General features: G+C 70.5%; 86 protein-coding genes, 2 rRNA genes and 1 other RNA gene (1 of these 89 running past the window's edge). 59 read left to right on the top strand and 30 right to left on the bottom strand.

Annotated elements, in window-relative coordinates; genetic code table 11:
- Both ACWGIH_RS02185 and rrf read left to right on the top strand, forming a co-directional pair.
- Positions 1–1827: ribosomal RNA gene (locus ACWGIH_RS02185) — 23S ribosomal RNA — on the top strand; the annotation flags it as partial.
- 91 nt (positions 1828–1918) lie between these two features.
- A 5S ribosomal RNA gene (rrf, locus tag ACWGIH_RS02190) occupies positions 1919–2035 on the top strand.
- A gap of 90 nt (positions 2036–2125) precedes the next feature.
- Here the strand turns inward: rrf and ACWGIH_RS02195 are convergent.
- The 5 genes from ACWGIH_RS02195 to ACWGIH_RS02215 are packed head-to-tail and all read right to left on the bottom strand — an operon-like array spanning position 2126 to position 7745.
- Positions 2126–3436: a DUF58 domain-containing protein gene (locus ACWGIH_RS02195; protein ID WP_453448648.1), complete on the bottom strand. Its 1311-nt coding sequence runs from the start codon at positions 3434–3436 to the stop codon at positions 2126–2128.
- Entirely contained in the window at positions 3436–4416 is a 981-nt protein-coding gene (locus ACWGIH_RS02200) for an AAA family ATPase (protein ID WP_453448649.1), read from the bottom strand. The genes ACWGIH_RS02195 and ACWGIH_RS02200 overlap by 1 nt, the downstream gene beginning before the upstream one ends.
- A complete protein-coding gene (locus tag ACWGIH_RS02205) occupies positions 4416–5735 on the bottom strand; it encodes a DUF4350 domain-containing protein (RefSeq protein WP_453448650.1) in 1320 nt (439 codons plus the stop codon). Before ACWGIH_RS02205 ends, ACWGIH_RS02200 begins: the two co-directional genes overlap by 1 nt.
- The gene (locus ACWGIH_RS02210) at positions 5732–6433 is read right to left on the bottom strand and encodes a DUF4129 domain-containing protein (protein ID WP_453448651.1); all 702 of its coding nucleotides are present in this window, start codon (positions 6431–6433) and stop codon (positions 5732–5734) included. The genes ACWGIH_RS02205 and ACWGIH_RS02210 overlap by 4 nt, the downstream gene beginning before the upstream one ends.
- Positions 6434–6437: 4 nt before the next feature.
- A complete protein-coding gene (locus ACWGIH_RS02215; RefSeq protein ID WP_453448652.1) occupies positions 6438–7745 on the bottom strand; it encodes a glycerophosphoryl diester phosphodiesterase membrane domain-containing protein in 1308 nt (435 codons plus the stop codon).
- 140 nt (positions 7746–7885) lie between these two features.
- Here ACWGIH_RS02215 and mtnA point away from each other — a divergent pair, with 140 nt between their 5' ends.
- The 7 genes from mtnA (at position 7886) to ACWGIH_RS02250 (ending at position 16563) form a co-directional block, all read left to right on the top strand.
- A complete protein-coding gene (gene mtnA / locus ACWGIH_RS02220) occupies positions 7886–9070 on the top strand; it encodes an S-methyl-5-thioribose-1-phosphate isomerase (RefSeq protein WP_453448653.1) in 1185 nt (394 codons plus the stop codon).
- Between the two features lie 4 nt (positions 9071–9074).
- Positions 9075–9764, top strand: a complete 690-nt coding sequence (gene mtrA / locus ACWGIH_RS02225) for a two-component system response regulator MtrA (RefSeq protein ID WP_361836743.1) — start codon at positions 9075–9077, stop codon at positions 9762–9764.
- Between the two features lies 1 nt (position 9765).
- Entirely contained in the window at positions 9766–11886 is a 2121-nt protein-coding gene (gene mtrB / locus ACWGIH_RS02230) for an MtrAB system histidine kinase MtrB (protein ID WP_453448654.1), read from the top strand.
- Positions 11876–13726, top strand: coding sequence for an LpqB family beta-propeller domain-containing protein (locus ACWGIH_RS02235; protein WP_453448655.1), 1851 nt, complete (start codon positions 11876–11878; stop codon positions 13724–13726). The genes mtrB and ACWGIH_RS02235 overlap by 11 nt, the downstream gene beginning before the upstream one ends.
- Positions 13727–13839: 113 nt before the next feature.
- On the top strand, positions 13840–14616 hold the full coding sequence (locus tag ACWGIH_RS02240) for a phosphoribosyltransferase family protein (protein ID WP_453448656.1): 777 nt from the start codon (positions 13840–13842) through the stop codon (positions 14614–14616).
- A gap of 315 nt (positions 14617–14931) precedes the next feature.
- The gene (gene hpf, locus ACWGIH_RS02245; protein WP_451204275.1) at positions 14932–15624 is read left to right on the top strand and encodes a ribosome hibernation-promoting factor, HPF/YfiA family; all 693 of its coding nucleotides are present in this window, start codon (positions 14932–14934) and stop codon (positions 15622–15624) included.
- 195 nt (positions 15625–15819) lie between these two features.
- Positions 15820–16563, top strand: coding sequence for a response regulator (locus ACWGIH_RS02250; protein ID WP_160505372.1), 744 nt, complete (start codon positions 15820–15822; stop codon positions 16561–16563).
- Here the strand turns inward: ACWGIH_RS02250 and ACWGIH_RS02255 are convergent.
- Positions 16556–17743: a winged helix-turn-helix domain-containing protein gene (locus ACWGIH_RS02255; protein WP_453448657.1), complete on the bottom strand. Its 1188-nt coding sequence runs from the start codon at positions 17741–17743 to the stop codon at positions 16556–16558. The two genes, ACWGIH_RS02250 and ACWGIH_RS02255, sit on opposite strands and share 8 nt — an antisense overlap.
- A gap of 92 nt (positions 17744–17835) precedes the next feature.
- Positions 17836–18408 carry a GNAT family N-acetyltransferase gene (locus ACWGIH_RS02260; protein ID WP_453448658.1) on the bottom strand — a complete coding sequence of 191 codons (573 nt, stop codon included), beginning with the start codon at positions 18406–18408 and terminating at the stop codon, positions 17836–17838.
- A gap of 223 nt (positions 18409–18631) precedes the next feature.
- Here ACWGIH_RS02260 and secA point away from each other — a divergent pair, with 223 nt between their 5' ends.
- Positions 18632–21475, top strand: coding sequence for a preprotein translocase subunit SecA (gene secA, locus ACWGIH_RS02265; RefSeq protein ID WP_453448659.1), 2844 nt, complete (start codon positions 18632–18634; stop codon positions 21473–21475).
- A 71-nt stretch (positions 21476–21546) separates the two neighbouring features.
- Here secA and ACWGIH_RS02270 read toward each other — a convergent pair whose 3' ends face one another.
- Positions 21547–22026 carry an Rv3235 family protein gene (locus ACWGIH_RS02270; RefSeq protein ID WP_453448660.1) on the bottom strand — a complete coding sequence of 160 codons (480 nt, stop codon included), beginning with the start codon at positions 22024–22026 and terminating at the stop codon, positions 21547–21549.
- Between the two features lie 384 nt (positions 22027–22410).
- Between ACWGIH_RS02270 and ACWGIH_RS02275 the strand changes: the two genes are divergently transcribed.
- Positions 22411–22896, top strand: a complete 486-nt coding sequence (locus ACWGIH_RS02275) for a DUF6912 family protein (RefSeq protein WP_453448661.1) — start codon at positions 22411–22413, stop codon at positions 22894–22896.
- 89 nt (positions 22897–22985) lie between these two features.
- Positions 22986–23663, top strand: a complete 678-nt coding sequence (locus ACWGIH_RS02280; protein WP_453448662.1) for an HAD family hydrolase — start codon at positions 22986–22988, stop codon at positions 23661–23663.
- Between the two features lie 9 nt (positions 23664–23672).
- Here the strand turns inward: ACWGIH_RS02280 and ACWGIH_RS02285 are convergent, their stop codons facing one another.
- Positions 23673–24239, bottom strand: coding sequence for a DJ-1/PfpI family protein (locus ACWGIH_RS02285; RefSeq protein WP_453448663.1), 567 nt, complete (start codon positions 24237–24239; stop codon positions 23673–23675).
- 497 nt (positions 24240–24736) lie between these two features.
- On the opposite strand from ACWGIH_RS02285, the gene ACWGIH_RS02290 reads away from it, so the two are divergent.
- The 3 genes from ACWGIH_RS02290 to ACWGIH_RS02300 all read left to right on the top strand — a co-directional run bounded on the left by ACWGIH_RS02290 (position 24737) and on the right by ACWGIH_RS02300 (position 33862).
- A complete protein-coding gene (locus ACWGIH_RS02290) occupies positions 24737–29683 on the top strand; it encodes an NAD-glutamate dehydrogenase (RefSeq protein WP_453448664.1) in 4947 nt (1648 codons plus the stop codon).
- A 151-nt stretch (positions 29684–29834) separates the two neighbouring features.
- Positions 29835–32723, top strand: coding sequence for a bifunctional glycosyltransferase/CDP-glycerol:glycerophosphate glycerophosphotransferase (locus ACWGIH_RS02295; protein WP_453448665.1), 2889 nt, complete (start codon positions 29835–29837; stop codon positions 32721–32723).
- Positions 32720–33862, top strand: coding sequence for a glycosyltransferase (locus ACWGIH_RS02300; RefSeq protein ID WP_453448666.1), 1143 nt, complete (start codon positions 32720–32722; stop codon positions 33860–33862). Before ACWGIH_RS02295 ends, ACWGIH_RS02300 begins: the two co-directional genes overlap by 4 nt.
- 18 nt (positions 33863–33880) lie before the next feature.
- On the opposite strand, the gene ACWGIH_RS02305 is transcribed toward ACWGIH_RS02300, so the two are convergent.
- Positions 33881–34717 (bottom strand): ABC transporter ATP-binding protein, encoded by an 837-nt coding sequence (locus ACWGIH_RS02305; protein ID WP_453448667.1) that lies wholly within the window; start codon positions 34715–34717, stop codon positions 33881–33883.
- Positions 34710–35636, bottom strand: a complete 927-nt coding sequence (locus tag ACWGIH_RS02310) for an ABC transporter permease (protein WP_453448668.1) — start codon at positions 35634–35636, stop codon at positions 34710–34712. Before ACWGIH_RS02310 ends, ACWGIH_RS02305 begins: the two co-directional genes overlap by 8 nt.
- 143 nt (positions 35637–35779) lie before the next feature.
- Between ACWGIH_RS02310 and ACWGIH_RS02315 the strand changes: the two genes are divergently transcribed.
- Complete coding sequence (locus ACWGIH_RS02315) at positions 35780–36400, top strand: TetR/AcrR family transcriptional regulator (RefSeq protein WP_453448669.1); 621 nt, start codon at positions 35780–35782, stop codon at positions 36398–36400.
- 96 nt (positions 36401–36496) lie between these two features.
- Here the strand turns inward: ACWGIH_RS02315 and ACWGIH_RS02320 are convergent, their stop codons facing one another.
- From ACWGIH_RS02320 to ACWGIH_RS02340, 5 genes are all read right to left on the bottom strand, one after another.
- Positions 36497–36664, bottom strand: coding sequence for a hypothetical protein (locus tag ACWGIH_RS02320; protein ID WP_453448670.1), 168 nt, complete (start codon positions 36662–36664; stop codon positions 36497–36499).
- 31 nt (positions 36665–36695) lie between these two features.
- Positions 36696–37679, bottom strand: coding sequence for a UDP-glucose 4-epimerase GalE (gene galE, locus ACWGIH_RS02325; protein WP_453448671.1), 984 nt, complete (start codon positions 37677–37679; stop codon positions 36696–36698).
- 63 nt (positions 37680–37742) lie between these two features.
- Complete coding sequence (locus ACWGIH_RS02330) at positions 37743–39389, bottom strand: glycosyltransferase family 2 protein (RefSeq protein WP_453448672.1); 1647 nt, start codon at positions 39387–39389, stop codon at positions 37743–37745.
- 35 nt (positions 39390–39424) lie between these two features.
- Positions 39425–41032, bottom strand: a complete 1608-nt coding sequence (locus ACWGIH_RS02335; RefSeq protein WP_453448711.1) for a hypothetical protein — start codon at positions 41030–41032, stop codon at positions 39425–39427.
- A gap of 2 nt (positions 41033–41034) precedes the next feature.
- The gene (locus ACWGIH_RS02340) at positions 41035–44526 is read right to left on the bottom strand and encodes a CDP-glycerol glycerophosphotransferase family protein (protein ID WP_453448673.1); all 3492 of its coding nucleotides are present in this window, start codon (positions 44524–44526) and stop codon (positions 41035–41037) included.
- Positions 44527–44677: 151 nt separating this feature from the next.
- Between ACWGIH_RS02340 and ACWGIH_RS02345 the strand changes: the two genes are divergently transcribed.
- Complete coding sequence (locus ACWGIH_RS02345) at positions 44678–46786, top strand: bifunctional glycosyltransferase/CDP-glycerol:glycerophosphate glycerophosphotransferase (RefSeq protein ID WP_453448674.1); 2109 nt, start codon at positions 44678–44680, stop codon at positions 46784–46786.
- Here the strand turns inward: ACWGIH_RS02345 and ACWGIH_RS02350 are convergent.
- Complete coding sequence (locus tag ACWGIH_RS02350; protein ID WP_453448675.1) at positions 46771–49608, bottom strand: stealth conserved region 3 domain-containing protein; 2838 nt, start codon at positions 49606–49608, stop codon at positions 46771–46773. The two genes, ACWGIH_RS02345 and ACWGIH_RS02350, sit on opposite strands and share 16 nt — an antisense overlap.
- A 10-nt stretch (positions 49609–49618) precedes the next feature.
- Positions 49619–50596: a hypothetical protein gene (locus ACWGIH_RS02355; protein ID WP_453448676.1), complete on the bottom strand. Its 978-nt coding sequence runs from the start codon at positions 50594–50596 to the stop codon at positions 49619–49621.
- Between the two features lie 157 nt (positions 50597–50753).
- Between ACWGIH_RS02355 and ACWGIH_RS02360 the strand changes: the two genes are divergently transcribed.
- The 7 genes from ACWGIH_RS02360 to ACWGIH_RS02390 all read left to right on the top strand — a co-directional run bounded on the left by ACWGIH_RS02360 (position 50754) and on the right by ACWGIH_RS02390 (position 63023).
- Positions 50754–52526, top strand: a complete 1773-nt coding sequence (locus ACWGIH_RS02360; protein WP_453448677.1) for a hypothetical protein — start codon at positions 50754–50756, stop codon at positions 52524–52526.
- A complete protein-coding gene (locus ACWGIH_RS02365; RefSeq protein WP_453448678.1) occupies positions 52523–53677 on the top strand; it encodes an acyltransferase family protein in 1155 nt (384 codons plus the stop codon). Before ACWGIH_RS02360 ends, ACWGIH_RS02365 begins: the two co-directional genes overlap by 4 nt.
- Positions 53678–53736: 59 nt before the next feature.
- Entirely contained in the window at positions 53737–54477 is a 741-nt protein-coding gene (locus ACWGIH_RS02370) for a class I SAM-dependent methyltransferase (RefSeq protein WP_453448679.1), read from the top strand.
- Positions 54478–54499: 22 nt separating this feature from the next.
- The gene (locus ACWGIH_RS02375; RefSeq protein ID WP_453448712.1) at positions 54500–55351 is read left to right on the top strand and encodes a TylF/MycF/NovP-related O-methyltransferase; all 852 of its coding nucleotides are present in this window, start codon (positions 54500–54502) and stop codon (positions 55349–55351) included.
- 186 nt (positions 55352–55537) lie between these two features.
- Positions 55538–59032 carry a bifunctional glycosyltransferase/CDP-glycerol:glycerophosphate glycerophosphotransferase gene (locus ACWGIH_RS02380; RefSeq protein ID WP_453448680.1) on the top strand — a complete coding sequence of 1165 codons (3495 nt, stop codon included), beginning with the start codon at positions 55538–55540 and terminating at the stop codon, positions 59030–59032.
- Entirely contained in the window at positions 59029–61845 is a 2817-nt protein-coding gene (locus ACWGIH_RS02385; RefSeq protein WP_453448681.1) for a bifunctional glycosyltransferase/CDP-glycerol:glycerophosphate glycerophosphotransferase, read from the top strand. The genes ACWGIH_RS02380 and ACWGIH_RS02385 overlap by 4 nt, the downstream gene beginning before the upstream one ends.
- Positions 61842–63023 carry a glycosyltransferase gene (locus tag ACWGIH_RS02390; protein WP_453448682.1) on the top strand — a complete coding sequence of 394 codons (1182 nt, stop codon included), beginning with the start codon at positions 61842–61844 and terminating at the stop codon, positions 63021–63023. The genes ACWGIH_RS02385 and ACWGIH_RS02390 overlap by 4 nt, the downstream gene beginning before the upstream one ends.
- Before the next feature lie 11 nt (positions 63024–63034).
- Here ACWGIH_RS02390 and ACWGIH_RS02395 read toward each other — a convergent pair whose 3' ends face one another.
- The 6 genes from ACWGIH_RS02395 to ACWGIH_RS02420 form a co-directional block, all read right to left on the bottom strand.
- Positions 63035–63949 carry a class I SAM-dependent methyltransferase gene (locus ACWGIH_RS02395; protein ID WP_453448683.1) on the bottom strand — a complete coding sequence of 305 codons (915 nt, stop codon included), beginning with the start codon at positions 63947–63949 and terminating at the stop codon, positions 63035–63037.
- A 39-nt stretch (positions 63950–63988) separates the two neighbouring features.
- Positions 63989–66238: a bifunctional glycosyltransferase/CDP-glycerol:glycerophosphate glycerophosphotransferase gene (locus ACWGIH_RS02400; protein WP_453448684.1), complete on the bottom strand. Its 2250-nt coding sequence runs from the start codon at positions 66236–66238 to the stop codon at positions 63989–63991.
- A 162-nt stretch (positions 66239–66400) separates the two neighbouring features.
- On the bottom strand, positions 66401–67282 hold the full coding sequence (locus tag ACWGIH_RS02405) for a carbohydrate ABC transporter permease (protein WP_453448685.1): 882 nt from the start codon (positions 67280–67282) through the stop codon (positions 66401–66403).
- 88 nt (positions 67283–67370) lie between these two features.
- Positions 67371–68651, bottom strand: coding sequence for a carbohydrate ABC transporter permease (locus ACWGIH_RS02410; RefSeq protein ID WP_453448713.1), 1281 nt, complete (start codon positions 68649–68651; stop codon positions 67371–67373).
- A 73-nt stretch (positions 68652–68724) separates the two neighbouring features.
- Positions 68725–70122, bottom strand: coding sequence for an ABC transporter substrate-binding protein (locus ACWGIH_RS02415; RefSeq protein WP_453448686.1), 1398 nt, complete (start codon positions 70120–70122; stop codon positions 68725–68727).
- Positions 70123–70330: 208 nt separating this feature from the next.
- Positions 70331–73540, bottom strand: coding sequence for an FHA domain-containing protein (locus tag ACWGIH_RS02420; RefSeq protein WP_453448687.1), 3210 nt, complete (start codon positions 73538–73540; stop codon positions 70331–70333).
- A 419-nt stretch (positions 73541–73959) separates the two neighbouring features.
- On the opposite strand from ACWGIH_RS02420, the gene ACWGIH_RS02425 reads away from it, so the two are divergent.
- The 4 genes from ACWGIH_RS02425 to ACWGIH_RS02440 all read left to right on the top strand — a co-directional run bounded on the left by ACWGIH_RS02425 (position 73960) and on the right by ACWGIH_RS02440 (position 79196).
- Positions 73960–75609: a serine/threonine-protein kinase gene (locus ACWGIH_RS02425; protein ID WP_453448688.1), complete on the top strand. Its 1650-nt coding sequence runs from the start codon at positions 73960–73962 to the stop codon at positions 75607–75609.
- 142 nt (positions 75610–75751) lie between these two features.
- The gene (locus tag ACWGIH_RS02430; RefSeq protein ID WP_453448689.1) at positions 75752–76987 is read left to right on the top strand and encodes a serine/threonine-protein kinase; all 1236 of its coding nucleotides are present in this window, start codon (positions 75752–75754) and stop codon (positions 76985–76987) included.
- A 157-nt stretch (positions 76988–77144) separates the two neighbouring features.
- The gene (prfB, locus tag ACWGIH_RS02435) at positions 77145–78251 is read left to right on the top strand and encodes a peptide chain release factor 2 (RefSeq protein ID WP_367042449.1); all 1107 of its coding nucleotides are present in this window, start codon (positions 77145–77147) and stop codon (positions 78249–78251) included.
- 270 nt (positions 78252–78521) lie between these two features.
- Entirely contained in the window at positions 78522–79196 is a 675-nt protein-coding gene (locus tag ACWGIH_RS02440; protein WP_453448690.1) for a hypothetical protein, read from the top strand.
- Positions 79197–79321: 125 nt separating this feature from the next.
- Here the strand turns inward: ACWGIH_RS02440 and ACWGIH_RS02445 are convergent, their stop codons facing one another.
- Complete coding sequence (locus tag ACWGIH_RS02445; RefSeq protein WP_160505338.1) at positions 79322–79513, bottom strand: hypothetical protein; 192 nt, start codon at positions 79511–79513, stop codon at positions 79322–79324.
- 240 nt (positions 79514–79753) lie between these two features.
- Between ACWGIH_RS02445 and ftsE the strand changes: the two genes are divergently transcribed.
- The 8 genes from ftsE (at position 79754) to dacB (ending at position 86776) form a co-directional block, all read left to right on the top strand.
- Positions 79754–80443 carry a cell division ATP-binding protein FtsE gene (gene ftsE / locus ACWGIH_RS02450; RefSeq protein ID WP_030788113.1) on the top strand — a complete coding sequence of 230 codons (690 nt, stop codon included), beginning with the start codon at positions 79754–79756 and terminating at the stop codon, positions 80441–80443.
- 43 nt (positions 80444–80486) lie between these two features.
- Positions 80487–81404 (top strand): permease-like cell division protein FtsX, encoded by a 918-nt coding sequence (gene ftsX / locus ACWGIH_RS02455; RefSeq protein WP_453448691.1) that lies wholly within the window; start codon positions 80487–80489, stop codon positions 81402–81404.
- 78 nt (positions 81405–81482) lie between these two features.
- Complete coding sequence (locus tag ACWGIH_RS02460; RefSeq protein WP_453448692.1) at positions 81483–82664, top strand: S41 family peptidase; 1182 nt, start codon at positions 81483–81485, stop codon at positions 82662–82664.
- 18 nt (positions 82665–82682) lie between these two features.
- Positions 82683–83204 carry an SsrA-binding protein SmpB gene (gene smpB, locus ACWGIH_RS02465; RefSeq protein WP_453448693.1) on the top strand — a complete coding sequence of 174 codons (522 nt, stop codon included), beginning with the start codon at positions 82683–82685 and terminating at the stop codon, positions 83202–83204.
- A 118-nt stretch (positions 83205–83322) separates the two neighbouring features.
- Positions 83323–83711: a transfer-messenger RNA gene (ssrA, locus tag ACWGIH_RS02470) on the top strand.
- 180 nt (positions 83712–83891) lie between these two features.
- On the top strand, positions 83892–84164 hold the full coding sequence (locus tag ACWGIH_RS02475) for a hypothetical protein (RefSeq protein ID WP_453448694.1): 273 nt from the start codon (positions 83892–83894) through the stop codon (positions 84162–84164).
- Positions 84161–84967, top strand: coding sequence for a collagen-like protein (locus tag ACWGIH_RS02480; RefSeq protein ID WP_453448695.1), 807 nt, complete (start codon positions 84161–84163; stop codon positions 84965–84967). The genes ACWGIH_RS02475 and ACWGIH_RS02480 overlap by 4 nt, the downstream gene beginning before the upstream one ends.
- Positions 84968–85183: 216 nt before the next feature.
- Complete coding sequence (gene dacB / locus ACWGIH_RS02485) at positions 85184–86776, top strand: D-alanyl-D-alanine carboxypeptidase/D-alanyl-D-alanine endopeptidase (protein WP_453448696.1); 1593 nt, start codon at positions 85184–85186, stop codon at positions 86774–86776.
- On the opposite strand, the gene ACWGIH_RS02490 is transcribed toward dacB, so the two are convergent.
- Positions 86700–87962, bottom strand: coding sequence for an MFS transporter (locus tag ACWGIH_RS02490; RefSeq protein WP_453448697.1), 1263 nt, complete (start codon positions 87960–87962; stop codon positions 86700–86702). The two genes, dacB and ACWGIH_RS02490, sit on opposite strands and share 77 nt — an antisense overlap.
- A gap of 84 nt (positions 87963–88046) precedes the next feature.
- Here ACWGIH_RS02490 and ACWGIH_RS02495 point away from each other — a divergent pair, with 84 nt between their 5' ends.
- The 4 genes from ACWGIH_RS02495 (at position 88047) to ACWGIH_RS02510 (ending at position 93675) form a co-directional block, all read left to right on the top strand.
- Positions 88047–89072, top strand: a complete 1026-nt coding sequence (locus ACWGIH_RS02495) for a LysR family transcriptional regulator (RefSeq protein ID WP_453448698.1) — start codon at positions 88047–88049, stop codon at positions 89070–89072.
- 156 nt (positions 89073–89228) lie between these two features.
- A complete protein-coding gene (locus tag ACWGIH_RS02500) occupies positions 89229–90002 on the top strand; it encodes a hypothetical protein (protein WP_453448699.1) in 774 nt (257 codons plus the stop codon).
- Entirely contained in the window at positions 89999–92272 is a 2274-nt protein-coding gene (locus ACWGIH_RS02505) for a glycosyltransferase (protein ID WP_453448700.1), read from the top strand. The genes ACWGIH_RS02500 and ACWGIH_RS02505 overlap by 4 nt, the downstream gene beginning before the upstream one ends.
- Positions 92269–93675 carry an acyltransferase family protein gene (locus ACWGIH_RS02510; RefSeq protein ID WP_453448701.1) on the top strand — a complete coding sequence of 469 codons (1407 nt, stop codon included), beginning with the start codon at positions 92269–92271 and terminating at the stop codon, positions 93673–93675. The genes ACWGIH_RS02505 and ACWGIH_RS02510 overlap by 4 nt, the downstream gene beginning before the upstream one ends.
- 463 nt (positions 93676–94138) lie before the next feature.
- Here ACWGIH_RS02510 and ACWGIH_RS02515 read toward each other — a convergent pair whose 3' ends face one another.
- Positions 94139–94789, bottom strand: a complete 651-nt coding sequence (locus ACWGIH_RS02515) for an NAD(P)-dependent oxidoreductase (RefSeq protein ID WP_453448702.1) — start codon at positions 94787–94789, stop codon at positions 94139–94141.
- 55 nt (positions 94790–94844) lie between these two features.
- Positions 94845–95828, bottom strand: a complete 984-nt coding sequence (locus tag ACWGIH_RS02520; protein ID WP_453448703.1) for an EamA family transporter — start codon at positions 95826–95828, stop codon at positions 94845–94847.
- A 138-nt stretch (positions 95829–95966) separates the two neighbouring features.
- Here ACWGIH_RS02520 and ACWGIH_RS02525 point away from each other — a divergent pair, with 138 nt between their 5' ends.
- From ACWGIH_RS02525 to ACWGIH_RS02535, 3 genes are all read left to right on the top strand, one after another.
- Positions 95967–96506 carry a MarR family winged helix-turn-helix transcriptional regulator gene (locus ACWGIH_RS02525; RefSeq protein ID WP_453448704.1) on the top strand — a complete coding sequence of 180 codons (540 nt, stop codon included), beginning with the start codon at positions 95967–95969 and terminating at the stop codon, positions 96504–96506.
- A gap of 133 nt (positions 96507–96639) precedes the next feature.
- On the top strand, positions 96640–97998 hold the full coding sequence (locus ACWGIH_RS02530) for a nitrate/nitrite transporter (RefSeq protein WP_453448705.1): 1359 nt from the start codon (positions 96640–96642) through the stop codon (positions 97996–97998).
- A 131-nt stretch (positions 97999–98129) separates the two neighbouring features.
- Positions 98130–99293, top strand: coding sequence for a uroporphyrinogen-III synthase (locus ACWGIH_RS02535; protein WP_453448706.1), 1164 nt, complete (start codon positions 98130–98132; stop codon positions 99291–99293).
- Here ACWGIH_RS02535 and ACWGIH_RS02540 read toward each other — a convergent pair.
- Positions 99245–99742 carry an anthrone oxygenase family protein gene (locus ACWGIH_RS02540; RefSeq protein ID WP_453448714.1) on the bottom strand — a complete coding sequence of 166 codons (498 nt, stop codon included), beginning with the start codon at positions 99740–99742 and terminating at the stop codon, positions 99245–99247. The two genes, ACWGIH_RS02535 and ACWGIH_RS02540, sit on opposite strands and share 49 nt — an antisense overlap.
- Positions 99743–99999: 257 nt before the next feature.
- Here ACWGIH_RS02540 and ACWGIH_RS02545 point away from each other — a divergent pair, with 257 nt between their 5' ends.
- The 6 genes from ACWGIH_RS02545 to ACWGIH_RS02570 all read left to right on the top strand — a co-directional run bounded on the left by ACWGIH_RS02545 (position 100000) and on the right by ACWGIH_RS02570 (position 106860).
- Positions 100000–100587 carry a CGNR zinc finger domain-containing protein gene (locus tag ACWGIH_RS02545; protein WP_453448707.1) on the top strand — a complete coding sequence of 196 codons (588 nt, stop codon included), beginning with the start codon at positions 100000–100002 and terminating at the stop codon, positions 100585–100587.
- A gap of 95 nt (positions 100588–100682) precedes the next feature.
- Positions 100683–101267: a sigma-70 family RNA polymerase sigma factor gene (locus ACWGIH_RS02550; RefSeq protein WP_363313407.1), complete on the top strand. Its 585-nt coding sequence runs from the start codon at positions 100683–100685 to the stop codon at positions 101265–101267.
- Entirely contained in the window at positions 101264–102064 is an 801-nt protein-coding gene (locus ACWGIH_RS02555; protein WP_453448708.1) for a zf-HC2 domain-containing protein, read from the top strand. Before ACWGIH_RS02550 ends, ACWGIH_RS02555 begins: the two co-directional genes overlap by 4 nt.
- A gap of 82 nt (positions 102065–102146) precedes the next feature.
- Positions 102147–104501, top strand: a complete 2355-nt coding sequence (locus ACWGIH_RS02560) for a HelD family protein (protein WP_453448709.1) — start codon at positions 102147–102149, stop codon at positions 104499–104501.
- Positions 104502–104850: 349 nt separating this feature from the next.
- Positions 104851–106284, top strand: coding sequence for a malic enzyme-like NAD(P)-binding protein (locus tag ACWGIH_RS02565; protein ID WP_453448710.1), 1434 nt, complete (start codon positions 104851–104853; stop codon positions 106282–106284).
- A gap of 294 nt (positions 106285–106578) precedes the next feature.
- Entirely contained in the window at positions 106579–106860 is a 282-nt protein-coding gene (locus ACWGIH_RS02570; RefSeq protein ID WP_016645140.1) for an HU family DNA-binding protein, read from the top strand.
- Positions 106861–106953: 93 nt separating this feature from the next.
- Here ACWGIH_RS02570 and murA read toward each other — a convergent pair whose 3' ends face one another.
- Positions 106954–108294 carry a UDP-N-acetylglucosamine 1-carboxyvinyltransferase gene (murA, locus tag ACWGIH_RS02575; RefSeq protein WP_344521857.1) on the bottom strand — a complete coding sequence of 447 codons (1341 nt, stop codon included), beginning with the start codon at positions 108292–108294 and terminating at the stop codon, positions 106954–106956.
- A gap of 245 nt (positions 108295–108539) precedes the next feature.
- On the opposite strand from murA, the gene ACWGIH_RS02580 reads away from it, so the two are divergent.
- The 10 genes from ACWGIH_RS02580 to ACWGIH_RS02625 form a co-directional block, all read left to right on the top strand.
- Positions 108540–109148 (top strand): YqgE/AlgH family protein, encoded by a 609-nt coding sequence (locus ACWGIH_RS02580; RefSeq protein WP_453448801.1) that lies wholly within the window; start codon positions 108540–108542, stop codon positions 109146–109148.
- A 332-nt stretch (positions 109149–109480) separates the two neighbouring features.
- Complete coding sequence (locus ACWGIH_RS02585; protein ID WP_453448800.1) at positions 109481–110134, top strand: hypothetical protein; 654 nt, start codon at positions 109481–109483, stop codon at positions 110132–110134.
- The gene (locus tag ACWGIH_RS02590; RefSeq protein ID WP_453448799.1) at positions 110122–111153 is read left to right on the top strand and encodes a hypothetical protein; all 1032 of its coding nucleotides are present in this window, start codon (positions 110122–110124) and stop codon (positions 111151–111153) included. Before ACWGIH_RS02585 ends, ACWGIH_RS02590 begins: the two co-directional genes overlap by 13 nt.
- Positions 111154–111188: 35 nt before the next feature.
- Entirely contained in the window at positions 111189–111482 is a 294-nt protein-coding gene (locus ACWGIH_RS02595; RefSeq protein ID WP_453448798.1) for a hypothetical protein, read from the top strand.
- Positions 111483–111614: 132 nt separating this feature from the next.
- On the top strand, positions 111615–112874 hold the full coding sequence (locus ACWGIH_RS02600; RefSeq protein ID WP_453448797.1) for a hypothetical protein: 1260 nt from the start codon (positions 111615–111617) through the stop codon (positions 112872–112874).
- 10 nt (positions 112875–112884) lie between these two features.
- A complete protein-coding gene (locus ACWGIH_RS02605; RefSeq protein WP_453448796.1) occupies positions 112885–113292 on the top strand; it encodes a hypothetical protein in 408 nt (135 codons plus the stop codon).
- Positions 113282–113953, top strand: coding sequence for a hypothetical protein (locus ACWGIH_RS02610; protein ID WP_453448795.1), 672 nt, complete (start codon positions 113282–113284; stop codon positions 113951–113953). Before ACWGIH_RS02605 ends, ACWGIH_RS02610 begins: the two co-directional genes overlap by 11 nt.
- Positions 113950–114570, top strand: coding sequence for a hypothetical protein (locus ACWGIH_RS02615; RefSeq protein WP_453448794.1), 621 nt, complete (start codon positions 113950–113952; stop codon positions 114568–114570). Before ACWGIH_RS02610 ends, ACWGIH_RS02615 begins: the two co-directional genes overlap by 4 nt.
- Before the next feature lie 107 nt (positions 114571–114677).
- On the top strand, positions 114678–114986 hold the full coding sequence (locus tag ACWGIH_RS02620; RefSeq protein WP_363211472.1) for a DUF3039 domain-containing protein: 309 nt from the start codon (positions 114678–114680) through the stop codon (positions 114984–114986).
- Between the two features lie 115 nt (positions 114987–115101).
- Positions 115102–115343, top strand: partial view of a beta-N-acetylhexosaminidase gene (locus ACWGIH_RS02625; RefSeq protein ID WP_453448793.1) — the 5' end (the start) only. 1375 nt of this gene lie beyond the right edge of the window; 242 of the gene's 1617 nt are visible here — the first part of the coding sequence; it begins with the start codon at positions 115102–115104; its stop codon lies off the right edge, out of view.

The following is a 115343-nucleotide window of genomic DNA, read 5'->3' on the forward strand; positions in this document are numbered from 1 at the left end:
GGATGGGTAGGGGAGCGTCGTGTGCCGGGTGAAGCTGCAGCGGAAGCTAGTGGTGGACGGTTCACGAGTGAGAATGCAGGCATGAGTAGCGATACATACGTGAGAAACGTGTGCGCCGATTGACTAAGGGTTCCTGGGTCAAGCTGATCTGCCCAGGGTAAGTCGGGACCTAAGGCGAGGCCGACAGGCGTAGTCGATGGATAACCGGTTGATATTCCGGTACCCGCTGTGAAGCGTCAAACATTGAATCAGGCGATGCTAAGTCCGTGAAGCCGTCCTGGAGCCTTCGGGCAAAGGGAAGTGGTGGAGCCGACGATCCAGACTTGTAGTAGGTGAGTGATGGGGTGACGCAGGAAGGTAGTCCAGCCCGGGCGGTGGTTGTCCCGGGGTAAGGGTGTAGGCCGTGTGATAGGTAAATCCGTCGCACATTAAGGCTGAGACCTGATGCCGAGCCGATTGTGGTGAAGTGGATGATCCTATGCTGTCGAGAAAAGCCTCTAGCGAGTTTCATGGCGGCCCGTACCCTAAACCGACTCAGGTGGTCAGGTAGAGAATACCGAGGCGTTCGGGTGAACTATGGTTAAGGAACTCGGCAAAATGCCCCCGTAACTTCGGGAGAAGGGGGGCCATCACTGGTGATTGGATTTACTCCATGAGCTGGGGGTGGCCGCAGAGACCAGCGAGAAGCGACTGTTTACTAAAAACACAGGTCCGTGCGAAGCCGTAAGGCGATGTATACGGACTGACGCCTGCCCGGTGCTGGAACGTTAAGGGGACCGGTTAGTGCACTTTCGGGTGTGCGAAGCTGAGAACTTAAGCGCCAGTAAACGGCGGTGGTAACTATAACCATCCTAAGGTAGCGAAATTCCTTGTCGGGTAAGTTCCGACCTGCACGAATGGCGTAACGACTTCTCGACTGTCTCAACCATAGGCCCGGTGAAATTGCACTACGAGTAAAGATGCTCGTTTCGCGCAGCAGGACGGAAAGACCCCGGGACCTTTACTACAGTTTGATATTGGTGTTCGGTTCGGCTTGTGTAGGATAGGTGGGAGACTTTGAAGCGGGCACGCCAGTGTTCGTGGAGTCAACGTTGAAATACCACTCTGGTCGTGCTGGATGTCTAACCTGGGTCCGTGATCCGGATCAGGGACAGTGTCTGATGGGTAGTTTAACTGGGGCGGTTGCCTCCCAAAGAGTAACGGAGGCGCCCAAAGGTTCCCTCAGCCTGGTTGGTAATCAGGTGTTGAGTGTAAGTGCACAAGGGAGCTTGACTGTGAGACCGACGGGTCGAGCAGGGACGAAAGTCGGGACTAGTGATCCGGCGGTGGCTTGTGGAAGCGCCGTCGCTCAACGGATAAAAGGTACCCCGGGGATAACAGGCTGATCTTCCCCAAGAGTCCATATCGACGGGATGGTTTGGCACCTCGATGTCGGCTCGTCGCATCCTGGGGCTGGAGTCGGTCCCAAGGGTTGGGCTGTTCGCCCATTAAAGCGGTACGCGAGCTGGGTTTAGAACGTCGTGAGACAGTTCGGTCCCTATCCGCTGTGCGCGTAGGAATATTGAGAAGGGCTGTCCCTAGTACGAGAGGACCGGGACGGACGAACCTCTGGTGTGCCAGTTGTCCTGCCAAGGGCATGGCTGGTTGGCTACGTTCGGAAAGGATAACCGCTGAAAGCATCTAAGCGGGAAGCCTGCTTCAAGATGAGTATTCCCACCCCCTTTGAGGGGTTAAGGCTCCCAGTAGACGACTGGGTTGATAGGCCAGATCTGGAAGCCCGGTAACGGGTGGAGGTGACTGGTACTAATAGGCCGAGGGCTTGTCCTCAGTTGCTCGCGTCCACTGTGTTGGTTCTGAAACCACGAACAACCCCGTATGTCGGGCCACGACTACGGTGCGGTTGACAGTTTCATAGTGTTTCGGTGGTCATAGCGTGAGGGAAACGCCCGGTTACATTCCGAACCCGGAAGCTAAGCCTCACAGCGCCGATGGTACTGCAGGGGGGACCCTGTGGGAGAGTAGGACGCCGCCGAACTATTATTAACGGGAAACCCCCGCACCCTCTGGGTGCGGGGGTTTTCTGCGTTCACCATATTTAGAGGCCCTTAAAGGGCCTTTTTCTGTTTCAGAGGCGGCCGGCTGCCTTGAGGGACAGGTATGCATCTGCCAATGCGGGGGCCAAGTCCGCTGGGGTCGCGTCCACGACTGTTACGCCGTGGCGCGTGAGTTGTTCTGCCGTGCGGTGGCGTTCCGCGTGGGCCTGGGCGGCTGCTGCGGCGTCGTACACGGCTTCTGTTGTTCCTCGGGCCTTGGACATCTGCTCTATGTGAGGGTCCGCGACCGAGGCCAGGAGGACCGTGTGGCGTTGGGTGAGGCGGGAGAGCACGGGGAGCAGGCCCTCTTCGATGGGGGCTGCGTCCAGGCTGGTCAGCAGAACTATGAGCGAGCTGCGGGTTGCCGTGCGGAGCGCTGTTGAGGTCAGGCCTCTGGCGTCCGTTTCGACGAGTTCGGGTTCCAGCGCGGCCAGGGCGTTGACGACCGAGGGGAGCACGTCACCTGCTGCTTTGCCCTGGACCAGGGCTCGTACCCGGCGGTCGTACGCGAGGAGGTCCACCCTGTCTCCCGCCCTTGAGGCCAGGGCCGCGAGGAGCAGGGCCGCGTCCATGGAGGCGTCGAGGCGCGGGGCGTCGCCGACCCGGCCCGCGGAGGTGCGGCCGGTGTCGAGGACCAGGAGGATGTGGCGGTCGCGTTCGGGGCGCCAAGTGCGGACGGCGACGTTGGACTGGCGGGCGGTGGCGCGCCAGTCGATGGAGCGGGTGTCGTCGCCGGGGACGTAGTCGCGGAGGCTGTCGAATTCCGTGCCCTGGCCGCGGGTCAGCACGCTGGTGCGGCCGTCGAGTTCGCGGAGGCGGGCCAGCTTGGACGGGAGGTGCTTGCGGCTGGTGAAGGGGGGCAGGACCCGGAGTGTCCACGGGACCTTGTGGCTGCCCTGGCGGGTGAGGAGCCCCAAGGGGCCGTACGAGCGGATGGTGACGCGGTCGGCCTGGTGGTCGCCTCGGCGGGTGGGGCGCAGGCGGGTGGTGAGGCGGCGCCGTTCACCGGGCGGGATCGTCAACCGGCTGCGGGAAGACTCGACTTCGGTGCCGGGGTGCCAGCTGCTCGGGGGCCAGGCGTCCCGGATCTGGGCGCGCAGGGGCCGGCCGGAGGGGTTGGTGACGGTCAGTTCGACGTCGGCGGATTCGCCGAGACGTACGGAGGTGTCGCCCGCGCGGGTCAGGCCGAGGCGGCGTACGGGAGCGGCGAGGGCGAAGTCGCAGGCGCAGGCCAGGGCCAGCGGGGCGTTCACGGCGAGGATGCCTGTCCAGCTGGGTTCCCAGATGCCCACGGGGAGGCTGCCGAGGGCCGCCAGGAGGGCTGTGCGGCCGGTGAGGGCCATCAGCGGGGGACCGGGACGTGGGCGAGGATCGCGTTGATCACGGAGTCGGCCGTGACGCCCTCCATCTCGGCCTCCGGGCGGAGTTGGACGCGGTGGCGAAGTGTGGGGAGGGCGAGGGCCTTCACGTCGTCGGGGATGACGTAGTCGCGGCCCGTCAGCCAGGCCCAGGCGCGGGCCGTGGAGAGGAGCGCGGTCGCGCCGCGGGGGGAGGCGCCCAGGGTGAGCGACGGGGATTCGCGGGTGGCGCGGCAGATGTCCACCACGTACCCGGTGATCTCCGGGGAGACGGATGTCTTGGCGACCGCGGCGCGGGCTGCTTCCAGGTCGGCGGGGCCCGCCACGGGGCGGATGCCGGCGGCTGCGAGGTCGCGGGGGTTGAAGCCTTCCGCGTGGCGCGTGAGGACGTTGATCTCGTCCTGGCGGGAGGGGAGGGAGACGGTGAGCTTGAGGAGGAAACGGTCCAGCTGGGCTTCGGGGAGGGGGTACGTGCCTTCGTACTCGACCGGGTTCTGGGTGGCCGCGACGAGGAAGGGCTCGGGGAGCGGGCGGGGGGTGCCGTCCACCGTGACCTGGCGTTCCTCCATGGCTTCGAGGAGGGAGGACTGCGTCTTGGGCGGGGTGCGGTTGATCTCGTCGGCGAGGAGGAGGTTGGTGAAGACCGGGCCGGGCTGGAAGGAGAACTCGGTGGTGCGGGCGTCGTAGATGAGGGAGCCGGTGACGTCGCTCGGCATCAGGTCAGGGGTGAACTGGACGCGCTTGGTGTCGAGTTCGAGGGACGCGGCGAGGGCGCGGACGAGCAGGGTCTTCGCCACTCCGGGTACGCCTTCGAGGAGGACGTGGCCGCGGCAGAGGAGGGCCACGACGAGGCCCGTCACCGCGGCGTCCTGGCCGACCACGGCCTTCGAGATCTCGGTGCGCAGGGACTCCAGGGAGGAGCGGGCGCTGCCGGAGCTCCCGGCGTTGTCAGTGGTCGGGTCCATCATGAAGTACGTACCTCTCTTTCGAGGGCGTCGAGTTGGTCGGCGAGCGTGATGAGGGCGGCGTCGTCGGCGGGGGGCGGGCCGAAGAGGAGGGGGTGCAGGTCCTGGCCGGGGGTGCGGAGCCTGGCGGACAGGGCGGGGAGCAGGGTTTCGGGCGCGTGCGCCTGCGTGGGGGAGACGCCGATGAGGGGGGCGATGCGGGTGCGGGTGGCCGAGCGGAGGGCGGCGGACGCGCGGTCGCGGGCGTTGGCCTTGCGGTAGAGGCGGGCTCGGCCTTCGACGGTTTCGGAGGCGCGGATGGCCACGGGGAGGCGTTCGGGGACCAGCGGGCCGAGGCGGCGGGCGCGCCACAGGGCGGCGAGTGCGGCGGCGACGGTGAGTTGCAGGGTGCCCCAGAGCCAGCCGTCGGGGATGAGGTCGAAGAAGTCGCGGTCGGCGGTGTCGCCGGTGGCGGCGTCATCGGAGAGTGAGGGGAGGTACCAGACCAAGTGGGGGCGGGAGCCGAGGAGTTGCAGGGCCAGTGAGGCGTTGCCCTGTTCGTCGACGCGGTCGTTGAAGAGGATGTCGGGGGCGCCGAGTACGACGGTGTCGCCGGGCCCTTCGGCGGCCGGGAGACGCAGCAGGCTGGGGAGGCCGTCGCTGAGGTAGCAGGCGTCGGCTCGTGGAGCGAGGGTGTCGTAGCGGAGGCCGCCCACGTCGGCGGAGCCCGCGCGTTCGGCGGTGCGGAGGTCGCAGCGGGGGGAGAGCGTCGAGTCGAGGCTGGGGGTGGCGTCCGCGGTGACCCCCGGTGCGAGGGTGCTGACCGAGGGGGTTCCGGGGGCGAGGAGGACGGTGCGGCCTCGGGAGTCCTCGGTGGCCGTGCGGAGGCGGGACTGCTGGCGTTCGGTGAGCCGGTCCGGGGTGGTCACCAGGAGCGTGGTGTCCGGTCCTGCCGCTGCTCTGGCCTCTTCGGAGGTGGTGACCACGCGGGTGGACACGCCGCGGTCCGCGAGGAGTTCGGCGACGGCACGGCTGCCGTACGGGTCGGCCGAGCGCGGGTCGAGTCGACCGTGCTGGGCGCCGGAGCGGACGGCCGCGACGGCGATGGCGGCTGCCAGGAGGAGTACCAGGGCGAGGAGGATGCCGCGGGTCTTGGTCCAGAGCTGGCGGGGGGTGGGGGCTGAGGAGGTGGGGGTGCTGGGGCCGGGGCCGGGGGCGGTCTCGGGCTCTTTTGCAGCGGGGTGGGTGGTGTCGGCTTTGTTTTTGGGGGTGTTGGTGTTGTTTGTGTTTTTGGGGGCGTGTGGTCTGTCGGGGTTTTGTGGGTGCTGGGGGGGTGTCAACTCTGGGCTCCCTGGGGGGTGTTGTCCAGGGTCGGCCTTGTTTGGGTCAGGGCCTTGTCCAGGGTGGTCAGGCGGGCGTAGGTCGGCTCTGTCGCTGTGCGGGCGCCGTATGTGACGGCGTCGAACGACTGGGCCGCCGCCTGGAGTTCCGTGGCGTGGGTCGGGAGGGGCGCGGAGGCCTCCGCCGCTGCTTCGTCCGCTGTGCGGCCGGGGCGGGGGTCCAGGAGGGCGCGTTCCTCCAGGGAGCGGACGATCGCCCGCAGGCGTTCCTGGACGGCTTGGTTCCAGTGGCCCTGGGCGGCGTGTGCCTCGGCGGCGGCGCGGTGTTCCGCGGCGGTGCGCGGGCGGTCGTCGAAGAGGGCGGGGGAGGAAGCGGGGGAGCGGTGCGGGGTGCCGAGGCGCCACCACAGGGCCGCGACGAGGGCCAGTACGGCGATGGCGATGACGAGGAGCCCGAGTCCGCCGCCCGGGGTGGCTCCAGAGGCGGCGGAGAACAGGTTGTCGACCCACTCCCAGAAGCGGTCCAGGGCGCGCTGCAGGAGGCTCGGGTCGTTCTCGTGGTAGGCGGGGTCGGACAGTTCGCGCTCGGCTGCCTCCCGCGCGGGGGCGCGCGGGATCGTCACCGGGGGGTCGTCGTCCCCGGTGCGTCGTACGAGTGGTGCGACCGTCCTCGCTGCCTGCAGTGCTGCCCCCGTCACCGCATCAGCTCCCCGGGGTTCCGGGGGAGCTTGAGCCGTTGTCGCCCTGGAGACCCGCCGCGCGCGCCAGTTCGAGGTCGAGGGCCTCCCGGCGGATCCGCTGGTCGACGTAGAGAAGGACCGTGACGCCGGCGGTGATCGGGAACGTGAGCATCGAGCCGATGATCGAGCCGACGCCGCTGACGATCAGGAAGGTCCAGCCGAGGTCGCCGGTGCCGCTGTCGAGGAAGCCGGTGACGCCGTCGCCGCTCAGCGCGCCCGCGATGAGGGTGAAGGGGATGACGATGATCGACGCGACGACGTTGGCGATGATCGCGGCGAGCAGCTGGATGCCGAACACGCGCCACCAGGAGCCGCGGACCAGCTTCGCCGAGCGGGTCATCGACTTCTTCACGCCCTGCTTCTCCAGCATCAGGGCGGGCGAGGCGAGCGAGAAGCGGACGAGGAGCCAGATGGCGACGACGAGGGCGGCGAATCCGCCGAGGACGGCGAGGCTGATGCCCGCGTCCGACGCCCCGGCCGTCGCGATCAGCACGCCGGGCAGGCTGCCGGCGGCGACGACCGCCATGCCGATGAGCGGGAGCAGCAGCGTCAGGCCGATCAGCCTGGGCAGCTGCGGCTTGGCGTCCTGCCAGGCCTCGGCCGTGGTGACCGACTTACCGAGGACGGCGCGGCTGGTGACCATCGTGAGCAGGGCGGTCGCGACGATCGTGCCGAGCAGCGTGATCAGCAGGATCACGCCGGAGCTCAGCAGGGTGTCGCCCAGGGCGCGGGTCAGTTCGCCGACGGTCGCGCTCGGGTCGTCGAGGGCGTCCGTGGAAGCGCTGTCGTTGAGGACGAGCCCTTGGAGCAGGATGACGACGATCTCCGTGAACACGGCCACGGCGAGCGAGATGCCGAGCACGGTGCGCCAGTACGTACGCATCGTGGAGACCGCGCCGTCCAGGATCTCGCCGACGCCGAGGGGCCGCAGCGGGATGACGCCGGGCTTCGCGGCGGGCGGCGGGCCTTGCCACGCGCCCCAGCCGGGGTAGCGGCCGGGGCCACCGGGGCCAGAGCCGCCGGGGCCGGGGCCGCCGGGGTGTCCGCCGCCCCAGCCGCCGCCGGGCGGGGGTGGCGGCGGAGGCGGGGTCTGGCCGGGTGCGGGTGGGCTGGGGGCGGACCACTGGGCGGGCGGCGGCTGCTCCTTGGACCACTTCGATGCGGGAGCGTCGGGCTGGTCCGCGGGCTCGGTGGGTCCGGGCTCGCCGGAGTCCTTGCCGTCGTCGGAGGGGGCAGATCCGGGCGAAGCCCAGCCCGGAGTGTCGTTCATCGTCGCTCCTTCACGGTGCCCGTCCGCGGTCGCGGCGGCAGGTTGCCAGCCATCGTGCCACGGCGCACCCCCGCGGGGACCGGGCAGCGTATGGGCTGCACACCTTCAATTGTCCGTCAGGTACGGGGCAGACTGGGCGGATGGCTGATCAGTACGCGCAATCAGGCGAGGACATCCGGCCGATCCAGACCCCGACGAATCCGGTGAAGGAGGCGAACCCGGCGATCTCCGTGATCCGCTGGGCCGAGCCGCCCGAGGGCCCCGTGCTGGTCCTCCTCGACCAGACCAGGCTGCCCGGTGAGGAGTCCGAGCTGGTGTGCACGGACGCGCCGGCGCTGGTGCAGGCGATCCGCACGCTGGCGGTGCGCGGGGCACCGCTGCTCGGCATAGCCGGTGCGTACGGCGTCGCGCTGGCCGCCGTACGCGGCTTCGACGTGGAGGAGGCGGCGGGCGCGCTCGCGGGCGCCAGACCCACCGCGGTCAATCTCGGGTACGGCGTGCGCAGGGCCCTGACGGCCTACCGCGCGGCGCTGGCCGACGGGGCCGATCCGGAGCGGGCAGGCGCCGCGGCGCTGGCGGCCGCGCGGGCGCTGCACCGGGAGGACGCCGAGGCCAGTGGGAAGATGGCGGCGCACGGGCTCGCGCTGCTCGACGAGATGCTGCCGGGCGGCAGCCACCGGATCCTCACCCACTGCAACACGGGGGCACTGGTGTCCGGCGGTGAGGGCACGGCCTTCGCGGTGGCCCTCGCGGCACACCGCGAAGGGCGTCTTCGCAGGCTGTGGGTGGACGAGACGCGGCCCTTGCTGCAGGGTTCGAGGCTGACCGCGTATGAGGCGGCGCGGGCCGGAATGGCGTACACCTTGCTTACGGACAACGCGGCGGGGTCGCTGTTCGCGGCGGGTGAGGTGGATGCCGTGCTGATCGGCGCCGACCGCATCGCGGCCGACGGTTCGGTGGCCAACAAGGTGGGGAGCTATCCGCTCGCGGTGCTCGCCCGCTACCACCACGTGCCGTTCATCGTGGTGGCACCGGTCACGACCGTGGACCCGGACACCCCGGACGGAGCGTCCATCGAGGTGGAGCAGCGGGCGAGTCATGAAGTGACGGAGGTCACGGCACCCCATGTGCCGGTGGCCGGGTTCGAAGTGGGAGGCGGGACGGCGGTGGCACCTCTGGGGACCCAGGCGTACAACCCCGCGTTCGACGTGACACCTCCGGAACTGGTGACGGCGATCGTCACCGAGGAGGGCGTCGTGTCGCCCGTGACAGCAGGGGGCCTGGGCGAGCTGTGTGCCAGGTCACGCCAGGTATCGATGAGCTAATGGGATGATGTCAGGCATGAAGGGACGAGTCCTTGTCGTCGACGACGACACCGCACTGGCCGAGATGCTCGGGATTGTGCTGCGTGGTGAAGGTTTTGAGCCGTCGTTCGTAGCTGATGGCGACAAGGCGCTGGCCGCTTTCAGGGAGGCAAAGCCGGATCTTGTACTGCTGGATTTGATGTTGCCGGGCCGTGATGGCATCGAGGTGTGCCGCCTGATCAGGGCGGAGTCCGGGGTGCCGATCGTCATGCTCACGGCCAAGAGCGACACGGTGGACGTGGTGGTCGGCCTGGAGTCGGGCGCCGACGACTACATCGTGAAGCCCTTCAAGCCGAAGGAGCTCGTGGCCCGCATCAGGGCGCGGCTGCGGAGGTCCGAGGAGCCCGCGCCGGAGCAGCTGACCATCGGTGACCTGGTCATCGACGTGGCGGGGCACTCCGTGAAGCGGGAGGGCCAGTCGATCGCGCTGACGCCGCTGGAGTTCGACCTCCTTGTTGCGCTGGCCCGCAAGCCGTGGCAGGTGTTCACGCGTGAGGTGCTGCTCGAGCAGGTCTGGGGCTACCGCCACGCGGCCGACACCCGCCTGGTGAACGTGCACGTGCAGCGGCTGCGCTCGAAGGTCGAGAAGGACCCCGAGCGTCCGGAGATCGTGGTGACCGTCCGTGGTGTCGGTTACAAGGCCGGACCGAGCTGACATGTCCCGGGACAGTTCCCCCGCGACACCTCCCGGGGCTCCGGCTCCGGGCGGCCGCTCGGGGCGGACTGGGGGACCGACGCGGCGCGGCTCGACGTTCGGGCGGCTCCTCGACGGTGGTCTGCTGTTGCAGGACGGGGTGCAGGGCAGCCCCGTCCTGAGGCTCTTCGTGCGCTGGGTGCGCCGTCCGCTGCTGCCCGCCCTGCGGCTGTGGCGGCGCAACATCCAGCTGAAGGTCGTCGTCACGACGTTGCTCATGTCGCTCGGCGTGGTCCTGATGCTGGGCTTCGCCGTCATGAGTTCGGTGAACAACGGCCTGCTCAAGGCCAAGGTGAAGGCCTCGCAGAGCCAGGCCGACGGTGGTTTCAGGGCGGCTCAGGACGAGGCGAACTCCGCCCGGCCGCGCTCGGGGCAGGACAGCGCCGCCGGCACGCCCGACGGAGGGGCCACGCCGCCCACCGCCGTATGGATGTCCGACCTGGTCGAGCAGCTCTCCAGCGGCGGCCAGAGCGCGTTCAACGTGGTGACGCTGAGCCCGACGTCCACCGCGGACGGCGGCAGTGTGCGCGGGCCGCGTGCCTCCGGGGGCGTGGACCCGATCCAGAGTGTTCCCGAGGCGCTGCGCAGCAGCGTCGACGAGGGCACCCGGGCCTATCAGAGCAATACGCGGATCGTCTTCAACGACGGCCGTGACGCCCAGCCGGGCCTCGTCATCGGCAAGCGCCTGAACGACCTGAACGGCAAGCCCTACCAGCTGTACTACCTCTTCCCGCTGACGCAGGAGGAGGAGTCCCTAGGCGTCGTCAGGACGACGCTCGCCACCGCGGGCCTGTTCGTCGTGGTGCTGCTCGGCGCCATCGCCTGGCTGGTGGTGCGCCAGGTCGTGACGCCGGTACGGATGGCAGCCGGCATCGCCGAGCGGCTGTCCGCCGGGCGCCTTCAGGAACGTATGAAGGTCACCGGTGAGGACGACATCGCGCGGCTCGGCGAGGCCTTCAACAAGATGGCACAGAACCTCCAGCTGAAGATCCAGCAGCTGGAGGAGCTCTCGCGGATGCAGCGCCGCTTCGTCTCGGACGTCTCGCACGAGCTGCGTACGCCGCTGACGACCGTACGGATGGCGGCCGATGTCATCCATGACGCGCGCGTGGACTTCGATCCGGTGACCGCGCGGTCGGCCGAGCTGCTCGCCGATCAGCTGGACCGGTTCGAGACGCTGCTGGCGGACCTCCTCGAGATCAGCCGGTTCGACGCGGGCGCGGCGGCTCTGGAGGCCGAGCCGATAGACCTGCGTGAGGTCGTACGACGTGTCGTGGGCGGTGCGGAGCCGCTCGCGGAGCGCAAGGGGACGCACGTACGGATCGTCGGGGACCAGCAGCCCGTGGTCGCCGAGGCCGACGCACGCCGTGTGGAGCGGGTCCTTCGCAACCTCGTGGTCAATGCCGTGGAGCACGGCGAGGGCCGGGACGTCGTGGTGCGGCTCGCGGTGGCGGGCGGCGCCGTCGCGGTCGCGGTGCGGGACTACGGAGTGGGGCTGAAGCCGGGTGAGGCGACCCGGGTGTTCAGCCGCTTCTGGCGGGCCGACCCGGCACGCGCGCGTACCACCGGTGGTACGGGCCTCGGGCTCTCCATCGCACTCGAGGACGCACGGCTGCACGGCGGCTGGCTGCAGGCGTGGGGTGAGCCGGGCGGCGGTTCGCAGTTCCGTCTGACGCTGCCGCGCACGGCGGACGAGCCGCTGCGGGGATCGCCGATACCGCTGGAGCCCGACGATTCGCGACGTCATCGCGGCCTGAACGACGCGGGTCTGCCGCTCGGCGGCGCGAACAAGCTCGCCACGGTGCCCGCGCAGCCCTCGACGTCGGAGCGGGTGCCGCCGCCCGTGCCGGCGAGGGCGCCGATCGCGCCGCGGCTCGCCGGGGCGGCCACGACGGTGGACCCCACCGCGTTGCCGGGCAGCGGGGCGCGGGTGGTGCCGCGCAGGCCGCTGGACGACGTCTCCGGTGAACGGGCGACGGACACCGCGACAGGCAACGCGACGGACGCCGCGACGGACACGGGGCACGCGAGCGGGACGGAAACGGATCCCACCAGGGAAGGGGAGGCCTCTCGTGGCCGCTGACCACGACCGCCGCGCTCGCCGGCGTCCGCTGCGGGCCGGTGTGCTGTTCGGCTCCTGCGGGGTGCTGCTCGCGGGGTGTGCCTCGATGCCCGACAGCGGGAACCTCAAGGCGGTCGACGCCTCCCAGCGGCCGGACTCGCAGTCGCAGGTCCGGGTCTACGCGATGCCGCCGGGGGAGGACGCCGGCCCGTCGGAGATCGTTCAGGGCTTCCTGGAGGCGCTGACCAGCGACGACCCCCAGTTCGCGATGGCGCGCAAGTATCTGACCAAGGAAGCGTCCAAGGGCTGGAACCCCGATGTGCAGACCACGGTGCTGGAGAGCGGGCCGAGCACGGGTTCGGGCAGTGTCGGGGACGGCGACACGGGCCGTACCTTCCCGCTGACCGGCCACAAGGTCGCCACCGTGAACCATGAGCACGCCTACCAGCTCGACAACGACGCGTACGACCAGAGCGTGCACCTCACCCAGCAGGACGGGCCGAACGGCAAGGAGTGGCGGCTGGACCGGGTGCCGCAGGGCGTCGTGCTCGGGCAGTCCGACTTCCAGCGCATCTACTGGTCGGTCAACAAGTACTACTTCGCGACGCGTTCCTCCGGTGCGACCGGTGGCGGCCAGGAAGGGCTCGTCGCCGACCCCGTCTACATACGCCAGCGAATAGACCCCGTGACGGAGAGCGTCAAGGCGCTGCTCGACGGCCCCACCACCTGGCTCAAGCAGGTCGTGGGCACGCGCTTCCCGACGGGTACGCGGCTCAAGGCGGGCACCAAGACGCTGGCGCCCGACGACCAGGGCAAGCTGACGGTGCCGCTGAACGAGAAGGCCGACTCCATGGGCCAGGAGCGGTGCACGGAGATGGCCGCTCAACTGCTCTTCACGCTCCAGGACTTGACGTCGTCCGGCGTCCAGGAGGTGGAGCTGCAGCGTCGCAACGGCTCGCAGCTGTGCGTCCTGAGCAAGGAGCGCGCCGAGTCCGTCGCCTCGCGTCGCACGGCCGAGCACCCCGACTTCCAGTACCTCATCGACGACAAGCGCCGTCTGGTGCAGATGCCCGCCAGCGCCGGTGGCAAGGCCGATCCGCAGCCCGTGCGGGGGAAGCTGGGCACTGGCGAGCAGCCGCTGCGGTCCGCCGCCGTGTCGCGGGACGAGGAGCGGGCGGCCGGGGTGTCGCTCGACGGGCGTTCGCTGTACATGGGGTCGCTGGTCTCGGAGGGCGGTCTCGGCAAGCCGGAGGTGCGCAGCAAGGCGAAGTCCGAGCAGGACGGTCTCTCGACGCCCAGCTGGGACGGCCGCGGTGACCTCTGGGTGGCCGACCGCGACCCGAAGCGGCCGCGTCTGCTCTGGCTGGAGCAGGGTGCGGGAGAGCCGCTGCCGGTCAAGATCGCGAACCTCGACGGGCGGATCGAGGCGGTACGGGTGTCGGCCGACGGCGTACGGATCGCGCTCCTCGTGAAGAAGGACGGCAAGACGAGCCTGCAGATCGGCCGCGTCGAGCGGACGGGTGCCAAGGGCGAGCAGCCGCAGATCTCGGTGGACGGCCTGCGTCAGGCCGCGCCGCAGATGGAGGAGGTCACCGCCATGTCGTGGGCGGGCGGCAGCCGCCTCGTGGTGGTCGGGCGCGAGTCCGGTGGCGTGCAGCAGATGCGGTACGTCCAGAGCGATGGCTCGGTGCCCGCGGGAGCGACGCTGCCCGGCCTCACCGGCGTGAAGGAGATCGCGGCGTCCGAGGACGAGCGGCAGCCGCTGGTGGCGCACTCGGACGACGGGATAGTGCGGCTGCCGACGGGCGCGCAGTGGCAGACGGTGGTGGAGAGAGGGTCGGCGCCGGTCTATCCCGGGTGAGGGTGCCGTAGTAACGCCTCTTCCGCGCCGTCGAGTTGTCCACAGGCCGTTGTCCACAGGCCGTTGTCCACAGGGGTGGCCAGGGGTGCTCGGGCCTTGGCACAGTGGTGGGCATGACGGGGTGGTGGCGGGACCTCACCGATCTGGTGCTGCCGGCCGAGTGCGGAGGCTGTGGCAGGCCTCGTACGGCGCTCTGCGCGCCGTGCCGCGACGCCCTGTGCGGGGCCGCGCCGTGCCGGGTGAGTCCCCGTCCCCGGCCGCCGGGGCTGCCGCAGGTGCATGCTTCGGCCGTTTACGGGGACTCGGTGCGGACGGTTCTGCTCGCGCACAAGGAGCGGGGTGCTCTGGGGCTCGCGGGGCCGTTGGGCGCGGGCCTCGCCGGGGCGGTGCGGGCAGGGCTCCACGAGGGTGCCGGGCCTCACGAGGGCGTCGCCGGTGACGCTCCGGTACTGCTGGTGCCGGTGCCGTCGGCTCGCGGGGCCGTGCGGCGGCGTGGCCACGATCCGGTACGGCGGATCGCGCTGGCCGCCGCGGGGGAGCTGCGCCGGGGCGGCGTGCGGGCCCGAGTGCTCGGTGTACTGCGCCAGCGGCGGGTCGTGGCCGACCAGGCGGGGCTCAACTCCCGTCAGCGGCAGGCGAATCTGCGGGGCGCCCTGGAGGTGACCGCGGGTGGCGGGCGGCTGCTCGCCGGTGGGCGGGTCGTGATCGTGGACGACCTGATGACCACGGGCGCGTCTTTGGCCGAGGCCGCGCGCGCAATACGTGACGTAGGCACGGAAAGTAAAGGGACGGGCGCAGTGGTGACAGCCCGTGAAATTACCGGCGAGAACAGGATCATCGCGGCTGTTGTTGCTTCCTCACCGGATTCTTTCGGAATAAACCGGAACTGACTGGGAACTTGCATCGTTGCAGGTAGTGAGAGGGTCAATACACCTGAATGGAGGTATGCACCGGTAGAGGGTGACGACATCCGTCCGGGCGAGATATGTTCGGTTGTGAGGAATGGCGGACGCCGCCCCTCGCATATCGGAATGCCGGTCGCCGGGTTTTTCGCAATCACCCGGGCCGGTCGGGGTGGAGATCTTGTTCGCGGGGGAGGAGGAGGTGGAAGTCACCGAGTCCGAGGCTCCGGGAGTCACCGGGGCCTGGTGCAAAAGGGAGATGCTCCGCCGCCGAAGCGGGGCGATCCGGGAACGGAGTTCTGCGTGGACATCGTCGTCAAGGGCCGCAAGACCGAGGTGCCCGAGCGGTTCCGCAAGCACGTGGCCGAGAAGCTGAACCTGGAGAAGATCCAGAAGCTCGACGGCAAGGTGATCAGCCTCGACGTCGAGGTGTCCAAGGAAGCCAACCCGCGTCAGGCCGACCGTTCCGACCGTGTCGAGATCACACTCCGGGGACGCGGGCCAGTGATCCGCGCGGAGGCCTCGGCGACCGATCCGTACGCGGCGCTCGACCTGGCCACCGCCAAGCTCGACGCAAGGCTGCGCAAGCAGCACGAGAAGCGCCACAACCGGCGCGGCACCGGCAGGCTCTCCGCCGCCGAAGTCGCCGAGCGGGTGCCGGACGCGGCCACTCTCAACGGAGACGGCACCCTCGTCCGCGAGGAGGAGCCGGACGGCGTGCCCGTCAAGAGGATCGGCTCGCTGGAGATTCAGGGCGAAGGCCCGCTCGTGGTCCGCGAGAAGAGCCACGTGGCGGCCCCGATGACGCTCGACCAGGCGCTCTACGAGATGGAACTCGTCGGGCACGACTTCTACTTGTTCGTCGACTCGGAGTCGAAGGAACCGAGCGTCGTCTACCGGCGGCACGCCTACGACTACGGCGTGATCCGCCTCAACACCGACCCCATGGTCGCGCGGCCGGAATCCGGCGGCGGTGGCGGTGCGCTCGGCGGCTGACCCCGTCCGGCCGAGGGTTTGCTGATGCCCCTGGAGCGCGTGTGCGCCCCCAGGGGCATCATCATGCGACCCCTGCGCGCACCGCGGGACCGCCCGGGCATGAAATCATGGGCGGAGCCGGTCAACCGGTGTGCTGTTGCCTCGGGTTGGCGGCAGCCGACGCACAACGGGCCATGGCCTTCAGGGGGAGGAACGATGGCGGACAGCTTCGGACCGATGCGGGATGCCGATGACGACGACGGCATCGGCATCGGCACGGATGCGGGCGCACCGCGCAAGGAGCCCATCAGGGTCCTTGTGGTGGATGACCACGCGCTCTTCCGCCGGGGCCTGGAGATCGTCCTCGCGGCCGAGGAGGACATCCAGGTGGTCGGGGAGGCCGGCGACGGCGCCGAGGCGGTGGACAAGGCCGCGGACCTGCTGCCGGACATCGTGCTGATGGACGTACGCATGCCCAAGCGCGGCGGCATCGAGGCGTGCACCTCCATCAAGGAGGTCGCGCCGAGCGCGAAGATCATCATGCTGACGATCAGCGACGAGGAGGCCGACCTCTACGACGCGATCAAGGCGGGCGCCACCGGCTATCTCCTCAAGGAGATCTCCACCGACGAGGTGGCCACGGCGATTCGCGCGGTGGCCGACGGGCAGTCGCAGATCAGTCCGTCCATGGCGTCGAAACTGCTCACCGAGTTCAAGTCGATGATCCAGCGCACCGACGAGCGCAGGCTGGTTCCGGCGCCGCGGCTGACCGAACGCGAGCTGGAAGTGCTGAAGCTGGTGGCCACGGGCATGAACAACCGCGACATCGCGAAAGAGTTGTTCATCTCCGAGAACACCGTGAAGAACCACGTCCGCAACATCCTGGAGAAGCTGCAGCTGCACTCCAGGATGGAGGCGGTCGTCTACGCGATGCGGGAGAAGATCCTCGAGATCAGGTGAGGGCGCGGACAAGCGCGGCGGTCAGCTCCGGCCGGTCCACGCGCTCCACCCGTACGGAATCGCAGTTGACCCAGGTCGCCGCTTCACGCAGGGCCTGGGCCACCGCGGGCACGGCCTTGGGGCCGTCCAGTGACACCTGCTTGGCGACCAGTGTGCTGCCCTCGCGGGCGGGGTCCACGCGGCCGACCAGCCGGCCCCCGGCCAGGACCGGCATCGCGAAGTAGCCGTGGATCCGCTTGGGCTTGGGGACGTACGCCTCCAGGCGGTGGGTGAAGCCGAAGATCCGCTCCGTGCGGGCCCGCTCCCAGATGAGGGAGTCGAAGGGCGAGAGGAGCGTCGTGCGGTGGCGGCCGCGCGGGGCCGTCTCCAGGGCCGCGGGGTCGGCCCAGGCGGGCTTGTCCCAGCCCTCCACCGTCACCGGCACAAGCCCCGAGTCCGCGACCACCGAGTCGAACTGCTCGCCCTTGAGACGGTGATAGTCCGCGATGTCGGCGCGGGTGCCGACACCGAGCGCCTGCCCGGCCAGGCGGACCAGGCGGCGCAGGCACTCCCTGTCGTCCAGGTCGTCATGGAGCAGGGGCGCCGGGATCGCGCGCTCCGCGAGGTCGTACACCCGCTTCCAGCTGCGCCGCTCGGTGCAGACCACCTCGCCGTACATCAGTGCCCGCTCCACGGCGACCTTCGCGTCCGACCAGTCCCACCACTCGCCCTTGTTCTTCGCGCCGCCCAACTCCGTCGCGGTGAGGGGGCCTTCGGCGGTGAGCTGCTTGATGACCGTGTCGTACGCACCGTCCGGCAGGTCGTGGTGCCAGTGCGGGCGGGTGCGGTAGGCGCGGCGGCGGAAGGCGAAGTGCGGCCACTCCTCGATGGGCAGGATGCACGCGGCGTGCGACCAGTACTCGAAGGCGTGCGGGCGGGCCGGGCCGGGGCCCGCGGTGCCGTCCCAGTACGCCGCCTCGACGCGGTCGCGGCCGACGGCGCCGAGACGGGCGTACGGAATGAGCTCGTGGGAGCGGGCCAGGACCGAGATCGTGTCGAGCTGGACCGCGCCGAGATGCCGCAACACGCCCCGCACACCGGACCTGCGGTCCGGCGCGCCCAGGAATCCCTGGGCGCGCAGCGCGATGCGGCGGGCCTCGTCGGCGGAGAGGTCGATGGCGGGGCGCGGCAGGCTCGTCATGCCGGAAACGATAGGGGGCGGCACTGACACAACTGCCTGGCCTGCGAGAACCGGCCGCCCACCCCGGCTCGGGCGGGCGGCCGGTGCGTGGCTCAGGCCCGCGCGGGCAGGTACGGCGGGAGCGAGGCCATGCCGAGGTCGCTCGGCAGGAGGGCGCCCACCCAGCAGTCACGGAGGGTGGCCTTGTTCAGGAGGGCGGCGCGCAAGGTGCCCTCCACGAGGAAGCCCGCCTTCTCCGCCACCGCGCGCGATCCCGTGTTGCCGACCTCGGCGCGCCACTCCAGGCGGTTGCAGCCCAGGTCGGTGAAGGCCCACCTGGCCAGGGCGAGGACGGTCTCCGTCATGTAGCCGCTGCCCCGGTGCTCCTTCGCCGTCCAGAAGCCGACCTCCCAGGCGCCCGAGCGCGGGTGGTGGAGGCTGGCGGCGGCGACCAGGGGGCCACCTTCCCTGGGACGTACGGCAAAGGTGTACTCCGTGTCATGGCGCCAGCCGTCCGGCACCATGCGTCCGACGAAGCCCTCCGCGTCCGCGCGGGTGTAGGGCGAGGGGACCGTGGTCCAGCGCTGGATGTCGGCGTCCTGGCAGGCTTCGTACGTCTCGTCCGTGTCGGCGGGCGTGAACGCGCGCATGATCAGGCGTTCGGTGGTGAGTGTGACGGGCTCCATCCGGTGATTCTGCGGGGGCCGGGCGCCGTGGGCCAGTGTTTTTGACCGGGCTTTCCCGCGCATTTCGCCGAGCGCTGATCGGCACAACCCGGCACCTTCCAGGCCCCCCGTCCGTTGACGTATCGGCAGACCTCCCGGCGCGGCCCGCTCCTCGCTTACGATGGCCGTTGCCCTATGAGTAAACCGACCATGCCAGGCCCGACCGGCAAGGAGACCAACCCCCGTGTCCGTCCTCTCGAAGATCATGCGTGCAGGCGAAGGCAAGATCCTGCGCAAGCTGCACCGCATCGCGGACCAGGTCAACTCCATCGAAGAGGACTTCGTCAGCCTCTCCGACGCCGAGCTGCGCGCGCTGACCGAGGAGTACAAGGAGCGTTACGCCGACGGCGAGACCCTTGACGACCTCCTCCCCGAAGCCTTTGCCACGGTCCGTGAGGCCGCCAAGCGCGTCCTCGGCCAGCGGCACTACGACGTCCAGATGATGGGCGGCGCCGCGCTGCACCTCGGCTATGTGGCCGAGATGAAGACCGGTGAGGGCAAGACGCTCGTCGGCACCCTCCCGGCGTACCTGAACGCCCTGTCGGGCAAGGGCGTGCACCTGATCACGGTCAACGACTACCTGGCCGAGCGCGACTCCGAGATGATGGGCCGCGTCCACAAGTTCCTGGGCCTGAGCGTCGGCTGCATCATCGCCAACATGACGCCGGCCCAGCGCCGCGAGCAGTACGCCTGCGACATCACGTACGGCACGAACAACGAATTCGGCTTCGACTACCTGCGCGACAACATGGCGTGGTCGAAGGACGAACTGGTGCAGCGCGGCCACAACTTCGCGATCGTCGACGAGGTCGACTCGATCCTGGTCGACGAGGCCCGTACGCCGTTGATCATCTCCGGCCCCGCCGACCAGGCCACCAAGTGGTACGGCGACTTCGCCAAGTTGGTCACCCGCCTCACCAAGGGCGAGGCGGGCAACACGCTCAAGGGCATCGAGGAGACCGGGGACTACGAGGTCGACGAGAAGAAGCGCACCGTCGCCATCCACGAGCCCGGTGTCTCCAAGGTCGAGGACTGGCTGGGCATCGACAACCTGTACGAGTCGGTCAACACGCCGCTCGTGGGTTACCTCAACAACGCCATCAAGGCCAAGGAACTCTTCAAGAAGGACAAGGACTACGTCGTCATCGACGGCGAAGTCATGATCGTCGACGAGCACACCGGCCGTATCCTCGCCGGCCGCCGCTACAACGAGGGCATGCACCAGGCGATCGAGGCGAAGGAAGGGGTGGACATCAAGGACGAGAACCAGACCCTCGCCACGATCACCCTGCAGAACTTCTTCCGCCTCTACAAGCGGCACGACCACGACGGCAAGGAAACCCCCGGCCTCTGCGGCATGACCGGTACGGCCATGACCGAGGCCGCCGAGTTCCACCAGATCTACAAGCTGGGCGTCGTGCCGATCCCGACGAACCGGCCCATGGTCCGCGCCGACCAGTCGGACCTGATCTACCGCACCGAGGTCGCGAAGTTCGCCGCCGTCGTCGACGACATCGCCGAGAAGCACGAGCAGGGCCAGCCGATCCTGGTCGGCACGACCTCCGTGGAGAAGTCGGAGTACCTCTCCCAGCAGCTCTCCAAGCGCGGCGTGCAGCACGAGGTGCTCAACGCCAAGCAGCACGACCGTGAGGCGCCGATCATCGCCCAGGCCGGCCGCAAGGGCGCCGTCACCGTCGCCACGAACATGGCCGGACGAGGCACGGACATCAAGCTCGGCGGCAACCCCGACGACCTCGCCGAGGCGGAGCTGCGCCAGCGCGGCCTCGACCCCGTCGAGCACGTCGAGGAGTGGGCCGCCGCTCTGCCCGCCGCCCTCGAGAAGGCCGAGCGGTCCGTGAAGGCGGAGTTCGAGGAGGTCAAGAGCCTGGGTGGGCTCTACGTCCTCGGCACCGAGCGCCACGAGTCGCGCCGCATCGACAACCAGCTGCGCGGTCGTTCCGGCCGTCAGGGCGACCCCGGCGAGTCCCGCTTCTACCTCTCGCTCGGCGACGACCTGATGCGCCTGTTCAAGGCGCAGATGGTCGAGCGCGTGATGGCCATGGCGAACGTCCCGGACGACGTGCCGATCGAGAACAAGATGGTGACGCGCGCGATCGCGTCCGCCCAGTCGCAGGTCGAGCAGCAGAACTTCGAGACGCGTAAGAACGTCCTGAAGTACGACGAGGTCCTCAACCGCCAGCGCGAGGTCATCTACGGCGAGCGTCGCCGCGTCCTGGAGGGCGAGAACCTCCAGGAGCAGGTCACGCACTTCATGGACGACACGATCGACGCGTACATCGGCGCGGAGACCGCCGAGGGCTTCGCCGAGGAGTGGGACCTGGACCGGCTGTGGGGCGCCTTCAAGCAGCTCTACCCGGTGAAGGTCACCATCGAGGAGCTGGAGGAGGACGCGGGCGACCGCGCGGGTCTGACCGCCGAGTTCATCTCCGAGTCCATCAAGGACGACATCCACCAGCAGTACGAGGCGCGTGAGGAGCAGCTCGGCTCCGAGATCATGCGTGAGCTGGAGCGACGCGTCGTCCTCTCGGTGCTCGACCGCAAGTGGCGCGAGCACCTCTACGAGATGGACTACCTCCAGGAGGGCATCGGCCTGCGTGCCATGGCGCAGAAGGACCCGCTGGTCGAGTACCAGCGCGAGGGCTTCGACATGTTCAACGCCATGATGGACGGCATCAAGGAGGAGTCCGTCGGCTACCTGTTCAACCTGGAGGTCCAGGTCGAGCAGCAGGTCGAGGAGGTTCCGGTGTCGGACTCGGCCGCGGCCGGCGCGTCCCTGCAGAAGAAGGACGCCGTCCCCGCGGGTGGCGGTCGTCCCGAGATCCGCGCCAAGGGCCTCGAGGCTCCGCAGCGGCCCGACCGTCTCCACTTCCAGGCGCCGAACGCCGAGGGCGGTGTCGACGAGGGGGACTTCGAGACCGAGGACGCCGGTGTGCGTTCGGAGTCCGACGGCATGACCCGCGCGGAGCGGCGCAAGGCCCAGAAGGGCGGGCGTCGCCGCAAGAAGTAGCCGCGGGCGGCTGTAGGCAGTACGTCGGGGGTCGGGCGCCGTGGGCGCTCGGCCCCCTTTGCCGTGCGCCGCTACCGGGCCGGGGCCCCCACCTCCACCGCCGTGCAGCGCCACCTCTGGTCCGCGCCCAGGTGCAGGCGGAAGGCCAGGGCCCTGAGGGCGGGGCCCGCGCCGATCCTCGCGAAGACCTCGTAGACCCCGGGGCGCGGTTCGTAGTGGCCGATCCGGTGGATCGTGGGGCGGCGGCCGTTCACGGTCAGGGGGGTCTGCTCGGCGAGGCGGGTCAGGTCGTCGAAGGCGGTGTGCGCGATGTGGCGTGCCGCCCAGTGGACCGGCTTCTGGCCGCTGAGCACCAGGAGCAGCCGCTCGGTGAAGAGCTCCGTGGGGTGCGGTGGGGGCTGGGGCGGGGTCCTGAGGGGGCGTACCGGGCGTGTGGGGGTGCGTGGGGCGGTGCGCGGGGTGCGTGCCGCCGAGGGGTGGCGGGGGTCTGTGCGGCCCGGTGGGCGGGTGGTCACCGGGCGGGAGCGGGGCCTGGTCATTACCTTCTGCATGCCGTGTCGCCTCCGGCTTCGCTGTCCCGGTCACGCTTGTACCGGGGAGTAACTTCCGTCGGAGATCTTGTACGGGTGCGGAGGCGGGGGTCGCAAGGCGCCGCGGGCGTGGGGGCCGGTGGCGGGAGAAGTCACCTATCAGGGTGGCCGGGGGTGCGCCGCTCCTTGGGGGCGCTGGGGCGGGGCGGGTGAAGGGCGGGGGTTGCGGGTGACGCGGGGGGCGGGTGTGGGGCGCAGCTCGAAGGGGGACTCCCGCACGTATTCTGGGGTCCTGTCGTGTTGCCTTCTCCGCGACCTTCCGACTCCGTCTCCTGAGAACCGACTTCGTCCTCTTGAGACTCCGACTGTGAATCCGACTGAATCCGACTGTGAAAGCGGGCCGTCATGCGCGTCTACGTTCCCCTGACCCTGAGCCGTCTCGCCGAGGCGTACAAGGCGGGCGAGCTGGGGGCCGAGACCGCCTCGGCGGTCGCCTACGCCGTGACGCCCGCGCTGCGTGAGTGGTGCGCGACGGACGACGTGGAGGAACTGGAGTACGCCGCCCTGAGCCAGGCCGCGCTCGCCTCGCTGCGGCTGATCGCCGGGGAGCCCGGGGCGGCTCGGCGGCGGGTCGTGCTGGCCGCGGACGTGGCTGACGGGGCGCTGGAGGAGGCCGGGGGCACGGGTGCGGAGGCGCTCGGTGAGGTGCGGGTCGCCGGGGTGCTGCCGTTCAAGAAGGTCGCCGCCGTGCATGTGGACGCGGAGGACGCCGAGGCGGATGTCGCCGCGGCGCTGGGGAGTGCGGGCCAGGGCGCTGACGGCGGGGACGGGGTCGAGGACCACGAGCTGCTCTGGTTCGCGACGCAGGAGATTCCCGGGCTGATCGGCTGAGGGTTCCCGCGGGGCTTCGGGGGTGCGGTGCCGGTCCGTCCTCGGGCGGGCGGGAGTGAAGTGTCGGTGGGGGCGGGTACCTTTCTGACATGGGGAAGTCGCGGCGCGGGGCGCACATAGTCTGGGACTGGAACGGGACTCTGCTGCATGACATTCATGCGGTGATCGAGTCCACGAACGCTTCCTTCGCGGAGATCGGGCTCGAGCCGATCACGCTGGAGCGGTATCGCGACCTGTACTGCGTGCCCGTCCCTCACTTCTACGAGCGGCTGATGGGGCGGCTGCCCACGGACGCCGAGTGGCAGGTCATGGACGCCGTCTTCCACAAGCACTACTGGGCGCGCGCCGAGGCCTGCGGCCTCGCCGACGGTGCCGCCGAGCTGCTCGCGCAGCGGCGGGCGGCAGGACGTACGCAGTCGTTGCTCTCGCTCGCGCCGCACGAGCACCTCGTGCCGATCGTGCGGCGGCACGGGATCGAGGAGCACTTCGTGCGCATCGACGGGCGCATGGACACCTCGCACGCGGGCAAGGCCGAGCGGATGGTGCGGCACCTGGCGGCTCTTGAGGGAGTCGCCGCCGCAGAGCGCATCGTGGTCATCGGGGACGCCGTCGACGACGCGGTCGCCGCGGCGCACGTGGGGGCGCGGGCCGTGCTGTACACCGGCGGATCCCACAGCAGGGCCTCTCTGGAAGCCGTCGGGGTGGAGGTCCCGGTGGTCGACAGCCTTTCCGAGGCCGTGGAAGTGGCCGAGCGCCTGGCCGCCTAGCGCCCCGCCCTACGTCACCGGTGCCTTGGCCCGCAGCACCGTCAAGAATTCCCTCATCCAGCCCGAGTGATCCGGCCATGCGCGGGCCGAGACCAGAGTGCCGTCGACCACCACCTCGGCGTCCCTGAACGTGGCGCCCGCCGCCTGCATGTCCAGCTCAAGGGCCGGATACGCCGTGACCCTGCGGCCGCTCAGGCCGCCGATCGCCGCGGTCAGGAGCGGGCCGTGGCAGATCTGGGCGACCGGCTTGTCCGCGTCGAAGAAGGACTTGAGGATCTTGCGGAGCTCCGGGTCGTTGCGCAGGTACTCCGGGGCCCGGCCGCCCGGGATGACCAGGGCGACGTACTGGCCGGGATCGATCTCGGAGAAGGCGAGGTCCGCGGGCCAGGTGTAGCCCGGCTTCTCCGTGTACGTGTCGAAGCCCGGCTCGAAGTCGTGCACCACGAACCGCAGCGTCTTGCGGGCGGGGGCCGCGATGTGCACGTCGTACCCCTCCTCGCGCAGTCGCTGGAAGGGGTAGAGGACTTCGAGTGACTCCGCTGCGTCACCCGTCACAATGAGGATCTTGGCTGCCATCTCGGTGCTCGCTCCCAGTCGCGCGCTGTCCGTCCGTTCCGCTCAACGTGCATCCGCCCGTCCGGTTTGCCAAGGGGGTCCACCGGTCCGGAGAGGGCGCTCATCGCCGACAAGTGGCGCGAAAGTCTCTGTGCAGAGTGTCAAAGTTCCACCCCTGCTTTTGTACACATACGGCTCATGACGACTCCGGGGTGGAGGGCGATAGCCTTGACCCGTGATCAGCGCGATATCCCGCGGGGGCGTGTACGCCCCCGCCCTGCGCCCGGGGAACACGGAGGACATCCGTGCCCGGGGCGTCGCTGACGCTTCTTCGCGGTGCGGCCCACCAGATCATCCCGGCCATCGGTCAGCGAAACCGCTGAAAATGGCGGATAACCGCCCGCTCATCTCTCACCGCGGCATAACGTCGACTTCGACCGGAGACCCCGCGTCGCGGCGTTACGTCGGATCACTTCCTTCTACGTCACGCAACGGCGCGCGACAGGAGTCAGAGGACAATGCAGACCAAGCTGGACGAAGCCAAAGCCGAGCTGCTCACACGGGCGGCCCGGGTAGCTGAGAACAGCCCGGCCGGTGGCCGCCTACCGAATGGGGCACCGAACGGGTCGAAGGGCGACGGGGCCACTCCTGACGAGGACATGGCCCTTGCGTTCCTCCAGCGCTACTACCTGCACACCGCCCCGGAAGACCTCGCCGACCGTGACCCGGTCGACGTCTTCGGAGCAGCCTTCTCCCACTACCGGCTGGCCGAGAACCGCCCACAGGGCACGGCCAACGTCCGCGTGCACACCCCGACCGTCGAGGAGAACGGCTGGACGTGCAGCCACTCGGTCGTCGAGGTCGTCACGGACGACATGCCTTTCCTGGTCGACTCGGTCACCAACGAGCTCTCACGGCAGGGGCGCGGCATCCATGTCGTCATCCACCCCCAGGTCGTCGTACGCCGTGATCTGACCGGCAAGCTCCTCGAGGTCCTCGCCGATCCCGGCACGGAGCGCCCGCACGACGCGGTCACCGAGTCCTGGATCCACGTCGAGATGGACCGCGAGACCGACCGCGCGGACCTGAAGCAGATCAGCGCCGATCTGCTCCGGATCCTCTCGGACGTACGCGAGACCGTCGAGGACTGGGAGAAGATGCGCGACGCCGCGCTGCGCATCGCCGACGAGCTCCCCACCGAGCCGACCGCGGACGACCTGCGCGACCAGGAGGTCGACGAGGCCCGCGAGCTCCTTCGCTGGCTCGCCGACAACCACTTCACCTTCCTGGGCTTCCGTGAGTACGACCTCAACGACGACGACTCGCTCGCCGCGGTGCCCGGCACCGGCCTCGGCATCCTGCGCGCCGACCCGAAGCACGACGGGGAGGAGGACCACCCGGTCAGCCCCTCCTTCAGCCGGCTGCCCGCGGACGCGCGCGCCAAGGCCCGCGAGCACAAGCTCCTCGTCCTGACGAAGGCCAACAGCCGTGCCACCGTGCACCGGCCCAGCTACCTCGACTACGTCGGCGTGAAGAAGTTCGACGAGGACGGCAACGTCATCGGTGAGCGCCGCTTCCTCGGCCTCTTCTCGTCCGCCGCGTACACCGAGTCCGTGCGCCGGGTGCCGGTCATCCGCCGCAAGGTCCAGGAAGTCCTCAAGGGCGCGGGCTTCTCGCCCAACAGCCACGACGGCCGCGACCTGCTGCAGATCCTGGAGACCTACCCGCGCGACGAGCTCTTCCAGACCCCGCCCGACGAGCTGCGCGCGATCGTCACGTCCGTCCTCTACCTCCAGGAGCGCCGCAGGCTGCGGCTGTACCTGCGCAAGGACGAGTACGGCCGCTACTACTCCGCCCTCGTCTACCTGCCGCGTGACCGCTACACCACCGGCGTCCGGCTGCGGATCATCGACATCCTCAAGGAGGAGCTCGGCGGCACCAGCGTCGACTTCACCGCCTGGAACACCGAGTCGATCCTCTCCCGGCTGCACTTCGTGGTCCGTGTCGCGCCGGGCGGCGGCCTTCAGCAGCTCACCGACGCCGACACCGACCGCATCGAGGCCCGGCTCGTCGAGGCCGCCCGATCCTGGGCCGACGGCTTCGCCGAGGCGCTGACCGCCGAGTGCGGCGAGGAGCGCGCCGCCGAGCTGCTCCGCCGCTACTCGGGCGCCTTCCCCGAGGGCTACAAGGCCGACCACTCCCCGCGGGCGGCCGTCGCCGACCTCCAGCACCTGGAGCAGCTCAAGCTCGGGCACAAGGACTTCGCCCTCAGCCTGTACGAGCCGGTGGGCGCGGCCCCCGGCGAGCGCCGCTTCAAGATCTACCGCTCGGGCGTCCAGGTCTCGCTCTCCGCCGTCCTGCCGGTCCTCCAGCGCCTCGGCGTCGAGGTCACCGACGAGCGGCCCTACGAGCTGCGCTGCACGGACCGCACGAACGCGTGGATCTACGACTTCGGTCTGCGCCTGCCCAAGTCGCAGAACGGCAACGGCGACTACCTGGGCGACGACGGCCGTGATCGCTTCCAGGAGGCCTTCGCCGCCGCCTGGACGGGCGAGGCCGAGGTCGACGGCTTCAACTCGCTGGTCCTGCGGGCCGGGCTCAACTGGCGCCAGGCGATGGTCCTGCGCGCCTACGCCAAGTACCTGCGCCAGGCGGGCTCCACCTTCAGCCAGGACTACATGGAGGACACCCTCCTCAACAACGTCCACACCACCCGGCTGCTCGTCTCGCTCTTCGAGGCGCGGATGTCCCCGGACCGCCAGCGCGCCGGGACCGAGCTGACCGACGGTCTCCTGGAGGAGCTCGACGGGGCACTCGACCAGGTCGCCTCCCTGGACGAGGACCGCATCCTGCGGTCCTTCCTCACCGTCATCAAGGCGACGCTGCGCACCAACTTCTTCCAGGAGGCGGAGGGCGGCAAGCCGCACAACTACGTCTCCATGAAGTTCGACCCGCAGGCCATCCCCGAACTCCCCGCGCCGCGTCCGGCGTACGAGATCTGGGTGTACTCGCCGCGCGTCGAGGGCGTCCACCTGCGCTTCGGCAAGGTCGCCCGCGGTGGCCTTCGCTGGTCCGACCGGCGCGAGGACTTCCGCACGGAGATCCTCGGTCTGGTCAAGGCGCAGATGGTGAAGAACACCGTCATCGTGCCCGTCGGCGCCAAGGGCGGCTTCGTCGCCAAGCAGCTGCCCGACCCGTCCGTGGACCGCGACGCGTGGCTCGCCGAGGGTGTGGCCTGCTACAAGACGTTCATCTCGGCGCTGCTCGACATCACCGACAACCTGGTCGCCGGTGAGGTCGTGCCGCCCGCCGACGTCGTGCGCCACGACGAGGACGACACGTACCTCGTGGTCGCCGCCGACAAGGGCACCGCCACGTTCTCGGACATCGCGAACGAGGTCGCCCAGTCCTACAACTTCTGGCTCGGTGACGCCTTCGCCTCCGGTGGCTCCGCCGGATACGACCACAAGGGCATGGGCATCACCGCCCGCGGCGCCTGGGAGTCCGTCAAGCGGCACTTCCGGGAGCTGGGCACCGACACGCAGACCGAGGACTTCACGGTCGTCGGCGTCGGCGACATGTCCGGTGACGTGTTCGGCAACGGCATGCTGCTCTCCGAGCACATCCGCCTGGTGGCGGCCTTCGACCACCGGCACATCTTCATCGACCCGAGGCCGGATGCCGCGACCTCGTACGCCGAGCGCCGCCGGCTCTTCGAGCTGCCGCGCAGCTCCTGGGCCGACTACAACAAGGAGCTGCTCTCCGCGGGCGGCGGGATCTTCCCGCGCAGCGCCAAGGCGATCCAGCTGAACGCCCACATCCGCGAGGCCCTCGGCATCGAGAAGGGCGTCGGCAAGATGACGCCGGCCGACCTGATGCAGACCATCCTGCAGGCGCCGGTGGACCTGCTGTGGAACGGCGGCATCGGTACGTACGTGAAGTCGTCGGCCGAGTCGAACGGCGACGTCGGCGACAAGGCGAACGACGCGATCCGCGTGAACGGCGCCGATCTGCGCGTCAAGGTCGTCGGCGAGGGCGGCAACCTCGGCCTGACCCAGCTCGGCCGCATCGAGTTCGCGCAGGCCGGCGGGCGCATCAACACCGACGCCATCGACAACAGCGCCGGCGTGGACACCTCCGACCACGAGGTGAACATCAAGATCCTGCTCAACGCGGTCGTCGGTGCCGGCGACATGACCGTCAAGCAGCGCAACACGTTCCTCGCCGCGATGACGGACGAGGTCGGGACGCTGGTCCTGCGCAACAACTACGCGCAGAACACCGCCCTGTCGAACGCGGTCGCCCAGTCCCCGTCCCTCCTCCACGCCCACCAGCGCTTCATGCGCCGCCTCGGCCGTGACGGTCACCTGGACCGGGGCCTGGAGTTCCTGCCCAGCGACCGGCAGATCCGTGAGCTCCTGAACGCCGGCCGCGGGCTCAGCCAGCCCGAGCTCGCCGTGCTCCTCGCGTACACGAAGATCACGGCGGCCGACGAGCTGATCCAGACGACGCTGCCGGACGACGAGTACCTGCGTGGTCTGCTGCACGCGTACTTCCCCGCGGCCCTGCGGGAGAAGTTCCCCGAGCAGGTCGACGGGCACGCGCTGCGCCGCGAGATCGTCACCACGGTGCTCGTCAACGACACGGTGAACACGGGCGGTTCGACGTTCCTGCACCGCCTCCGCGAGGAGACGGGAGCCTCGCTCGAGGAGATCGTGCGGGCGCAGCTCGCGGCCCGCGAGATCTTCGGTCTGAGCAAGGTCTGGGACGCGGTCGAGGCGCTCGACAACGTGGTGGCGGCCGACGTCCAGACGCAGATCCGGCTGCACTCGCGTCGCCTCGTCGAGCGCGGCACGCGCTGGCTGCTCAACAACCGGCCGCAGCCGCTCCAGCTCGCCGAGACCATCGACTTCTTCCGTCAGGGTGTCGCCGGGGTCTGGACCGAGCTGCCGAAGCTGCTGCGCGGCTCCGACCAGGAGTGGTACCAGAGCATCCGCGACGAGCTGGTGGGCGCGGGCGTCCCCGACGAACTGGCTCAGCGCGTCGCCGGGTTCTCGTCGGCCTTCCCGTCGCTCGACATCGTGGCGATCGCCGACCGCACCGACAAGGACCCGATGGCGGTCGCCGAGGTGTACTACGACCTCGCGGACCGGCTGCGGATCACCCAGCTCATGGACCGCATCATCGAGCTGCCGCGGGCCGACCGCTGGCAGTCGATGGCGCGTGCGTCGATCCGCGAGGACCTGTACGCGGCGCACGCCGCCCTGACGGCCGACGTGCTTGCCGCCGGGAACGGCGAGGACACTCCCGAGCAGCGCTTCAAGGCCTGGGAGGAGAAGAACGCGGCGATCCTGAGCCGGTCGCGGTCGACGCTGGACGAGATCCAGAGCTCGGACGCCTTCGACCTGGCGAACCTGTCGGTCGCCATGCGGACGATGCGGACGCTGCTGCGTACTCACTCGTAATCCGTAGTCGCAACAGGAAGGGCGCCCCGGGCCACCAGGCCGGGGGCGCCCTTTCGCGTATCGGGACTAGGCCGTTCATACCCCCTGAAGAGCGCCAATCGGGCATTAGCGATAATTAGTAGGATGAGCTGGCATCTGACTGGAGGGACGCATGGGAGCGATAGGTGAGCGGGGGACGCCGGACGAGCGCCCCGATGTGTCCGTAGTGGTGATCGTCTACAACGACGCCGAGCGGCTGCCGACCGCCGTGCAGTCGGTGCTCGACCAGACGCTGCACGGCGTCGAGGTCGTCATCGTCGACGACTGCAGCACGGACGGCTCGTACGAGACGGCGCGGCGCATGGCCGCCGAGAATCCCGAGCGGGTGCGGGCCTACCAGCTGCCGGAGAACAGCGGCGGGTGCGGTGAGCCCCGCAACGTGGGCATCGGGCACACCGTCGGCAGCCATGTGATGTTCCTCGACAGCGACGACGTCCTGGAGCGCAACGCCTGCCGCAACCTCCTCGAAGCGGCCGAGCGCGACGGCTCCGACATCGTCTCCGGGCTCTGTGTACGGCTGCACATGGACACGCGCAACAAGAAGCGCGACCCGTGGTACCCCTGGCTCTACGCCAGGACCCGCACCCTGGAGTCCGTCGAGGAGCTGACCGACCTGTTCGTCTGGGACACGCTCTCCACGAACAAGCTCTACCGCCGCGACTTCCTCGTCGAGAACGGCCTGCGCTTCCTCAAGGGGATGTTCTACGAGGACCTGATGTTCATCGCCGAGGCCTACCTCGCGGCCGGGCGCATCACGCTCATCCCGAACCAGGTCTACTTCTGGCACGTCTACGCGCGCGGCACGGTGAAGTCGGTGAGCAACCGGCGCCACGAGATGGTCAACTTCCAGCACCGGATGGAGATCCACCGCCGGATCGACGCGCTGCTCGCGGAGCGCGGCATGGAGGAGGTGCGGCTCGCCAAGGACATCAAGTACCTGAAGCACGACCTCGTGCTCCACCTGCGCGACCTGCCGTTCCGTGACGCCGCCTACCGGCAGGAGTTCGCCGGGCTCGCCCGCGACTATCTCGCCGGGATCGACCACGCCGCGTACGACGAGGTGCAGCCCATTCAGGCCATCTGCGCCTACCTCCTCGAACAGGGCGACTGGGAGAACCTGCTGCCCGCCGTCGACACCCTCACCAACCGCGACAAGGTCTCCTCGCCGCTCGCCGAGCGGGACGGGCGCGTCTACTGGTGCGCCGAGCACCTCGACGACCCGGTCGGACGCCACGTCCTTGACGTGACGGAGCTCGGCTACCACGCCAAGCGCCTCGACCAGATGTTCCTGCGCAACGTCCTGACGCGGTACGAGGAGTCGGCGGGGACCGTCCGCATGGCGGGCCGGGTCACCAACCCGCTCGGCGTCGTCGGCCCGGACGCCGTGCTCACCGCGGAGCTGGAGTTCAGCGCGCGCCGCCGCAGCCTGCAGACGTTCCGCTTCCCGGTCTCCGCCGTGCGGTACGAGGGCGATGCCATCGCCTGGGAGACCTCCGTCGACCTCGCGCGTCGCCTGCGTCCGCTCGGCGTCGTCGACGCGGTGTGGGACGTACGCCTGCACCTCACCGCCGACGGCGTGCGCACCAGGACACGGCTCACCGCGTGCGACCCGGGGCTCGCCGAGGGGAAGCTCCCGGTGCGGCCACGGCTGACCCGCCTTGTCGCCGACCACATGGAGCCCGAGGTCTCGCAGCGCGGGCACCTCGCTTTCCGGCTCGTCACGCGGGAGGCGGCGGCCGACCGCATCCAGGACCTGGTGGCCCGCGGCACGCACGGCGCGCCGGGGCGCCTCGCCAAGTCCGGGTTCCGCAAGGCCAAGAAGCTGCGCAAGGACCTCACGTCCGGCCGGAGCAAACTGCGCGTGTACGACGAGGTGTTCAGCCGTCTGCCGGTCAAGAAGGGCACGGTCGTCTTCGAGAGCCACCTCGGCAAGCAGTACAGCGACAGTCCCCGGGCGATCTACGAGGAGATGCGGCGCCAGGGCCTCGACTTCGACGCCGTGTGGTCCTACGCGGGCAGTCCGGAGGGCTTTCCCCGGGACGCCACGCTGGTGCGGCGCTGGTCGCTGCCGTACCTGCGGGCCCTCGCGCAGGCCGAGTTCTGGGTCGACAACCAGAGCTACCCGCTCAAGCTCACCAAGCGGCCCGGGACGACGTACATCCAGACCTGGCACGGCTCGGCGCTCAAGCGCATGGGCTTCGACGAGCCCGCGTGGAAGCTGCGCAGCAAGGGGCAGCAGCGCGAGCAGCAGCGGGTCCTCGACCGCTTCGACCGCTTCCTGGTCCGCTCCGAGCACGACGTGCGGACGCTCGCGAAGGCCCTGCGCCTGAAGGAGAAGGTGCTGCTCAGGGTCGGCTATCCGCGCAACGACGCGCTGGTGCGCGCGAAGCGGGCCGAGGACGTGAGCGGCGTACGCGAACGCGGTCCGCTGGCAGCGGAGTTGGGCATCCCCGAGGACAAGCAGGTACTTCTGTACGCGCCGACCTTCCGGCGGCACGGCGGCCGGCACGGACGCTTTGAACTGCCCTTCGACGTCGAGCGGTTCGCCGAGGAGTTCGGCGACCGGTACGTGCTGCTCGTGCGCTCGCACTACCTCAACCACGTGGTGCTCCCGCCGTCCGTGCGCGGCAGCGTCATCGACGTATCCGCGCACCACGACGTCACGCCGCTCTACGAACTCGCGGACGCGATGATCACCGACTACTCGTCCGTGATGTTCGACTACGCACTCCTCGACCGGCCGATGCTGTTCTTCACGTACGACTACGAGGAGTACGTCCACGAAGGCCGCGGCACCTACTTCGACCTGCGGGAACGGGCTCCCGGACCGGTGGTCGACACCGAGGAGGAACTGTTCGGGGCGCTGAAGGCGCTGGACGAGCAGGTCCTCGAGTACGCGGCCGCGCGGGCACGGTTCGTGGCCGATTTCGGTGAGTACGACCGGGGCGATGCCGCAAGGAGCGTCGTCGATCAGTTCTTCTCGCACTGGAGCGGCAAGTGAACCGGGACATATTCTTCGTCTCCAACAGCGTCGACGAGCTGGGCGGGGTCACCAGTTGGTCCCACCAGATGGCTCACCTCTTCGTCGAGCGCGGCCACCGCGTGCACGTCATCGGCATCACCGAGCCCGGCGTCCCGCAGGACATCGGCACCGACCTGCCGTACCCCACCACGACGCTGTACGACGAACACCCGCCGCGCGTCGGGCCGGCCCGCGGCATCAAGGGGCGGCTCAACGTGGTTCAGCACCGGCAGCGCACGCGCCGCGAGCAGGGCATGCACGAGCAGGCCGCCAAGCTGACCGCGCTCTTCGCGCGGGCCCGGCCCGGAGCCGTCGTCATCGTCACGCAGGTGTGGGCGATGGAATGGGTCGAACTCGCCGACACCAGCGGCATGGTGGTCATCGGCATGAGCCATGAGTCGTTCGCGTACTCGCGGGCGTGCTCGCGCTTCGGGCGGGTGCGCAGGCACTACAAGGACGTCGACCGGATGCTCGCGCTGACCCGCGAGGACGCCGACCTGTGGATCAGGCAGGGCATGGACAACGCGTCCTTCATGCCGAACCCGCTGCCGTTCATGCCCGATGTGCCCTCGCCGCGCACCGAGAAGGTCGTCACGAGCATCGGCCGACTGCACGACCAGAAGGGCATCGACATGCTCCTCGACACCTGGGCGGAGGTCGCGCCGCTGCACCCGGACTGGAAGCTGCGGATCTACGGCTCGGGCGAGGACGAGGAGATCCTCAAGAAGCAGTGCACGTCCCTCGGCCTCGACGGCTCCGTGGAGTGGATGGGGCGCACGAGCGACGTGCCGGGGGCACTGCGGGGCGGGTCGGTCTTCGTGCAGTCGTCGCGGGGCGAGGGCTTCCCGCTCGCGCTGATGGAGGCCATGGCGACCGCCGTGCCGTGCGCGGCCTTCGACTGCGCGCCCGGCGTGCACGAGATCGTCCAGGACGGCGTGGACGGGCTGCTCGCACGGCTCGGGAACACGGGTGAACTGGCCCGCAGGCTGGACACGTTGATGTCCGACAAGGAGCTGCGGGACCGGATGGGGGAGCTGGCCAGGGTGAACATCCAGCGCTACACGACGGGTGAAGTCGTGCGGCGCTGGGAGGAGTTGTTCGTCTTCCTGGAGCGGTAGGCCGCCGGGGCGGCTTCGTTACTTCTTGCCGCCCGTGAAGCGCTCGTACTCCTTCAGGACGTCCGCCGTCGGGCCGTCCATGCGCAGCTCGCCGTGTTCCAGCCACAGGACGCGCTCGCAGGTGTCGCGGATCGACTTGTTGTTGTGGCTGACCAGGAAGACCGTGCCCGCGCGCTTGCGCAGCTCGCGGATGCGGGCCTCCGAGCGCTTCTGGAAGGAGCGGTCGCCGGTCGCGAGGGCCTCGTCGATGAGCAGTACGTCGTGGTCCTTGGCTGAGCCGATGGAGAAGCGAAGCCTGGCCGCCATGCCGGAGGAGTACGTACGCATCGGGAGCGTGATGAAGTCGCCCTTCTCGTTGATGCCGGAGAAGTCGACGATGTCCTGGTAGCGCTCCTGGACCTGCTCGCGGGACATGCCCATCGCCAGGCCGCCGAGCCGGACGTTGCGCTCGCCGGTGAGGTCGTTCATCAGGGCCGCGTTCACGCCGAGCAGAGAGGGCTGGCCGTCGGTGAAGATGCGGCCGTGCTCGACGGGCAGGAGTCCCGCGATCGCCTTCAGGAGGGTCGACTTGCCCGAGCCGTTGGTGCCGATCAGGCCGATGGCCTCGCCCTTGTGGGCGGTGAAGGACACCTTCCTGACGGCGTGCACCTTGCGTACGCCGGACTCCTCGCCGCCCTTGCCGCGCCTGAGGATGCGGCCCAGGGCGGCGGTCGCGCTGCCGCGGCCGGTGGCGGAGCCCGCGCCGTGGACGCGGTAGACGATGTCGACCTGGTCGACGATGACGGTGGGAGCGGGAGCGGGTGCCTGGGGTGCGGGCTCCGTCGTCGGGGGAGTTGCTGTCGTCGTCTCAGCCACGGCCGTACGTCTCCTCTGCCTTCCAGAAGTAGATGAACCCGCCGGCCCCGGCGAGCAGCGCCCAGCCCACGGCCCACGCCCAGACGTGCTGCGGGAGCTGGCCCGCCTGGAAGCTGTCGATGAGCGCGAAGCGCATCAGGTCGATGTAGATGGCGGCCGGATTGCACTCCAGGAGGACCTGGAGGGCGTGCGGCAGGTGCTGGTCCTTGAGCACCGCGTCGATGCTCCACATCACCCCGGACACGTACATCCACGTGCGCAGCACGAACGGCATCAGCTGCGCGATGTCGGGCGTCCTGCTGCCCAGCCGGGCCATCACCAGGGCCAGGCCCGTGTTGAACGTGAACTGGAGGACCAGGACGGGGACCACCAGGAGCCAGGACAGGCTCGGCGGTACGCCGAAGCAGAGCAGGATCACGACCAGCGCGCCCATCGAGAACAGGAGCTGCTGGAGCTGCTGGAGGCTGAACGAGATCGGCAGTGCGGCCCGCGGGAAGTGCAGGGCACGGACCAGGCCGAGGTTGCCGGCGATGGCGCGGGTGCCGGCCATCACGGAGCTCTGCGTGAACGTGAAGATGAAGACGCCGGTGACCAGGAACGGGACGTAGTCGGGGACGTCGTGCTTGGTGTTCATCAGCACGCCGAAGATGAAGTAGTAGACCGCCGCGTTCAGGAGCGGCGTCATCACCTGCCAGACCTGGCCGAGCTTCGCCTGGCTGTACTGGGCGGTGAGCTTGGCGGTCGCGAAAGCGGTGATGAAGTGGCGGCGCTGCCACAACTGCCGGACGTACCCGGGGAGCGTGGGGCGGGCGCCGCTGACGGTCAGGCCGTGCCGGGCCGCGAGCTCGGCGGCATCGGGGACGGCCGGGTCGGGGGCCGCGGCCGCGGGGCGGGGTGGAGCGTCGAGGACCTGACTCACGTCCGCTGCTTTCACTCGGGAGCCATGGGGGTGCGAGCGGCCGGGCCTTACGTCGGGACGGGTCCGTATCGTCGCAACGTCGAGAGTAGGACGATGCGACGTCGGAACGCAACCGTATCGTCGTCACGTTCTATGCTGTCCGCATGACGACGAGCAGGCCAGGAGATGAACAGCCGCGCCGCAGGGCGCCCGCGGGTGCGGCGGTGCTCCGCGAGGACGTGACCGAGGCCATCAGGTCCGCCGTCTTCGAGGAGCTCGCGGCGGTCGGGTACGCGCGCATGTCCATCGAGGGCATCGCGCGCCGCGCGGGCGTCGGCAAGACCGCCGTCTACCGGCGCTGGCGCTCCAAGCTGCACCTCGTGCTCGACCTGGTGTCCGCGATAGCGGTCCAGGGCCTGCCGATGCCGGACAGCGGCTCCCTGGAGGGCGATCTGCGGCTGCTGTACGAGGTGACCTCGCGCGCCCTGCGGCACCCCGTGGCCTCGCAGGTGATCCCCGATCTGCAGGCGGAGGCCGCCCGGAACCCGGAGATCGCCGAGGCCATGCAGAAGGCCTTGCGGGAGGGGCAGCACGGGGTGGCGAACGGCATCGTGCGGGCCGCCGTGGCGCGGGGCGAGGTACGGGACGGGGTGGACGAGGACCTGGCCCTCGACCTGGTGTCGGGGCCGCTCTACTGGCGGTCCGTGGTGGTGCGCGCGGAGCTGCCCAAGGGCTACCTGGCCAGCCTCGCCACGGCTACGGCGGCGGCGCTGCGGGCTCTGTGAGGGCGGCTGTGGGCATCGGCGGGCGCCGACTGTGCCGACGTACCTGAACAGGAGGGGCCCAGCCGGGTGGTCGGCGACTCGGCCGGACCTGGCGGGTCAGGACCGCTTCTCGCGCCTGACGAACAGCGTCGCGCCACAGGCCAGGGCGATGGCGCCGGTGCCCACGCTGACGAGGGCCTGCCGGGTGGCGTCGTCGATGACGAAGCTGGACGAGACGTTGACGAGGAGAGCGACGGCGAGCCCGAGCCAGAGAAAGATCTTCATGGGGCAAGTGTGCGGGACCGGCTCCGGCTGCTTACTTCCGGTCCGCCTCCGGATGCGTCCGCAGCCACCCCGCCCACGCCGACGCCACCATCTCCCGCACGTCCCGCTTGGCCGACCAGCCCAGTTCCGCGGCGATCCGGTCCGCCGACGCCACCACCCGGGCCGGGTCGCCGGGGCGGCGGGGTCCCACGGTGGGCGGCAGGTCGTATCCCGTCACCTCGTTGATCAGGGTGGCCATCTCCAGGACCGAGACGCCCTCGCCGCGGCCGATGTTGAGCGTCAGATCCGTGCCGCCGGGCGCCGCGGCCAGCTTGCGGGCCGTCGCCACATGGGCCTCCGCGAGGTCCGCCACGTGGATGTAGTCGCGTACGCAGGTGCCGTCAGGCGTCGGGTAGTCCGCGCCGAAGACACGCGGCGCCGCACCGGCCGTGAGCTTCTCGAAGACCATCGGGACCAGGTTGTAGACGCCCGTGTCGGCCAGCGCGGGGCTCGCCGCGCCCGCCACGTTGAAGTACCGCAGCGACGCCGTCGACAGGCCGTGCGCCCGGCCCGTGGCGCGGACCAGCCACTCGCCCGCCAGCTTCGTCTCGCCGTACGGACTCATCGGCAGGCACGGCGTCTCCTCCGTCACCAGGTCCACGTCGGGCATGCCGTACACGGCCGCCGACGAGGAGAGCACGAAGGACGCGACCCCCGCCTCCGTCACGGCCGACAGCAGGACCCGCAGCCCCTCCACGTTCTCGTGGTAGTACCGCAGCGGCTGCTCCACCGACTCGCCGACCTGCTTCTTCGCCGCCAGGTGCACGACACCCGTGACGGAGTGTTCCCTCAGCGTGCGGGCCAGCAGATCCGCGTCCAGGGTCGAGCCGGTCACCAGCGGCACGTCCTCGGGGACGCGCTCGGCGAGGCCCGTGGACAGGTCGTCGTAGACCACGGCCCGCTCACCCGCGTCCGTCATGGCGCGGGCGACGTGCGCCCCGATATAGCCCGCACCGCCGGTGATCAGCCAGGTCATGTCAGTGAGCCTTCCGTGTGAATTCGGGTGTGCAGTGTCGCAGAGGGGTGCGTACGGGCAGTGTCAGTGACCGCCTCCGCCCACCCAGCGCGCGAGACGTCGGCGCGCCACCCCCAGCACGCCCCGCAGGCCCGGCGCGAGCCGCACCGCCAGGTTCCCCGCCTGCGTCCGGTACGGCTGGGCCAGCAGGATCCCGCGCAGCGACGGCAGCGCCGTGCGCCGCAGCAGACCCGGGCCCGCCACCGCACGCGCCGTCGTCTCGCGCGCCGTCCCGTCGCCGAAGTGCAGGCGCAGCCGCAGGTCCCATACGCCCCCGCCGAGCGCCCCCAGGTCGAGGACGGCCTCGGTCAGCCAGGTGTCCGTCCCCTCGCCGCCCTCGGGAGTGAACGCCGCCGTGCGGCGCAGCACCGGGCCCTCGCCGCTCCTGGGCACGAGCTCCACGTCGACCGTCGTCGGGCCCGCTTCCGCCACCCGCCCGTACAGCTCGTGCAGCCGCAGCGTGAGACGGCTCCCGCCCGCGCGCGGCCGCAGCTCCGCGTCCACCGCGAGCGGGAGGAGACGGATGGGGCGTACGAGGAGGTGTTCCAGCGTCACCTCGGGAAGGTCGGGGGACCAGACGGGAGTCCGGCCGTCGGCCGAGCGCGCGTAGGGAGGTGAAAGGCGCGCGGGGCGGGCGGCCACCTCCTGGAGGCGGGGCAGATCACGCGGCTCGGGGGACGCCAGGATCACGCGGGCGATGATGCGGCCCGGCGCGGGCGCCGCGTCCAGATCGGCCGTGTCGAAGGCCGCGAGGTACGCGCGCGTGGCCGTCCACCACTCCCTGCGGTACTCCGGGCTGCGCGTGGTGAGCTCCCGCGCGTACATCCGCAGGCTGTGGTCGATGAACTTGGCCCGCGCGGCCCGGGCGAGCCGCTTGCCCGCGTCGCCCGAAGCGCTCCGCGCCTCCCGCAGGATCTCGACGGCCTGGCGGTGGGCCTCGAGGCGGTCCCGCCAGTTGGCGATGCCCGAGCGGTCGAGGGAGATCGACAGCTTGGCCGCGGTGCGCCGCACGTTCCACACGTAGACGGGGTCCGTGATCAGCGCGATGCGGGGGCCCGCGGCCAGGACGCGGGCCGTGAAGACGAAGTCCTCGTACGTGAAGCGGCCCTCGGGGAAGCGGAGCTGGTGCCTGCGCAGGAAGTCGGTGCGGTAGAGCTTGTTGACGCACAGGGTGTCGTGGACCAGGCGGGGGCGCAGCTCGGGACGGGCGATGAGGCGCGGCTTCGTGTAGAGCATGGGCTGCCAGGGCGTCTCGCGGCCTGAGGGCAGTTCGCGGCGTACGCACAGGCCCGTGACCACCTCGGCGTCGTGCCGCGCGGCGGCCTCGACGAGGGCGTCCACCGCGCCCGGCGGCAGCACGTCGTCGCTGTCGAGGAACATCACGTACGCGGACGTCGTGGCCTCGATGCCGTCGTTGCGGGGGGTGCCGCAGCCGCCGCTGTTGGCGGCGCGGCGGATCGGTGTGACGCGCGGATCCTCCTGGGCGAGCGACGCGAGCAGCTGGCCGCTGCCGTCGGTCGAGCAGTCGTCGACGGCGATCACCTCGCGGACGGCGGGGCCCTGGGCGAGCGCCGAGCGCACCGCGTCCGTGACGTGCGCGGCGTCGTTGTAGCCGATCACGACGACGCAGACCTGGGGCGACGGGGGCGAGAGAGACAGAGAGGGATCCACGGGGGAAATTTTAGTGCTTGCCAGTAATTATCCGATTAGGGGGTCTTCTGCCGGTTCGTGTTGCTGTCTTCCGGGTTCCTGTCGCCGTCGCCCACACCCGTTTTCCCGTCTTCCCGGTTCGTGTTCCCGCCGCTGACCCGCGCAAGCACCTCGCCCGTCCGCGGCCCCCACGCCACCACCACGGCCTCCTCCGGCACCTTCTGGTCGGGGGAGAGCAGCAGCCAGCGCACGTCGTAGCGGCGGACGATGCGCAGGCGTTCCGCGCGGGTCGCATCCTCGGAGAGGTAGTCGCGCACCTTCTGGAGGCGGTGGTTGCGCGTGTCCTCGGCCAGCGAGGCGTCGGGCCAGGCCGGGGCGACGAGATTGGCGCCGTACGCAGGGATGGAGCGGGTGGGGTAGTAGCCGTTGGTCAGGACGACGTCGCCCTTGTCCATCTGACTCACCGCCCAGCCGTAGCCCGGCCAGCGCGGCGGCTGGTCGAAGCCCACCGGATCGAGCGCCCTCGGCACGACGGCGCCCGCCTGCAGCGTGCAGAACCCGATGGCCGCTCCGGTGGCCGCCACACCCCCCAGAGCCATGCGCCACCGGCGCCAGGGGCGGGGCGCGGCCAGCTCGACGGCGAGGGCGAACTGGAGCGGGACGAGGGTCAGCCCCAGGATGCGGCCGTAGGTGTAGTGGCCGCTCAGCCAGCCGTACGCCACGACCGCGCAGTCCAGGACGAACATCAGGACCAGCGGGTCGCGCCGGTTCCCGCGGAACCTGAGGGCGAGCGCGGGCAGGCCGATCAGCGCGAGCCAGAACCGCTGCGGCATCTCGGTGTAGAGCTGCCGGTGGATCCAGTCGACGCTCTCGTCACCGACGAGCGAGAAGACGGAGAAGTATGGCCAGCTCGCCGCGACCACCGCCGCCGTCACGGCGGTCGCCGCCCACTTCCAGAGCGCCGCGAAGGGCCGCCGGGCCGAGGCGGCGAGGGCCACCACCCCGATCACGGCGGCCACGGACGAGATCGGGTGGACGAGCAGGATCACCCCGCACAGCGCGCCGAGACCCACGTACGCCGCCACGCCCCGGGGTGACGCCGCGAGCGAACCCGCCCACGCCCACGCCCAGAACGCCAGGCCGATCGCGAACGTCGACGGGTAGGCGAGATTCCCCGTCATCGACATCAGGCCGAGGTAGCCGCTCCACCACGCCATCCGGGTGCCCCAGAGCAACACCATCGCCAACAGGGCGAGCACGGGCGCCCACTGACGTGACGTCAGGACCTTCACGAACCGGCCGAGCCCCGTGAGCAGCACGACGAGGTTCAAGGGGCCCGCCAGCTTCACGACCTCCCAGCCCCCGAGCCCGGTCGCCCGCGCGAAGACACCCTGCGCCACCGCGTACGGCGAGTAGTACGGGCTGCCCGCGCCGGGCAGGTCCGCCATCGGGTGCCGCGGATGCAGCAGGTCGGCCTTGAGCCGCTCGATCACCGCCGCGTGCTGCCCGAAGTCGCAGCACATCGGCACCCGCCAGAAGGCGAGCGACATGACGATCCAGAAGAGGCCGCCGAACACGAGGTACGGGCTCGGCCGCCACCGCTTGCGCCGGTTCAGTGCCGTCGCGCCGTGGGTCTCCCGGAGAGTCCCGAGCGTGGCCGCCATGGTCATCGCATGAGCCTCTCCGCGACACGGGCCGCCGCCCGCCCGTCGTCCAGGTCGCAGTAGGCCTCGCGGAACGCCGCGTACGCCTCCGCGTGCCGCGCCGAGAGCGAGTCCAGGTCGCGCAGCGCCTCGACGACCTCGCCGGTGGAGGCGAGCAGCGGCCCCGGGGCGCTGGTCTCGAAGTCGAGGTAGAAGCCGCGGACCGTGTCCCGGTAGTGCTCCAGGTCGTAGGCGTGGAAGAGCATCGGACGCCCGGTGTGCGCGAAGTCGAACATCAGGGAGGAGTAGTCCGTCACCAACACGTCCGCGACCAGCAGGAGTTCGGCGGTGCGGGGGTGGGACGACACATCGCGTACGAAGGGTGCGCGGGCGCCGGGCAGCCGGCCCGCCGTCAGCGGATGCTTGCGCACCAGGAGGACGTGGTCGTCGCCGAGCACGTCCTGCGCCGCGGCGAAGTCGAGCGCGGGTTCGTAGCGGAAGCGGCCGGGGGAGTAGGCGAGGTGGTCCCGGTAGGTCGGCGCGTACAGGACGATCCGCTTGTCGGGGCCGATGCCCAGCTCGCGGCGCACGCGTTCGGCGACCTTGGTGCGGTCGTCGGAGAAGAACACGTCGTTGCGGGGCGAGCCCGCTTCCATGACCTCCCCCTCGTAGGCGAGCGCCCGCCCCAGGTGGGGGGTCGAGAAGCGGTTCGGGGAGACGAGCACGTCCCACTGGCGCGAGAGCCTCGGCAGGAGGTCGAGGTGGCCGTGGTCGGCGTAGAGGGTGTCGGTGAGGTCGGTGCCGATGCGCTTGAGGGGCGCCCCGTTCCAGGTCTGTACGACGGTCTGCCCGTCCCGCCGCTCGAAGAAGTCGGGCAGATGGCCCGCGGTGACGATGCGCCGGCAGCGGGCGAGCGCCTCGTGGAAGGCCGTGCTGTGCTCCTCCACGCCCTTCGCCCCGGCGGGCACCCGCGTCTGCTGGTCCTGTGTCACCCACAGGTGCTCGACGTCCGCGCCGCGCCGCACCAGCTCCTCGTGGACCGCGCGCGGGGAGTCACCGTCGAAGTAGAGCACCGCGTCCCGCAGGGGGAGGGTGCGCTGCCGCGGATAGTGCGCGGTGCGCAGCCGGTGCTGCCGGTAGGCACCCCGCTCGCCGCGTGTGAGCACCGACCCGGCTTCGAGCAGCAGCCGGTCACCGAACCGGCGGTCGGCGGTGAACTCCCTTCCGTCCACGGTCTGGTGGGCCGGGAACGCGGCGGACACGGAGGCGAGCAGCCGCACGGGCATGCCGTCCTGCGAGGCGCCGTGCGCGGCGGTCTCACCCCCGTCGGGCCCCGCCTCCCGCAGGAACGCGTACCAGCGCCCCTCCCGCAGCACCCCGCCCCCGGGCGCCACCACTGCCCGGAAACGTCCGGCGGAACGTTCCACCGGGACGGTCACCTCCTCGTCCCTGCCGCTGTGCCGGAGCACCAGTTCCGCCGCGTCCGGGGTCGCGTCGGACACCGTGCCCTCGATCGTCAGCGTGCCGTCCGTGCTCCACGCCACCCGGTCGGCGATCGGCTGCCGGGTCAGCTCGACGACCAGCTGGCCCTGGTCGTTCGCCGACGCGCACAGTTCGCGGCCGCCTGTGCGGGACGCGTACCGGCCGGGGGGCAGGTCGAGGGCCGCCGCGAGGGACTTCAGCTTGCCGTCGGGCAGCACCAGGTTGGCCTGCCAGCGGTCGCCGTGCGGGGGCTCGACCTCCTTGGGGGCCAGGTGCGGGGTCGGCGCGATGTCCTCCAGGTCCGCGAGACGCACCCGTACGTCGAAGCGGTCGTCGCCCGGCAGCGTCACGGGGTAATCGAACTCCGCCGATGAGTGCTTGTGCGTCAGGCGCAGGGCCGTCGGACGCAGGTGGCTCGGCAGATGGCCGCTCAGGACCATGTCGTCGCCGTCCCGGCGATGGGCGTCGACCCGCGCCACGTACTCCTGGATCCGCAGCACCAGGCGCCCCTTGCTGAAGCCGAGGACGAGGCGGAGCCCGTCGCCCAGTTCCCGCACGACGGACTGGGTGGCCGGCCCGTCCAGCGGGCGTACGGCGGCCCGCCGCACCGAACCGTGGCCCGCGACGACCACCCCGAGCAGCCAGTTGCCCGGCCGCCACCGGCCGCCGGTCTTCAGCTGCTCGGGGTCGACGGTCATCTCGAACCCGGAGAGGTCGTAACAGTGCAGCCGCTGCCGGGAGTTCTCGGTGGCCTGCGGGGCGGCGACCGTCCGGGTGGCGACCCTCCTCAACTGGACCCTGCTGCTGGTCGACTTGAGGACGGCGGCCTTGACGGAGTGCCCGGGGCGCGTCGCCTCCAGGTTGCGGACGTACGCGTATCCGCTGATCCGCAGCAGCCCGTCGGGGCTCCAGCCGGCCTCCCGTACCCGGGCGATGACCGGCAGTTCGCCACGGCCGAGCCGGGCGATCTCCTGCGGCACCCGGATGTGACCGCCGGAACCGCGCGGATAGGCGGCGCTGCGCCGCACCACCCCGCGGACCTGGAAGGCGTTCTTGTTGTTGCGCTGTTCGAAGGTGAGCAGGTCGATCAGGTCGGCGGTGCGCCCTTCGCGCACGAGGTGCCATTTCACCCGCAGGGACACCGGGAGCCCCGCGATGACCCCCGGATCGGCCCGGCGCAGGAAGGCGGCGGCGCCCTTCACGAAGGCGGCGCGGTACTCGGGCCCGCCCATCGGCAGGCCCTCCAGGAAGTACACGAAGTCGTCGCGCAGGCAGGAGGTGTCGTACGTCCCCCGCATCTCGGGCGCGTGTTCGGCGAGGAAGGCGCTGACGTGCGCGCACGCGGCGATCCGGTCGCGCACGCCCTTGACGTCCGTGCGCCGCCGGGTGATCGAGCCCTCGCGCACCCGCCAGTAGTAGACGTGGTCGCTCAGCACGTCCACGGAGCCCGCGAGGAAGTGCGCGGGGATCATGACGGGCGTGTCCTCGTACAGCTTGCCCTCGGGGAAGGTGAAGCCGTGCCGGTCCCAGAAAGCCCGCCGGAAGACCTTGTTCCAGGCGACGCGGTCCGCGAGGAGGTCCAGGTCGCGGCTGATGTGGGTGCGCGAGCGCGGTTCGGTGAGCCACTTGTACTGCCAGGCCTGCTGGCGGCCGCGCTCGTTCAGGCGCCAGACGTTGCCGCTGGCGAAGTCGGACCCGGTCGAGTCCAGGCTCGCGGTCATCCGGGCGTACGCGTCGTGCGGCACGACGTCGTCGCTGTCGACGAAGGCCAGGTACTCGGCGGTCGGGGTCGCGTGCCGGACCCCGGTGTTGCGGGCGGCGCTGAGGCCCGCGTTCGGCTGGCGCACATAGACGAACCGCGGGTCCTTCGCCGCGAACTCACGTGCGATCCGCGGGCTGCCGTCCGTGGAGCCGTCGTCGACGAGCACGGCCTCCAGGTCGGCCATGGTCTGCCCGGCGATCGACTCCAGGCACTCCTCCAGAAACTCTTCGACGTTGTAGATGGGCACGACGACGCTGAGACGGGGCTGCACGGCGACCGGCCTTTCACGGGGGAGCAATCATGGGAGTACGGGCGTATTCATCCCCTTTGCCCGTTCCGGTCAATTTCTTTGCCCCCCTTCACCCCAATGAGTGATGCGGGGTCGTCGACAGGCCGTGTCCGGCTGGCTACCGTCGGTGTCCATGTCGCGCTTCTCGGTTGTCGTCCCCGCCCATCGCGTCCAGGGCTACCTGCGGGAATGCCTGGACTCCGTGCTCGACCAGTCCTTCTGCCGGGCCGGCGGCGATCTGGAGCTGATCGTCGTGGACGACGCGTCGCCCGACGCGTCCGCCGCGATCGCCGCGGAGTGTGCGGAGCGCGACCCGCGCGTGCAACTCGTACGCCTCCCGGCCCACGCGGGCGCAGGACCCGCCCGCAACATCGGCGCGGACCGCGCCACCGGCACCCATCTCCTCTTCCTCGACGGCGACGACCTGCTCCTGCCGGGCGCCCTTGAGGCGATCGCCGAGGCCGTCGACGCGGCGGACGACCCGGACGTCCTCCTCCTCGGCCACGACCGCGTCGACTGGTGGGAGAACGTGCGCGCGGGCGGCGACGACCTCGCGGGAGACCCCCTCGCCGTCACCGTCGCCCCCTGGAACCGTGTCTACCGGCGCGCGTTCTGGCAGGAGCGCCGCCTCGCGTTCAGCGACGGCCCGTACGAGGACGTGGTGCCGGTGCGCCGCGCGACCCTGGCGCCCGGCGTGCGCACCGCCGTCCTCGACAGGCCCTGCATCCGCTGGCGCGAGCGGCGCGGCGGCAGCTTCGCCAAGACGCCGGGCCGGGCGCACTTCGCGCTCATCGGCCGGTACGAGGAACTCCTTGCGGCGGCCGACCCCGCCGACCGCGCCCGGCTCGTCCCGCACGCGGCCAGGCATCTGCTCGCCGTGCTCGACGACGCGGGGCGCATCACACCGGGCGACCGCAAGGACTTCTTCCGCGGGGCGGCGCGCCTCTACCGGACGTACGGACCGGCGGGCCCGGCGGCAACCCCCGGGGAACGCGCCCTCGCCACGGCCTCGTACGCCGCCTACGAGGCGCACCGCAAGAGCCGGTCCCGCAGGAGCGGCCTCACCCGCAGGCTCAAGCAGCAGAAGAAGAAGCTGCGCGCCCGGGCCATGCGCCTCACCTACCGCGCCGATCTGCGCCGCCCCCTCGACCCCCACCTCGCGGTCTACGGCGCGTACTGGAACCGCGGAGTCTCCTGCAACCCGGCCGCCATCCACGCCAAGGCCCGCGAACTCGCCCCGCACATCAGGGGCGTATGGGTGGTCTCGTCCCGCAACAAGCACCGCGTACCGCCCGGGGTCGAGTACGTCATCGAGGGCTCGCGCGGCTACTGGCAGACCATGGCGCGAGCGACCTACCTGATCAACAACTCCAGCTTCCCCGGGGGCTTCACCAAACGCCCCGGCCAGGTCTACCTGCAGACCCACCACGGCACACCGCTCAAGAAGATGGGCCTGGACCAGCGCCGCTACCCGGCGGGCACGCACGGCATCAGCTTCCAGAAGATCCTCGACCACACCGACCAGTGGGACTACAGCCTCTCCGCGAACCCGCACTCCACGGAAATCTGGGAACGGGTGTACCCCTCGACCGCGTACGAGGCCCTGGAAGCGGGCTACCCGCGCAACGACGTCTACTTCACGGCCGGAAAGCCCGAGATCGCGGCCCTCCGCGAGGAGCTGGGGATCGGGGACGGCCGGACGGCCCTGCTCTATGCCCCCACGCACCGCGACTACCAGAAGGGCTTCTCGCCCCGCGTCGACCTGGAACGCCTCGTGCGGTCGCTGGGCGAGGAGTACGTCGTCCTGGTCCGCGCCCACTACTTCTACGGCGCCGACGCGGGCCTGCGCGCCCACCCCCGGCTCATCGACGTCACCGGCCACGCGCGCGTGGAGGACCTCTGCCTGGCCGCGGACGCCCTCGTCACGGACTACTCGTCCCTGATGTTCGACTACGCCTGCCTGGACCGCCCGATCGTGACGTACGCCCCCGACTGGCAGGCCTACCGGCTGGCGCGGGGGACGTACTTCGACCTGCTCTCGGGGCGGGCGGGGGAGACGCCGGGGGCGGTGGCGCGGGACGAGGAGGAGCTGGTGCGGTTGTTCCGGGACGGGGCCTGGAACTCGGCGGAGGCGACGGCACTCCGGGCGGCCTTCCGGGACCGGTTCTGCCCGTACGACGACGGAAGAGCCGCCGAGAGGGTGGTCCGGCGGCTCTTCCTGGCGGATCAGCCCCGCTCGTAGGGGGAGCGCACCGGGAAGTACGCCGCCAGGAACGCGCGCATGGCCAGGGCCATTTCCTCGTCCGTCAGTTCGCTGTTCGGGGACTCGCCGATGCAGAAGGCCGTCTTGTTGCGGCCCTGGAGCAGTTGGCCGAGGCGTGCGTGGTCGGTGCGGGTGCCGATGTCCACGAAGTCGTACGCGATGCCCGCGGGCACCGCGCGGCCGGTGAGGTACGCGTAGTGGTGGTGCAGGGACGAGACCAGGGCCAGGTCGCCGTTCGAGCGGAAGCGGCTGCGCGCGGTCGCCCCGAGTTCCTCCGGGAAGCGTTCGGTGAGCTCCGCGAGGACGCTGCGGTGCAGGGCGTAGGGGGCGTGGAAGAAGCTGTGGGTCGTGGTCCTGCCGAACGCCTCCCGCAGCAGCTCCCGGTTGTTCTTCGCCGCCGCCAGGTAGCCCTCGTCCTCCGGGGACACGGGCGTCGCGGGCACCGAGGCCGACGACCAGAAGAAGCGGGCGGTGCCCGAGCTGAGGAAGAACGTCTCCGGGGTGGTGGGGCGCCCGAGGAACATGTCGTCGTTCAGATAGAGGAAGTGCTCCGACAGGCCCTCGATGCGGTGCAGTTGGCTCTCGATGGAGTGGGAGTTGAAGGTGGGGAGCGCGGCGTCCGGATCGGCGAAGAGGTCGCGGTGGTCGATCACCGTGAGGCCCGGGTGGTCCTCGTCGAGCCACGACGGCCGCTGGCCCGCGGTGACGAGGTGGACGTGCCGGATCCAGGGCGCGTACATCGCCAGGGAGCGCAGCGAATAACGCAGTTCGTCGCGGTTGCGGAAGCGGACGGCGCCATGGTCCGGCGACGTGTCGTCCTCGGGCCTGCCGAGCGCCTCCGCGCGGCGGGCACGCCACTCGGGGTCGGAGTCGTCGACCCAGGTGTAGACCGCGTCAATGGGGAAGTCGACGTCACCGATGAGGACTTGGGCGAAGACGTCCGGCGTCGGGTACGTGCGATCGCCCACCCGCAGAGTGGCGGTGGGCGCCAGCGAAGGCAGCTCGGACCCGGCGAGGGTGGTGCCGAAGGGGGCGCGCCGGGCGTCGGCCCCGGTCCCGGCGACGCTGCCGTCGACCCGCGGCCAGAACGCCACCGTGCAGGCCTGCTGAACGCCGTGGCGCAAGGAGAGCGTCGTCGTGGTCACCGGCTTGAAGAGCTTGATGCCCGCGACCTCGCCGATGCCGTCGAGCCGCTCGGCGAGCACGACGCCGGGGGCCGCGTCCCGGGGACGGATCAGTTCGGCGTAGACGGGCTGGCCGTGCAGGGACTCGGAGAGCGCCTTGAGCGCCCCCTCCCGCTCGTCGTCGGCCACGGCGAGCGTGTGCGTGGTGCCGGACGTACGGACGAGGACGTACGGGATGTCCGCCGACTCCAGCGCGGTGGCCGCGATCTCGAGGTTCCAGTCCGTCATGGCCGGCGCGAGGATGTCGTCGCGGCGCTCGGCGAGCCGGCCCACGGAGCGGATGAGCAGGCCGCTCGTGTCGGCGGCTGCGATCTCGTCCTCGCGGGCACGCTCCTCGGTGCTCGGCGGGGCGTCCAGGGTGTACGGCGTGGTCGGGCGGAAGCCGCTGCCGCCGGAGGCGACACCGAGCGCCACCCGGTCCGCGCGGTCGTCGAGGCGCTCGGGGGCGTCGCGCCGCGCCACGAGCCGGGAGTACAGCTCCTGCCAGCGCGCCGTGACGTCGGCGGAGGAGAAGCGGGCGTAGACGCCTTCGCGTGCGGCCCGGGCGTAGGACCTCCTGGTCTCCGGATCGCCCATCAACTCACCCATCGCCGCGGCCAGTTCGCCCACCTCGCCGGGCGGCACGAGCAGCCCGTCGACGCGGTGCCTGATGATCTCGGCGGGCCCGGTCAGGACGTCGTACGCGACCACGGGCACACCCGCGGCCAGCGCTTCGAGCAGCACGAGGGGGAACGCCTCGTTGTGGCCCGCGGTCATCAGCGTGAGCCCCGCCTTGGCCCACTCGGCGGCCATGTCCTGGCAGGGGCCGAGGAGTTCGACCCGGTCCTGGAGGCCGAAGCCGTCGACGAGGCGGCGCAGGCTCTGCTCGCGGTGGCCGCCCCCGAAGACGCGCAGGGTCCAGTCGGGGTAGGCGTCGGCGACTTCGGCGAAGGCGCGTACGGCGTGGTCGACGCGCTTCTCGCCGGTGAGGCGCGCGGCCGTGACGATGACCTTGCTCTCGCCGTCGGCGCGGGGCCTGAAGCCGTCCGGCACCGCGTTCGGGATGACCGCAAGCTCGGGGGCGGTGGCGCCGAGGGACTCCGCGATCCAGTCGCGGGTGCGGTCGGTGAGCGTGACCAGGGCGTCCAGGCGCGGCGCGTGCAGGAGCAGGGGTTCGCCGGAGGGGCCGCGGCGCTGGGTGGGGCGGTGCTCCTGGTGCACGGTGACGACCCTGGCCGGGACGAGTGCGACGGCGGCGGCCATCAGGGCGGGCGTCGTGGTGACCAGGACGTCGGTGTCCAGGGTGGTCAGGGCGGCGGCCATCTCGATGTCGGAGAGGCGGTCGAAGGCGGACTCCCAGGAGGGCTTGATCAGTTCGCTCGGCAGCGCGGCCAGGGTGCGGCAGGCGGCCTCGTCCAGGCGCGAGCCGCGCACCGGACGCTCGGGGGAGACCGTGCGGTCGACGAGATAGCGCACGGGGAGGCTGCGGGCCTCGGGGAAGAACGGCTCGGGGCGGGTCCGGAAGACGGAGATGACCTCGACGTCGTGCCGGTCCGCGAGGTGCTGCGCCTGGGTGTAGGTGGCCAGCTCGGTGCCGCCCATCTCGTCGCCCCAGCCGAGGAGGTACGTGATCTTCATGAGGTCTCCTTCATGAGGCCAGGGCCGTGATGTCCCAGCAGGTGACCGCGAAGCCACCGGACTTGGTGAAGTGCGCGTGGGCGCGGACGAGGGAGCCGCCGGGCAGGGCGAAGACACGGAACGGGGTCGGGCAGGCGGCCGAGGGGTCGCGCACGTCGGAGAGCCGGCGGCCGAGGGGGAGCGGGGACGAGCCGCCCTGGGCGTCCGCCGTGACGTGGAAGTCCCACACCCACTGGCCCTCACTCGCCCCCGCCATCTCCCCGAGCGGCAGCCGGAAGCTGAACTCCGCGCCCTCCCACACCGCCCCGACGGGCACGGTCACCCCGTCCCGCCGCCGCACGGCCTGCGCCCGCCACCGCCGCGACGCGCCCGCCATGACGAGCCGCCCGTGTACGACGATGCCGTCACCGCCGGGCACGAACCGCACGAGCTCGGCGCGCGGCCTTGACCGCGTCACCTGCAGCACCGCGCGCCCGCTGCGGCACCGGACGACGCGGATGAGCGTTCCGGTGCGGGGGTCGGGGGCGTGCCGGACGGTGGGCGTGGGCGGCAGTTGGGCGTCCCCGTCGATGCCGATGCCGCGCCGCAGTACGCGTCCGCGGGCGTCGGCGGTGACGACCGTGAGCCGCCAGACACCTTCACCGAGGCGGGGGCAGCCAGGGGTGTTCTCGGCGGCGAGCGCGTCCCGCAGCGTGCCGGTCCCGGCCAGCAGCAGACCGCCGTGCGCGTGCTGTTCGAACGCGAGCGGGATACGGAACCTGCGGTGGCCGCGCGAGATGACGAGCTGGGCCCGCTCGACCTGCTCGTCGGGGAGAGCGGCGACGGCGACGTTGAGCGTACGGCTGTCCCGGATCGAGAGATGCACGGGCGCCAGGAGGGCCTTAGCCCCGCCGCCGACCCGGCCCGCGGCGGCGCGTTCCGCTCGGAAGCGGGTGGTCCGTGCGGTGGCGAGGAGCCGCCGTGCCGCGGGCGGCAGGGCCGGGGTCATGGCGCGAACCCAAATGCGAACCCAAGCGTGAACCCAATGTGGTGCATTGTGCCACTTTGCCCGTTGTTCACCCCGGGGCAGGGGGAGGCCGCGTGCGGGTCACCCGCGTGGCGGACGCACGAGTGACTTGTGGCGATATGTGTAAGTTATTCCCTCAATGATCAGTCCCCTCGCGCAGTTCCAGAGCCGCAAGGAACCATCCGCACCGCCGCCCGCCCCGCCATCCGCACCACCGTCCTCGCCGCGGGCCGGAGCCCCCTCTCCGGCCCGCTTCCCGAAGGCCATGGCCGCGTGCCACCGCTGGGCCGACCCCGCGGCCGTCGCCGTCGCGACCCTGCTCGTCGCCTGGCGTGCGAGCGCGCTCGGCCAGTGGATCGTGGACGACGCGGCCATCACCTTCGCCTACGCCCGGAGCATCGACGAGGGCCTCGGCCCCGTGCAGCAGCCGGGCGCCGACCCCGTCGAGGGGTACTCCAACCCCTCCTGGCTCGCGCTGCTCGTCGTCGGCCGCAGGCTCGGCCTCTTCGACCACGGCGCGCTCCTCGGCGTCAGCGACCTGGTGCTCTACCCCAAGGCCCTCGCGCTGCTCTGCACGGCGGGCGTCCTCGCCTGCGTGGCCGTGGCGGCGCGCGCCGTGCTGCCGGGCCGGTCCTGGGCCGTGACGTCGCTGACCGGCGCCGTCCTCGCCGCGAACCTGTCGTACGTGGCGTGGTCCTTCTCGGGGCTCGAGAACCCGCTGTACGCACTGACGGCCGCCGCGACCGGCGCCCTGCTCGTCCGGGCGGCCGTCCGCGGCACCCTGCTGCGGCCCGCCGTCGCCGCCACCGCGGGGGCCGTCGCCCTGCTCGCCGCGCTGACCCGCCCGGACGGCGCGGTGCTCGCCGCCGCCTACCCGGTCACCGTCCTGCTGTTCCTGCGCAAGGACCACCTCGCGCGGGCCGTGCGGGCGGTGGCGCTGAGCTGCGGCACCTTCGCGGTGCCCTACGCGGCGTTCCTGCTGTGGCGTCGCGCGACCTTCGGCCTCTGGGTCCCGAACACCGCGGTCGCCAAGGCCCAGCGGCCCCCACGACTCGGTCAACTCGCCGCCACCGGTGAGCTGTTGACGTACGGCGGCTGGGCGCTCGCCCTGATCGGCGCGGCCTGCGCGGGCATCGCGCTCGCCCGCCCCGGACCGTCCCGCAGGGCCCTGGTCGCGCTGCTCGTCCCGCTGGCCCTGACCCTCCTGGCGTACGGCGTGCTCGGCCGCGACTGGATGGCGCTGTACCGCTTCGCGACCCCGGTGTGGGTGCTCGCCGCGACGGCGCTCGCCCTTGCCGCGGCCACCGTCTGGCGCGCGGAACGACCCCGCGCGCGCGTCCTGACCGGCTGCGCGCTCGCGGGCGCCCTGCTGCTCGCGGTCACCGGACAGGCCGCGCAGAACAGCAGGTTCGTCGACCGCCCCACCCTGTCCATGTGCTTCGTCGCCGAGCGTTACGGCCACACCTTCAACGCGTACGCCGCGTACCTGGGCCTGCGCGACGCCACCGTCGCCCTGCCCGACCTCGGCGGCACCCTGCTGACCTCGCGTCTGCGTGTCGTGGACGTCGCGGGCCTGACCGACCGCCGGGTGGCCGCCGCGTACGCGGCCGGAGACCCGGCCGGCCTGCGCCGCTACGTCCTGCACGAGGTGCGCCCCGAACTGCTCCACGTCCACGCCGCCTGGACCGCCAAGTCGGGCCTGACCGCGCCCCGCCTGGCCGCCGCGGGCTACGTGCCCCTCTACCGCGAGGGCAACGGAGGCGACTACGTCCTGACGGCAGCGGTACGCGACCCGGCCCGGATCACCGCGCTCCGCGCGCGCGTGGGCCCGGCCCTGGACGCCATGGTCGCCGAGATGCGCCCGGCGGGCTGCGGCCCCGCCCTGCGCGCGGGCGAGGGGGCCCCGGCATGACGACGGCTCTCCCGCGCCAGACCCGGCCGCTCCCCGGACCGGTCACCCCCGACGCCCCCGAGTCCCGGGTCGACTCCCTCACCGGGATGCGTTTCCTCGCCGCTTTCGCGGTGTTCGTGCACCACTTCACCGGGCTCAGCGCGTACGGCGGCGTCGCCCACGCGCCGCTGCTCTTCCCGTACTCGCGCCTTGGCGCGACCGGGGTCGACTTCTTCTTCGTGCTCTCCGGCTTCCTGCTCACCTGGGGCCACCGCCCCGGCGCCCGCGCCGGCCTCTTCTACTGGCGCAGGTTCGGCCGCATCTGGCCCGCCCACCTGGTCGCCACCGTGCCCTGCATCTGGGTCTTCTACCTCTGGGGAGGCGTGCCGACGGACGTCCTGAGCTTCGTCGCCTCGCTGTTCCTCGTGCAGACGTGGTTCCCCGGCGTCACCCCGATGTTCCCCGGCAACGGCGTCGCCTGGACCCTCAGCGTCGAGGTCTTCTTCTACCTCCTCTTCCCCTTCGCGATCCGCCACGTCCTGCGCCTGCGCACCCGCACCCTCGCCGTGCTCGCCGTCGGCGGGCTCGTCGCGATGTGGGCGCTCAACTGGTGGACGGCCACCCACCTTTCGCCCTTCGCCAGCGAATGGGTCATGCGGCACCCGCTGACCCGGCTCCCGGAGTTCGGCGTGGGCATGGCCTGCGCCCTGGCCCTGCGCCGCGGACACCGGATCCGCGTGAGCCCGCCGGTGCTCTTCGCCTGCTTCGTCGCCTACGCCGTCGTCCACAGCCACCGCGCGGCCCTGTTCGGTCCGTACGCGGCGGGCCAGCTCACCTGGGCCCTGCGGTCGGTCGCGGCCCTCTTCGCCGTCCTGTTCATCGCCGCCTACGTCCAGCGCGAGCTGTCCGGCCGCCGCGGCTGGCTCTGCTCGCGCCCGATGGTGCTGCTCGGGCTCTGGTCGTACGCCTTCTATCTGCTGCACCAGACCCTCAACCGGCTGATCCTCGACACCTGGGGCCGCCCGCAGCCGGAGAACGTCGCGGTGTTCACGCTCCTCGGCGTCGGCGTCGTCGTGACGGCGCTGTCCTGGGCGCTCTACACGTACGTCGAGGAACCGGCGAGGAAGTGGTGTGCCCGGCGGACCCCGCGCAGCTGTGTCGGTACACGCTAAATGCGTGTGATGCCGGAAGGATCCACGTTCAGGCCCTGTGTACCCGTGTAGGAGGAGACGTGCACCAGTCCGCGTACGAACAGATGGAACTCTGTGTGCAGCAGTACATGCCCGTGGGCAAGCGGCACCGGGTGGTCGATCTCGGGGCCCGGGTCTCCGACGGGCAGACCCGCACCCACAAGACGCTGCTCGAAGGGCGCGACACGGAGTACGTGGGCGTCGACGTGCTCGACGGCCGCAACGTCGACGCGGTGATGACGAAGCCGTACCGCATCCCCGTGAAGTCCCGCAGCGCCGACTTCGTCATCTCCGGGCAGGCGTTCGAGCACATCCCCTTCTTCTGGGCGACGATGCTGGAGATCGCCCGCGTCCTGAAGCCGGAGGGCATCGCCTTCGTGACGGCGCCCTCGCGCGGCCATGTGCACGACGCGCAGGACTGCTGGCGCTACTACCCCGACGGGTTCCGTGCCCTGGCCGCCTACACCCGCCTCGAACTCCGCGAGGCCTACACGGACTTCCCGCCCATGAACGGCATCCGGCACGCCTACGGAAGCATCGACGCCAAGCACGCCTACTGGGGTGACTCCGTCGGCGTGTTCCAGCGCCCCAAGAACTACCCGGGCCTCACCATGGCCTTCGTGCGCGGCACGACCAACTGGTGGGCGAACAGGATCGGCGGCGTCGACGGAGTCCCGCTGCCCAAGCCCGTCGAGGGCCGCGCCGACTGCGGCAGGCCGAAGGTGGTGGCGCCGCGCGAGGCCGACGAGCAGTCCGTTTCGGTGGCAAGTGATGTCAAATGACTTCATGTTGACGGAATGTGACATTAGGCGTGTTTGGCGCGTACTGTCCGCTCCCATGGCATGGCGACGCGCTGTGAATGGCGCACTGAAGCAACTGACCGGATATCAGCTGACCCGCAGGCCGGTGCCGGCCCAGCGAGCCGCGGCCGCCCCGGCGCCGAAGCCCGCCCCGGCCCCGAAGCCGAAGCCGAAGGCCCTCAACCTCCCCGCCGACTACGACGAGGAGGCGAAGGAGATCATCCGTGCGGTGAAGCCGTACACGATGACCTCTCCCGAGCGGCTGAACGCCTTCATCCTGGCGACCCGGCACGTGGTCCGGCACGACATCCCCGGCGGCATCGTCGAGTGCGGTGTGTGGCGCGGAGGTTCGATGCAGGCCTGCGCCAAGGCGCTGCTCGCCGTCGGTGAAACCGAGCGCGACCTGTACCTCTTCGACACCTACGAGGGCATGACCCCGCCCACCGAGGAGGACCTGCGCCTCGACGGCAAGTCCGCCGAGGAACTGCTCAAGCTGCAGGGCAAGGACCGCCCGATCTGGGCGGTCGCCTCCCTCGACGACGTCAAGTCCGGCTTCGAGAAGGTCCCGTACCCCAAGGAGCGCGTGCACTACGTCAAGGGAATGGTCGAGGAGACCGTCCCGCGCGAGGCACCCGAGCAGATCTCGATCCTGCGCCTCGACACCGACTGGTACGCCTCCACCAAGCACGAACTGGAGCACCTGTACGCGCGGTTGGTCAGCGGCGGCGTCCTGCTCATCGACGACTACGGCTACTGGCAGGGCTCACGCCAGGCGGTCGACGAGTTCATGGACAAGACCGGCGAGCGGCTGCTGCTCCTGCGCATGGACGAAGGACGCATCGCCGTGAAGCCCTGACCGGGCGGCGACACGTGAGCGGGCCCGTGCCCGGCGGCCTCGGCCACCGGGTGCCGGGCCCTCTCGCGCGATCACTCGAATGGCTCTGGGCGGGTGACCCGGAAGGGCGGTGGTTGTTAACCGAGTGGCCCTCGGCAGGACGCGCGGCCGTGCCCGTCAGCTCTCCGGAAGGAATGTGCGCAGCGCATGACACCCCGACTCGCCGTCGTCGTCCCCGTCTACAACGTCGAGGAGTTTCTCGCCCCTTGCCTCCGGTCGCTGGCCGAGCAGACCATGCCGGACATCGAGGTCGTGATGGTCAACGACGGGTCGACCGACGGGAGCCCGCGCATCGCCCGCGAGTTCGCCGCCGATGACGCCAGATTCCGCCTCGTCGAGCAGGAGAACGCGGGGCTCGGTGCGGCCCGCAACACGGGGGTGCGCGAGGCGCGGGGCACGTACCTGACGTTCGTCGACAGCGACGACGTCGTCCCACGGGACGCGTACGAGCGGATGCTGGCGGCCCTGGAGAAGTCGGGTTCGGACTTCGTCACCGGCAACGTCCACCGGCTGCGCTCCGGCGACAGGAGCGAGCAGTCGCCGATGTTCCGCACGATGATGGGCAGCGACCGCAGCGGCACGCACGTCACCCGCGACTGGGAGCTGCTCGGCGACCGCATCGCCTGCAACAAGGTCTTCCGCAGGGACTTCTGGGACCGCCACGCCCTCACCTTCCCCGAAGGCGTCCTGTTCGAGGACACCCCGGTGATGATCCCCGCCCACTTCCTCGCCGAAGCCGTGGACGTACTGAAGGAGCCCGTCTACCTCTGGCGCGACCGCGACGGCTCCATCACCACCCGCCGCGCCAAGCCCCGCGCCGTCCGCGACCGCACCGCCGCCGTCCTCGCGGCCAGCGGCTTCCTCGCGTCGAAGGCCGCCGGGGCGACGGGCACACCGCAGGGGGAAGTCCTCGCGGAGGCCAAGCGGCGCTACGACACGACGGTGCTTTCCGGGGACCTGTGGCTGTTCATGGAGGCCCTGCCGCACGGCGACTCCGCGTACCACGACGTCTTCATGGAGCAGGCCAACGCCTTCGCCGACACCGTCGACCCGGCGGTCCTGGCCGCGCTGCCGCTGTCCCTGCGCGTGCGCTGGCAGCTCATCCGCGGGCGCCGGGTCACCGACCTGCTCGCCTTCATGGCGTACGAGAAGTCCAACCCCGGTGCCTTCAGGGTCCGCGGCCTGCGCGGGCGCCGGGCCGAGTACCCCGGGATCAGGGGGCTGCCGCGCGCGACCGTCGCCCTGGAACGTGCCGATCTGCCGCTCTCCGCGCAGCTCACGCACGTCGCCTGGGACGACCGGGGCAAGCTGCGGCTCAAGGGGTACGCCTACATCCCCAACCTGCCCGCGGGACGTGTCGGGGCGCGCGCCAGGGTCGCCTGGCTGCGGGCCGGACAGCGGCGCGTCCTGCCCCTGAAGCTGCGCACGGTACGGGCGCGCGAGGCGACGTACCGCTCCAAGCAGGGTCTGCACAGCTACGACCGGTCGGGGTTCGAGACGGTCATCGACCCCCGCAGGACCGTCACCAAGCGGCGCAGCACCACCTGGAAACTGGAGATGGGCGTCGTCAGCGCGCTGCTGCCGCGCACCGGGCCGGTCAGGACGAGCAGCCCGCCGCGGCTTCCCGTGCGGTACCTGGAGGAGTTCCTGCGGGTGGCCGTCACCCTCAGCAAGGGGCGGCTGAGGCTGCGCACGGAGCGGGTGGCGGCGCGGCTCGTCACGCACGAGGGCTGCGGCGGCACCATCCGGCTGCACGGGCGGCTCGCCCCGGAGGAGGCCCGGGGCGTCGACGCCCTGCGGGTGGAGAACTGGGCCACCAAGGAGACGCACCACGTCCCCGCCCTGGTCAACGGCCGTGACTTCAGCGCCGACGTGCCGCTCGGCCTCTTCCACGCCGGTGAGGACGAGCGCACCGGCGAGCCCCGCGAGGCCGACCCGTGGGGCGTCTCGGTGGTCCACGAGGGCGGCGACAGCACACCGCTCGCCGCCTGCCCCGACGTGCCGGCCGGGCGGTACGGACTCCTGCCGGGCCGTGAACTCCTCGTCCTCGCCAACGCGTCGGGGAACCTGGAGTTGCGCGACCAGACCGTGCGCCCGCTCGCGGACACCGTGACCTGGGGGGACGAGCTGATCGTCGAGGGCAGCCACCCCGACGCCCGGACCCGCGCCGGGGAGCTGGTCCTCGTGCACGGCGGCCACGGCGACGAGGCCGTGGTGCCGGTGCGGATCGAGGGCGGGCGGTTCGTCGCGGCCCTGCGGCCCGAGGCCGTGCCCGGCCCCGGAGGGACCCTGCCGCTCGCCGAGGGGCGCTGGAACCTCTTCCTGCGCGCGCCGGGCGAGAGCGACCCCGAGCAGTACACCGCCGTGTGCGTGGCCCCCGGCAAGGGCCGTGAACTGCCCCTCGTACGCACCAGATCCGGCCGTGAGATCAGCCTGGAGCGCCACGCCCACGACGGCCTCCACCTGCGCGCCGGCTCCTCGCTGCCCGTCGCAGACCGGGGCGGCCCGCGCCAGCGCAGGCTGCGCGAGGAGTACGCGGCCCGGCGCGGCGGGCCGCTGCGCGACGCCGTCCTGTACTGCAGCTTCGACGGACGGCAGTACTCCGATTCGCCCCGCGCCGTGCACGAGGAACTGGTCGCCAGAGGCGTTGAGTTGGAGCACCTGTGGGTGGTCCGCGACCAGCAGGTGGCGCTGCCCGGCAGCGCCACGCCGCTCGCCCTGTGGAGCGCCGAGTGGCACGAGGCCCTCGCCCGCTGCCGGTACATCGTGACCAACACCCAGCTGCCCGCATGGTTCGAGCGCGCCGAGGGCCAGTACGTCGTGCAGACCTGGCACGGCACCCCGCTCAAGCGCATCGGCCGTGACCTCGCGGGCCACGCCTCCGCGGACCGCGCCTACATGGCGACCCTGCCGGGACGCGCCGACCAGTGGAGCCTGCTGGTCTCACCCAACCGCTTCTCGACGCCCCTCCTGCGCGGCGCCTTCGGCTACACCGGTGAAGTCCTGGAACGCGGCTACCCGCGCAACGACCTGCTGCACGCCGCCGACCGCGCGAAGGTCGCGGCCGCCGTACGCGAACGGCTCGGCATCCCCGAAGGCCGACGCGTCGTCCTGTACGCACCCACCTGGCGCGAGAACCAGCCCAAGCAGGCCGGCCGCTACGCCCTCGACCTCCGGCTCGACCTCGACGCCGCCGAGCGCGCCCTCGGCGACGACACGGTGCTCCTCGTCCGCAGGCACTACCTCGTCGGCGGCACCGTCCCCGGCTCGGATTTCGTGCGCGACGTCACGCGCCACCCCGATGTCAGTGAGCTGCTTCTGATCAGCGACGTCCTGGTGACGGACTACTCGTCCCTGATGTTCGACTTCGCGCAGACCGGGCGCCCGATGCTCTTCCACACCCACGACCTCGACCACTACCGCGACACCCTGCGCGGCTTCTACTTCGACTTCGAGGCGCGGGCGCCCGGCCCGCTGCTCGCCACGAGCGACGAGGTGATCGCCGCGCTGCGCGACCCGCGGGCGGCCACCGCCCCGTACACCGGCAAGTACGACAGCTTCCGCGAGGTCTTCTGCGACCTGGACGACGGAAACGCGGCGGCGGGAGTGGCGGACGCCATGCTCGAAGGAGGCCGCGCATGAGCACGCCGGACCTGCACGACGTCAGCTGCGTCGTGGTCGCCGGTACGGACGCCGAGGCGCTGCGGCAGTCCGTGCGGTCCGTGCTCGACCAGACGATGGGCAACGTCGAGGCGGTCCTCGTCGACCCCGGCGCGGACGGCCCCGCCCGGGTCGCGGCACGGGAACTCGCCGCCGACCAGCCGCACCGGGTGCGCCTGGTCCGTGCCGACGGTGAGCTGCCGGTCGCCGCCGCGCGGAACCTCGGGCTCGACGCGGCTCGCGGACGGTACGTCATCGTGCTCGGCGACGGTGAACTCCTGGAACCGCACGCCTGCCGCAACCTCTTCGACGCGGCGCGCTCCACCGGGGCCGACCTGGTGGCGGGACGCTGGATGCGGCTCACGGGCAGCGGCAAGAAGGAGCGCGGGCCCGGCTGGCAGGCCCAACTGCACGCCACGACACGGAGGATCGAGAACCTCGCCGACGCCCCCGAACTCGTCGCGAGGGACTCACTGGTCACCGGATTCTGCGTCCGCCGTGACGCCCTTGACCGGTTGCGCCTCCGCTACGCGCTTGACCTCGACCACAGCGAGGTCCTCTTCGGCGTCGAGGCCGCCCTCGGGGCCCGCGCCCTCACCCTCGTGCCGAACCTGATCACCACCCACCGCGCGCCGCCCGCCCCCGCCCGCGACACCCCGGCGCTCGCCGCCGCCAACGCCCGCGTCACCGGCCTCCTGGTGAGCCTGGGCCGCCTCGACCTGGCCGACCGGCGCGAGCGGTCCTTCCTCGTCGACCACGTGCTGCCCTGCGCCCGTACGTTCCCCCGGCTCACCGCCGAGGAGCGGCGCCGGGCCACCGACGGGATCGCCCCGCACCTCGCAGGCCGCGTGGACATGCGGGCGCTGGACGCGCTCGCCCCCGTGGAGCGGGTGTGCGTGCGGCTGCTCGCGGACGGCGACACGGACGGCGTCCTCGCGGCGGCGTACGCACTCGCGCGGCCCGGCACCGTCGTCTCGGAGCTGACCGAGCGGGAGGGAAAGGTCCACTGGCGCGCGGACGGGCTCGACGACCCCCGCGTACGGGAACTGCTCGATGTCACCGAACTCGGCCACCAGCACCAGGAGTTGACAGGGGTACGCCTCCTCAACCGCCTCACCAGGTGCGACGTCGAGGCCGGCAAGGCGGTCCTCGAAGGGCGGGTCGTGCTGCCCGGCGGCCTGGTGCCCGACCGGCCGCCGCTCACCGCCTGGCTCGACGTGCGGGCACGCGACGCGGGACGGCGCGGCTTCCGGGTACCCGTGGACGAAGTGCACTACGACGGCGGCGCGGTCCTCTGGCGGGCCACGGCCCTCCTCACCGCCCGGCTGCGGGACCTCGGCATCGGCGACCGCGTATGGGAGCCGCGGCTGCGACTCAGCGCCGGTGGCCAGGACCTGACCACCGAACTCGTCGCCGAACCGGAGACCGTGGGGCAGAGTCCATGCGTCACCGTCACCGACGCGAACACCCTGGAACTGCGCCCCTTGCCCCGCCACCGCGTCGCCCGCACGCTGCGCGCGGCCCTGCACTACGCCACCCACTTCAGGCCCGCGCGCAAACTGCGGCTCCGGCTGCGCGCCCTGCGCAAGCGGTGGGACGGGCTCAGCGGCAAGGCGGTCAAGCTGCGCGTCTACCGGCGGGTGCTGCGGCGCCTCCCCGTCAGCAAGGGCTCGGTCGTCTTCGAGAGCCATATGGGCAGGTGCTACGGCGACAGTCCGCGCGCCGTCCACCAGGAGATCGTCGACCGGGGCCTTCGGCTGCGCTGCACCTGGGCGTACGCCACTTCGGCCGACGGCTTCCCCGACTCCGCCCGCCTGGTACGCCGTTGGTCCTGGCGGTATCTGTGGGCACTCGGCCGCGCCGAGTTCTGGATCGACAACCAGGGCTTCCCGCACGCCCTGGACAAGCCACGCCACACCACGTACCTGCAGACCTGGCACGGCTCCGCGTACAAGCGCATGGGCTTCGACGAGGCGCGCCTGAAGACGCAGAACGCCCCGCAGCGCGCACGCCTGCGGCAGGCCGTCGACCGCTTCGACCACTTCCTGGTGCGCTCGGAACACGACGTGAACACCCTCGCCCGTGCCTACGGCATCCCCGAGGACCGGCTGCTGCGCTGCGGCTACCCGCGCAACGACCGCCTGGTCGCGGCACGCGCCCGCGACGAGGCCTCGGGCCGCTTCCCCCGCCCGTCCGTGGCCGCCGACCTGGGCATCCCCGACCACAAGACGGTGGTCCTGTACGCGCCGACGTTCCGCGGACTGCCCAAGAACAAGGCGGTGCAACTGCCCCTTGATGTCCGCAAGTTCGCACACCGGTTCGCCGACACCCATGTCCTCCTGGTGCGCGCCCACTACTCGGAGGCCGCCGACCTGCCCCTCTGCCCGCCGGGCACCGTCATCGACGTCTCGGCGCACCACGACGTGAGCGAGCTGCTGTGCCTCGCAGACGTCCTGGTGACCGACTACTCGTCGATCATGTTCGACTTCGCGCTCCTGGACCGGCCGATGGTGCACTTCGCGCCGGACCTCGACGCGTACGCGGCCGAACGCGGCAGCTACTTCGCGCTGCGGGACGACGCGGGCGGGCCCGTCGTGGAGACGGAGCACGAGTTGCTGCGTGTGCTCGCCACGCTGAAGCAGGCCGACGGCGCGTGGGCCGCGCCCCGGCGGGCGTTCGCCGCGCGGTTCGGCGCGTACGACCAGGGACGGGCCGCGGCAGACGTGGTGGACGCGCTCTTCGCGGAGCGGTCAGGGAAGCGGTCGGCGGACACGGAGCAGAAGGGCGGGGCATGACCACGACGATCGCGACCAGGAGGACCGTGGTCCCGACGAAGAGCCGCGACCTCTTCCTCGTGGCGAACACCGTCGACGAACTCGGCGGCGTCACCGCGTGGGCCCACCAGATGGCCCGGCTCTTCCAGCGCAACGGCCACCGGGTGCACGTCATCGGCGTCCACGAGGCCGAGCTGAAACTGGCCCTCCCCGACGACCTCGGTTACCCCGTGACCAGCCTCTACCGCGAGCACCCGCAGTCCCCGCGCCCGCCGCGCGGCCTCGGCCGACTCAACGTGGTGGCGCGCCGCCGCGAGGCGGCGCGGGTCGCCGCCAAGCGCCGCACCGTCGACCGGCTCTCCGAGCTCTTCCGTGCCGCGCGTCCCGGAGCGGTCGCCATCGTCACCCAGGTCTGGCCGATGGAGTGGATCAGGGAGGCGGACACCGCGGGCCTGCGCATCATCGGCATGAGCCACGAGTCGTACGCCTACACCCGCGCCTGCCACCGCTACCGCGCGGTCAAGCGCAGCTACCCCTCGGTGGACCGCTGGCTCGCGCTCACCCAGGAGGACGCCGACGACTGGATCGCCGACGGCATGCACAACGTCGGCGCGATGCCCAACGCCCTGGCCCACCTCCCCGAAGTGCCCTCACGGCGCGAGGACAAGGTGGTCTGCAGCATCGGCAGGCTCGCCGACCAGAAGGGCGTCGACATGCTCGTCGACACCTGGGCGCTGGTGGCCCCGCAGCGCCCCGACTGGACGCTGCGGATCTACGGCGCCGGAGCGGACGAGGCCGACCTCAGGCGGCAGTGCACGCGCCTCGGCCTCGACGGTTCGGTGGAGTGGCGTGGCCGCACCAGCGATGTGCCCGGCGTGCTCGCCGAGAGCTCCCTCTTCGTGCAGTCGTCCCGCGGCGAGGGTTTCCCGCTGGCCCTGATGGAGGCGATGGCCAGCGCGGTGCCGTGTGCTGCCTTCGACTGCGCGCCCGGCGTCCGCGAGATCGTGCGCCACGGCGAGGACGGCCTGCTCGCCCCCGCCGGTGACATCGAGGCCCTCGCCGACCGCCTGCTGCGCCTCACCGGCAACCCGCGGCTGCGGGACGCGATGGGGGAGCGGGCCCGCAGGAACGTGCAGCGCTTCTCCGAGGCGCGGGTCCTGGAGCGCTGGGAGGAGCTGTTCGAGCTCCTTGAGCGGTGACGCCAACGCCGTCAGGAGCGGCCCGAGCGGGCGAGCAGCGACGACAGCAGGCCCCTGGCCCGGCCCCCGGCTCCTGCCGCGGCCGGCCGGGGCGCACTGCCCGGCAGCTCCGGGACCGCCTCGTCCGCGTGCCGTGACACCGGGTGCTCGGGCGGCTTCGCCTTCTTGCCGCTGATCCGGATCATCGGGAAGCCCGCGACCTCCTCGGCGCCGTGCCACATGTCGTCCCGCCCCTTCAGGAACGCGGCGAGGTCGGCATGGATCGCGTCGTAACTCCCCCACGTGCCATAGAACTTGGTGGCCGTGATGCACAGCGGCTTGAGCCCCGAGCCCGCCACCGCGCCCCAGGTCGCCGCGGCCACGCCAGGACAATGTTCGGCCCGGAAATCGTCGAGCACGACGATCCCGTCCTGTCCGAGCACCTCCCGGGCAGCGGCGATGTCCGCGTGGACGTGCTCGTACAGATGCGAGGCGTCGATGTGCACGAAGCGGCAGCTGTCCGCCTCCACGTGCGCGGTGATCCCCGATGAGGGCTCCTGGACGATTCTCGGCAGACCGTCGTGGAACGAGCCGTAGTTGGCCTCGAAGGCGCGGCGCGTCAGCGTGGCGTACGAGCGGCCCATCTCGGCGGAGTTGGCGTCGTCGGGAGCGGGTGAGTCGAAGAGGTCGCAGACGGTGAAGGTCTCCTCCGCCCGCAGATACGCGCCCATGAAGATGGCGCTCTTGCCCAGATACGCGCCGAGCTCAAGGAGGTCACCCCGCTGCTCGTGGTCGCGCTGGCGGCTCAGGATCCAGTCGAAGAGCACTTGGTCGACCGGGTGGAACCACCCCTTCACATCGGAGAGCCGGCGCGGTCGGGGCAGCCGGTCCGTGTCCTGGCCGGTCGGTGTCGTGGACGTGGACGTGGCGGCTGAGGCGTTCTGCATGTCTGGTCCCGGGGACGAGGGGCGAGAAGGGCAGTGCTGCTAGAAGCGCGGAGTGGGCCGGGCGACGTCCGCCCGCGGCAGCGGCTCATCGGCCACCCCCGCGGCCGGCACCGGGTGCCGGTCCGCCAGTGGCGCCACAGACGGTAGACCCCCTGGCTCACCGAGCACCACATGCCTCACAACTCGTTCAGCGGCCCGCCCGTCGTCGTACACGCAGAAGCGGTTTCGGAAGGCGGCGCGCAGCTGCGCCGAGCGCGAGCCGCGCCAGTGGCCGGTGGCGAAGATGTCGGTCAGTTCGTCCTCGCTGCGGGCGATCGCGCCGGGCGGGAACGCGCGCACGTCGAAGTAGGTGCCGCGGGCCGCCTCGTACGCCTCCCAGTCGGTGGCGTGCAGGACGACGGGGCGGTCGAGGTTGACGTAGTCGAACATCAGCGACGAGTAGTCCGTGACCAGGGCGTCGGATGCCAGGCAGAGGGACTCGACGCTGGGGTGGTCCGACACGTCGATCAGACGGTCCGACGAGGGTGCCAGGGGCTCCCCGTACGAGTGGTGGGCGCGGGTCAGGACGACGAAGCGGGGGCCGAGCCTGTGCAGCAGCCGCTCCAGGTCGAGGGAGCGCAGCTGCGAGTGGCGGTAGTCGCGCAGGGTGGGCGCGTAGAGGATCGCGACGGCGCCGTGCGGGATGCCGAGGGACTCGCGCAGGCGGGCCACGTCGGCGGAGCTCGCCCGCTGGTAGATGTCGTTGCGCGGGTAGCCGTACTCGAGCGTGGTGAACGAGGCGGGGTAGACGCGCTCCCAGACCAGCGTGGAGTGCCGGTTCGACGACAGGACGTAATCCCATTTGTCGGCGTTGCGCAGGAGGGCGCCGAAGTCCATGTCCCGGGCGGCGGCCGGCCGGTCCTGGAGATCGAGGCCCATCAGCTTCAGGGGCGTGCCGTGCTGGGTCTGGATCATGATCTGGCCGGGGCGCTTGACGAGCCTGCGGTCGAAGTTGACGTTGTTCACGAGGTACTTGGAGCGCGCGAGGGCGCTCCAGTACGCGGCCGTGCCGGGGCGCAGCCTGCGGGTGGCCGTCGGCAGGGTGTGGTGGTGGGCGGGGTCCGCGATCCAGGCGGTGCGGACGTGCGGGGCGTGCTCGCGCAGCGCCGCCTCCAGGGCGCCGGGGTTGCAGCCGTAGCCGCGGCCCCAGTACGAGGAGAAGACCGCACGGTCGGCGCGCAGCGGCAGGCGAAGCTGGACGCGGTAGTGCAGTTGCAGCACGGCGCCCTTGGCGCGGCGCCGCGTGGTCGCCACGTACTGCTTGGCCCTCGACCTGATCCGCAGTGCCGTCCACAGGGTCCGGTAGGTGCGGTGCGTGCCGAGGCGGACCAGGCCGTGCCGCACCCGGGTGCTGGCGCGTGGGCGGGCGCCGGGGACGCGGTAGCGGCGGTAGTGGGCGCGGGCCTTGCGCAGGAACGCGGCGCGGCTGCCGCGCGGCAGGCGGTCGTGCTTGGTGAACACCGTCGAGTAGTGGTCGATCATCCGCCGGAAGAGGACGGGCCGCCAGGCCGCCGAGAGCTCCGGGTGCTCGTCGAGGAACGCGAAGACCCGCTCGTACTGGTCGAAGATCTCGAAGTGTCTGCGGGTCGTGGTGCGCAGGATGCTGCCCCTGCGGCGCTGCAGGTAGTGCACGCAGACCCGGTCGAGGGTGGCGATCGTGTCCGCCTTCATCAGGACCGGATAGGTCCAGGGCGTGTCCTCGTAGAGGCCGGGCGGGAAGGCGAGGGCCTCGCGTTCGATGAAGTCGCGGCGGTAGGCCTTGTTCCAGGCGACCATCAGGAGGCGCAGCAGGCCGGGCCGGTCGACAAGGCGGAACGGGGCCGGTCCGTCCTCCTTGAGGAGGTCCGCGAACTGGTTGCGCACGGCCTCGCCCGACCAGAACACGCGCGCGTAGTCGTAGAGCAGGACGTCCGGCTCGTCCGTCTCCTTGAGGCGGTCGGAGATCGCGTGGAGGGAGTCCGGGGTGAGGGTGTCGTCGCTGTCGAGGAAGATGAGGTAGTCGCCGCCGGCGCGCTCCATGCCGGCGTTGCGGGCCCGGCCGAGGCCGACGTTCTCCTTGAGGTGGACGGCCTTCACCCGGGTGTCGCGGGCCGCGCATTCGTCGATGAGGGCGCCGCACGCGTCGGGGGAGGCGTCGTCGACCACGATCAGCTCAAGATCCGTGAACGATTGCTCGAGTACCGATTCGAGGCATCTGTGCAGATATGCCTGCACCTTGTACACGGGCACGATGACACTGAACCGGGGCAAGGCACATCCATGGGTCGACGCGGGCATACTGCCCGAAAACGCCCTGACGTCCGGTCGGGTTACGCCGGACGCGGCATACGGGGGACGGACGCGAGTGAGGCGGACCCGGTGCCGGGCCCGCCTCACTCGTCGAACGTAAGTGCCTGTGCCGCTTGTGGTCGGCTACTTCACCGCCCCCGCCATCACGCCGGACACGAACTGCCGCTGGAACGCGAAGAAGACGGCCAGCGGGATCACCATCGAGATGAACGCGCCCGGCGCCAGGATCTGCACGTTGTCGCCGAAGGACCGCACCTGTTGCTGGAGTGCGACCGTGATCGGCGGACTCTTGGAGTCGGCGAAGATCAGCGCGATCAGCATGTCGTTCCAGACCCAGAGGAACTGGAAGATGCCGAGCGAGGCGATCGCCGGTGCGCCGAGCGGCATCACCACCCGGAAGAAGAGCCGCAGTTCACCGGCTCCGTCCAGGCGTGCGGCCTCCAGGAGTTCGCGGGGGATCTCCGCGAAGAAGTTCCGCAGCAGGAAGATCGCGAACGGCAGGCCGAAGGCCACGTGGAAGATGACCACGCCGATCGTCGACTCGAAGATCCCGATCGCGCCGAAGATCTTCGACACCGGAAGCAGCGCCACCTGTACGGGCACCACGAGCAGCCCGACCACACCGAGGAACCACCAGTCGCGGCCGGGGAACTCCATCCACGCGAAGGCGTATCCGGCGAGGGACCCGATGATCACGACGAGCAGAGTCGCCGGAACGGTGATCATGATGCTGGACAGGATCGAGTCGGTGATCGTCTCGTCCTTGAGGAGGGTCGTGTAGTTGTCCAGCGTCATCTGCGACGGCGTGCTGAAGACCTTCCACCAGCCGCTCTCCGCCATGTCGGCCGACGTACGCAGCGAACCGAGCAGCAGCCCGATCGTCGGCACCAGCCAGAACAGCGCGACGACGACGAGGAAGACGCGTACGGCGGTGCCGCTCAGGACGGCGGCGATCCGCCCCCCGAGCGACTGCTTCGCCTTCACCACTTCGACTTGGGTGGTCATCGTCGTCCCTCCCGCCGAAGTCGCCGGACGTTGCTGTGCTTTCCCGGGGGATAACCCCCGGACCCCCAGCCGGTCTGCGGGTTGCGCGTCATCGTCGCCCCTCCCGCCGAAGTCGCCGGACGTTGAAAAGCATCACCGGGATCACGAGGAGGAAGAGCAGCACGGCGATCGCGCTCGCCACGCCCGAATCCTCGTCGAGGAAAGCGGAGTTGTAGAGCTGGAGCGCCAGGACGTTCGCGTCGTCCTTCGAGGAGTTCGGCGCGATGATGAAGATCAGGTCGAAGATCTTCAGTACGTTGATCATGAGCGTGACCGCCACCACCGCGAGCACCGGCGCGAGGATCGGCACCGTGATCCTGCGGAACACCTGCCACTCGTTGGCGCCGTCCACGCGGGCGGCCTCCAGGAGCTCACGCGGCACGCTGGCGAGGCCGGCCGCGATCAGGACCATCGCGAAGCCCACCCAGATCCACAGGTACGAGCCGATCACCGCGGGCGTGATGAGGGAGGGGCCGAGCCAGTCCACGCCGTTGTACGGCTCGCGGAAGTTCGATGCCGGGAAACGGAGTTGGGAACCGTCCGCCTCCTTGGGAAGCGCGAAGGTGCCGTCCGCCGCGGCCTCCGCGGAGGCCACCACCTTGCCGTCCTTGACGGCCTCGATCTTGATCCCGGGATAGCCGAACTCGGCCTTGTCGGGGGCGTTGATCTCGCCCCTGCCCTTGCCGCGCGTGAAGTCCTGCCAGGCCGTGCCGGTGACCTTGTCGGGGTCCGGCTTCGCGGCCGCGGCGGACTTCGCGTCGCCGGGCATGTTGTCCGGCGCCACACCGGTCAGCGGCAGGGCCACCGGGGTGCCCGCGCTGACCGGCTCACGCGTGATGAACGCGCCGCCGCTCGCCGACTTCAGCGGTGACTCCGTACTGGGATGCGCCTGCGGGAAGGCGGACGACTCGGCGAACGTGTCGTGCACCCCCACCATCACGGCGTTGGCGACGCCCCGGTCCGGGTCCGACTCGTACACGAGCCGGAAGATGATGCCGGCCGCGAGCATCGAGATCGCCATCGGCATGAAGATGACCAGCTTGAACGCCGTGCCCCAGCGGATCCGTTCGGTGAGCACGGCGAAGATCAGGCCGAGCCCGGTCGAGAGGGTCGGGGCGACGACCACCCAGATCGCGTTGTTCTTGATCGCGGTCAGGATGGTGTCGTCCGTGAACAGCGTCTTGTAGTTGCCGAACGCCGTGAAGTCGCCCGACTTGTCGAAGAAGCTGCGGAAGACCGAGTACCCGATGGGGTACAGGACGAGCGCGCCGAGCAGCACGAGCGCCGGTGCCAGGAACAGCACCGCCACACCCTTGTGCGTGCCCGTCACGCCCTTGCGCGGCTTGGGAGCCGGGGGCAGCGCCACACTGGGCGTGCCCCCGGCGTTCGCGGACGCCACCGCGTCAGTCCTTGTAGGCCGCTGCGGCGGCCGTCTCCAGCGCCTTCTGGGTGCCCGCGACGTCCTTCGGGTTCTTCAGGAAGTCCTGCAGCGCCTTCCACTCGCCCTTGCCGGGCGTGCCGCCGAAGGCCTGCGGGGCCTGGTCGGACATGTCGTAGCGGATGTCGTCGCCCGCGGCGATCAGCGCCTTGGCGATGCCCCGCTGCACGTCGTTCGGGTACGCCGCCGGATCGAGCTCCTTGTTCGGCGAGACGAAGCCGCCCGCCTCCGCCCAGATCTTGGCCGAGTCCGGCGAGGCGAGGAAGGTCAGCAGCGCCTGGGCGCCCTTGCTGTCCTTCAGCGCCACGGCGGCGTCGCCGCCGACGACCGCGGGGGACTCACCGTCACCGACCGCCGGGAACGGGAACACCTTGGCGTCCGTGCCGATTTCGGCCTTGGTCTCCGAGATCGGCAGGGAGACCATGTCGCCCTCGAAGACCATGCCCGCCTTGGGCTGGTCGCCGCCGGTGAACGTCTGCTTCACGGAGGCGGGGAACTCGGTCTGCAGGGCGCCGTTCGCGCCGCCCGCGACGAAGCCCTTCTTGCCGAAGAGCTCACCGAGCGTGGTCAGCGCCTCCTTCACGGAGGGGTCCGTCCACTTGATCTCGTGCTCGGCGAGGTCGTCGTACTTCTCCGGACCCGCCTGCGAGAGGTAGATGTTCTCGAACCAGTCGGTGAGCGTCCAGCCGTCGGCGCCCGCGACCGATATCGGCGGCACGCCGGAGTCGTACACGGTCTGGGCCGTCTTCATGAAGTCGTCCCAGGTCTTGGCCTCCTTGGCGCCCGCGTTGTCGAAGACCTTGGTGTTGTACCAGACCAGGGACTTGTTGGCGGCCTTGAAGTACACGCCGTACTGCTTGTCGTCGACGGCCCCGAGGTCCTGCCAGCCCTGTGCGTAGTTCTTGTCGAGCTGCTTCTGCGCCTCGGGCCCGACCGGCTTGGCCCACTTGTTCTCCACGGCCTGCTCGATCGCGCCGACCTGCGGAAGCATCGCGACGTCCGGCGGCTGGCCGCCCGCGACCTTCGACTCCAGGAAGCTGATGATGGGATCCTGCGCCGGTACGAAGGTGACCTCGGCCCCGGTCCGCTTCTCGAACTCGTCGAGGACCTTGAGGAAGACCTTCCGCTCGGAGCCGCCCCAGACGGCGGCCACGGAGACGGTCTGCCCGTCCAGCTTGGGCAGTTTCACCGCGGCGGCGCTCTCCTTGCCGCCGCCCTTGTCGCCGCTGTCCCCGTCGTCGTCACCGTCGCCGCCGCACGCGGTGACGGTGAGCGCGAGCGCGCCCGCGACGAAGGCCGCGGCGAACTTGGCGGTGGTACGCCGGTGGTGCGGTGCCCTGCGTGTTCGAAGACTGCTGCGCATCACTGCCCCGTTTCTCTGCCATGGCGAGTCCCGTGCGGTCTGTCTACGCCCGGGCGGGGAGGGGCGGCAAGAGCGCAAACAGTGTCAACCAGGTGATCGTGATGGCGTTGTGACGTGCCGTCATGCGGCCTGGTGCCCGGCGTCGGTGTGGAGGTGGCGCGGTGGTGGAGCGGAACCGCAGTGGAACTTCAGCGGAACTGGGCCGGAACTACAGGAGAGAGGGCACCTGGTCCGCGGCGACGGAGCGGGCGGCCCGCTCCAGCGCACTGGCCAGTAGCGCCAAGTCCGTTGGCCCGTTGCCCAGTTCACGCACCGGGCGCCGGGTCGGAGGATCGCCCATCCGCTCCCACTCCAGCGGGACGACCGTGGGCCGCACCGTGGACGTACGAGGAATGCGTCCCGTGACCCGCCCCGCCTGGAAGGGGCTCACCCGGCCGTCGGCCGTGCGGAGCTCGCCCCGGCCCGGGGCGGGCTCCTCTGGTCCCGGGGTGACGGCGTCCAGCACGATCCGCAGCGTCGCCCGCCGCCCCAGCTCCGTCTCCCGCATCCGCTCGCTGCGCGCGGTGGTGGCGACGAGATGCACCCCGAGCCGCTCCCCGTCCCGGGCCACGGCTTCGAGCGCCCGCACGACGGAGCCCGCGGCAGGCCGCCCGGGGGACCCGAGCGCGGGTGAGAGCAGCGCGTCGAAGTCGTCGACGAGCACGACGAGCCGGGGCAGCGGAGGTCCTGGCTCGACCCCCTTGCGGGCGGCGACGGGCCGCAGCCGCATCGTGGAACTCGGCGGAGCGTCCAGATCGTCCCCCGCGCCCCCGCCCCCGCCCCCGCCCCCGCCCCCGCCCGCGGTCTGGACGCTGACGCCGCTCCTGCCGGCCACACCGGCCTGAGGCGCCTGTGTGTGCCACTCGGCGAACCCGAGCCGTCCCAGGAGCTCGGCCCGCCGCTTCAGCTCGGCGGTCAGTGACTGGGCGAACTCCCGCATCCGGACGGGGTCGTTGGCGGCGAGATGTGTCGTGACGTGCGGCAGGTCCGTACAGACCGCGAGGCCCTCGACCAGCCGGACGTTCCCGCCGTTCGTGCCGCTGCCGCCGCTTCCCGTGGTGTCGCGTCCGTCGATCAGGACCATGCCGAGACGGTCCGGGCGCTCGGCCGCGGCCAGCGAGGCGGCGACGGAACGCAGCAGTTCCGTACGCCCGCTGCCCGTAGGGCCCTCGGCCAGGACATGCGGTCCCTCCGTGGCGAGGTCCACGACCACGGGTCCGCGCGGGCCCGCGCCGAGCACCGTCCAGGCCCGTCCGCCCAGCGCCTCGGCGTCATCGGCGGCCGCGGCCCACCGCGCCATCAGGGACGCGGGGGTGGCCCTGGCGAGCCCCAACTCATCGAGCAGGCGGGCCATTTGGGGCAGCGGAGCGGACACGCGCGCGTGTCCGTCGCCGGGCGCGCCGTCCGTGCGGAAAGGCGCGAGGGCGCGGGCGAACCGCTCGGCCCAGGCCTGCGACACCGCGTCCACCGCGGCGACCGTGCCGTGCCCCGCGAGCCGGCCGTCCACGGTCCGCAGCAGCCGAAGGGCGGTGGCCACGTCACCGCTGAGCAGCGCGACGGCACCGCAGGCGCGGAAGGCGGGCGACACGGAGCACGCGGCTTCGTACGTGGCCGTCACCGGGGAAGCGGGTGACGCGGCGGGGGTCTCCGCCAGGCAGACGACATGGATGCCGGCACCGGCCCCCTCCCGCGTCAGCCGCACCACTGCTTCGCGCAGCCCGGCCGACCCGGGGTCGCCGTCCACCACCACGACGGTGCGCGGCCCTGCCTCCGGGGTGCTCGCGGCGCCGCTGCCGTCGTCGTCGGCGGACTCCCGGTCCGCCACGTGGTCGTCCAGGCGCCGCAGCAGCTCTCCGGTGCGTGCGGACGCCTGCTCGCGGTCGTAGGCAAGGAGGAGGCGGCAGTCCTGGCCGTGCGTGGGCCGCAGATGCGGGAGCCAGCCGAGCCAGGACCACTCGGCGGTGCGCTCGGGTGCGGTCCGTGCCCGGTCCGTGCTGAGCAGCACGATCTCCAGGGCGTCGGGGGAGTGCAGCGCGGCGAGCTGGGCGACGACGGCACGGGTGAGGCCCGCGAGCCGCTCCCGCGGGCCGGCGAGGCCGAGCGCGCCCGCCTCCCGCAGGCTGACCGTCACGGGGACGGCGGGCAGCAGGCCACGCTCGTCGGGGGTCGCGCGGTCCACCGTGCCGAGCCGGACCGCGAGCGCCTCGGGGTGGCCCGGTCCGCGCTCCCAGAGCCGGGGGCCGGGGCCGAGCGCCGTGAGCAGCAGGGCCGCGGGGTCGGGCCAGGACTCCGGGGTCCGCGCGGCGGCGGCCACCGCGAGGTCCTCCGGGGTGGGAGCGGCCGGTTCGGGGAACGTGGCGTCGTTCCCCGTGCCGTACGCGTCGTCCTCGTGGCCCGCCGGGCCGTGTTCGTCGTCGCGGGCGCCCGTCAGCCGCCTGGCCCAGGCCGAGAGGCCGCCCCGCTTGCGGAGCGTGCGCGGCACGGGCGTCCCGCGCAAGGGGGTGCCGACGCGGGTGCTCTCGGCGTCCGGGGCGCCGCCCTGCTGCGGCACGAGCGGCGCGTCGGTGAGGGAGGTCTGGCCGAACGCCCCGTGGGCCCCGCCCTGGCCGCCCTCGCCCGCGGCGCCCCAGCCCGCGGAGCCGTACGCGTGATGGGTGCCGTCCGAGGGCGTGCGGCTCACTTCCGGGGGCGCGTTGTGGGGGGCCTCGGCGCTCGCGGTGACCCGCACGCGCACGTGTCCCTCGCCGTCCGGGGCCGTCGGCAGCGCGCCGCCCGTGCCGTCCCCGGCGGTGAACCGCAGCGCGGACTCGCCGAGCCGCAGCAGGGAACCGGGGGTCAGGCGCACCGGGCGGTCGGTGATCTCGTGGCCGTCGACCGTCGTGCCGTTCGTGGACCCCAGGTCGGTGACGGTGACCTGGCCGTCCGGGGTGAGCGTCACCGCGCAGTGCAGCCGCGAGACGTCCGGGTCGTCCAGCGGGACGTCCGCGTCCGCCGAGCGGCCGACGCGGATCTGGCCGCCGTGCAGCAGGTGCACACCGCCCGCGTCCGGGCCCGCGACCACGTGCAACTGGGCGGCGGCTCCGGCGAGTTCGGGCCCGGGCTCCGCGGGGGAGCCGAGGGAGAGCACCGCCCCGTCTATCAGCGGAGGCTCCCCGAGCGTGCAGCGCTGGGCGTCCAGGCGCTCCGACTCCGCGTACAGGACGACGGGTCCTTCGCCGCCCGCGACGACGGCGGCGAGACCGGAGGCGACGGTGGCCAGAGCGGTCCCCGCGGGGGCGGTGACCAGCACGTCACAGGCGCCGCGCGGCGCGGCGAGGCGGCCTTGGGGCTCGGCGGTCTGGCCGCTGCGCGGCCCGAGGACGGTCAGCCGGATCTGCATCGCCGTCAGCGGTCCCTTCTGCCCTTGCCGCCGGGCACGGGGACTCGCGCTGTGATTCCCCCCACCGCACACGGCCACGTCGGCCAGTAACAGACAAGCATCCTCGCACCTGCCACTGACAACACGCCCGGCGGCCACCCGTAAGTGATCTTGATTGGTCGGCTCTGCTCGGAAAAGTGCCTGCTTGGACCGTTGCGATCGCCGGTCATCCCTTCGTGACGAAGGTCAATTCGACGCCATCCGGCAACCAACGGCCCGCATGGGGCGTCTTTCCACCGAACAGCTGTCCGTTCACCCGATGGCCGCCGTGGAATGTGACCGGCCGGTGCCCCGTTCGGCGGCACTACAGTGGGTCGGAACACCATCCGGCGGGTAGCCGGGTCCGGACAGACCAGCCAGATCAGCAGGGAGCGCATGACGTGCGGCCGGTAGGCAGCAAGTACCTGCTCGAGGAGCCGCTCGGGCGCGGCGCCACGGGCACCGTCTGGCGAGCCCGCCAGCGCGAGACCGCGGGTGCCGAGGCGGCCGTTCCCGGCCAGCCCGGCGAGACCGTCGCGATCAAGGTCCTGAAGGAAGAGCTCGCCAACGACGCGGACATCGTGATGCGGTTCCTCCGCGAGCGATCCGTCCTCCTCAGGCTCACGCACCCGAACATCGTGCGGACCCGTGACCTGGTCGTCGAGGGAGAGCTCCTGGCCCTCGTCATGGACTTGGTGGAGGGCCCCGACCTGCACCGCTACCTCCGTGAGAACGGCCCGTTCACGCCGGTCGCGGCGGCCCTCCTGACCGCCCAGATCGCCGACGCCCTCGCCGCGAGCCACGCGGACGGGGTCGTGCACCGCGACCTGAAGCCCGCGAACGTCCTGCTCAAGCAGGATCCCGACGGTGCGATGCACCCGATGCTCACCGACTTCGGCATCGCGCGCCTGGCCGACTCCCCGGGCCTGACCCGCACCCACGAGTTCGTCGGCACGCCCGCGTACGTGGCGCCCGAGTCCGCCGAGGGCCGCCCGCAGACCAGCGCGGTCGACATCTACGGCGCGGGCATCCTCCTGTACGAGCTCGTCACCGGACGTCCGCCGTTCGGTGGCGGCTCGGCCCTGGAGGTCCTGCACCAGCACCTGAGCGCCGAACCGCGCCGCCCCTCCACGGTCCCGGACCCGCTGTGGACGGTCATCGAACGGTGCCTCAGCAAGAACCCCGACCACCGCCCCAGTGCCGAGAACCTCGCGCGCGGCCTGCGGGCCGTCGCGGACGGCGTGGGCGTGCACGCGTCCAGCGCGCAGATCGCCGCGGCCGAGGGCGTGGGCGCCCTCCTGATGCCCGACCCGGACCCCGCCATGGTGCCGGGCACGGCCGGAGCCGCCGACCCCACCCAGGCGCTTCCGCACAACGCGGGCTCGTACGACCCGAACGCGGCGACGAGCGTCATGCAGAACACCGGCTCCGGGGACGCCGACCCCACATCGGTGCTCCCCTCCGGAAGCCGCGGCGCCGCCGACCCGACGGCCGTCATGCCGCCGGTGCCGCCGAACCAGCCGGGCGCCGACCCGAACGACCCGCACCCCTGGCAGAACCAGATGCGGGCCGCACGGGACCGCAACGACCAGACGCAGGTCCAGTCGTACCTGGACCCCAGCCAGGACCCGCTGCGCCGCCGTCGCCCCCAGCGCCAGGTGCAGCAGCCGCAGCCGCAGCAGCAGCGCCCCCAGCAGTACGCGCCTCAGCAGCAGCGCGGGCAGCAGTACGCCCCGCAGCAGCAGCCCCAGCAGCGTCAGCAGTACGCGCCGCCGCCGCAGCAGGCGCCGCCGCCCCAGCAGCCGCCCGCGGGACGGCCGCCGCGTGAGCCCAGGCAGCGCGGCTCGAACCCGAACCGGATGAAGATCCCGGGTCTCGGCTGCCTCAAGGGATGCCTCTTCACGCTCATCATCCTCTTCGTGGCGAGCTGGCTCGTCTGGGAGCTGAGCCCGCTCCAGGAGTGGATCGGCACGACGAAGGGCTACTGGGAACAGCTGACGGACTGGTACGACACGGTCTCCGGCTGGATGGGCAAACTGGGCGGCAAGTAGCCGTCCGGTGGTCAGCGGTGGGCGAATCCCCTCCCCGCTCTGGGGATTTGTCGACACCTGCGGGGTGATTTCTGCTCCTGGAGTGAAGGTTGGCGTCGAGGCCGCGTAGTTTTGTCGCCAACACGCATCCGTAGGAGCAGTCTTGGCACGCAAGATCGGCAGCCGGTACACCGCCCACCAGATCCTTGGTCGGGGCAGCGCCGGCACGGTGTGGCTCGGCGAAGGACCCGAGGGTCCCGTCGCCATCAAGCTGCTGCGCGAGGACCTGGCGTCCGACCAGGAGCTGGTCGGCCGCTTCGTCCAGGAGCGCACGGCCCTGCTCAGCCTCGACCACGCGCGCGTGGTGGGCGTCCACGACCTGGTGGTCGACGGGAACGACCTCGCCCTCGTCATGGACCTCGTCCGGGGCACGGACCTGCGCACCCGCCTCGACCGCGAGCGCCGTCTCGCCCCCGAGGCGGCGGTGGCGATCGTTGCGGACGTCGCGGACGGCCTCGCCGCGGCGCACGCGGCGGGAATCGTGCACCGTGACGTGAAGCCGGAGAACGTCCTGCTCGACATGCAGGGTCCGCTGGGCCCCGGCGGCTCGCACCCCGCCCTGCTCACGGACTTCGGCGTCGCCAAACTGATCGACTCCCCGCGCAGGACCCGCGCGACAAAGATCATCGGCACGCCGGACTACCTCGCCCCGGAGATCATCGAGGGCCTGCCCCCGCGCGCGGCGGTCGACATCTACGCCCTCGCCACCGTCCTGTACGAGCTTCTCGCGGGCTTCACCCCCTTCGGCGGCGGCCACCCCGGAGCGGTCCTGCGCCGCCACGTCACGGAGACCGTCGTCCCCCTCCCGGGCATCCCGGACGAGCTCTGGCAGCTGATGGTCCAGTGCCTGGCGAAGGCCCCGGCGTCCCGGCTGCGCGCCTCGGAGCTCGCGGCGCGGCTGCGGGAGCTGCAGTCCCTGGTCGCGGGGATGCCGCCGCTGGACGTGGACGAGCCGGACACGGAACCGCCCCCCGAAGAGGCGGAGGAGGAGCCGGCACCGGAGCCGTCCGCGGGCACCCCCCGGCGCGGAGCGGTCCCCCTCGTCCCCGGTTCGTCCCCCGACTCGAACCGCGACACCCACACCTCCATGCGCGTCCCGGGCCCGGACGAGCTCGCCGGGGGCGCCCGAGGCACCGCCCGTGCCCCCCGGGCGTCCGGCTCGGCCCGCCCCGGCTCGGCCCGCCACCGTTCGTCCGCCCGCCGCCGCAGGATCACGCTGGGCGTGGCGGGAGCGGTCCTGGTGGCGGCCGCGGGCATCGGCACCTGGGCGGCCACCAACGGCGACGACGCGGACGCGAAGCCCCAGGACACACAGAACTCCTCTCCCGAGGTTCCCTGACCCGCGGTAGTCAGCCGGGTGGGCAGGACAGGAAGGCTCCGCCCCACCCCGCAGGGGCCAGGCGGCGCACGGCGAGGCGGCCCCGCCGACCGGGCGGCACCCCCGGACCCGTAGCCGTGAGGGAAGACCGCTTGCGTCCAGCCGTTAGGCTGGTCCCGTGGCAGTCGTCGATGTATCCGAAGAGCTCAAGTCCCTCTCCTCGACCATGGAGTCGATCGAGGCCGTCCTGGACCTCGACAAGCTGAGGGCAGACATCGCCGTGCTCGAGGAGCAGGCGGCCGCGCCGTCCCTGTGGGACGACCCGGAAGCGGCACAGAAGATCACCAGCAAGCTGAGCCACCTCCAGGCGGAGGTGCGGAAGGCCGAGGCCCTGCGCGGGCGTATCGACGACCTCAGCGTGCTCTTCGAGATGGCGGAGGAGGAGGACGACCCGGACACCCGGGCCGAGGCCGAGACCGAGCTCACCGCCGTCAAGAAGGCGCTGGACGAGATGGAGGTCCGCACACTCCTCTCCGGCGAGTACGACGCCCGCGAGGCACTCGTCACCATCCGCGCGGAGGCCGGCGGCGTCGACGCCTCCGACTTCGCCGAGAAGCTGCAGCGCATGTACCTCCGCTGGGCCGAGCGCCACGGCTACAAGACGGAGCTCTACGAGACCTCGTACGCGGAAGAGGCCGGCATCAAGTCGACCACCTTCGCCGTCCAGGTCCCGTACGCGTACGGCACGCTCTCGGTCGAGCAGGGCACGCACCGCCTCGTCCGCATCTCGCCCTTCGACAACCAGGGCCGCCGCCAGACGTCCTTCGCCGGAGTCGAGATCCTCCCGGTGGTCGAGCAGACCGACCACATCGAGATCGACGAGTCCGAGCTGCGCATCGACGTCTACCGCTCGTCGGGCCCCGGCGGCCAGGGCGTCAACACGACCGACTCCGCGGTCCGCCTGACGCACATCCCGACCGGCATCGTCGTCTCCTGTCAGAACGAGCGCTCGCAGATCCAGAACAAGGCGAGCGCCATGAACGTCCTCCAGGCCAAGCTCCTCGAGCGCCGCCGCCAGGAGGAGCAGGCGAAGATGAACGCCCTCAAGGGGGACGGCGGCAACTCCTGGGGCAACCAGATGCGTTCGTACGTCCTGCACCCGTACCAGATGGTCAAGGACCTGCGCACGGAGTGCGAAGTGGGCAACCCCGAGTCCGTGTTCAACGGCGAGATCGACGGTTTCCTGGAGGCCGGAATTCGCTGGCGCAAGCAGCAGGAGAAGTAAGCGCCGCTTTATCGACAAGGCAACTGCCGCCCATGAGGCGGCAGTTGCCTTTTACGTCACAGTCACATCTCCGTACGCCGGTCAACTGCTGCTATTTCAGACATCGCGCGCGCAACGACCTTGACGTTGCTGTGGAAACTGGAAAGGCTACCGAGCGGCATGCGTATCTCTGGGGCGCGTGTGATCTGTGGGGGCCGATCAAGCGCCCCCGACGAACGCAGTCCCGGACGCTGCCTCACTGACGATTCAGCTACTGGGGGTAGCAGCCAGATGACCAAGAAGACGCGGATCCGCGTAGCACGCATAGCGGCCGGTGCGGTGATCGCCGCAGGTGCTTCGCTGACCGCCGCCGGTGCCGCCTCGGCCCTCGACGTAGGTGTCGACCTCGGCGGCGCGAGCGCCAGCGCCAGCGCCGACGAGAACGGCATCGGCGTCGACGTCGGCATCGGCGAGGACGACGACGAGCCGACCGCCGGGCCCACCGAGCCCACGGCGATCCCGACGGAGCCCACCGAGGAGCCGACGGAGCCCACGGAGGAGCCGACCGAGCCCACCGAGGAGCCCACGGAGCCGACCGAGGAGCCCACGGAGCCCACCGAGGACCCGACGGACCCGGGTACGCCCACCGAGGACCCGAGCGACCCCGGTAACGGCAACGGCACCGGAGGCGGCAACGGCAACGGTGGCGGCAACGGCACCGGCGGCAACGACAACGACCCCGACGGCGGCTCCAACCCCGTCGAGCAGGGCAAGGGCAAGGACAGCCTGACCGACACGGGTTCCACCCCGGTCGAGCAGGGTGACAAGGCCGACAAGGGCGAGCTCGCCGAGACGGGCGCCGCCGAGACCACGTTCCTGCTGATCGGCGCCGCGACGATGATCGCCGGCGGCATCGGCTTCCGCATCCTGCCGCGCTTCGCCGGCAACCGCGGCGCGGCCGCCTGATCCAGGGCGACGGCACCCGCGTACGGGAACGTGCGCGGAGCGTGACATGACAGAAGGGCCCGGAGCAGCCAGCTCCGGGCCCTTCTGGTGTCCTGGCACGCGCCTCAGGCGTACTGAGCGGCGCGCTAAGCGGTCTGGTGCGCCAGCAGGGCCACCGCCGCGATCAGCACGACGAGCACCCCTATCAGGGCCGCAGGGCTGAGACCGCCGAACGGTCCCTCCTGCTGCAGGCGCTCGCGGCTGGCCCGGCAGACGGGGCAGCGGCCTTCACTCACGGGCCCCGCGCAGTTCGCGCACACCAACCTGTCATGGGTCATGCGCTTCTCCTCCCGCACAGTTACAGCCTGCCCAACGCTAGAGGGAACCCAACCGTTCCCCCTACCACTGTGCCAGCTTCCACGAATTTCGGCGCGGCCCGCCCGTCCTCGTCGGTTTCCGACTGTTACGTTCCGTGGTATATCCGCGACAATTCGCGCAACTCAGGACGCTGACTGCGCTCGCACACCGGCTTCGCGTATGGTCACGCTCACCTACCCCCGGCGACCCGTGGTGCATCCGTGATCCGATTCGACAACGTCTCCAAGGCCTACCCCAAGCAGACCCGGCCCGCCCTCCGGGATGTCTCCCTGGAGATCGAGAAGGGCGAGTTCGTCTTCCTGGTGGGCTCCTCCGGCTCCGGAAAGTCCACCTTCCTGCGTCTGGTCCTGCGCGAGGAGCGCACCAGCCACGGCCAGGTGCACGTCCTCGGCAAGGACCTCGCGCGCCTCTCCAACTTCAAGGTGCCGCACATGCGGCGCCAGTTGGGCACCGTCTTCCAGGACTTCCGACTCCTTCCGAACAAGACCGTCGGCGAGAACGTCGCCTTCGCGCAGGAAGTCATCGGCAAGTCCCGCGGCGAGATCCGCAAGTCCGTGCCCCAGGTCCTCGACCTCGTCGGTCTCGGCGGCAAGGAGGACCGGATGCCCGGCGAGCTCTCCGGTGGTGAGCAGCAGCGGGTGGCGATCGCGCGAGCCTTCGTCAACCGGCCGAAGCTCCTCATCGCCGACGAGCCGACCGGCAACCTCGACCCGCAGACCTCGGTCGGCATCATGAAGCTGCTCGACCGGATCAACCGGACCGGCACGACCGTCGTCATGGCGACCCACGACCAGCAGATCGTGGACCAGATGCGCAAGCGGGTCATCGAGCTGGAGAAGGGCCGTCTCGTCCGCGACCAGTCGCGCGGCGTCTACGGCTACCAGCACTGACGACCCGTACTGATCCACCGCACTGATCCACTGAAAGGGAGCCATGCGCGCCCAGTTCGTCCTGTCGGAGATCGGCGTCGGTCTCCGCCGGAATCTCACGATGACCTTCGCGGTCATCGTCTCCGTGGCCCTCTCGCTCGCCCTGTTCGGCGGCTCGCTGCTCATGCGTGACCAGGTGAGCACGATGAAGGGCTACTGGTACGACAAGGTCAACGTCTCGATCTTCCTGTGCAACAAGGCCGACGCCGAACAGGACCCGAAGTGCGCCAAGGGCGCGGTCACGAACGAGCAGAAGGAGCAGGTCAAGGCCGACCTGCGGAAGATGCCCGTCGTGGACACGGTCACCTACGAGTCGTCCGACGAGGCGTACAAGCACTACAAGGAGCAGTTCGGCGACTCCCCGCTGTCCAGCTCCCTCACGCCGGACCAGATGCAGGAGTCGTACCGCGTCAAGTTGAAGGACCCGGAGAAGTACCAGGTCGTCGCGACCGCCTTCTCCGGTCGTGACGGCGTGCAGTCCGTGCAGGACCAGAAGGGCTATCTGGACAACCTCTTCGAGCTTTTGAACGGCATGAACTGGGCGGCGCTGGCGGTGATGGCGCTGATGCTCGTCGTCGCGCTGATGCTGATCGTCAACACCGTGCGTGTCTCCGCGTTCAGCCGGAGACGTGAAACCGGCATCATGCGGCTCGTCGGCGCGTCCAGCTTCTACATCCAGATGCCGTTCATCATGGAGGCGGCCGTCGCCGGTCTCATCGGTGGCGGCGTCGCCTGCGGCATGCTCCTCGTGGGCCGGTACTTCCTCATCGACCACGGCCTCGCGCTCTCCGAGAAGCTGAATCTGATCGACTTCATCGGGTGGGACGCGGTCCTCGCCAAGCTGCCCCTGGTGCTGGCCATCGGCCTGCTGATGCCCGCGCTCGCCGCGTTCTTCGCGTTGCGCAAGTATCTGAAGGTGTGACAAAACCCGCCTGTTCCGAAGGGCGTTGTACGGTTCAACCGACCGTGCGGCGCCCTTCGTTGTCCTAGACTCACCGGCATGTCAGGCCCCGACCGGTTCTGTGAACTGCTCTCCCGGCCCCGCCGTATCCGACGCGGGGCCGCCCTGACATTGGTGTTCGCGAGCGTGCTCGCCACCGGTGCGGCCACCGGGTCCTGGAGTGAGGCGTCCGGTGAAGGCCGGAAGTCGCCTGCCCCGTCCACCCGTTCCGTCGTCTCGTCCGGTGACGCCGCCGACGAGGCGGCCGACGCCGCTGCCGAGGCGATGGCCGACGGCAAGTCCGGCAAGAAGGCCGCGGAGGAAGCCGTCAGCCGCAGCGGTGACCGCTGGGGATCGGTCTACTCCCCCGGGGAGTACCAGGAGTTCGAGCAGGCCCTCGACGGCGCGTACACCGGCGTCGGTCTCTGGGCCAGGCGCGCGGAGGACGGCCGTATCGAGGTCTCCCGGGTCCAGCGCGGCGGCCCCGCCGACCAGGCCGGCATCCGCGAGGGTGACCGGCTCCGCAGCATCGACGGCAAGCGCGTGGCGGGACGTCCCGTCACCGAGGTCGTCTCCCTGCTGCGCGGCGCCCGCGCCGGCACCCCGGTCGAGCTCGGCCTGGAGCGGGGCACGCGCGCGTGGAGCGAGACGCTGCGCAGGGCCCGCCTCTCCACGGACTCCGTCACGGTCACGCAGCTCGCGGGCGGCGCGGTCATGATCAAGGTCGAGGCCTTCACCAAGGGCGCGGGCGAGCGCGTGCGGTCAGCGGTGCGCGACGCCCCCGAGGGCGCCGGGATCCTCCTTGACCTGCGGGGCAACTCCGGGGGCCTGGTGTCGGAGGCGGTCACCGCGGCCTCGGGTCTCGTGGACGGCGGCCTGGTGGCGACGTACGACGTGCGCGGCCGGCAGAAGGCCCTGCACGCCGAGCGTGGTGGCGACACCACCCGTCCGGTGGTCGCGCTGGTCGACGGCGGCACGATGAGCGCGGCCGAGCTGCTCACGGGCGCCCTGCAGGACCGTGGCCGCGCGGTCGTGGTGGGCTCGAAGACGTTCGGCAAGGGATCGGTCCAGATGCCGAGCCGGCTGCCCGACGGTTCGGTCGCCGAGCTGACGGTCGGGCATTACCGCACTCCTTCGGGGCAGGCGGTCGACGGCCGGGGCATCACGCCGGACCTGGAGGTCGAGGACGGCGCCGAGACGCGGGCCGAGACAGTATTGACTGGCCTCGGACCCCCCTCGTAGTGCGAAAATGGCCGCACTATGGCGAAGGAAAAGGTAAAGCGCAAGGCCGCGAAGGCCGCCGAGAAGGCACCCGCCCGGAAGATGGTCGCGCAGAACAAGAAGGCGCGGCACGACTACCACATCCTGGACACGTACGAGTGCGGCCTGGTGCTCATGGGCACCGAGGTCAAGTCGCTGCGGATGGGCAGGGCCTCCCTGGTGGACGGCTTCGTGCACATCGACAACGGCGAGGCGTGGCTGCACAACATCCACGTCCCGGAGTACGTGCAGGGCACCTGGACCAACCACTCGGCCACGCGGAAGCGCAAGCTCCTGCTGCACCGTGCGGAGATCGACAAGCTGGATTCGAAGTCTCAGGAGACGGGTCACACCATCGTGCCCCTGGCCCTGTACTTCAAGGACAGCCGGGTCAAGGTCGAGATCGCCCTTGCCAAGGGCAAGAAGGAGTACGACAAGCGTCAGACGCTCAAGGAGAAGCAGGACCTGCGTGAGACGAACCGCGCCGTCGCGGACGTCAAGCGGCGTCAGCGCAGCGCCTGACCGCCGGGTCCCGTGGGTCCCGCCGGGCCACGCGGGAATTGGCTGGCCCCGTCGGGTGTTGGTCACGTACGATGGGCACTGCACCTCACAGCGGGTGCGTGTTTTGAAAAATCAACATGGGGATGATCGGTTTCGACAGCGGATGTCGAAGCAGGGGAAGCGAGCCGAGGAAGCGACAATGATCTCGTAAACCACATGTCGCAACCAATAATCGCCAATTCCAAGAGCGATTCCCAGTCCTTCGCCCTCGCTGCCTAATAAGCAGTGAGTGAAGGACCCTTAATGGGTGTCAGCCCGGGAGTGTTCCCGACCCGGATCCTGGCATAATCTAGGGAACTAAACCATCGAGTCCGGTCACGGGGCTCGATGGGAAATCAAACAGTGACTGGGCCCGTCGGAGACTTGTTCGCGAGATCTCCGGGGCCGAGAAAATCGTAGCGAACTGCGCTCGGAGAAGCCCTCCTTTTGCACCGTTGGACGCGGGTTCGATTCCCGCCATCTCCACAATTCCCATGTGAGGTTAAAGCCCTCCGGCCGGTGGTCGGGGGGCTTTTTCCGTGTGCGGGGAACGCGCCGTACGGGCACATCCTCTGGGCATGTGACTCGTTATTGCAACCGAGTGCAGGTTCCCCAACGGCCGGGCGGCACGGAATCCCGGCCGAGTACGCAAGCGCAGGAGGCAGTCGCTTGGATGCCACCGTCACTCTCTTAGGCTCGATTTTCGCCAGCCTGGGAGTTCTCGGCGCAGCAGTGGTGGCCTATCTCGGCAAGCGCAGTGAGAACGCGCTCACCGGCTACTCCAGCCTCACGGAGAGACTCCAGACCGAGCGTGACCGACTGGAGCGGCAGGTCGCCGAACGCGACACGAAACTCGCCGAATTGAACGCCCTGCACGTCCATGACCAGAGCGAGATCGCCCGGCTGCTCATCGACAACCAACGGCTCGGAGGCACTCCGTGACCCAGCTCGAGCGACTGCTGGCCCGCCGTTGGCGCAGCGTATTCCTCGTCTGTGTGCTGGTCGCGCTCTGCGGGGTCGCGGCGCTGCTCTGGGCCCGCATCGACGCGGGTGACCGCCGTGCCGACCAGCTCGCCACGGAGGCGGACCGGCGCGGCGAGGCCGTGTCCACCCTGGCCCGCGACGTACGGACCCTGCGCGCGCAGGTCCGCTCGCACGGTGACACCCCTGCCGCGCCCGACCCCGCCGACGCCGTCGACGACCTGCTGTCCCGGGCGCGGGTGCCCGGATCGCCGGGCGCCACCGGCTCCCAGGGCCAGGACGGCAAGCAGGGCGAGAAGGGGACGCCGGGGGCCGGCGGCCGGCCGGGCGGCCAGGGAGAGGCGGGAAAGCCCGGTGAGGCGGGAGCGTCCGGCGAGCCGGGTCCGGCAGGGGCCGACGGCACGGACGGCGCGAACGGCGAACGAGGACCGGAAGGACCGGCAGGCGCGGCGGGCCCACCGGGCGCCAACGGCGCTGACGGCGCCAACGGATCCGACGGCGCGGGCGGTGCCTCGGGCCCCGAAGGCCCCGCGGGCCCGGCCGGGCCGCGCGGTGAGCGTGGGCCCAAGGGCGAGCCGGGCGACCGGGGCCCCGCCTGCCCCGACGGCTACAGCCTCCAGCAGTCACCCGGCGACCCCGACGCCCTGGTCTGCCGCCGCGCGAGCGTGACCCCGGCCGACCCCGCCCCCGCCCTGCTGCTCCTGGCCTCCCTGCTGCCCCGCTGCCGCCGCACGCCCTGCGCACCCGGGCTGGGCGCGCGGTAGGCGGGTGGTGCGTCCTCGCGGCCTACGTGGCCGGAGTGGGGGCTGTCGCGGAAGGCTGTCGTCGGGGGGTGCTCCTGGCCTCCCTGCTGCCCCGCTGCCGCCGCACGCCCTGCGACCCGGGCTGGGCGCGCGGTAGGCGGGTGGTGCGTCCTCGTGGCGTACGTGGCCGGAGTGGGGGCTGTCGCGGGGGGCCGGAGTCGGGGATGCTCCTGGGTCATGAGTAGACCCGTGAGACGCGTCAACGCCCGTATGCGCCACTGGATCTGGCCCGCCGTGCTCGGCGTCGCGGCGGCCACCCTCTCCGTCAGCTCGCCGGCCGGGGCGGACTCCGACCGCAGCGGCCTGCCCGAAGCCATCGACACCATCCTCGGCGATCCCCGGATGGAGGGCGGCGCGGCGAGCGTCGTCGTCGCCGATGCCGCCTCCGGGGACGTGCTCTACCAACACCTGCCCAGCGGGCGCCTGATGCCCGCCTCCAACACCAAACTCCTGACGTCGGCGGCGGCCATGGAGCGGCTCGGCCCCGACCACCGCTTCACCACCGACGTGCTCACCGACGGCAAGCGGCGCGGCCGGGAGCTCTCCGGTGATCTGTATCTGCGCGGTACCGGCGACCCGACGACGCTCGCCAAGGACTACGACCGCCTCGCCGCGAAGATCGCCGATTCGGGCGTCCGGCGGGTCTCGGGGCGCCTGGTCGCGGACGACACCCGGTTCGACGACAAGCGCGTCGGCGACACCTGGGCCGCCGACGACGAATTCGCGTACTACGCCGCCCAGATCTCCGCGCTGAGCGTCGCCCCGGACACCGACTACGACACCGGGACGGTGATCGTCGAGGCCACACCGGGCGCGAAGGCCGGGGACCGGCCGAAGGTGACGGTGACCCCGAAGACGGACTACGTGGACGTCGACATCAGCGCGAGGACCGTCCCCTCGGGCGGCGAGGACACGCTCACCATCGAGCGCGAGCACGGCAGCAACACGATCACGGTCACCGGCACCGTGCCCGTGGGAGGCTCCGCCACCAAGGAGTGGATCGCCGTCTGGGAGCCGACCGGCTACGCGGCCGCGATCTTCCGGGACGCGCTGAAGGCACACGGGGTGCGGGTGAGCGGCCCGACGAAGGCCGGGATCGCCACCCCCAAGGGCGCGCGGCAGCTCGCGTCGCACGACTCCATGCCGCTCAGCGAGCTGATGATCCCCTTCATGAAGCTCTCCAACAACATGCACGCGGAGAACCTCACGAAGACGATGGGGTACGAGGCGACCGGGCGGCCCGGCAACTGGCCGGACGGACTCGCGGCGATCGGCGCCTACTTGAAGACGGCCGACGTCGACCCCGGCAAGCTGCGCCAGGCCGACGGCTCCGGGCTCTCGCGCAAGACCAACGTCCCCGCCGACCAGCTGATCAAGCTGCTGCTCTCGGCGAAGGGCGAGCCCTGGTACGCCGACTGGTACAAGTCGCTTCCGGTGGCCTGCGCCCCGGACAAGGCCGTCGGCGGGACACTGCGCACACGGATGTGCGGGACCCCGGCGGCACTCAACGTACGCGCGAAGACAGGGTCGTTGACCGGGGCTTCCGCTCTTTCGGGGTACGTGAAGGACGCGGGCGGGCGTGAGCTGGTGTTCAGCATCATCCTCAACAACTACCTGCCCTCTTCGGTGAAGGCCCTGGAGGACGCGATCGTCGTGACGCTCGCCAGGTCGACCGAGGACGAGGCCGTACTCGTCAGGCCGCGCTCGGAGCGTGGGGCCGAGCCGAGCGGGGACCTGGAGTGCTCGTGGCGCAAGCCTGCGCGATGCTGAGCAGCAGCGCGCAGCACGCGGCGGCGACCGGGACCGCGTAACCCTGGGCGGCACCTAGGTGCTCCACCACCCAGCCGCCGGAGGCCGAGCCGCAGGCGATGCCGCCGAGGAGTCCGGTGACGGCGAGGGTCATGCCCTCGTTCAACCGGCCCTCGGGGGTGCGCTGTTGGATCAGCGCCATGCCGGTGACCATCGTCGGGGCCGTCGCCATACCGGCGACAAGGAGAGCACCGGCGAGCACGAGGAGTGAGCCGGTGAGCGTGGCGGCGAGCAGCGGCAGCGTCATCAGGGCCGCCATCGCCACGGCGCACCGGATGTGACGGCGGTTCGGGGGCCCGCTCGGTTCGGCCGTCCCGTAGAGGAGGCCCGCCGCGCAGGAGCCCGCGGCCTGGAGCGCGAGGATCGCGCCCGCGGCGGTCTTGTGGCCCTCCGCGTCGGCGTACGCGATCGTCACGACCTCCATGGAGCCGAAGACGGCACCCGTGGCGAGGAAGGCGGCGAGCAGAGTGGGCATCCCGCGCGCGTGGAGGGGCGACTTCTCCTTGGCGGTCGTACGTCCCCGGGGCGGCGGTTCCGTCGAACGCTGGGCGGCGAAGAGCAGGACGCCGGTCAGGAGCAGCACGACTCCGATGAGGGTGCCCGCCTCCGGGAAGAGCGCACCGCACAGGAAGGCGGCGAGGACGGGGCCGAGCATGAAACACAGTTCGTCCGCGGCCTGCTCGAAGGAGTTGGCGGTGTGCACGGCCCGCTCGTCGTCCTTGAGGAGGTGAGTCCAGCGGGCCCGGGACATGCCGCCCGTGTTGGGTGTGGTGGCCGTCGCGGCGTACGCGGCGAACAGGGTCCAGTCGGGCGCTCCGTAGCGCACGCACAGCAGCAGCGCGAGCGAACCGAACGCGGCGATCGCGGTGGCCGGGACGGCGATCCGTGCCTGGCCGTACCGGTCGACCAGGCGCGCCGTCCAGGGGGCCACGACGGCGGTCGCGGCGAGACCCGTCGCGGTGACGGCGCCGGCGAGCGCGTACGAGTCGCGGGTCCCGGCGATCATGATGACGGCGCTCACGCTGAACATGCCCATGGGCAGGCGGGCGATGAGGTTGCCGATGGTGAAGGCGGTGGCTCCGGGTATCCGGAAGAGACGGGCGTAGGGATTGCGGCGGCGGGGCGCGCGGGATTCGGCGGGCGGCATGGGATCACCCTCACCGGGGCGCCGGTGTGAGGTCCAACACCTTCTGGGGCCCGACTCACGCACTCCTGTTGTAAGTTCCCGCGGGTGACAGCTGAGCCCCGCATACCCCGTGGCCCCGAGCGCGGTGTGCCCCGCGACGTGGAGCCCCGCCTCCTGCGCGCCTTCCTGGCCGTCTCCGAAGAGCTGCACTTCACCCGGGCCGCCGCCCGGCTGTACGTCGCCCAACAGGCACTGAGCCGTGATGTGCGCCGCCTGGAGCGCGAGTTGGGGGCCGAGCTGTTCGTGCGGACGACGCGGCAGGTCACTCTGACCGCCGAGGGGGAGCGGCTGCTGCCGTACGCGCGGCGGGCCATCGAGGCGCAGGACGACCTGACGACGGCCTTCGCGCGCGGCACGGGGTCCGGCGGCGCGGCCCGCCCGCTGCTCGTGGACCTGAACAGCCCGGGCCTCATCTCCGGGCGCGTCCTGGAGCGGGCCCGCGAGATCGTCCCGGACTGCGAGCTGATGGCCCGCTTCGAGAGCGGGCTCACCGGGGCCGCGGGCGAGATCCTCGCCGGGCGGCTCGACGTCTCCTTCGGTCGCTACGCCGGGCTCGAACCGGCGCTGCGGGCGCGGCTCTCGCAGCAGCCCGTGCGGTACGAGCCGATGGCGGTGCTGCTGCCGCTGGGCCACCCCCTGGCCGATTTTGACGCGGTGCCGCTCGGCGCGCTCGCGGGCGAGAGCGTGTACGCGGGGGCCGGAAACCCCCGGACGCTGGAGTGGACCGACCTGGCGCATCGCCTTTTCGAGGGACGCGGGATCGAGGTGGCGGCGCCCGCACCCCTGGCGGTGGGCCCCGAGGAGTTCGGAAGGATCATGGCCAAGAATCGCACCCCCGTCCTCACCGCGGTGGACTTCCCCGCCATGCCCGAATCCGTCCTGCGGCCCTTGATCGACCCCGTACCGCTGTCACCCGTGTCCCTGGTCTGGAGAAAGGGGCTCGTGCACCCGGGTGTCGAGGCGCTGCGCGCGGCCGCGGTCGAGCTTGCCGCCGCCGAGGGGTGGCTGCGAAGGCCCGAAGGCGGGTGGGTTCCGGCCACAGATGCACTCATCATGATGAGGCTGGACTGATGGATTAGTACGACTGACACCGCCGTGCGCTACATTCATGGTCCGGGCGCGGTGTGATAGGGGGGCGCTCGGATCGGGTGGGGGCTCGGTCCGAACGGCGAGTTGCCCGGAGTCGTGCGCGCCCGAGTCAGGTTATGTGGGGGGTTGTGCGTACGCATGGAGAATTGGCGAGAAGATGCCCTACCGGAACACACCCATGATCCGAACGAGGTCACCGTTCAGATCGACGGGGTGGGCCGGCAGCTGGCGGATCTGGCTGCCGAGAGCGATCAGGACGGGCCCGACGGGCCGGTTTTCGTCGACGAGACGGGCCGCCGCAGCCGGAGGTACCGCCGGATAGGCGTGTTCGTCGGCATGGCCTGCGCCGTCTACGCGGTGATCATCGTGGCCACCCTGTTCTCGGGCAACTCCAGCGCGCCCTGGCTCCCGATCGACCCCAAGGACGAGAAGCCGGCGAGCAAGGTGGACACACCCGACCGCCCGGCCGACTCCCTCGACCCCTCGGCCTCACCCGGCGCGACCCCGTCGCCCGGATCGTCCGAGAGCGGCAGCACCGCTCCCACGACCGGTGACGAGGACGCGGACGATCCTGCGAAGCCGGACGACGGCAGGACCAAGCCGGGCGACACACCCGACCCCGACCCCACGGGCGACGGCAAGCCCGACCCCGACCCCACGGACGACGGCGGGGACCCCGACCCGACCGACGACCCCACGAAGCCGGACCCGGACCCGGACCCGACCGACGACCCCACCACACCGGACCCGGAGCCGTCGACCGAGACCCCGCCCGGTGCGGCCGGAGGCGGCGGCGAAGTCCCCGCCATGCAGCCCGCCGCCGATCAACAGTCCCCGCAAAGCGCCCAGGCGATCGGTCATCTGTCCCCGCGAGGCGCCGGCCAGCAGCCCTCGGAGGGCGCACAGCTATGAACACCCGCACCAAAAGGGGCCGGTCAGCCGGCTCCCGGCACAGTCACGCCCAGCCCCGGAACGGCCACGCCCAGACCCGGGGCGGCGGTGGTGGCGGCCGACGCCGCGCACAGCCCGCCCGCACCGCCAAGCGGCGCAGGATCCCGCTGCGCTATCTCATGCCGCTGCTCCTCCTGGGCGCCCTGATGGCGATGCTCATGCTGCGCGGCTACACCCACAGCGAGATCCTCGCCGACCACCGCGTGCAGCCGCCCGCGGCCACCGACCAGGTCCCGAAGAAGGTCCTCGAGGACGGTGGCCCGGTCATCGACACCCGTGGCGGCCGCGAGGAGACGCTGAGCGTCCCCCACCACCGCCTCGTGCTGACCTTCGACGACGGCCCGGACCCGGAATGGACCCCCAAGGTCCTCGACGTACTGAAGAAGCACGACGCACACGGCGTCTTCTTCGTCACCGGCACGATGGCCTCGCGCTACCCCGACCTCGTCGAGCGCATGGTGGACGAGGGCCACGAGGTCGGCCTGCACACGTTCAACCACCCCGACCTGTCGTACCAGTCCAAGAGCCGCATCGACTGGGAGCTCTCGCAGAACCAACTCGCCCTCGCGGGCGCCGCCGGCGTCCGCACCTCCCTGTTCCGCCCGCCGTACTCCTCGTTCTCCGACGCCATGGACAACAAGTCCTGGCCCGTGACGAAGTACATAGGCAGCCGCGGCTACCTCACCGTCGTCAACAACACCGACAGCGAGGACTGGAAACGCCCCGGCGTCGCCGAGATCATCCGCCGTGCCACGCCCAAGAACGGCAACGGCGCCATCGTCCTGATGCACGACTCCGGCGGCGACCGCTCGCAGACGGTGGCCGCGCTCGACACCTTCCTGCCCGATCTGCAGGACAAGGGCTACCGGTTCACCAACCTCACCGAGGCCCTGGACGCCCCCAGCGCGCACGCGCCGGTCACCGGCCTCGACCTGTGGAAGGGCAAGGCCTGGGTCTTCCTGGTCGGAGCGTCGGAGCAGATCACCGGCGTACTCGTCGTGGCCCTCGCCATCATCGGGGCGCTGGTGCTGCTCCGCTTCGGCCTGATGCTGCTGCTCTCCGCGGTGCACGCGCGCAAGGTGCGCAAGAAGGGCTTCCGCTGGGGCCCCGACATCACCGAACCGGTGTCGGTCCTCGTGCCCGCCTACAACGAGGCCAAGTGCATCGAGGCCACGGTCCGTTCGCTCATGACGAGCGACCACCCCATCGAGATCGTCGTCATCGACGACGGCTCGTCGGACGGCACCGCGCTGATCGTCGAGGGCCTGCGCCTGCCGAACGTACGCGTCGTGCGCCAGCAGAACGCGGGCAAACCGGCCGCACTCAACCGAGGCATAGCCAACGCCCGTTACGACCTCATCGTGATGATGGACGGCGACACGGTCTTCGAGCAGTCGACCGTGCGTGAGCTGGTGCAGCCGTTCGGCGACCCGCGCGTGGGAGCCGTCGCGGGCAACGCGAAGGTCGGCAACAGGGACTCGCTGATCGGCGCCTGGCAGCACATCGAGTACGTGATGGGCTTCAACCTCGACCGCCGGATGTACGACATGCTCGGCTGCATGCCGACCATTCCCGGCGCCGTCGGAGCCTTCCGGCGCTCGGCACTCGAACGAGTCGGCGGCATGAGCGACGACACGCTCGCCGAGGACACCGACATCACGATGGCGATGCACCGCGACGGCTGGCGAGTCGTGTACGCGGAGAAGGCGCGCGCGTGGACCGAGGCGCCGGAGACGGTGCAGCAACTGTGGTCGCAGCGCTACCGCTGGTCGTACGGCACGATGCAGGCGATCTGGAAGCACCGCCGCTCGGTGATCGAGTCCGGCCCCTCGGGCCGCTTCGGCCGCGTGGGCATGCCGCTGGTGTCGCTGTTCATGGTCCTGGCACCTCTGCTCGCGCCGCTGATCGACGTATTCCTGCTCTACGGCCTGATCTTCGGCCCCACCCAGAAGACGATCATCGCGTGGCTCGGCGTGCTCGCCGTCCAGGCGGTGTGCGCGGCGTACGCCTTCCGGCTCGACCGCGAGCGCATGACCCATCTGATCTCGCTGCCCCTCCAGCAGATCCTCTACCGGCAGCTGATGTACGTCGTGCTGCTGCAGTCCTGGATCACCGCCCTGACCGGAGGCCGCCTGCGCTGGCAGAAGCTCCGGCGTACGGGAGTCCTCGGAACTCCGCCCTCGATTCCGCAGCAGCGGACGGGCAGCCCTGACCGGAGGCCCGTCGCATGACCTATCCCCAGCAGCCCACGCACCCGACGCAGCCCGGTTACCCCACGCAGCCCGCGTACCCCACGCAACCGCTGCCGCAGGTGCCGCCGCCCCCGGGCCTGAAGAATCACGCGCCGGCGCACCTCGGTCCGGCGGGTCCCGGCGTGGGGGCTCCCGGCGTGGGGGCTCCGGGCGTGGGGGCTCCCGGCCTGGCGGTGACGCCGGTGGGCCCGGCGGCCCCGGAAGCCCCGGGAGCCCCGGCGGCTCCCAAGAAGCCGGGCCGGGACCGCTACTTCGACGTACTGCGCTCTCTCGCCCTGGTCCGCGTCGTCATCTACCACCTGTTCGGCTGGGCCTGGCTGACGATCCTCTTCCCGTCCATGGGCGTGATGTTCGCGCTGGCGGGCGCCCTGATGGCGCGCTCGCTGAAGCGCCCCGCGTGGGGCGTGATCAGGGGTCGAATACGCCGACTGCTCCCACCCATGTGGGCGTTCAGCGCGGTGGCACTCTTCCTTCTCTTCTACGGCGGCTGGAACGTCACCAAGGACCCGGACCACGGGGACACGTGGGGCCTGGTCAGCATGGTCAACTACGTGTTCCCGATCGGCGCCCCGCCCTTCCCCTGGCACATCGGGGACAAGGCGGGCCTCCTGGAGGACACCTGGCCGGCGCAGGCCGCGGGCCCGCTCTGGTACATCCGCGCGTACCTGTGGTTCGTCATCGCGTCGCCCCTCCTCCTGTGGGCGTTCCGCAGGGTTCCGTGGGCCACGCTCTTCGCCCCCCTGGCCCTGACGGCGGTGCTGACCACGGAGATCGTCAAGATCCCCGGCGAGACGGGCAACGCGGTGTCGGACTTCGCGGTGTACGGCAGCTGTTGGGTCCTCGGCATCGCCCACCAGGAGGGCGTCCTCGCCCGGGTCCCGCGCTACGTGGCGGTCTCCGTCTCCGCCCTGATCATGGCCTTCGGCCTGTGGTGGGCCTCGGGCCATCTGGGCCCGGACGGCTGGGACCTGAACGACATCCCCCTCGCCCAGGCGGCATGGTCCTTCGGCTTCGTCGTCATCCTCTTCCAGTACTCACCGTCGTGGCAGGAACTGCCGGGCCGCCTGAAGCGCTGGGACAAACTCATCACCCTCTCCAACAACCGAGCGGTGACGATCTACCTCTGGCACAACCTCCTGATCATGGCCACGGTGCCGCTCATCGACATGGCGTACGACCTGCCGTTCATGGAGGACGAGCGCTGGAGCTCGGCGCTGGACTCGACGTACATGCTGTGGATGACGGTGCTGGTCTGGCCGCTGATCGGCCTGATGATCGTCGCCGTGGGCTGGCTGGAGGATGTCGCGGCACAGCGGAGACCACGGCTGTGGCCGGACGGGTCGAAGAAGACGAAGGGCCGGCGGGCTCGGGCGGAAGCCTGACGTCTGTGGGGGCAGACGTTCCGATGGGGCTGACGTGAGGGCGGCCGCACACGCACTTCGGTGCGGGGTGCGGCCGCTTTCGCGTGGGAGGGGAGGGTCAAGCAACGCGGAGGACGCAATCCTCGGGGGCCCGCCCGGTGCTCGGGCCGCCGTGGCTCTTCCCATTCGTTACGGGCTGGGCGAGTTGACCGCGGCTGCGGGCGGACTGCGTGACGCCGACGGCGTGGCTCGCTGGGACTGCGCGCCTCCGCGGGCCGGCGCTCTTGTGATCGGGGCCGAGGCCTTGCACCTTCGTGGTGCTGACGGAAGCTCTGCTGCTGGCTGACGGGTCTGAGGTCACGTACTGCAGGAAAATCCCGCAAGCCGCCGATGTAGGACCGCTTGGGTGGGATTTTCTTGCGTGACGTGCTCGCAGTGGTTGGAGTGCGGGGATTGCTTGCTGCACTCCTCAGGGCCTCAGCCCTCAGTACCCGGCCGTGAATCGGGTCCGGCTGTGCCTCGGGGTCTCCGTCTCGTCCAGGAGCGCGATCGCCAAGTCCTCCATGGAGAGCGACGAGTTGCCCGCCGCGTCCACCAGGAGTTCGTCCGTGCCCAGGCGGAACGTGCCCGTGCGCGTGCCCGGCTCGAGGACGGCCGACGGGCTCACGTACGTCCAGTCGACGTCCGTGTCCGCCGTGCGGACCGCCTCGTACTGGTCGTTGGACGCCTGGGCTATGTGCCGCCACGCCGTGGGGACGTACCTGGGGTCGTCGATGGCCAGGACTCCCCGCGTGCCGGGGACCGTCAGGCTGCCCGCGCCGCCGACTATCAGCAGCCGCACGCCGGTGCCCGACAGGCCCTCCAGGAGCGACTTGGTGATGGCTGCGTGCTCGTGTTCACGGCCCGGCGCCGGTCTCGTGGCGTTGATCACCAGGTCCTGACCGGCACTCAACTCCGCCACGTCGTACGGGACTCCCGCGTCACCCGTGCGGTGCTTTGCGCCGGGGTGCAGTTCGGCGAACCGGGCCTGGTCGCGGACCACCGCGGTCACCTCGTGGCCGCGGGACAGCGCCTCCGTGACGACCCGGCTGCCTACGTTTCCCGCCGCTCCGAAAACGGTGATGTTCATGCGCATGTCCGTTCAGCTCCTTCTTCTACGTCTTTTGCGTCTACTACGTCGGTTCACTTGCTCACTTGATCGGGGGCGCTTGCCTTCCGCGAGCCCCGCGAGCCCCGCCCCCGATCTGGCCCAGCAGCACGCTTCCCAGTACGAGCACCAGGCCGCCCACCTGCCAGAGCGTCAGCGTCTGGCCGAGGAGCAGGAGGCCGGCGAGGGTGGCGACCACCGGGTTGGTCAGGCCGAGGAAGGAGACGGACGAGGCCGGGAGGCGTTCGATCCCGCGGAACCACAGGGCGTACGCGATAGCCGTGCCGATCACGCCGAGGTAGACGTAACCGGCGATGTTGGCGCCGGTGAGGTGGTCCGGTAGGCCCTCCGCCATGAGGGCGATGGGGGCCAGGACCAGGCCGCCCGCCGTCAGTTGCCAGCCGGTGAGGGTGAGGAGCGAGACCCCTTCGGGGCGACCCCAGCGCTTGCTGAGCACCACCGCGAGGGCCATCAAGGTCGTGGCCGCCAGCATCGCCGCGATGCCCGCCGGGTCCACCGCCGCGCTGCCGCGCAGGACCAGCAGGGCGACGCCCGCGACACCCACGAGCCCCGCGACGAGCGTACGAGCGGTCGGGCGCACCTTCAGCACGCCGACCCCGAAGCCCGCCACAAGGAGCGGCATGACCGCGCTGACCGTCGACGCCACACCTCCGGGCAGGTGGTACGCGCCGAAGAAGAGGAGCGGGAAGAACGCCCCGAAGTTCAGCAGCCCCAACACGCCCGCCTTCCACCACCAGTCACCCCTCGGCAGCCGCCGGGTGATCGCGAGGAGGATCAGCCCGGCGGGCAGCGCGCGCAGGGCCGCGGCGAGCAACGGGCGGTCGGCCGGGAGGAGTTCGGTCGTCGTGACGTACGTGGTGCCCCAGGTCGCCGGGCCGATGGCCGCGAGGCCCGCGGCGGCGAGGGCGTAGGTGCGGGGCCCCCGGCCGGGGCCGCGCCGGCCGGTCGGGCCGCCGGTCGTGGGTGTCGTGCGTACCGTGCTCGTGCTCGGGCTGATGGTCGACATGATGCTCCCCCTCTGTTCCCCTCAACGCTGTTATTCTCAACGTTGAGATAAATATGGACCGTGGGTCTGCGAACGTCAAGTATCTGAACGTTGAGAGATGTTCGGTCGTCGCGAGTCCTGACAGAGAGGAGCACATACATGAGCGAGACCGAGGCTGGGCCCGAGGTGCCCGCCGACGCCATCGACGAGCTGCGTGCCCAGTGGCGGCGCGAGCGTCCGGATCTGGACCTCGCCCATCTGGACGCGATGGCCCTGGTGGGCCGCATCAAACGCGCCGACCACCTGCTGAGCAAAGGCATGAAGCGGGTCTTCGCCGAGTACGGCCTGGAGTTCGCGGAGTTCGACGTCCTCGCCACGCTGCGCCGGGTCGGCGCCCCGCACGAACTGACCGCGGGCGGCCTCCTGAAGACCGCGATGGTGACATCGGGCGCCATCACCAACCGCCTCGACAAGCTGGAACGCAAGGGTCTGATCGCCCGGCACCCCGACCCCGCCGACCGCAGGGCCATCCGCGTACGCCTCACCGAGGCGGGCCTCGACCTCGTCGACCGTGCCGTGGTCGACCACATCGCGAACGAGGAGCGCATGCTCGCCGCCCTGGCCCCCGAGGACCGCGAGGCGATCGACGGCGCCCTGCGCAGGCTGCTCGTATCCCTGGGGGACACGCACCTGGGCTGAGCCCCACGCCCCGCCGAGCCCTCACCGCCCGCCCCACCCCCACGTGAGAGCGAAGTTCCCCGCCGGTCACCGCGTGCCACAGAGTGGAAACCCGGCCTCCCTACCTTCGGGTCATCAGCCGCCGGCTGTGGAGATGCGGAGGTCTGGCATGTGGATCCAACGGTGGGACCCGGAAGACGAGACATTCTGGGAGGAGGAGGGGGAGCGGGTCGCCCGGCGGAACCTGGTGTTCTCGATCCTCTCGGAGCACATCGGGTTCTCCATCTGGACCCTGTGGTCCGTGATGGTGCTTTTCATGGGGCCCGAGTACGGGATCGATCCCGCCGGAAAGTTCTTCCTGGTGTCCATGGCGACCCTCGTCGGGGCCGTCGCCCGCGTCCCGTACACCTTCGCCGTCGCCCGCTTCGGCGGACGCAACTGGACGATCATCTCCGCGAGCATGCTGCTCGTGCCGACCGTCGCGGCCTTCGCCGTGATGGAGCCCGGCACCTCCTACACCACCTTCATGCTCTGCGCCCTCCTCACCGGCGTCGGCGGCGGCAACTTCGCCTCCTCCATGACCAACATCAACTCCTTCTTCCCTTTGAGGAAGAAGGGGTGGGCGCTCGGGCTCAATGCCGGGGGCGGCAACATCGGCGTGCCCGTCGTGCAGCTCGCCGGGCTCGCGGTCATCGGAGCGGGTGGCGGGCCGCGCGTGCTTCTCGGGATCTACATCCCGCTCATCCTCGTCTCCGCCGTCTGCGCCGCCCTCTTCATGGACAACCTCGCCACGGTGAAGAACGACACCGGGGCCGCCAAGGAAGCCGTACGGGACGCACACACCTGGATCATGGCCTTCCTCTACGTCGGGACCTTCGGGTCCTTCATCGGGTACAGCTTCGCCTTCGGGCTCGTCCTGCAGACCCAGTTCGGCCGTACGCCGCTGCAGGCCGCCGCGGTCACCTTCATCGGGCCGCTGCTCGGCTCGCTGATCCGGCCCGTCGGCGGGCGGCTCGCCGACCGGTTCGGCGGGGCCCGCATCACGCTGTGGAACTTCGTCGGGATGGGCGCGGCCACCGGCGTCGTCGTCATGGCCTCCATGCGTGAGTCGCTCGCCCTCTTCGTCGCCGCCTTTGTCGTTCTTTTCGTGCTGACAGGGCTCGGGAATGGGTCGACCTACAAGATGATCCCCGGGATCTTCCAGGCCAAGGCCCTCCAGAAAGGGCTTCAGGGGGAGGCCGCCGCGGCTTACGGGCGGCGGCTCTCCGGGGCCTCCATGGGGCTCATCGGCGCCGTCGGGGCGCTCGGCGGCCTTGGGATCAACCTCGCCTTCCGGCAGTCCTTCCAGACCGTGGGGTCCGGCACCGGTGCCTTCGTCGCCTTCCTCGTCTTCTACGCCGCCTGCTTCTGCGTCACGTGGGCCGTATACCTTCGCCGCCCGACGGCCACCCCGGACTCCGGGCAGGCCCCGGACGCCGAGGAGAAGCCCCAGCTCACGTACGCGCAGGTCTGACGGAGGGGTGGTCGTAGCCTGGTGTAACACGTACGACATCGTGATGATCCGGGGTTGTCACGGGCCGTTGGCAGGCTCGTGCAACCCCGGATCATCCACCACGCGGTACTAGCGGGACGAAAGCAGCTGCCATGAATGGGACCCCTCCGACCGGTCAACAGGCCGGCCGTCAGAACGCCCCACTCGCCGGATTCACCGTCGGCGTCACCGCCGCCCGGCGCGCCGACGAGCTCGGCGCGCTGCTCCAGCGGCGCGGCGCCACCGTCCTGCACGCGCCCGCACTGCGCATCGTCCCGCTCGCCGACGACAGCGAGCTTCTCTCCGCGACCAAGGAACTGATCGACCACGCGCCCGACATCGTGATCGCCACCACCGCGATCGGGTTCCGCGGCTGGGTCGAGGCCGCCGACGGCTGGGGCTTCGGCGAGGCGCTGCTGCGATGTCTGCGAGGTGTCGAGCTGCTGGCCCGCGGGCCCAAGGTCAAAGGCGCCATCCGTGCCGCCGGGCTCACCGAGGAGTGGTCGCCCTCGTCCGAGTCCATGGCGGAGGTGCTCGACCGGCTGCTCGGCGAAGGCGTCGAAGGCAAGCGCATCGCACTGCAGCTGCACGGCGAACCGCTGCCCGGCTTCGTCGAGTCACTGCGCGCCGCGGGAGCGGAAGTCGTCGGCGTGCCCGTCTACCGGTGGATGCCGCCGGAGGACCTCGCACCCGTCGACCGGCTCCTCGACGCCACCGTCGCGCGCTCCGTCGACGCGCTGACCTTCACCAGCGCGCCCGCCGCCGCGTCCTTCCTGGCCCGCGCCGAGGACCGGGGCATGTCCATCGAGCTCTTCGGCGCGCTCCAGCACGACGTCCTGTCCGCCTGCGTGGGCCCGGTCACGGCGCTGCCGCTGCAGGCCCGCGGCGTCGACACGGTGCAGCCCGAACGCTTCCGGCTCGGACCCCTCGTACAGATCCTCTGCCAGGAACTGCCCTCCCGCGCCCGTACGTTGCCCATCGCGGGCCACCGCGTCGAGATCCGCGGTCACGCCGTCCTGGTCGACGACGAGCTGCGGCCCGTGCCGCCCGCGGGCATGTCGCTCCTTCGGACACTCGCGCGGCGCCCGGGGTGGGTCGTCTCCCGCGCCGAACTCCTGCGCGCGCTGCCCGGCACGGGGCGCGACGAGCACGCCGTGGAGTCCGCGATGGCCAGGCTGCGTACGGCACTTGGGGCGCCGAAGCTCGTCCAGACGGTGGTCAAGCGCGGCTACCGGCTCGCGCTCGATCCCGCCGCCGGGGCCAAGTACTCCGACTGACGCGCCCTGTTGTCCCGCCCTCGCAGCACCAGGGCCCGCGCCAGCAGGCCGATCGCGACGGTGGAGAGCAGCGCCCGCACCGCGTTCCAGGCCAGCCACGGGTCCTCGAACTTCTCGCGTACGGCGGCCGGGTCGGCGATCTTCGCCGGGTCGCCCGCGTCCGCGAGCTGGTCGTTCAGCGGCACGTTCACGGCCGAGGTGATCGCGAAGGCCACCAGGTAGACGACGAGCGCCGCGAGGACCCACCGGTACGAGCTCGTGCCGCGCAACTGCCATGCGGAGACCGCCGTGAAGAGCAGCGCGCCGAAGAAGCTCGCGAAGAAGACCGGGTTGTTGAACGCGTCGTTCGTGTTCTGCATGACCTCGATGAAGACACGGTCCCCGCTGCGGGCGAGGCCGGGCATCACACCGCAGGAGAAGATGTAGAAGGTTCCGGCGATCAGGCCCATGGTCACGACGGCCGCCCCCAGGACAACCCCGGCGGAGCCTCCCTCGCGGCCTTGTCCCTGTCCCCGGCTCTTCGTCTCACGCTTGGCTTCCATGGGACCGAGTCAACAGGCAGGACGGCCGCCGGACCATGGTCCCGAAGCGCGCCTCCATAAGCGGGCGTCTCAGCCGCGCCGGTGGCAGGGGTTCCGCACCCGCCCGCGGCGAGGCACTGTAGGGGGAGCACTCACCGGTAACCCCACAAGGCGGTGACAGGCGCATGGCACTGGGCATGGACCCGGCCACGTACGAGCTGCGATTCGACTCCGGGCGGAGCTGTCTGGACCTCGTGGCGACGAACCATCCCGTGGAACGGCTCGACTCCGTGGACCGGCTGCGTGCCTGGCTCGCGGGCGCCGGGCTCATCCCGGATCGCACCCTCCTGCCGGGGGCGGGCCCGGCCTGGCTCGTGGCCTTCCGTGAACTGCGGCAGAGCAGCGGCCAGTTGGTGCTCGCCGAGCTCGAAGGGCGCCCCGCCGAAGCCGCGTTGAGCAGGGTCAACGCCCTCGCCGCGGCAGCGCCCCCGGCCCCGCGCGCCGTCCGGCGCCCCGACGGCAGCCTCGCCCGCGCCCTGGACGGCGACCCCGGCTGCGCGGCCCTGCTCGCCGCCGTGGCCCGCGACGCCGTCGACCTGCTCACCGACCCCGCCGCGCGCGCTCTCCTGCGCCAGTGCGAGGGCGACAACTGCCCCATCGTGTACCTGGACACCTCACGCGGGAGGCGCCGCCGCTGGTGCTCGAGTGAGGTGTGCGGCAACCGTGAACGGGTGGCCAGACACCGGCGGCGGGCGGCGCTCGCGCGGGCCTGATCGAATTTCTTCCGGGGCGGCTGAACACAGCTGTTGCCACGTACGTACATCTCCGGTGAGCCAGCCAAGACGAAGAGCGGACACCGGAGGCAGACGTGCGCAAGGATTCCGCCGTGGCCGATGAGCGCCCGCAGGCACGCCCGCACCGACACCGTCTGGTCCCGCAACGCAACGGACCCGACGAGGAGTTGATGCGCGCCCTCTACCGCGAGCACGCGGGGCCACTTCTGGCCTATGTGCTCCGCCTGGTGGCGGGCGACCGGCAGCGCGCCGAAGATGTCGTACAGGAAACGCTCATCCGTGCCTGGAAGAACGCCGGTCAGCTCAATCGTGCGACCGGTTCGGTACGCCCCTGGCTGGTGACGGTCGCCCGGCGCATCGTCATCGACGGTCACCGCAGCCGGCAGGCCCGGCCGCAGGAGGTCGATCCGTCGCCGCTGGAGGTCATCCCCGCGGAGGACGAGATCGATAAGGCGCTGTGGCTGATGACTCTCTCGGACGCGCTCGACGACCTGACTCCCGCGCACCGGGAGGTACTTGTCGAAACCTATTTCAAGGGGCGTACGGTCAATGAGGCGGCCGAGACACTGGGTATACCGAGTGGGACGGTGCGGTCGCGGGTCTTCTACGCGCTGCGTTCGATGAAGCTGGCGCTCGAGGAGCGGGGGGTGACGGCATGAACGAGTCCTACGGACATGACGCGTGGGGGCAGGCTGACGCGGGCGACGTGCACGAGACCGTCGGCGCCTACGCCCTCGGCATCCTGGACGACGCGGAGGCGACGGCCTTCGAGGCACATCTGGCGGTCTGCGAGTTCTGCGCGCACCAGCTGGAGGAGTTCTCCGGCATGGAGCCGATGCTGGCCGCCCTCGCGGACCTCCCCGGCGGACGCGGCGTACCGGCGATCGGCGAGCAGCTCGCCGCCAGGCCGAGCCCGCGCCTGGCGGACCGTCTCGTGGACGAGGTCTCCGTGCGGCGTCAGCACAAGCGCAGGCGCGGCATGTACCTGGTGGCCGCCGCGGCCGCGCTGATCGTCGGCGGGCCGCTCACGGTCCTCGCGGTGAGCGACGACGGCGGGACGAAGGACGTGGCGGGCGAACCGCACCCCACGAGCCCCGCCGAGGACGCCTTCTTCAACCACATGGACGACAAGATCAAGGCCACGGACCCGAAGACCAAGGTCAGCGCCACGGTCGGCACGGAGAAGAAGGCCTGGGGCACGCACGCGGTCCTCGAGCTGAAGAACGTCAAGGGCCCGCTCAAGTGCTCCCTGGTCGCGGTCGGCAAGGACGGCGAGAAGGAGACGGTGACCACCTGGGCCGTCCCGAAGTGGGGCTACGGCATCGAGAACAGCCCGAACAAGTGGGCGCGCAGCCCCCTGTACGTCCACGGTGGCGCCGCGATGGATCGGAACGACATCGACCACTTCGAGGTGACCACCCTCGACGGCGACCGCCTGGTGGAGGTCGACGCGTAGGAGAAGTGCACACGAGGGCCCCCTTTCGCGTACGGTAGACGGCTGCTCGATTGGGCAGCTGCACGTCCGGAAAGGGGCCTCGGTGGCCGACGTACGCGACCGTGAGATCAGCGTCGAACAAGAACATCTCGACCAGGTCTACCGGCGTCTCGAGGAGAAGATCCACGAGGCCGAGTTCCTCATGACCGACGCGGCCAAGCGCTCCCAGGTCGGCACGCCCGGCGCGCTCGCCGAGCGGGACGCCCAGGTGTTCCGCGCGGGAGTGCATCTCAACCGCCTCAACAACGAGTTCGAGGACTTCCTCTTCGGGCGGATCGACCTGCTGCTCGGCAAGGACGGCAAGAAGGGCCCGGACGGCGCGTACACGTCGGTCGAGCCCGCCGAGGACGCCGTCAGCGAGAACAACACGGCCGAGATCGCCGAGACCCTGCACATCGGCCGCATCGGCGTCCTGGACGCGGACTACTCCCCGCTGGTGATCGACTGGCGTGCCCCGGCCGCCGCGCCGTTCTACCGCTCGACGCCGGTCGACCCGGGCCGTGTCGTACGGCGCAGGGTCATCCGCTCCAAGGGCCGCAGGGTCCTGGGCGTCGAGGACGACCTGATGCGTCCGGAGCTCAAGGCGACCCTGGACGGGGAGTCGCTGCCGGTCATCGGCGACGGCGCCCTGATGGCGGCGCTCGGCCAGGCCCGCAGCCACACGATGCGGGACATCGTGGCGTCGATCCAGGCCGAGCAGGACATGGTGATCCGGGCACCCGCCGCATCGGTGACGTACGTCGAGGGCGGCCCCGGCACCGGCAAGACGGCCGTGGCCCTGCACCGCGCGGCCTACCTCCTCTACCAGGACCGCCGCAGGTACGCGGGCGGCATCCTCATCGTCTCGCCGACCCCGCTCCTCGTGGCCTACACGGAGGGCGTGCTGCCCTCGCTGGGCGAGGAGGGGCAGGTCGCGATCCGCGCGGTGGGCGCGCTGGCCGACGACGCGGCGGGCGCCGCTGAGGCCACCGTCTACGACTCTCCCGCGGTGGCCAGGGTCAAGGGCTCCTCCCGGATGCTGCACGTCCTGCGGAAGGCCGCCAGGGGCGCTCTGGAGGGTGCTGCGGGAACGACCGCGAAGCCCGCCGAGGACGGCCAGCTCGCGTTCGGCGACGACGACGAGGACGACGCACCCCGCACCCCCGCCGAGACCCCCACCCGCCTGCGCGTGGTCGCCTTCGGCCGCCGCCTGGAGCTGGAGGCCGACGCGCTGGGCAGGATCCGCCGCAACGCGCTCAGCGGCACCGCTCCCGTCAACCTGCTGCGTCCGCGCGCCCGCAAGCTCCTCCTGGACGCCCTGTGGTCCCAGTCGGGCTCCGCCGGCCGGCACAGTGACCCGGAGCTGGCCGCCGAGCTGCGCTCGTCCTTCGACGAGGACATCACCTCCGAGGACGACTTCATCCACTTCCTCGACGCCTGGTGGCCCGAACTCACCCCGCGCGCCGTGCTCTCCGCGATGGGCGACGAGCGGCGCCTCGGCCGCTGGGCGCGCCGCGTCCTGAATCCGGGCGAGGTCCGCAAGGTCGCCCGTTCCCTCAGACGCGACGCCCTGTCCGTGCACGACGTGGCGCTCCTCGACGAGCTCCACTCGATCCTCGGCACGCCGCACAGGCCCCGCAAGAAGAAGGATCTCGACCCCCTCGACCTGCTCACCGGACTCGACGAACTGATGCCGCAGCGCGAGGAGTCCCAGCGGGAGCGCGCCGAGCGGCTCGCCGCGGAGCGCACCGAGTACGCGCACGTCATCGTCGACGAGGCGCAGGACCTGACCCCCATGCAGTGGCGCATGGTCGGCCGCAGGGGCCGGCACGCCACCTGGACGATCGTCGGCGACCCGGCCCAGTCCTCCTGGTCCGACCCGGACGAGGCCGCGGCCGCCCGTGACGAGGCCCTCGGCAGCCGCCCGCGCCGCCGGTTCACCCTCACGGTCAACTACCGCAACCCCGCCGAGATCGCCGATCTCGCGGCCAAGGTGCTCGCGCTCGCGATGCCGGGCTCCGAGTCGCCCTCGGCCGTCAGGTCCACCGGGGTGAAGCCCCGCTTCGCCGTCGTACGCGACAAGGACCTGGGCGCGTCGGTGCGCGAGGAGGCGGCGCGGCTGCTCGACCAGGTGGACGGCACCATCGGCGTCGTCGTGGCGATGAACCGCCGTGAGCAGGCGGCACGCTGGCTCGACGGGCTCGGCGACCGGGTGGTGGCGCTGGGCAGCCTGGAGGCCAAGGGGCTGGAGTACGACGCGACGGTCGTCGTCTCCCCGGCGGAGATCGCGGACGAGTCCCCGGCGGGTCTGCGCGTCCTGTACGTGGCGCTGACGAGGGCGACGCAGCAGCTGACGGTGCTTTCCGGCGAGCGCGACGACCCCGACGCGGAAGGCGTGCCGGACCTGCTCCGCGAATGACTTTGCGGGACGGGAATTGCCTTGCGGGGATCGTTTGTTACCGTTGATGTGGCACCGGCTCGATCCAAGCCCCCGGGCCCAACCATCGTCGCTACGAGCGACCACTTGCCGCGAGGCGAGCATGGCGGGTCGGTGTCATAAGCGTGAGGAGAGGCCCCCGTCACCTGGTGACGGGGGCCTCTTTCAGTTCCCCCCTACCGAGGGCCCGCAACTTCTCGTATGGTGGAAACAAGTTTCCGAAAAGCTGGTGAACGAAAAGTTCGCAATCCGAGGCGGCTACCACGTACTCAGTGGTAGGTGCGACGATCGGACGGCAAGAGCAACACGGTGAAAGCAGAGGAAGTCGGCCATGGCAACGGCGCCCAGCGTCTCCTACTCGAACACGGTCCGGTTGGAGGTGCCCGCGAGCGGCACCGCGGTCTCCCAGATCACCACGGCCGTCGAGTCCCACGGAGGCTCGGTGACCGGCCTCGACGTCACGGCTTCCGGCCATGAGGCACTCCGGATCGACGTCACGATCGCGGCGACCTCCACGACGCACGGCGACGAGATCGTCGCGCAGCTGCGCACCATCGAGGGCGTCACCGTCGGCAAGGTCTCCGACCGTACGTTCCTGATGCACCTCGGCGGCAAGATCGAGATGGCGTCCAAGCACCCCATCCGCAACCGCGACGACCTCTCCATGATCTACACCCCGGGCGTGGCCCGCGTGTGCATGGCGATCGCCGAGAACCCCGAGGACGCGCGCCGCCTCACCATCAAGCGCAACTCCGTTGCGGTCGTAACGGACGGTTCGGCCGTCCTCGGACTCGGCAACATCGGCCCGAAGGCCGCGCTCCCGGTCATGGAGGGCAAGGCGGCCCTCTTCAAGCGCTTCGCCGGCATCGACGCCTGGCCGCTGTGCCTGGACACCCAGGACACCGACGCGATCGTCGAGATCGTGAAGGCGATCGCCCCCGGCTTCGCGGGCATCAACCTGGAGGACATCTCGGCGCCGCGCTGCTTCGAGATCGAGGCCAGGCTCCGCGAGGCCCTGGACATCCCCGTCTTCCACGACGACCAGCACGGCACCGCGATCGTCGTGCTCGCCGCGCTGACCAACGCACTTCGCGTGGTGGGCAAGGGAATCGGCGACGTACGCGTCGTCATGTCCGGCGCGGGCGCGGCCGGTACGGCCATCCTCAAGCTGCTCATCGCGGCGGGCGTCAAGCACGCCGTCGTCGCCGACATCCACGGTGTCGTACACGCGGACCGCGAGGACCTCGTGGACGCCGCGCCGGACTCGCCGCTGCGCTGGATCGCCGACAACACCAACCCCGAGGGCGCCCGCGGCACCCTCAAGGAAGCGGTCGTCGGCGCCGACGTCTTCATCGGCGTCTCGGCCCCGAACGTCCTGAACGGCGACGACGTCGCCGCCATGGCCGACGGCGCCATCGTGTTCGCGCTCGCGAACCCCGACCCCGAGGTCGAGCCCACGGTCGCCCGCCAGACGGCGGCGGTCGTGGCCACGGGCCGCTCGGACTTCCCGAACCAGATCAACAACGTCCTGGTCTTCCCCGGCGTCTTCCGCGGCCTGCTCGACGCCCAGTCGCGCACCGTCAACACGGAGATGATGCTGGCGGCGGCGGGCGCCCTCGCGGACGTCGTCGCCGAGGACGAGCTCAACCCGAACTACATCATCCCCAGCGTCTTCAACGACAAGGTCGCGGGCGCGGTCGCCGATGCGGTGCGCAGCGCGGCGAAGGCCGCCGGGGTGGCTGTGACAGGCGCCACGGCCCAGTAGTACGGCGCGTCGCGGAACGCAGGGCCCTGAAAGGCCCTCTAGGGTGGCGTGGAAGCGCGCCCCCGACTGCCACCTTCCGGGGGCGGTGAAGCTTTTCGTGTGACCCCAAGGGGCCCGGATTGGCTTTCCCGCCGCAGGTGGGGGCAGGATGCCTTTCTGGGCGCGAGGGTCCGGATGACGGACCCGGGTCCGGGGCCTGACCGAGGACCCTGGCAGCATCGGCTTCGCTGTGCCCATCATGCGGCCCCGCCGCGTGGCACGCCTCAACGGCAAGAAGAACACGGGAGTACAAACATGAACCGCAGTGAGCTGGTGGCCGCGCTGGCCGACCGCGCCGAGGTGACCCGCAAGGACGCCGACGCCGTGCTGGCGGCGTTCGCCGAGACCGTCGGCGAGATCGTTGCCAAGGGCGACGAGAAGGTCACCATCCCCGGCTTCCTGACCTTCGAGCGCACCCACCGTGCCGCTCGCACCGCCCGGAACCCGCAGACCGGCGAGCCGATCAACATCCCGGCCGGCTACAGCGTCAAGGTTTCGGCGGGCTCCAAGCTCAAGGAAGCCGCCAAGGGCAAGTAGCCTCAAGCAGCAGACAGAAGGGGCGGTCACCCACCGGGTGACCGCCCCTTCTGTCTGCCGTCTCTATGTGCCGTTCAAAGAACGTACAAAGAACTACAGCGTCGCCCTGCCCGGCAGCTCGACCTTCGCACCGAGCTCCACGAGCTTGTCCATGAAGTTCTCGTAGCCACGGTTGATCAGATCGATGCCGTGCACGCGGGACGTGCCCTGGGCCGCCAGAGCGGCGATCAGGTACGAGAAGCCGCCGCGCAGGTCAGGAATGACCAGATCGGCGCCCTGGAGCTTCGTGGGGCCGCTGACGACCGCCGAGTGGAGGAAGTTGCGCTGCCCGAAGCGGCAGTCGGAACCGCCGAGGCACTCGCGGTAGAGCTGGATGTGTGCGCCCATCTGGTTGAGCGCGGAGGTGAAGCCGAGCCGTGACTCGTACACCGTCTCGTGCACGATGGACAGGCCCGCGGCCTGCGTCAGGGCGACGACCAGGGGCTGCTGCCAGTCCGTCTGGAAGCCGGGGTGCACGTCCGTCTCCAGGGCGATCGCGTTGAGCGAGCCGCCCGGGTGCCAGAAGCGGATGCCCTCGTCGTCGATCTCGAAGGCACCGCCCACCTTCCGGTAGGTGTTCAGGAACGTCATCATCGAGCGCTGCTGGGCGCCGCGGACGTAGATGTTCCCTTCGGTCGCCAGCGCCGCGGAAGCCCAGGAGGCGGCCTCCAGGCGGTCCGAGAGGGCGTGGTGGTTGTAGCCGCCCAGGCTGTCGACACCGGTGACCCTTATGGTCCGGTCGGTGTCCATCGCGATGATCGCGCCCATCTTCTGCAGCACGCAGATGAGGTCCTCGATCTCGGGCTCGACGGCGGCGTTCGAGAGCTCGGTGACGCCTTCGGCCAGCACGGCCGTGAGCAGAACCTGCTCGGTGGCGCCGACGGAGGGGTACGGCAGCTGGATCTTCGTGCCGCGGAGCCGCTGCGGGGCCTCCAGGTACTGGCCGCCCTCGCGCTTCTCGATGGTCGCGCCGAACTGGCGGAGCACCTCGAAGTGGAAGTCGATCGGCCGGCCGCCGATGTCGCAGCCGCCGAGGCCGGGGATGAAGGCGTGCCCGAGGCGGTGCAGGAGCGGCCCGCAGAAGAGAATCGGGATGCGCGACGACCCGGCGTGGGCGTCGATGTCCGCGACGTTGGCACTCTCCACGTGCGAGGGGTCCATGACCAGCTCGCCCGGCTCCTCACCGGGGCGGACCGTGACGCCATGCAGCTGCAGGAGTCCGCGTACGACGCGCACGTCGCGGATGTCGGGGACATTGCGCAGCCTGCTCGGAGCGCTGCCGAGCAGCGCGGCGACCATGGCCTTGGGCACGAGGTTCTTCGCGCCGCGGACACGGATCTCGCCCTCCAGCGGGGTTCCGCCGTGGACAAGCAGTACATCGTCGGTGACGGTCATGAATCTCGCGTTCCGATTGGATGGACGGGTGGACCAAAGGGCAAGCGTAATGGGCGTGTACCCCCTTCCCGTAAGGCCAAGGGCGTCCAGAACCTGTCATGACTTCGCGACAACACGAACCGTTCGGAACCGGACACTCCGGGTCACCGCCGAAAGTGTGCGCTCCGGACGCCCCCATGCGCCCCTGAGCTGCATTCACTCCCGTACGGGCATTGCCTCCCCCCGCGGGGCAAAGATGCGGGATCATGTCGTTCATGACCGAGGTGTCCTCGCTCACAGGGCGGCTGCTCGTGGCCACGCCTGCCCTGGCGGACCCGAACTTCGACCGCGCGGTGGTGCTGCTCCTCGACCACGACGAGGAGGGCTCGCTCGGCGTGGTCCTCAACCGGCCCACGCCCGTGGACGTCGCGGACATCCTGGAGGGCTGGGGTGACCTGGCGGGCGCGCCGGGAGTCGTCTTCCAGGGCGGCCCCGTCTCGCTCGACTCGGCGCTCGGCGTGGCGGTGATCCCCGGGGAAGAGGGCCCCGCCTCCGGCGTCCGTGCGCGGCCGGGCAGAGCGGAGCCCATCGGCTGGCGCCGCGTGCACGGAGCGATCGGCCTGGTAGACCTGGACACCCCTCCCGAACTCCTGGCCCCCGCGCTCGGCTCACTGCGGATCTTCGCCGGTTACGCGGGCTGGGGCCCGGGCCAACTGGAGGACGAGCTCGTCGAGGGCGCCTGGTACGTGGTCGAGTCCGAGCCCGGCGACGTCTCGTCCCCGGACCCGGAGAGGCTGTGGCGGGCGGTCCTGCGCCGCCAGCGGAGTGAGCTGGCGATGGTGGCTACTTATCCGGATGATGCGTCGCTCAACTGACCGAGGAGGCGCTGCGCGGCCGATGCTCTGGGTCGCTGCTGACCGGGTTGCTGCTCTGCGGAGTCGCCGAAGTCGACGATGGCCAGTTTTTTGGGGCGTCGTTCTCGCCGGGAAGATGACCCGTTAGTGGGACAAGTGTCCCTGGCCGTGGTCACGTTCGGCGTACGACAGCTGTGTGGCGGCGGGTGGGGTCCGGCCGCAGAAGCTGCCGGATACCTCTTGGTCCGGGCTTGTCGTGCGCCGCTGCGAGAGGGTTCGCTGCGGTGAAGGCGAGAGTTCACGCAGATAGCGTGGTCACTCATGTTTTAGCCCTCGCCCCACGGGAGTCACCCTTGAAGCGTCGAACGTTGCCTGCCTTCGCCGCAGCTATCACTGCCGCAGCACTAGCCCTCACCGCGTGCGGCGGTGGGGACGGCGAGTCCAGCGGCAGCGACAAGATTGCCGGGGCAGGCTCGGGCGATGAGAAGAGCTCGCCTTCGCCGTCCACGACGAAGGATGCCGCGGGTCGGCCGGAGATCAAACTGCCGGGCGACATGAAGACGGTCTTCGAGGGGCGGGAGACCGGGGACGCGGCCAAGGACGCGATCCTGGCGGACAACGAGCAGACCGTCAGCACGGTGTGGAAGGCGATGGCGTCCGGGGACACGAAGACCTCCGGAATGGCCTTCTACTACACGGATACCGCGTTGACCGGGGCCTATGAGTACGCCGAGAACGCCATCGACAAGAGCACCAGCTGGGCCGGTACCTTGCGCTACTACGACCGCAAAGTGACGGTATTCGACAAGAAGTCGGCAGCGGTGACGTACTGCGTGGACGAGAGCCGAGCGGACGTCAAGAACCGCAAGACGAACAAGACCGAAGGAACCAAGACGTCGTCCAACAGTTACGTCTACTACAACACGGGAGTGAAGAAGAACGAGGACGGCGTTTGGCAGACCTGGAGCCTCAGCGAGGACCGAGGGTCCGAGAAGTGCCGGCCCTGATCCGGCGGACGGCGGCGGTGGCGGCGGTCGCTGTGGTGGCGTGCTCCCTCTCGGCGTATTCGGCCGGAGCCGGGGACCTGGGCGGCATCGGGAGCGTGGAGGAGGAGGCCACCGGCAGGTCCACAGGCCCCATCCTGCGGTCCAAGGTCCGCTTCGAGATTGTGAGCGGCGCCGCCGCGTCAGGAGATTCCGGCCCTCTCACGTCCACGTCGTGGGACTGGAAGCCCCCGGCATGTTGGTACGAGCCGTACTGGAAGGCCAAGGACTTCAAGACCTTCATGGAAGCTCAGTGGTCGATCTACTCGTCTGCGGGTGGTGACGCCAAGGGCCTCGCGGGTGACAAGGCGCGCTACAAGGGCGGTAAGCCCTACAAGGACTTCAATGCCGCCAAGAACGGCAAGGGCATGTGGTGGGTAGCCGTTGAGAACCCTGACATGAAGGGCGAGCCGACCGCTCAAGCCTGCACTCGCCCCCCGTTCTGGGTGGACAAGGGCAAGGCCCCGACCGTCCCCCAGGCCATCGACCCCAAGACCCTCGCAGCCCTCGCTTACCAGCAGACCAAGGTGCCGGGCACCGAGATCGAGTTGAAGCCCGAGGCCAAGTCGACGGTGAATCTGCCCACTTGGGCCTGGCTGGACAAGGGCACGTTCAAGGAGGTCAAGGTCCGCGCCGACCTGCCCGGCACGGGCCTGTGGGCGCAGACCACCGCGAAGCCGGTCAGCCTCCACTTGGAGCCGGGTACGGGGGATGCGGAGACGTTCCCCGCATCCGGTGAGTGCGAGTTCAACAAGGACGGCAGCATCGGAGCGCCCTACACCAGGGGTGCTGCGAAGCATGAGCCGCAGTGCGGGATCAAGTACCTGCGCGCCACGAGTGGTCAGCCGTATCAGCTGACGGCATCGGTGACATGGGAAATCGAGTGGACCGGTACCGGCGGCGCGAAGGGCGATCTCCCGGACGGGACCTTCGAGACCACGCAGGACATGAACGTCCAGGAGATCCAGTCCATCAACCGTTGAGGGCGTACCTCGGGGGATAGGGGGAGGTCGGGGAAGTGCCTGATTCTGATCTGGCTGTCGACTACGAGTTGCTCAACACGTCGGCGAAGCAGCTGGGCGCCATTCAAAGGGAGTTCAAAAACCTGGGGGAATGGAAAGACGACATCGCATCGGTCGTGGGGGCTTCCGGCATGAAAGAGGCAATGGCTGAATTCATCGACAACTGGGACGATAACCGCAAGCGTTTGCTTGAGTCGTTGGGCACCGTCGGGACGATGGTCGAGGAAACGCGGAACGCATTCCAGAAGCTCGATGACGAGTTGTCAAAGCCTGGCAAGAAGAAGAAATAGCGATTCGGCAATCAAGTCGACCGACCATCCGACTTCGGGGGAAGAGTGGCACGACCGAAAGACTGGCAGCCCCTGTGTGAAAGTGATCCCCTGCCGGGTGATCCTGACGGGATTCGTGGCCAGGTGAAGCACATGAAGAAGATCGCCGAGTATCTGCGTACTCAGGCCGCGGCGCTCAACGCGATGGCTGACGCCGACAACCTCAAGGGAAAGTACGCGGAGAAGCTCGGTGAGGATGCGCGTGGCTTGGGGCGGAAGCTTGATGAGGCGGAGGACCGGTATCGCGAGGTCAAGGGCCACCTGACTGGCTGGGGAAATGAACTCGAGGGATTCCAGAAGAGGGCGGACAAGGCACTTGAGGACGCCAAGGACGCTCAGCGTGTGATCGACGCACACGAGGGCAAGGCGGACGACAAGCCCGACTCCGGCAAGGGCGAAAAAGGCGGCAAGGGTGACAAGGGCTCCGACGCCGAGGATCCCGCTCTCAAGCGCGCCAAAGAGGACTTGGTGAAAGCCCGAGCGCGGTTCAACTCCGCGGTCGGCGATTACGACGAACGCTCCGGCCACTTCGCGGGGAAGATCCGGGACTCCATCGACGATGACATGAAGGACAGTTGGTGGAACGACTTCAAGGGCGCTATTGCTGATGCCGACTGGATCGGCGAATGGGCTGACAGGCTGAGCTGGATCGCGACGGCCGTAGGCGTGGCAGCCATGCTCTTCCCTGGTATCGGCTGGATTGCGGCCGCCCTGACCATCGCCGTGCTGGCCGCCCATACCGTACAGGCGGCAACGGGCAATGGGTCATGGTTCGACGTCGTCATGGATATCGGGGCGTTGAAGCTTGCGCGTAATGGCATGAAAGCTGCTAAGGGGATCAAGCTCCTGCAGAACAGCTCGCGCAAGGTCGCCTCCAAATCAGCCGGCACCGCCCAGCAGGCGCAGAGCGCGTCGAAAACCGCGGGGTCGAGGGGAAGTTCGGTGGCGAAATCCCGGAAGGGCGGTGGAAGATCGGGTAATGCGCGTAAGAACGCCAGAGCTCGTAATATGCGTCAGTTGGCCCAAAGTCGGGCAGACGGGAAGAAGGCTGCCGGCGAGGTGCGCGATGCGGAGATGCCGCAGATTACTGCGCAGGAGAAGGCCGGTGTGTTGGGAGACGCCCAGCTCGGTCGTCAGATGAAGGACATCAAGAAGTGGCACGATGAGTTCCCTGACAATACGCAGCTCGCAGACAATGCCCGCCAGGCCGAGCGTCATAAGGACGCACTCGTGGGATCGTGGGGAGCCAGTACGGTCCTTGATAGCGGGGACAAGGCCGGCGACATGGTCTCGGACGGCGAGTACGGCAGAATGAAGGATCGCATGACGCGGTCAGTGGGCTCGCGATGGTGAGGATGAGTTGATGACCGTGGAAGGCAGCGACCGGGTGGCCCGCTGTGAGCGGCGTTTGGCGTGGCGCCTGGGCTTTTTTAGATGGTTTTTCCTGCTGTCCATGCTGCGTATGTTCGCCACTCCCGCGAGCAAGGACTTCTTTGGCAGGGAGCTGGTGTCGTGGCCGACGTGGGACTGGGTGCTTTGTGTGCTGGTACCGGTGAGCTTGATCTATTTGTCTCGCCGTCCGGACGATTGGAAGGACCTGCGGGGTGAGCGCAGCCTGATTAAGTGGGCGCTCATTCTGTATCTCGTCTACGCGTTGATGGGGGCCGTAGGCATGGGCGCCTGGGTGCTCTGGATCGCAGTGGGTATCTGTCTCGCCGGCTTCGCAGGAATGTGGCACCTCAACCGCAAGGAGCGGCTTCGTGCAGGCTGAGCCGACCGGGCGGGCAGGCCAGGTCGACGACGAAGCCCCAGTCACCGGCTACCGGATCATCCTCCCCGACCAGTGGGCCCAAGTCCCCCTGCGTCAGGGCACGGAGGAGGCCGTACGCCGGATTCTCGACGACGCCTTCACCCGCATTCCCGCCGATACGCCGCCGGACAAGATCGGCCCCTATAAGCGTGAGCTGGAACGACGCTTTCGGGAAGCCGTAGCCCAGGCGGTGAAGAGCAAGGCCCTGGACCTCTACCTGCCGGTCAAGCCGATGGGTGAATACAGCATCGGGGCATCGATCCTCGTCTCCGAGAGCCTCTTGCCCCGGCGGCAGGGACAGCCGAATGAGGCCGAGCCGACCGAGGCGGCGGTTCAACTCCTTTCCAGAGATGGTGTGAAGGGCGCCGACCTGAGCTCGGGAGAGGTCGACGGGGCCCTCGCGGTCCGCCGGGAGCATGTGGTGAAGGCCGACAGCGGTCATGGAACAGAACTCGCCTCGCGGCGTGTCGAGTACATGATCTCCGTACCGGACGACCCGGATCGCTGGTTCGTGGCGGCCTTCTCGACCGTAGGGGGCGGCAGTCCCCGGGACGAGCTGGCCGAGGTCCTCGTCGAATGGTTCGATGCCCTGATGGCGAATTTCCGCTGGCGGCGGGGATGAGCGAGTACTTCTGGGCCCTCATCGACATTGAGGACGTCGATCCCACGCCCTGGGTGATGTTGCCGCCGCGATCCGGGCTGACGGCTCCATGGTCCGTGTGGGAGGACATCCGCTTCTGGTCCCGGGAGGTCGCCGAGGAGTTGTGGGAGGACCACGACCTCGACCCGGGGCCGAACGGCGTGGACTTCGTCGCGGGCACCCTGGAGCGTTGCGCCGAGGCCTTCGCGCCGCCTGGCTCGGACCAATGGGTGTTCCTCCATCTCGATCAGCCCACCGATCTGCCGCTCCCGGTCTGCGCTGCGATCGGACCCGCGTCGGGCCCTCGTGAGGCGACCCTCCGTGCCCTCACTGAGGCTGACGATCCGAGGGCCATCGAGCCCGCGGTCGTGAAGAGCGTCGAGTCCGAGAAGCTGGGCGAAGGGCTGACCACCTTCCGCTATGTGCCGCAGGCGGAATCGCCCCACCTGCTGGGTTGCGTCCGTTACGGCTGGCAGGTGGACGAGCACAAGGCGGACGTCGTCGTGTGGACGGCCACCGAAGATGTCGCCCACCTCCTGCGTGCCGCCGATGACCTTGATGACCTGGCGCGGTCGCTGGCGATCTGGGTCGTTCCGTGATCCCGCGCACCGCGCCATGGCGCGCCGTCCAGTCGGATGACGCTCGTACGTCCTGGCCCGGCTCGGGCGATGTCAGTAACCGGCAGGCGTAGGTACCCTTGGATGCCATGAGCACTCTTGAGCCCGAGCCCGAGCGCGGGGCAGGTACGGGGACCCTCGTAGAGCCGACGCCGCAGGTGTCGAGCGGTGACGGTGACCACGAGCGCTACGCGCACTATGTCCAGAAGGACAAGATCATGGCGAGCGCGCTCGACGGTACGCCCGTCGTCGCGCTCTGCGGCAAGGTGTGGGTGCCGGGTCGTGACCCGAAGAAGTACCCCGTCTGCCCCATGTGCAAGGAGATCTACGAGTCCATGAGCGCCGGTGGCGACAAGGACAAGGGCGGCAAGGACGGCAAGGGCGGCGGCAAGAAGTAGCCCCGGGCACGGTTCCAGGACCTTCCTCGGCCTTCCTCGGCCTTCCTCGGAAAGGGGCGTTGCGTGTGCCGCAACGCCCCTTTTGCGTTGTGCAATCGCGTGGCAGATTCGCCGCATGACCTTTGAGCAACTCATCCCGGCGCCCGCACGCGCCGAGGGGCCGCATCCCGAAGGCTTCGTTCTCGTCTCCTCCACCGCGCTCCGGGCCGGGCCCGGTACCGAGTCCACCGAGCGCTGGCTGCGGGCCACGCTCGGCGGTGCGCTCGGCCTGCCGCTCGCGCCCGGCGAGGGTGGCGGCATCTCGCTGGGCATCGACGACTCCCTCGCGCCCGAGGCGTACCGGCTCACGGTGGGGGA

This window comes from Streptomyces sp. NPDC054872, from assembly GCF_053610705.1.

What these genes read in the sequence shown, in the direction of transcription:
- ACWGIH_RS02195 (WP_453448648.1), bottom strand. Translation starts at nt 3,436, where the DNA reads ATGGCCCTCACCGGCCGCACAGCCCTCCTGGCGGCCCTCGGCAGCCTC.
- ACWGIH_RS02200 (WP_453448649.1), bottom strand. Translation starts at nt 4,416, where the DNA reads ATGGACCCGACCACTGACAACGCCGGGAGCTCCGGCAGCGCCCGCTCC.
- ACWGIH_RS02215 (WP_453448652.1), bottom strand. Translation starts at nt 7,745, where the DNA reads ATGAACGACACTCCGGGCTGGGCTTCGCCCGGATCTGCCCCCTCCGAC.
- mtnA (WP_453448653.1), top strand. Translation starts at nt 7,886, where the DNA reads ATGGCTGATCAGTACGCGCAATCAGGCGAGGACATCCGGCCGATCCAG.
- mtrA (WP_361836743.1), top strand. Translation starts at nt 9,075, where the DNA reads ATGATGTCAGGCATGAAGGGACGAGTCCTTGTCGTCGACGACGACACC.
- mtrB (WP_453448654.1), top strand. Translation starts at nt 9,766, where the DNA reads ATGTCCCGGGACAGTTCCCCCGCGACACCTCCCGGGGCTCCGGCTCCG.
- ACWGIH_RS02240 (WP_453448656.1), top strand. Translation starts at nt 13,840, where the DNA reads ATGACGGGGTGGTGGCGGGACCTCACCGATCTGGTGCTGCCGGCCGAG.
- ACWGIH_RS02250 (WP_160505372.1), top strand. Translation starts at nt 15,820, where the DNA reads ATGGCGGACAGCTTCGGACCGATGCGGGATGCCGATGACGACGACGGC.
- ACWGIH_RS02255 (WP_453448657.1), bottom strand. Translation starts at nt 17,743, where the DNA reads ATGACGAGCCTGCCGCGCCCCGCCATCGACCTCTCCGCCGACGAGGCC.
- ACWGIH_RS02260 (WP_453448658.1), bottom strand. Translation starts at nt 18,408, where the DNA reads ATGGAGCCCGTCACACTCACCACCGAACGCCTGATCATGCGCGCGTTC.
- ACWGIH_RS02270 (WP_453448660.1), bottom strand. Translation starts at nt 22,026, where the DNA reads ATGCAGAAGGTAATGACCAGGCCCCGCTCCCGCCCGGTGACCACCCGC.
- ACWGIH_RS02275 (WP_453448661.1), top strand. Translation starts at nt 22,411, where the DNA reads ATGCGCGTCTACGTTCCCCTGACCCTGAGCCGTCTCGCCGAGGCGTAC.
- ACWGIH_RS02280 (WP_453448662.1), top strand. Translation starts at nt 22,986, where the DNA reads ATGGGGAAGTCGCGGCGCGGGGCGCACATAGTCTGGGACTGGAACGGG.
- ACWGIH_RS02285 (WP_453448663.1), bottom strand. Translation starts at nt 24,239, where the DNA reads ATGGCAGCCAAGATCCTCATTGTGACGGGTGACGCAGCGGAGTCACTC.
- ACWGIH_RS02290 (WP_453448664.1), top strand. Translation starts at nt 24,737, where the DNA reads ATGCAGACCAAGCTGGACGAAGCCAAAGCCGAGCTGCTCACACGGGCG.
- ACWGIH_RS02295 (WP_453448665.1), top strand. Translation starts at nt 29,835, where the DNA reads ATGGGAGCGATAGGTGAGCGGGGGACGCCGGACGAGCGCCCCGATGTG.
- ACWGIH_RS02315 (WP_453448669.1), top strand. Translation starts at nt 35,780, where the DNA reads ATGACGACGAGCAGGCCAGGAGATGAACAGCCGCGCCGCAGGGCGCCC.
- ACWGIH_RS02320 (WP_453448670.1), bottom strand. Translation starts at nt 36,664, where the DNA reads ATGAAGATCTTTCTCTGGCTCGGGCTCGCCGTCGCTCTCCTCGTCAAC.
- galE (WP_453448671.1), bottom strand. Translation starts at nt 37,679, where the DNA reads ATGACCTGGCTGATCACCGGCGGTGCGGGCTATATCGGGGCGCACGTC.
- ACWGIH_RS02335 (WP_453448711.1), bottom strand. Translation starts at nt 41,032, where the DNA reads ATGGCGGCCACGCTCGGGACTCTCCGGGAGACCCACGGCGCGACGGCA.
- ACWGIH_RS02345 (WP_453448674.1), top strand. Translation starts at nt 44,678, where the DNA reads ATGTCGCGCTTCTCGGTTGTCGTCCCCGCCCATCGCGTCCAGGGCTAC.
- ACWGIH_RS02350 (WP_453448675.1), bottom strand. Translation starts at nt 49,608, where the DNA reads ATGAAGATCACGTACCTCCTCGGCTGGGGCGACGAGATGGGCGGCACC.
- ACWGIH_RS02355 (WP_453448676.1), bottom strand. Translation starts at nt 50,596, where the DNA reads ATGACCCCGGCCCTGCCGCCCGCGGCACGGCGGCTCCTCGCCACCGCA.
- ACWGIH_RS02360 (WP_453448677.1), top strand. Translation starts at nt 50,754, where the DNA reads ATGATCAGTCCCCTCGCGCAGTTCCAGAGCCGCAAGGAACCATCCGCA.
- ACWGIH_RS02365 (WP_453448678.1), top strand. Translation starts at nt 52,523, where the DNA reads ATGACGACGGCTCTCCCGCGCCAGACCCGGCCGCTCCCCGGACCGGTC.
- ACWGIH_RS02380 (WP_453448680.1), top strand. Translation starts at nt 55,538, where the DNA reads ATGACACCCCGACTCGCCGTCGTCGTCCCCGTCTACAACGTCGAGGAG.
- ACWGIH_RS02385 (WP_453448681.1), top strand. Translation starts at nt 59,029, where the DNA reads ATGAGCACGCCGGACCTGCACGACGTCAGCTGCGTCGTGGTCGCCGGT.
- ACWGIH_RS02390 (WP_453448682.1), top strand. Translation starts at nt 61,842, where the DNA reads ATGACCACGACGATCGCGACCAGGAGGACCGTGGTCCCGACGAAGAGC.
- ACWGIH_RS02395 (WP_453448683.1), bottom strand. Translation starts at nt 63,949, where the DNA reads ATGCAGAACGCCTCAGCCGCCACGTCCACGTCCACGACACCGACCGGC.
- ACWGIH_RS02405 (WP_453448685.1), bottom strand. Translation starts at nt 67,282, where the DNA reads ATGACCACCCAAGTCGAAGTGGTGAAGGCGAAGCAGTCGCTCGGGGGG.
- ACWGIH_RS02415 (WP_453448686.1), bottom strand. Translation starts at nt 70,122, where the DNA reads ATGCGCAGCAGTCTTCGAACACGCAGGGCACCGCACCACCGGCGTACC.
- ACWGIH_RS02420 (WP_453448687.1), bottom strand. Translation starts at nt 73,540, where the DNA reads ATGCAGATCCGGCTGACCGTCCTCGGGCCGCGCAGCGGCCAGACCGCC.
- ACWGIH_RS02440 (WP_453448690.1), top strand. Translation starts at nt 78,522, where the DNA reads ATGACCAAGAAGACGCGGATCCGCGTAGCACGCATAGCGGCCGGTGCG.
- ACWGIH_RS02445 (WP_160505338.1), bottom strand. Translation starts at nt 79,513, where the DNA reads ATGACCCATGACAGGTTGGTGTGCGCGAACTGCGCGGGGCCCGTGAGT.
- ftsX (WP_453448691.1), top strand. Translation starts at nt 80,487, where the DNA reads ATGCGCGCCCAGTTCGTCCTGTCGGAGATCGGCGTCGGTCTCCGCCGG.
- ACWGIH_RS02460 (WP_453448692.1), top strand. Translation starts at nt 81,483, where the DNA reads ATGTCAGGCCCCGACCGGTTCTGTGAACTGCTCTCCCGGCCCCGCCGT.
- smpB (WP_453448693.1), top strand. Translation starts at nt 82,683, where the DNA reads ATGGCGAAGGAAAAGGTAAAGCGCAAGGCCGCGAAGGCCGCCGAGAAG.
- dacB (WP_453448696.1), top strand. Translation starts at nt 85,184, where the DNA reads ATGAGTAGACCCGTGAGACGCGTCAACGCCCGTATGCGCCACTGGATC.
- ACWGIH_RS02490 (WP_453448697.1), bottom strand. Translation starts at nt 87,962, where the DNA reads ATGCCGCCCGCCGAATCCCGCGCGCCCCGCCGCCGCAATCCCTACGCC.
- ACWGIH_RS02500 (WP_453448699.1), top strand. Translation starts at nt 89,229, where the DNA reads ATGGAGAATTGGCGAGAAGATGCCCTACCGGAACACACCCATGATCCG.
- ACWGIH_RS02505 (WP_453448700.1), top strand. Translation starts at nt 89,999, where the DNA reads ATGAACACCCGCACCAAAAGGGGCCGGTCAGCCGGCTCCCGGCACAGT.
- ACWGIH_RS02510 (WP_453448701.1), top strand. Translation starts at nt 92,269, where the DNA reads ATGACCTATCCCCAGCAGCCCACGCACCCGACGCAGCCCGGTTACCCC.
- ACWGIH_RS02515 (WP_453448702.1), bottom strand. Translation starts at nt 94,789, where the DNA reads ATGCGCATGAACATCACCGTTTTCGGAGCGGCGGGAAACGTAGGCAGC.
- ACWGIH_RS02520 (WP_453448703.1), bottom strand. Translation starts at nt 95,828, where the DNA reads ATGTCGACCATCAGCCCGAGCACGAGCACGGTACGCACGACACCCACG.
- ACWGIH_RS02525 (WP_453448704.1), top strand. Translation starts at nt 95,967, where the DNA reads ATGAGCGAGACCGAGGCTGGGCCCGAGGTGCCCGCCGACGCCATCGAC.
- ACWGIH_RS02530 (WP_453448705.1), top strand. Translation starts at nt 96,640, where the DNA reads ATGCGGAGGTCTGGCATGTGGATCCAACGGTGGGACCCGGAAGACGAG.
- ACWGIH_RS02535 (WP_453448706.1), top strand. Translation starts at nt 98,130, where the DNA reads ATGAATGGGACCCCTCCGACCGGTCAACAGGCCGGCCGTCAGAACGCC.
- ACWGIH_RS02540 (WP_453448714.1), bottom strand. Translation starts at nt 99,742, where the DNA reads ATGGGCCTGATCGCCGGAACCTTCTACATCTTCTCCTGCGGTGTGATG.
- ACWGIH_RS02545 (WP_453448707.1), top strand. Translation starts at nt 100,000, where the DNA reads ATGGCACTGGGCATGGACCCGGCCACGTACGAGCTGCGATTCGACTCC.
- ACWGIH_RS02555 (WP_453448708.1), top strand. Translation starts at nt 101,264, where the DNA reads ATGAACGAGTCCTACGGACATGACGCGTGGGGGCAGGCTGACGCGGGC.
- ACWGIH_RS02565 (WP_453448710.1), top strand. Translation starts at nt 104,851, where the DNA reads ATGGCAACGGCGCCCAGCGTCTCCTACTCGAACACGGTCCGGTTGGAG.
- ACWGIH_RS02570 (WP_016645140.1), top strand. Translation starts at nt 106,579, where the DNA reads ATGAACCGCAGTGAGCTGGTGGCCGCGCTGGCCGACCGCGCCGAGGTG.
- murA (WP_344521857.1), bottom strand. Translation starts at nt 108,294, where the DNA reads ATGACCGTCACCGACGATGTACTGCTTGTCCACGGCGGAACCCCGCTG.
- ACWGIH_RS02580 (WP_453448801.1), top strand. Translation starts at nt 108,540, where the DNA reads ATGTCGTTCATGACCGAGGTGTCCTCGCTCACAGGGCGGCTGCTCGTG.
- ACWGIH_RS02600 (WP_453448797.1), top strand. Translation starts at nt 111,615, where the DNA reads ATGAAGAAGATCGCCGAGTATCTGCGTACTCAGGCCGCGGCGCTCAAC.
- ACWGIH_RS02605 (WP_453448796.1), top strand. Translation starts at nt 112,885, where the DNA reads ATGACCGTGGAAGGCAGCGACCGGGTGGCCCGCTGTGAGCGGCGTTTG.
- ACWGIH_RS02615 (WP_453448794.1), top strand. Translation starts at nt 113,950, where the DNA reads ATGAGCGAGTACTTCTGGGCCCTCATCGACATTGAGGACGTCGATCCC.
- ACWGIH_RS02620 (WP_363211472.1), top strand. Translation starts at nt 114,678, where the DNA reads ATGAGCACTCTTGAGCCCGAGCCCGAGCGCGGGGCAGGTACGGGGACC.